This is a genomic window from Photobacterium aquimaris, from assembly GCF_002954455.1.
Lineage (GTDB): Bacteria > Pseudomonadota > Gammaproteobacteria > Enterobacterales > Vibrionaceae > Photobacterium > Photobacterium aquimaris.
Map to the genome: position 1 here is coordinate 1 of NZ_MSCC01000006.1, position 94250 is coordinate 94250.

The following is a 94250-nucleotide window of genomic DNA, read 5'->3' on the forward strand; positions in this document are numbered from 1 at the left end:
CCGCGTATAATACGCAATCTCAATATAAAGTCAACAAGAAATTTTATTATTTAAAACGTCTTATTGACTCTTCTTTCGCTGCGATAGCTAAAGAAAAATTTCTTAGAAAGAATCATCTAATATTCATTGAATTAAAGATTGATCATTACTAACAAGTTAAATCTCAAAAGTTTGAACTATGTCGGTTGTTGAACCGTATTCCCTTTCGATGGAGCCGCATTATAGAGACTTTGATCACTCTGACAAGCCTTTTTAAAAAAAAAAGAATGTAATTGCCGATTATTTCATCTAATGTGAACAATGTGACTGTAATAAGCACATGCGAGTAAATTTAAGCTCAATTATTATGAATTACAGACCATAAAAATTGGCATCATTGTAAGCTTGATGTTAAAACACCAACTTAATGCATTCTTCTCTTTCCCTTTTGAGATGTACTTTAAATATGAAATCAAATAACCAAACCACAATAACCGTGATTGCTATCGCTATCATTGGCGCCTTAATCTTTAGTATATTCAGTAGTACTCCACCAGCCATCAGTTTTGCACTAGGTGCTATGCTAACAGGATTGGCGTTACACTTTATGCAAGAAAGTAAACATACCATCCTCGATGAATCAGATCCCTCTCAGAGCAGTAAAACACTTTATGTTGGCAACCTTCCTTATCGTGCAAATGAGAGTGACGTAAAAAATCTTTTCGCTGAGCATGGCGATGTTTTTGCCGTACGCTTAATGAAAGACAAGCGTACAGGCAAACGTAGAGGTTTTGGCTTTGTTGTTATGAGTAGTCAAGATGCAGAACATGCAATTGAGCAACTTAACAATCAAGAATATGGTCAGCGCACACTAAAAGTACGTGAGGCTAATGAGCCTAAAAATGTGGATAGTTTAGAGCTTGAATAGTATCTAACTGCATTGCATTTAAACTTTTATTCAGCGCCGCAGCATCATATGTTGCGGCGCTGCTGTATGTGACATTCTTTATTGTATTACCGGACGCTATAACGCCACTCGGCAGATCTAATAATAGTGCAACTCGCTTAGCAATTGCTTTACCAGAATCAACCACGTTAACAGGGTACTTAAAGGCCGCCTCAATTTCTTGCTTAATCAGTGGAAAGTGGGTGCAACCTAATACAATACTATCTATTGTCCCTTGCCAAGGTTTTAAAATTCGTCCCAACTCTTCTATATCAACTGATTTACCACGTAGCTTCTGCTCTGCCATTTCAACCAATCGCGTCGAACCTATCATCTTTACCTCACACCCATTAGAAAATTGTTGTACTAACTGATGGGTGTAAGCGCGATGAACCGTAGCTGGAGTGGCAAGCAGACCAATAGATTTAGTCTGGCTGACTAAAGCTGCAGGTTTTATTGCTGGCACTACGCCTACAACAGGAATGGTTAACTGCTGACGCAAAGAGGGTAGAACAATCGTGCTTGCGGTATTACAAGCAATAACGACTAAATCAGCTTGATACTGGTTAGCAAGTAGCGTCACAATATGATTAGTACGCTTAATTAAAGTGGCATCATCAAGCTCGCCATAAGGAAAAGCTGCATTATCAAAAGCATAGATGAACTGCACTTGCGGTAGTAAAGCATGGATCTCTTGATAAACAGATAAACCGCCCACTCCAGAATCAAAAATAACAACTTTTTTCACTACCACTGACCTTACTTACGATATCAAGCTATCATGATACTGCGATATCAACATTCGGCAAAGTGCCTGTCTCGATAACCATATAGCGTTGATAACAAAATCGCGTTTCTGTTTCGCAAGCTAACCATCTTATACGTAGTGGCTGCTTATAAAAAGGCGCATCAACGACCAAGGAATGAAACTCACCATTTTCACCACACGGATCAATTGCTGGCGGTAACTCATTTAATAATTGATGATCAAACCAACGCCCACAAAATTGACGATCTAATTGAGTACTATCAATGGTGACTAATTTAGTTTTAATTCCAGACTCAATAATTTCATTAGCTAATTGGGCGCTAGGCTGGCCTAATAAAGGGAAAAGACATTGCCATCCTGCGGGCTCAATATACTGCCGACGATAATCAGCAATACCATTATCAAATAAATCACCAAAAGCGATGCCATTAAACTGCAACCCACAATTTTTTAGCCCATAAATAATCGTCTGCTGATAAATATCATTGGCGGGAAAGACTTCAGGTAATGCAATCAGCACTAACGGTAAACCAATCAGCTGTGCTTGTTGTTTAACAACCGTGATAGGCGTCGCTTGAAAGGGAACATCGTTATTTACATGAGTTGTGAATAGTCCGACAACCTCATAGTCTGAATCGTTCAATAACCGCCATAAGGTTAACGCTGAATCTTTACCTGATGACCAACCGATTATTATTTTTGTTTTCATCTGCATCACCATCAAAAAGACCGCACAATGGCGGTCTTTGTCTATACATAATCAAATATTAAAACTGGTAATTAATACTGGTGTAGAACGTTCGACCAGGCATAGCATAACCAGCAGCTGTTTCGTAATCCTCATTTAAAAGATTAGCCACTCGGCCTTTTAGAGCTAATTTAGGCTGCAACCAATAAGTTAATGCCAGATCCCATGTATCATAAGCGGGTAATTCGACATCAAAATCTGGGCGCTTGCCGTGATACTGGTACGTTACAGCGGTATCAAGATTGCCATAACTCGCGCTACCGACCCATTTAAATGAGAACTTTTCACGACGTATTAGCTGCTTACCTTCGCTATCTCGAGGATCTTTAAAATCAAAATTTAGCTGGTGACTAATAATACCGGTATCAAAATCAGCTTCGACTTCAACACCTTTGATTTTGCTTTCGCCTGCAACATTTTCATAAGACGGTGTACCGCCGGTATAACTGATTAAATCGTCAATGCGCATTTGATATGCAGTTACCGCCAAACTACCAATGTCGTAATCAGCATGTAAGGAGACATCTATATTTTTTGAGGTTTCAGGATTTAAATTAGGGTTACCAGTTGACCAAGCACTTTTCACATACAATTGATAAAGGTTCGGTGCTTTAAATGCGGTGCCGTATGAACCACGTAATTGAATATTGTCATTCAAATACCAGCCACCAGCGATATTATAAGTTGAATGAGTGCCATATTGCTGATTATCATCTAGACGAACACTGGTTTCGATACTAACAGGCGAGTAATCCCATAAGCCAATCGCATAGTAACCAGTATTATCTCGTTCTTTATTGCCAGCAAAACCAGTTAAATCATTCCATTGCTCTTGACGCCAATCGATACCACCACTCACCGACAGTGTCGATAATAGTTGGTACTGATTATGCCATTGAATATTGCGCTGGTGATATTGATCTTTGCGATTCACGACATTAGTTTTATCAATAAGATCCAGGTTATCTTGCTTTTGATAATCAAAAATCAGTGATGATTTATAGCTATTTTGAGCATATTTTAAACCTGCAGAGTAATCATTAAATTCCGTTTCAGCTCTTACATACTGATGCCCAGAATAAATACTTGAACCATCATATTGATAATGATTTTTATACCACCGAGTTGCGACATAGCCTGAAACTTGATCACTAAATTGATGATGCAGTGCTAACGATGCATTACGGCTATCAAAACCATGTTTATCACCGTCATTCAATCCTGGTTGAGGATGAACATTATAGCCTTTATCATTTTCGTAACCTGCAGCTAACTGTAATACAGTTTTATCCCCAATATTATAGGCGCCAGAAGCATTAGCCTCTTGGTAGTTATGACTCCCAATACCTAAATCTAACTTCGTTTTTGATGGCGTATCTGTACCTGTCAGGGTGATGATATTTATCACACCGCCAATCGCTTCGGAACCATAGATCGCAGCTCGCGCACCGCGCGTAAATTCAATCCGCTCAACTTGAGTTAATGGAATTTGGTTAAAATCAACGTTGCCAGCAACTGAGCGAGCCATACGAATGCCATCAACCAAGACTAATACTTGATCAGAGTTTGCCCCGCGAACAAAAATACTTGAACTTTGGCCTCGGCCACCATTTTGAGTGATCTGTACCCCTGGTAATAAGCTCAATACTTCAGTTAATGTTTTCGCCTGCACGTTATCGATATCTTGACGAGTGACAACATTAAAAGGCGCTAGTACAGATGTTACTGGTTGCTCAAAGCGGTTAGCCGTTACTACCATCACATCATCAGATGTCGTGTCGGCGGCAAATGAAGCAAAAGAAGGGAGACACAACGACGCTACTGTCGCTGCTAAAAGGGATTTTTTCATTACAATTTCCTAAGTCGCGTTTATATCAAAGCAAGATTGCTTGTCTGCTGGTTGGTATTCGGACTTAAGAGCATGACCATTTGGTCGCCTAGGCAACAACTTCCCATTGTCACTATACTAAATCATGCACTGATTATTCGTAGGGAGCATCAACAGTGTTTGGATTACATCCATGTGCGTTCGTTCTCTATTACCGCTGCGCGTCAGTTACGGATTTACACCGTATTCCCTAGCCTTCCAAGGCTAACCAGCACAGCGCGAATGCTAGTGGTGTATTGCTTTTATGTCTAGTTTTGTTTGTTATTAGTGATAGATTTTTGGGGTCTCCGCAATTTTAATTTGTCCCAACACTGGACATCAGTGTGCAATACAATAAAATCTGCGGTCTTATTTTGAGCAGTCGAGGCACACACTATGACATCCACCGTCCTTAATACCGCTGACTACCAGCCACAGTTGGATGAAAAAGCAGCCCGTATTCAAGATCTACTTAGCGATTTTGAAACGCCTGAATTGGAGGTGTTTGCCTCTCCTGCAGAGCACTACCGTATGCGTGCAGAATTTCGTGTATGGCACGAAGGCGAAGAACTGTATTACATCATGTTCAATCAACACACGCGAGAAAAGTACCGTGTTGATCAGTTCCCTGCGGCAAGCCGTTTAATTAACGATTTAATGCCAATGTTGCTTGATGCAATTAAGCCAATAAAAACCCTGCGTCATAAACTGTTCCAAGTCGATTTCTTATCAACGTTAAGTGGTGAAATCCTAGTTTCAATGCTTTATCACCGCCAGTTAGATGACGAATGGACTCAAGCTGCGAAACAATTAAAGCAACGTTTGAATGACGAAGGGTTTAAGTTAAACCTAATTGGTCGTGCACGTAAGATGAAAATCGTCTTAGATCAAGACTTCGTCATTGAAGAACTAAAAGTTCATGATAAAACGCTAACTTACAAACAAGTTGAAAATAGCTTTACTCAGCCAAATGGTGAAGTTGCTCAGAAGATGTTGGAGTGGGCAGTTGATTGCACTCAAGATAGCGCCGGTGATTTACTGGAACTGTATTGTGGTAATGGTAATTTCTCACTCGCACTCGCACCAAACTTTGAACGAGTATTAGCGACTGAGCTAGCAAAGCCTTCGGTTGATTCAGCACAATACAATATTGCGGTAAACAACATTGAAAACGTGCAAATCATTCGTATGTCAGCGGAAGATTTTACAGATGCGATGGCGGGTAAACGTGAATTCCGTCGTCTAAAAGATCAGAACGTTGATTTGCAAAGTTATAATTGCAACACCATCTTTGTCGATCCACCACGATCAGGCATGGATGACGGCACCTGCCGTATGGTACAAGGTTACGATAATATTATGTATATCTCGTGTAACCCTGAAACCCTACGCGATAATTTGGCGATTCTAACTGAAACCCATAACATTACTCGATTCGCGTTATTTGACCAATTTCCTTATACCCATCATATGGAAGCTGGGGTTGTGCTTGAACGTAAATAAGCTTAACTAGCCACAATATAAACATAAAAAAGGCGCTTATAGCGCCTTTTTTGTTTTTATCATCGCAAGATACTTACGCTGCTTTTTTCTCTTTCTTATCCATGATACCCATTTTGTATGACACCCAAAATAGCAATGCTAGAGTAATCATTAATGGAATGAAATTTGACCCCATATCTGGGTATTCAGCACGAAGTAATGCCGCGTAGCCAAATACACCGACAAAGAAACATGCACTTGCAACAGCAGGAACACCTTCAGCCATCGGCTTACGCATATATTCTTGATATAAGCAGTATAATGCCATGGCAAACGCCAAGACAGGGAAAATAGAGAACGTTACATAGCTTGAAAACAATACAGCCAGAGTGCCGTAACCACATAAACCTGTTAGTCCAGATAAAATCAGTGTTTTACGCTCTGCTTTAAGTTGTTGCTTGTCCATATATACTTCACCAAAATAAAAATGAAATTATAGTTTCTGCCTGAGCTCTCGACGCTCACGCTCTTTTCGATACCAATAGGCACCTTTTGCAATCATTCTAAGTTGCATAATCAGTCTTTCTGCATGCTCAGCACGAGCATGGCTATCTAGATCAAGTGCTTCAGCACCGGAGCTAAAGACCAATGTCACAGACGCTTCAGCTTGAGTATATGCTTCTTCATGAGTTACCCCAGTTTTAGCCTCAAGATACTCAGCCAGTTCCGCCACAAAATGTTGTATCTCTCGCACAACAGCAGCTCGAAAAGCTGGCGATGTACCAGAACGCTCACGAAGCAATAAGCGGAATACGTTAGGACTACTTTCAATAAACTCCATAAAAGTCTCTACCGAGGTACGGATAACACTGCCTTCGGTAGCAATACGTTGTCGTGCCTGACGCATTAATTGACGAAGAATTAATCCACCTTCATCAACCATAGTTAACCCTAACTCATCCATATCTTTAAAGTGACGATAAAATGATGTTGGAGCAATACCAGCTTCACGCGCAACTTCACGTAGACTTAAATTAGAAAAACTTCGCTCGGCACTTAATTGGCTAAAAGCGGCATCAATTAATGAACGCCGAGTTTTTTCTTTTTGCTGAGCCCTAATCCCCATGAGTTATCTGCTTCTCTGTGATTTTATTACAATGATACTACTCTGCTTACACAGTAACATCCGCGTCATTGTAACGACGCTATACACTCACATAGTAAAGGTAGAGTGCGACTGACGCAAAGCCAGATTAGTATCATTTTGCATTTTACATCACAAACTGTGGTGCTTGTTTAATAACCGATCAGGATCTATAACGTTTGATTAATAATAAAAACTTCGTGACTCAGTTCGAGCTCTGACTATGTAACCATTCATCCCTATAAGCCAAACCGTTACCATAATAGCCATTCACATAAGAATAACCCAATCAAGGAATGAGGCTATGTCTAATAACCAACCCACACCAAATAATCATTTTGATGTCATCATTATTGGAAGTGGTCCTGGTGGTGAAGGGGCTGCGATGGGACTCACTAAAGCAGGGTTTAAAGTTGCGATTATTGAGCGTGAAAATAGCGTTGGTGGTGGCTGCACGCATTGGGGAACGATTCCATCAAAATCATTACGCCATGCTGTAAGCCGAATTATCGAATTCAATCAAAACCCACTCTATTGCAACGATACCTCAACCTTACACCGTACCTTTAGTCAGATCCTTCACCATGCAGCAGAAGTTGTCAGCAAACAAACCCGTATGCGGCAAGGGTTTTATGATCGCAATCACTGCCAAATAATTCATGGCGAAGCTCAATTTGTTGACTCTCATACAGTCAGCGTGACTTGCAATGATGGCAGCATTGATTATTTCAGTGCTGAGCGATTTATTATTGCGACTGGTTCACGCCCTTATCAACCAGCTGGTGTTGATTTCTCGCACTCTCGAGTTTATGACAGTGATTCAATTTTACAATTAGCCCATGACCCGCGTCATATTATTATTTATGGCGCAGGCGTTATTGGCTGTGAATATGCGTCTATTTTTAGAGGGCTTGGGGTTAAAGTTGATTTGATTAACACTCGACAACGATTATTGGAATTTCTTGATAACGAAATGTCCGACTCATTGTCTTATCACCTCACCAATACCGGTACCATGATCCGTAATGATGAAACTTTTGAGGCCATAGAAGGCACTGATGACGGGGTTATTATGCATTTACAATCAGGCAAGAAGATGCGCGCTGATTGTTTACTGTATGCCAACGGACGGACTGGTAATACCGATAAACTGGCATTAGAGCATGTTGGTTTAGAAGCTGACTCGCGCGGTCAACTACGAGTTAATAGTAACTATCAAACCACGGTAAAACATATCTATGCGGTTGGGGATGTGATTGGCTACCCTAGTCTTGCTAGTGCGGCTTATGATCAAGGTCGATTTGTGGCACAAGCTATCAGTACTGGTAAGGCGCAGGGACAATTAATCGCTAATATTCCCACTGGTATTTATACCCTGCCAGAGATCAGTTCTGTCGGTCAAACAGAGCAACAATTAACTGCGGCAAAAATTCCTTATGAAGTCGGTCGGTCGCAATTTAAACACTTAGCGCGCGCTCAAATTGCAGGAACTGAAGTTGGGAGTTTAAAAATTTTATTCCATCGTGAAACCAAACAGATCCTCGGTATTCATTGCTTTGGCGAACGTGCCGCTGAAATAATTCATATTGGCCAAGCGATCATGGAACAAAAAGGCGAAGGTAATACCATTGAGTATTTTGCTAACACTACCTTTAATTACCCGACAATGGCAGAAGCTTTTCGCGTCGCGGCATTAAATGGTCTTAATCGATTATTTTAACTATCAATAAATTACAATAATAACGGAGTCATTGAGGCTCCGTTAATAATTGTATTGTTTATTAGTGATGGTTTTATTCGGCAGTCATTAAGCGATCATCGGCAGTTAAAATCGATGTCCACGGTAACTGTTCATCACCTAATACGATAAAATTAGGATTTTCTAATGTCTGCCGTAAGTTATAAGACAACGGTGTAATATGGGTATTAAAGATTCGCCCACCAGCTTCTTCAACAATACATTGCGTTGCCGCCGTATCCCACTCACCCGTTGGTCCTAAACGTAAATAGCAATCAGCCCCCCCTTCAGCGACTAAACACGCTTTTAGAGAGGCAGAGCCCAGTTCAACTACGTCATAATGATATTGACTGTCAAATCGCGCCTTAGTGATATCAACATTCTGCCGACGACTAATCGCAATCGTCAGCGCACGTAATGGTGACTGGTGTTTATTAGTTGAGATCACACACGTTTCACCATCAGCAGTAATTTTATGTGCCCCTTGACCTTGCGCGGCATAATACGTCACGCCAGAGACGGGAGCATACACCACCCCCATTACAGGCTTATTATTCTCAATCAATGCGATGATAGTAGCAAAATCACCACTGCCAGCAATAAATTCTTGAGTGCCATCAAGTGGATCGATCAACCAATAACGTGACCATTGGCTACGTTCAGTCAGCGAAATATTAGCGTCTTCTTCAGATAACACCGGAATATCAGGTGTTAACAATGATAGTCGCTCAACCACTAACTGATTAGCAGCTAAGTCAGCACTGGTTACTGGGGTATTATCTGATTTAATATGTTGTTCAAACTGACCATTTTGATAAATATCTAATATCAATCGACCAGAGGCTTGAGCAATATCGATAACCTCAGGAATAAGATGGTTAAGTGTCATTGGCTATTCCTCACAAGCTAAATACTTTAGGGCTAAAAACAGCGCACTAATACTACGCGCTTCCGCAAAATCAACATGTGTCAGCAACTCTTCAGCTTGCGCTAACGGCCAGCGTACAACCTCTAGCGGCTCAGGCTCATCACCTTCTAAACGCTCTGGATATAAATCTTGGCCGACAAACAGTGTCATTCGGCTCGAAAAATAAGACGGTGCTAAAATCACTTCTTTTAATGGCTGTAATCGTTGCGCGCCAAAACCTATTTCTTCTTTTAATTCACGATTTGCCGCTTCAAGTGCCGTTTCACCAGCATCAATCAAACCTTTAGGAAAACCTAATTCATAACGCTCAGTGCCAGCAGAATACTCACGAATAAGTAATAAATCACCATCAGCAGTAACAGGGACAATCAATACTGCATGGCGTCCACTTGGCTGCATGCGCTCATAAGTGCGCTCGACACCATTAGAAAAACGTAATTCCAATGATTCAATTTTAAAAAGTCGTGATTGTGCTACAACTTCGGCAGCTAAGATTTGGGGTTTATCTTTGCCTATTGCCATGATTAGGTCCTGTTTAATGAATGCATTACCAGAATAAAAAAAGCTTACTCTAATTAAAAGCGAATAATCACCAGAAAGAAAGCGGCAGTCGAAATCGACTGCCGGTTATTAATGCTTTTGTGATTAAAATGTTAACTAACGCTACAATCGCCCTGAATAGTTAAGTTTATAGTGACCTTTGGTATTAGGGTCACCTAGCCATTTTAATTGTTTCGCAAGCCCAGCAGGAAATTGTGCTCCCGGTTTGAACCACCCGTGAAATTTATACTGGCGATTAGTTGCAAGGTTGGCTTGCCAATCACTGCTAACATCAGCAGAGGTTTGATTAATTTTGGCAACAACTGCGCCTTTAGCACAACTTAAATCGGCAAAAACAGGTCCTGGAGTTATAGTTCCCATTGGAGTTTCTGCTGATCCTTGTACCCAAGCTAAGGTTGCATCAAGTGTTTTACAATAAGGTGCAGCATAGTGGTAATTTCTAACGGTTAACTCTAAATTACCTTTTACCGTTAGCGGAACAGGCAATTGGGCTTGTGCTATTGCTTGATCGGCAGGCATTGATAACAATAATTTTTCCGCAAATGGACCATCACTGTCATAACCCACTACTCCTTGTCCTTGAAGGTGAAATTCACTGCCCTTACCAAAGCGAACATCAAATGCAAGTTCACCTTGTAGCAAGCGACTCATACGCATATCCCATTGCAAGTGACCAAAAGGTTTATTCTGCCAGCGAACATTACCTGCAGAGCCTTGCCATGGTGTCCCAGCAATACCCTCTAAGGATAATCCATTAATTTTAGGTGCATGCTGCCATAACCAACTTGCAGGAACATGAGCCACTAAACTGGCAATAAATACCACACCAAAACTGGCACCAACGGCTAACTTAAATTTCACGGTTATCCTCGTCCTAACTGCAAACGGTTAACTTCAACCATGCCGTTTTTATCAGTTTTTGAGAGATCAATAAACTGAGTATTGATGCCATAGCTCTGCTGTAAATACACTAACCAATTGACCAGAGTATCAAACGGTAATGGCTGCACCCACACTTGTAGATCATCATTACGGGGCTGCATGCGAATCAAATCAATTTTAAAGCGAGTCGTGGTTTCATTAATGACTTGGTTAAGTCCTTGATCACTGACATTGACTGTTCCACCAACACGTTTAAGTGCCGAAATCTGATTGGCTTTATGCTCAACCCATGTCAATAATTGACGCTGTTGATTAATCTTATTCTGAGCTGCTGCTGCACGTTGATTTAACGGCTGCCACACGCCCCAATACAACATTGCAATAGCTAATGCACTGCCTGCCCCAAGTAGCAAATACTGTTCCCGCTGACTGAGGGATTTCCACCATGCCTTAATCTCTGCCATTAGGCTTTTCTCCTCAGTACCACTGCACCACTGACTAAATTATCGGCTTTGGTTAACTGGCCTTGATCAACCTCAAATTGCACGCTCAATGCACTGCGTAACTGTTCAAAATCTTGGAACCCTGCCGCTGTCGCCTGTAACCGCAATTCGCCACGTGTTTGGTCATATTTAAGATTAACAATTTTAATCGAAGGCACTTTTATTAATGCCGGCTTTAATTCACTAAGCCACATTAACATGCCATTTTGTTCACCATGACCACCTAAACTTTTCAACGCTGCATTCATTTGATTTTTCAAATAACTCTGCGAAGGTATACGTTTAAACTGTGGTAAAACTTGACGAAAAATACGTTCACTTTCAGCTCGATACGCATTGGCTTGTTGCTCTAAACGCTGCGTAGTTAGTACTTGCTCTCCAATAAGTGCCACCAACACCACCGCAGCCGCGATCGCGACTTTACGCCACGGCTGTAAATGTTTACGCCATGCTGCTTGAGGTTTATAAGGCCCAGATAGCAAGGTTGCCTTTGATTCTGCAGCCCCGATAGCGAGTAACTGCATCACCAGTTCTGGCGTTTGAGGCTGCCAATGCCCAGGAATATTTACCGGTGCTGGTGTATAGTGATGAATTGTCACCTGAGCCAAACTCGCAGTAGCTGCAACAATCGATTCAACTTCTTCAGTTAAACGTGCGGCTTCAGTTTCAGGCGTAATATCATCACCTTCGTCATCGGCGCTATCATCAACCGTATCAACAATAATTGGTGCTTTTTGCGCGGTTACCCAGGCAGCCAACCAGCTACTATCAGCACAAACGCCCATTGCTTCTGATTGGCGAATTAACCACTGTCCATCGATTTCAGCAGCACTGTAACCATCATTAAATAAGGGTAAACATAAACAATCGGGAATCAGTTTTTTAAGCTCAATACCACAGTCTGCAAACGCAGCTAACCACATTGCGATTTTGTGATGCTCAATAATAGCCACCGTCGCAATATCATTATCACGTTTAAGTAATTGCACATGTAAGCTATCAACATCTTGGGCAAGCTCTTCTTCTAGCAGATACGGTAATACCGCCGTTAACTGACGGCTACTTCCAGCAGGAATCGCTACTTGGGTTAATAGCATCTCACTGGTTGGCACTAAGCCATAAACAGGGCGAGCTGCTGCATATTCAGTTAATTCACTTAACTGATTAATATCCGCCAATTGGCCAGATGCAATCACTTCATTTTGCAGTGGCGACCAGACCAACCATTGCACCGGCATTCCCGGCCGGCTACTTAGCCTTATCGTCAGAAATTCGCTCACGGATTCCTCCATATTGGCGACGAACTACCGTCACCTTGTTCTTATCATCACGTTTAAATAATGCCACGGTTCGCACTCGGGCACGGTCTACTTTTATTTCAGCGTCTAACGAAAAATAATGGCTGGTAACAGTTAGATATTGCTCCATTTCCGTTGCAGTTTTATCTGTTCCTGAATTAGGACTTGCTGTTGGTGGCTGCGGAATAAGTTTCATAAAGTCAGCAACACTATCCCAAACAGTATGATTTTTATCACGATCAGCAATGATTTTTTTAGCATCATCTAATGATAATGAGGGCGCAAATAATGCTGATAACAATACTGCTTGTTTTTCAGTAATGGTATTGACGTTAAGTAACATATCATCGGTTGGCAAAGCACAAATCAAACCTTTAACTTGTTGATAAATTTTGGCTGAAACACCATTAATCGCTCTAAACTCACTGCCATCTGCCAACCAATCATTAGCAGTAACATAAGGTGGCTGAAAGCTTTCATAGCTACTGTCTTCAGCGCCATAAGCCGATTGCACTGTGGTATTGCTATCCACAAATTCCCAACTTGAGTCGGCAATCACCTCAGCTTCATAATCATCGACACCCGACTCGGTGAGAATATTTTGTAAATAAGTCACTAAAAATGGCTTTTGGCTATTATCAGCCTTCGCTTTTATATTTCTAAAAGCATTTAAGTTAAAACAGGTTTGTTTATCAGTTAAATTACCGCTAATTACCGCGCCGCCATCTAATGGATAACTTTGCTCACCAACAGCCCAAGCTTGGGTTAAATTAACAGTATCACTGTCTTTAAGGCTTTGTTTGAGTGCTTGCTCTGCCAGCGCTTCAACCCCTAAGCTATACCAATAGCCTTGTTGATGTTCGACTTGGTTTTGTACTCGATGAAAATTAAGCTGCAACCGCTCGGTCATTTGAACTGCTAATAAGCTCATCAAAGCCACTAGCAATAAAACCACAATCAATGCTACTCCACGTTGCTTTCTCATGCGCTAGCCTTTGATTTATCAGTTCTCAGTGCCGAGGTCGGTAATAAGTAAATTCGCTCAATTTCACCGAGTTTTTTCAAGGTCATAATAACTTTGATCCCCATAGGCAAACTATCGGCTTTATCCCACTTTTTATGCCATTGCTTATCGTAATAAAACTCAAATTTTAAATCGCTAACACCCGTCAGTAAGACTCGCACTAACGGCTTGGCACCCACCACGGTATCAGGGTAACGAAACCAAATCCGCTCTAAATTATCATCAATAATACGGTAACCAACACGAGTAATGTCACCACGAGGGAACATGGATTGTGGATTTTGCCAACCATCTCGAACAAAGGTGATCCCTTCGCTACTTGAATCTAGAAGATACTCACCCGCTTGCAAGATTTTATCGGTTGGCTTTTCAGCATCGACTCTAAATTTTCGCGCTACAATCTGTCGAAAGTCATTATCCATCATGATCATTGTGCGCTGAATCGCCTGTAAACGCTGATTGTGATCTTTTGATTGCGCGTCGCTACGCATAACATTGGTAATAACTTGATTAGCAGATAAGCTCAACATAGCAAACACCGCAATCGCCACCAACACTTCCAGTAAGGTGAAACCTTGCTGCTGACGACGATTAATTTGTGACATAAGTCTTTACCGTAATAACTGAGTGTTTACGTTGTGTATCAGTTGCGACTGATACTTCTATTTGGCGCAACAATTGCTGTTGAGTTTTAGTACTGGTGACTGTCCAGTACCAGTCTCGATCAGCCAATGTCGATTTACCACGTTTAATCGAACTTGGATACTGACCGCTTAAATGCAATTGAGCTAATTCATTGTCAGCTACCATTGAAGCCAAAGTTTTTTGCTCTAGATAACCTAGATTATTTAAGTTTTGACTAATGGCACGCATCACGCTTAATGCCGCTACTGCAAAAATCGCTAAAGCAACCAACACCTCTAGCAGGGTAAATCCTTGCGAGCGCTTCACTGTGATTGCTCCTGTCGTGATAATTGTTCGGCGAATGTTTGCCCTGGCGCTAATAGCACTAAATTACCCACTTCATCCGCCACCACCTGCCAAAATTGATGCTGATTATTAATTTCAAAACTGACCGTAAACGGAGTGTAGTCACCACTCGCCATCACCACAATTTGTGGCGGTAACGGTTTATTGTCCTGATCAGACTTTTTAAATATGTCGTCATTTTTAAACATAGAGTCAGATTTAAAAAGTCGGTCCTTATCTTTCCATGCCCCACCAATTTCAACGGTAGCGGTAATACCCGCATCCAATTTTACATTGGTGAAAAACTTCGCTCCCTCTAATGGCTGCCAACCATCTTGGGTGAGGGTTAAAAAAGAATATTGATGGGGTTCAATACGAATACCGTAATCAACCCCATTTAACATTGCATCTTCACCCAACAGTTGGGCTAAATGATGAAAACGTACTGCCTGCTCTTTCACTTCATCACGCTTATTATTGGGTAACGTCGACACCACAGCAACGGCACTGGTAGCCAGTAGCACTAACACCAACATAATTTCAATTAAAGTAAAACCTGCATTACGTTTCATCATCATTTATTAGCTTTTTTTGTTGTAGTTCAACATGTTCCAGTTGCCGATATCAGTATTAATACCGTCACCGCCTTCTTGGCCATCAGCACCTAGAGTGAATATATCAACCGCACCATGTTCGCCCGGTGATACGTATTGGTAATCGTAGCCCCATGGGTCTTTAGGTAGACGTTTAATGTAGCCACCATCACGGTAATTGCGCGGCTCAGGCGAAGAAGAAGGTTTAGTTACCAATGCTTCTAACCCTTGATCAGTAGTTGGGAAGACGCTGTTATCGAGCTTGTACATTTCCAATGATTGCTCAAGCGAACTAATATCGGTTACTGCTTTTTGTTGATCCGCTTTTTCTTTGTTACCCAAAAGGTTTGGCACCACTAAACTTGCCAATACGCCAAGGATTACAATTACTACCATTACTTCTAACAGCGTAAAACCACGTTGCTTTTGTTGCATTTTTCACCCTCCAAAAGAAAAATCTACATTCCGACCATGTTGTTTAGTTCAATAATCGGCATCAAGGTTGCAATCACGATAAACATCACCACTCCTGCCATGGCGACAATCAATAATGGTTCAAATACTCCTAACGCCATATTGACCAAGGATTCAAAATCACGATCTTGGTTATCCGCTGCACGGGTTAGCATTTGTTCAAGTTCACCACTGCGTTCACCGCTGGCAATCATATGTAACATCATTGGCGGAAACAGTGCGGTTTTTTCCAATGAAATACGTAAACTTGCACCTTCACGCACTCTATCTGCAGCTTCAAGGATCTTTTTATTAACGTAGGTATTGGTCATTACGTCAGACGCGACTTTCATACCATCTAATAAGGGGATTGCACTTGAAGTACAAATCGACAATGTCCGTGCAAAACGAGAGGTGTTTAACCCGCGAGCAACTTTACCAATAACTGGTAGCCGTAAAATAGCCCGATCCCATTTGATGCGAAACGCAGGTTTTTTAAGGGCTGTTTTGATCAAGGTAATCATGCCAATAATCACGATTACCACCAGCAGCCCCCAGTGCTGAACAAAATTACTGGCGGCCAATAACACTTCAGTGATTGCTGGTAAACCTTGATTCATTTGCACAAATTGATCGACAATTTTAGGCACCACAGTCGCTAACAAAAACGCTACCACCGAGATCGCCACCAGCGTCAGCATTAATGGATAAATCATCGCTTGCTGCAACTTGCTGCGCATCTGTTGACGGTTTTCACTGTAATCAGCCAAACGGTTTAAGATGGTATCTAAATGACCTGACTTCTCACCTGCCGCCACCATGGCACGAAATAACTGATCAAACACATGTGGATATTCCGCCATACTGTCAGCTAAGGTATAACCTTCAACTACGCGCGAGCGTACTGCCAGTAAAATGTTTTTTAAACGCGGCTTTTCATTTTGCTCTGCTACCGCTTTAATACATTCTTCCAATGGCATTGAAGCCTGCACCAATGTTGCTAACTGACGGGTGATCAGCGCTAATTCATTGGTGCTGATCCCGCGTCGAAAGGTTAACTTACTCGGTGCTGCCGCCGTTTTTTTACCTTGACCCGAGGTTTGGTTAACTTCAATCGGCACCAGTCCTTGTTCACGCAACTGTTGCCTTACTTGACGTGAGGTATCACCTTCTAATACCCCTTTCTTTTGGCGACCTTTGGCATCTAATGCTTTATATTCAAACGCAGCCATTAGCTCTCCTTGGTCACGCGCATCACTTCTTCAAGTGTGGTAATCCCTTGACGTACTTTGGCAAGACCATCGTCACGAATGCTTGGTGTGGTTTGACGGACATATTTTTCAATCGCTTGCTCACCCGCTTCAGCATGAATCAGCTCTTGAACATGTTCATCAACCTGCAGCAATTCATGAATACCAGTACGACCGCGGTAACCTTTAAAATTACACTTGTCACAACCACACGGACGGTACAGGGTCAGGCTATCAGTCGCGGTTAACATAAACAGTTTTTTCTGTTCAGTATCAGCCTCATAAGGTTGGCGACACTCACTACATAAAGTTCGCACCAAGCGCTGAGCCAGAACACCTAATAATGATGACGACACCAAGAACGGTTCAATTCCCATATCACGTAAACGCGTGATAGCACCCACAGCCGTGTTAGTGTGCAACGTCGATAACACCATGTGACCGGTTAACGATGCTTGCACAGCAATGGCCGCGGTTTCTAAATCACGGATCTCACCAATCATCACCACATCAGGATCTTGACGTAAAATGGCACGTAAACCACGCGCAAAGGTCATATCAACCTTGCTGTTTACTTGGGTTTGACCAATACCGTCGATATCAAATTCAATCGGATCTTCAACCGTTAGAATATTGCGCTCAGCACTGTTTAACTCTTGTAAACCAGCATATAAAGTAGTTGATTTACCCGAACCTGTCGGACCGGTAACCAAAATGATGCCATGCGGACGATCAATTATTTTTCCAAACGCTTGATGGTTAGCGGCTGTCATACCTAAGCTGTGTAAATCGAGACGAGTAGCGTTTTTATCTAATAAACGCAATACCACTCGCTCACCGTGTGACGATGGCATGGTTGATACTCGCACATCGACCGCACGACCACCGATACGTAATGAAATACGACCATCTTGTGGAATACGCTTTTCAGCAATATCCAACTTCGCCATGACTTTAATCCGCGACACTAACAATGGCGCTAACTTACGGCTTGGTTGTAACACTTCTCGCAACATGCCATCAACACGGAATCGAATTGACAACACTTTTTCAAAGGTTTCAATATGAATATCTGAAGCACCTTCTTTGATAGCCTCAGCTAACATCGCGTTAATCAATTTAATGATTGGCGCATCATCTTCTGATTCAAGCAAATCTTCGGTTTCAGGTAATTCTTCTGCCAGAGAGAAAAAGTCATCGCTATCAGAACCTAAATCTTCCATCAACTGACGCGCTTCTGACGAATCACGTTGATACGCATCAGTGAGCTTTTGCTCAAATTGCGACTCGGATAACTCAACCGGATAAAAACCGTCACCAACGACACGACGCACTTCTGCCAGTACGATTGCAGATAGCTGACCGCAATAATATAACTGCCATCCTTGTTGATTGGCTTCAATCACCACATGATGGCGCTTAGCAAAAGAAAACGGCAATCGAAATAACACTGCGGTTTCTAATGCCAACGACTCATCTGCCATTAGTGCTTCTCCAACTGCGATACAAACGCGCGTACTTCAGCAGGTAGCGCCATATCATCACCATATTTTGGAATAACCGGCATTTCTGCATCCATTAAACGCATGCCTTTATCGGCTTGGTATAACTGTTGAGCACGAATGTAGTTATATTTACGTTGTGTCATGCCATCGGCACTCATGCCATCACGTAAGATGGTTGGACGAATGAAAATCATCAAATTAGTTTTTTCAGTTTGATTATTAGTCGAACGGAATAATGCCCCCAATACTGGAATATCACCTAAAATTGGCACTTTCTGCTCAGATTCAAGAGTCTTCTCTTGCATCAAACCACCCAACGCAATCATGTTGCCATCTTTAACCAGCACCGATGTGGTTAGCTCACGCTTATCAAATCGAATATCAACCGCACCATTAGCATCGGCAACTTGCGATACTACTTGCTCGATCTTCATCTGTACCGAGTCACCTTCGTTGATTTGCGGCGTCACTTTGAGCTGAATGCCGACATCTTTACGTTCAACGGTCGTAAACGGGTTATCGTTATTTGAACCAGTTTGTGAGCCGGTGGTGACTGGCACTTCTTGGCCGACAGAAAGGTTTGCTTCTTGATTATCCAGCACTGTCACATTCGGTGTTGATAACACATTAACGTTACGGTTCGCTTGTACTGCGGTAACAAGTGCAGTCCAGTCACCCAATGCAATCGCTGCAGCTGCGCCTTTGACACCACCTAAAAAAGTCGCCATTGGCGCTAAGTCACCACTTTCGGTGGTTTCGGTGGTGTAAGGTTTACCGTTAGAATCAGTACCATGTTGAACAGAGGTGGTGTCTTTTGCAGCTTCTTGGGCTGATAACAAACCACCAATTGGCGCACTGCTGTTACCAAACTGGATCACGCCGCCATCTTGAGATCCCCACTGAACGCCAAAATCGACTCCTTCACCTTCTTGTACTTCAACAATCATCGCTTCAATATGAACTTGTGCACGACGAATATCGAGTTGAGCAATGATCGACTCTAAACGCTTCATTACATCAGCAGGCGCAGAAATAATTAATGAGTTCGTCGGCGCATGGGCCGAAATCATCACATCATCCTTACTTGCGCTCTGACCTTGACCTGAATTGCCTTTGGTTGATGCTTGAACATTTTCAGACACCCCTTTTAGGACATCGACTAAATCTTCAGCTTTAGCATATTTGAGATAAAACACGCGGCTATTACCGCTGACAGCCATCTCTTTATCTAAGCGATGGATCAGTTTCTTTAATCGTTCACGTACTTTAGGATCGCCAGAAATCAACACTGAGTTAGTGCGTTCATCAGCAACTGCTTTAGGGATCAGAAAACTTGGGGTTGATTTTGCTTCAGCACTTTTATTGAGCGAATCGATAATACGCACCATTTCTGATGCTGAGGCATTATTAAGTGATACCACAGTAACGTCTTTGTTACCCGCGCGGTCAACACGCTCAATGATTTCAGCTAAGCGGTTTACCACCGCAGCACGACCCGTGATCATAATGATATTCGCCGGATCATAATGCACCACGTTACCCGCGCCCGCGTTATCATTTAGCTGACGTAATAACGGAGACAATTCACGAACAGAGACATTTTTAACCGCAATCACACGGGTAACAACCGCATCACCAGGAATATTTTTATCATTGGCACCCACCACTGGAATCGCGGCGGTTTTAGCATCTTTGTCACGAATAACCTTCATCACACCATCATCCATCGTCACCACAGCGTAACCATAGACATCAAGCACATTAAGGAAGAAACGGTAATACTGCTCTTCGTTCAATAAATCATAACTGCGCACATTGACTTGCCCACGCACAGCGGGATCGATAATGATTGTTTTATGTAAAGTGCGACCAACAATGTTGATGAACTCTTGAATGTCGGTGCCTTTAAAATTCGCACTTAATTCATCGGCCATTGCTTGAGTACAAAACAAGCCACTTGCTAACAATAGGGCACTTTTACCCATCCATTTTTTCACAAAAAACTCCTGCTTTAATCGCATATTCATTTCAAGCTAAGCACTAAAGTGTTATTGCAGCTCTATGTGGATATCATGTAACTGACCATTACGTTCAACCGTCAGTGTAAAATCAGTGGCTGAAGACAACTCACCCCAAAGTTTGGCCATAATTGCAGGATCGGTAAGGCTATTACCATTAATACTCACTGCAAGATCATTGGCTTTAAGACCTACCTGATCAAATAAAATTCTATTTTTACCTGGATTAACTCGATAACCTTCAATTTGGCCATCTTTTTTCACCTGAGATAAGCGGATATAACTAAATAAAGTTTGAGGCTCAGATAAAATTTCTTGTTTGATTTTAGCCAGTTCAGCAGCATTGCCATTACTTTGAGGGGGGTTAACTTTAGAAGAGTCAACTGTCGCTGATGGTTTAGTATACTTGATCCCTTCCAGCATCAAGGTTTCATCGCGACCATTATTACGAATGATGACCCGATCGTTATATACTGCAATCAAGGTCGCACGCGTATTATCAATCACTTCGTTAACACCGTAAGTGTTTTGCTTACCGTTATTAGTCACCACAGCCAAAGCTTTTGATGGCGTTGAACTTGCCACCACACCGACTAATGTTAATCGTAATTGAGTTTGCGGCGCATCTTGCTTAACCGGTTTTGCTACCACAGGAGTAGCGTTAGCCTGATAACGACCAAACAAATTCAAACTTAATATTTCATTAACAGGTAATTGCTGTTGAGAGGTATTAACACTCACTGTTAACGGCTGCCAACGCGCAACCACGGGGGCAGGCTCGACAATCGACCACACTAAACGGCCACCAACCCAAGCCAATATCACCACTAAAAGACCGGTTAAAAGGCGCGTGACTGATTGTAATGATAACGGACGTTTGGTTGCAGCTACAGCAAACCACTTTGAAACAGACATAGTAAAATCCATGGTTAAAATACCAACTACCATTAAACAAATAAATGCAGTGCAATCGCACTTTAAAATTGAACTGACAATAATCGCCTGTTAATTAACGAAATACTATTTAATAATTCCAACAAAACGCCATAGTATCTAAGAATTTAATGTTTTTTTGTAATAAATTCTTATTCAGTGATTGAAATCCTCGGCTAATATCACCATTTATACTAAATAGTCACTTTACTGCTGTTATTAGCAGAATGTGATAATTTATCGTTTTAACAAATATAGGCACAGTGATGGGTCAAAACACCCCAAACATTAAGCAAGTTCGGCTTGATAAATGGTTATGGGCTGCCCGCTTTTACAAAACCCGTTCAATTGCTCGTACCATGATTGACGGTGGTAAAGTGCAGTATAATGGCCAGCGTTCAAAACCAAGTAAAATTATTGAGCTTGGGGCCGTGGTAAAGTTACGTCAGGGTAACGATGAGAAAATCATCACTATTGAACAAATCTCAGATTGTCGTCGTGGTGCACCAGAAGCGCAGTTGCTATATCAAGAAACCGCTCAAAGTATTGCTACCCGTGAACAAACGGCCAAAATGCGCAAACTAAATGCTTATGACAATCCAAGCCCAGAAAAACGACCAGATAAAAAGCAACGTCGCGATATTATGCGATTCAAAAACATTAACTCATCTGAATAAATAACCAAGTGCCAACCTATTTAAATTATAATTTTAACTGTGAGTGCTTTATTGCAACGGTTTAGCCGCCGCGGTTGCAACGTTGACCATAAAGTAATTACTGTTCCTTTTATGCCTCACTAGGTTGGCTCTATAGCTGGAGAATACATACTCATGACAAACGATAGTTTAAACCGTTACCTTTTCGATGGCGCAGCCGTTCGTGGCGAATTGGTACAATTAAGCCAAACTTACCAACAAATTATTGCTGACAAAAATTACCCAGCACCAGTGGCAACATTGTTAGGTGAATTATTGGTCGCAACCAGCTTATTAACTGCCACCTTAAAATTTGAAGGCTCAATCACCGTACAAGTACAAGGCGATGGTCCTGTAAGCCTAGCGGTTATCAATGGCGATCATAATCAACAGTTACGCGGTGTAGCACGTTGGAAGGGTGATATTAAAGACGGCACTATTCATGACCTAATGGGTAAAGGTCATATGGTGATCACAATCACACCGACTAAAGGTGAGCGCTACCAAGGTATGGTTGGTCTTGATGGCGATAATTTGGTTGAGTGCCTTGAAAGCTACTTTAAAAATTCAGAGCAACTAAAAACTCGTATTTGGTTACGCACTGGTGTAATTGACGGCCAAGTAAAAGCTGCTGGTATGCTATTACAAATCATGCCTGATGGTACTGGTACTGAAGGCGACTTTGAACATTTAGAAGCGTTAACTGAAACCGTTAAAGATGAAGAGCTATTTACATTAGAAGCACAAGATGTGCTATATCGTCTTTACCACCAAGAGCAAGTTCAACTGTTTGATCCTCAAGCTGTCAGCTTTGAGTGTGGTTGCTCACGCGATCGCAGTGCTGCTGCCATTATGAGTGTACAACCACAAGAGATTGATCAAATCATTGCTGAAGATGGCAAAGTATCACTCCATTGTGATTACTGTGGTACTAGCTATGACTTCGACAGTATTGATATTGCCGCACTACGTGATAACAGTGCTAATTCTGCCGATAGTGATCAAGTTCACTAATTAGCACTTAGCAACTCACCACTGTTTTTTAGCCGACAAATGATGTCGGCTTTTTTTGGTTTTAATTCCCCTCAGCCAACATCGCCACAGCGTATATAAAATTATATTGTCATTTTATTTGTGTTTTTTTTGCAATCATCATGCACAAATATTGACCACAATCACAACAAATAAATTTTAACATTTAAGCAAAATAAAACCCCTCGCGGTTTCGATATTTTTACCTAAAATTAACATTGCGATGGTTGATTTTTTGATGACCGTCCCTGATTTAGCGATTTAGGGTTGTTAGCATGATTGACAGTTAAACAACATCTTACCCTAGGAGCACCAATGATCACTACTTGTGTTGATAATAAGGTTGCAAACAACATGGATTTATCCCAATACGGTATTACCAATGTTACAGATGTTATTCGTAACCCTTCTTACGAGGTTCTTTTCAACGAAGAGACAAAACCTGAGTTGGAAGGCTACGAGCGTGGGATTGTTACTGAATTAGGTGCGGTATCGGTTGATACTGGCATTTTTACTGGTCGCTCGCCGCAAGATAAATTTATTGTGCGTGATAACACCACTAAAGATACATTGTGGTGGTCAGATCAAGGTAAGAATGACAATAAAGCACTAACTCAAACAGTATGGTTAGATCTTAAAGAATTAGTGACTAACCAACTATCAAACAAACGCCTGTTTGTTATTGATGGTTATTGTGGTGCAAACCCTGATACTCGCCTTTGTATTCGAGTGATCACCGAAGTTGCATGGCAAGCGCACTTTGTAAAAAACATGTTTATTCGTCCAACGGATGCTGAACTTGAAAACTTCGAACCTGATTTTGTGATCATGAATGGTTCTAAGTGTACGAACCCTAAGTGGCAAGAACACGGTATGAACTCTGAAAACTTCACCGTTTTCAACCTCAGTGAAAAAATGCAATTGATTGGTGGTACTTGGTACGGCGGTGAGATGAAGAAAGGTATGTTCGCAATGATGAACTACTTCTTACCTCTACAAGGTATTGCATCAATGCATTGCTCTGCCAACATGGGTAATGAAGGCGATGTTGCAGTATTCTTTGGTCTTTCTGGCACAGGTAAAACAACCTTATCAACTGATCCTAAGCGCGCATTAATTGGTGATGATGAGCATGGTTGGGATGACAACGGCGTATTTAACTTTGAAGGTGGTTGCTACGCAAAAACTATCAACCTATCGAAAGAAGCTGAGCCTGATATCTATAATGCCATTCGTCGTGATGCATTATTAGAAAACGTTAGTGTTCGCAGTGATGGTTCAATTAATTTTGACGATAATTCAAAAACTGAAAATACCCGTGTTTCTTACCCTATTTACCATATCGAAAATATCGTTAAGCCAGTATCAAAAGGCGGTCATGCCAATAAAGTGATTTTCTTATCTGCTGATGCTTTTGGTGTATTGCCTCCGGTATCTAAATTGACACCAGAGCAAACAAAATATCATTTCCTTTCAGGTTTTACTGCTAAATTAGCTGGTACTGAACGTGGTATTACTGAACCAACACCAACGTTCTCTGCTTGTTTTGGTAATGCATTCTTAACCTTACATCCAACCCAATATGCTGAAGTATTAGTAAAGCGTATGGAAGATGCAGGTGCTGAAGCCTACTTAGTAAACACGGGGTGGAACGGCACTGGTAAACGTATTTCAATTCAAGACACGCGTGCAATCATTGATGCAATCCTTGATGGCTCAATTGATAATGCAAACACCAAGCAAATTCCAATTTTTAATCTAACTGTGCCAACATCATTACCGGGTGTTGATTCAACCATTCTTGATCCACGTGATACTTACACTGATCCTCTACAGTGGCAAAGCAAAGCTGAAGATTTAGCAAATCGCTTTATTGTTAACTTTGATAAGTACACTGACACTAAAGAAGGCCAACAGTTAGTTGCTGCAGGCCCACAACTCGGTTAATTTAATATCGTATTCAATTAACGACTAACGGCCTCTTATATAGAGGCTGTTTTTTTAACACTGATATTCCACAGCCAAGCTCTTACCAAAGCGCTTGCTAAAAAATAATTTTTCCCCCACCCTCAACAAGCCATTAAAATTGATATAGTGCCTTCAGCTTACGAGGAAATTTTATGCGACGACTTAGCAAATCAGTGCTTATTTTGGTGTTAATAGTCGTGGTGTGTTTAACCACCCTCATCGGACTATTACATAGCCGCTATAATCAGCCGCTGGTTAATTTTATCCTTGCCCAAGTATCGCCTTATCAAGTAGTTGCCAAAAAAATTGATTATGATATTCGCACCCCTTATCAGATACGATTTGAACATGCTGAAATCATTGAAAACCAGCAAGTACTGATCCACGCTGACAGTATTCAACTATGGCTATCCAAATCCAGTATAACCAAGGATAAACTGGCGTTTGACGGAATACAGATTAACAATATCACCTCAGCTAATATGCCGTTATTAACCAGCTTACCGCCACTCACAATCAAACGCTTAGTGTTTAATAATACCAACCTCAACACTCCAACATTTACAATTAAGCATGGTTTAATTCAGTTCGATAATTGGCAAACACCCGCAGCCAACATACCATGGTGGCAAAGTTTTAATGGCAGCTTAAAAATGAGTGCCACCAGCATAAAATGGCACCAATTTGAATTACAGCAATTACTGATCAACGCCAATAAGCACCACCAACAATGGCAATTTGATGGTATCTCTGGGCTGTGGCATCAGGCAAAAATAACAGCTCAAGCACAGTTCAATAATACCGATCATAGTTTGACTATCGATCAGCTGACACTCAATAAATTCCGCTTACAAGATCAACAATTGGTTAATGATTGGCAACAACAATTAACCCTACACCTAGCACCACTCACCGCAATCAATATTAAACGGTTAGATGTCATCGATAGCAGTATTGAATTAGCGCAATGGAGTGCTGATGATATTAATCTATCGCTTCAAAACTGGCACTGGCCACAGAACTATTGGCAGCAAAAAAATAGTCGTTTATCGTTCAGTGCTAGCCATGTACAGTGGCATCAGGTGAATTTTGAACAACCATTGGCTGAATTACAATTTATGCCCCAACAAATTATCAGTCATGGCATGTCAGCACATATGATGGAAGGATTTGTTCGCATCGATGGTTGGATCGATCCCCAGCAATTATTTGTGAGTGATTTAAAAGCCAGTGGTATTAAATGGTTTTTAAACAAAGATTGGCTACAAAGATGGCAGCAATGGCAGCATCAATACACCGATATAATATTTAAAAATCTTAATATTAATAACAGTCAGATCACCTCATCTGCAACCACAATTCCGTTTCAACTCGCTGGTATTGATATTGATGTTCAAGATGCGGTATTGAAACAAAATAATCAGTGGGGATTATGGCAAGGACAGCTTGAAGCTAACCTAGGTTTTGGCAGTATCAATCAGGTGATTATCAACCAAGCCATTGCGACTATGCATAGCAATGCCGGTAAATGGCAGTTAGATAAATTAGTATTACCGTTTAACCATGGCATGTTAAAAGCACGCGCAAGGGTGGCACTTAATGATCCACAGCGCCCATGGCAATTAACCCTGATGGGTGACACCATACCAGCACAAACTCTATCCCAATGGCTATCATTACCCTTACCGCTCACAGGGGCTATTGATACTCAAATAAAGCTCCATGGATTGGCTGGTACTCAAGCGGATTTTAATCATCACTTAAGTGGCACTGCTAACGCTGATTTTCGCCAATTAGCGTTAATCAATATCACACCACAGCAATTATTCACTCAGTGGCAGCAATCGAATTTTTCAACCGTCAATCAAACTGCAACAGCACCAGAGCTGCCATTAATAGCAACACCGCTGATACTTACAGCCCAACACGGTACAATCCAAATGCAACCATTAACAGCCATGGCTAAAGGTTTCGCGCTAAATATTGACAGTCGTTGGAACTTAACAGATACCAAGCAACAGCAACTTAAACTTAAATTGACGACGGGCTGTCAGCAATTAATTAAAGAATGGCTTCAAGGAGTATCCACAGTCACGGTAGACTCATCCTGCAATGGTAATACTAAATATGTACCAGTAAACGTTGCAGATACCGCTTTACCACATTGAACATTCACATCGACCGTCACTCGTCCTTTGCGCCCTTGAGTAATACGATCAAAATCACCGCGTAAATGCTCAAGAGTAGTGACGGCGATCGGCCGCTCTGTAACTGGTGCTGAGTAACGTATATGGCTGTCAACCAAAATAATATTCCCCTGCAAACCGCGCTCTTTTAGCAGCAACCAAATAAATCCCCACCCAGCGAGAGTTGCCATGGTAAAGATACTGCCAGCAAACATAAATTCATTGGGATTAATATTGGCATTAAACAGCGCACTAACTTCAAATCGATAGCCAGTATACTGATTAATTTTGATGCCCATTTTGTCACTGATCGGAATTTGGTTTTGCCATAATGTTTGTAATTCTTGGCACCATTGCGGCTGCCGAGCGACGTCCGTTAAGGGTGATAATGGTTTTACCATCTGCTGATGACGCATTGGGCCATGCGCGTCACTTAACTCGCCACGACTTTCAAAGCCATTTTTAAGGTAAAATGGAATAGCCGCTTCACGCGCATTACATACTAACCGCTTGGCACCGTCATAACGCGCTAAAGATTCCAGAGCCAATAAAATCATTCCGCCGAGGCCATGATGACGCACAGCAGCATCTACCGCCATGTAACGAATTTGACCTTCGTTATCAGGTGTCACATATAAACGTCCAATTGCGACCACATTATCATGGCTATCAACTAACATACGATGAGCACTGACGTCATCATACGCATCACGCTCAGAACCCTGTGGCATTTGCCATGGCTGACGCAACATTTGCCAGCGAAAATAATAGTAACTCGCCAATTGTGATTCTGTTTGCGGAGTGATTAATCGAAACATCCATTTCCTCTTTTCTTAATCGTCTGCATTTTTGCACCCACAATGTGCAAATAAAGCGGTTAAACCTGCAACCAAAAAGTCACTGGACCATCATTGACTAATGCCACTTTCATATCGGCACCAAAGACACCCTTTTCGGTGACAATCGACTGCGCTTTACATTGTTCGACAAAATATTGGTACAGACGTTCCGCTTCAACCGGAGCTGCGCCCGCAGAAAATCCAGGGCGCATGCCTTTTTTAGTATCTGCTGCTAATGTAAATTGTGAAACGACTAACACGCTACCTTGTGCTTGCTGAACATTGAGATTCATTTTATCGTCAGCATCACTAAAGATACGATAGCCCAATACTTTATCGCGCAGCTTTTGCGCTTTGGCTTCATCATCACCTTTTTCAACCCCAAGCAGCACTAACAACCCACAGCCAATTGCTCCGGTTATTTTACCGTCAACGGTAACACTGGCTTCACTCACCCGTTGAATTAGCGCAATCATTATTATTCCTTCTTATTAGTTAAACCTTGGTCACTGTTAGTTAACGTTGTTGGTGAGCGGAGTGGGCTCACATCCCAAAAACCACGTTCACCTAAACTGGCGGTAATTTCAGCCCCTAGCAACACAATACACCAACATAAATAAATCCATACAAATAAAATAGGGATCACAGACAATGCACCATAGATCATTTGATAGGAATGAAAATGAGCTAAATAAATCACAAAGCCTTTTTTACTTAACTCAAATAAAACACTACTACACAACGCACCTATTAATGCATGGTTAAAGGTTACCTTACAATTAGGTACTAATGCATAAAGCAATAGGAAAGCCAACCCTGACATCATTGACGGTAACCATTGTAATGACTGTTGCACCACGCCATGTAATGTTTGATGATCAAGTAATGCCAATGAACCTAGGTATGAACTTAATGCAATACTTGAACCCAAAAGAATAGGACCTAAGGTCAGAATCATCCAATATACTGCTAATGATATTACCCAGCGGCGCTTTTTCTTTACTCGCCAAATATAATTAAGTGCTTTATCAATCGAAGAAATAAGCATCATCGCCACGACAAATAATGCTCCAATTCCAACTACGGTCATTTTACCGGCATTAACAATAAATTCATTAAGGTAAGTTGTTACCACTACCCCTGCTGCGGGTACAAAGTTAGTGATCACAAACTGTTGTACTTGATCGCCAACCCCAGCAAAAACAGGTATCGCAGATAACGCAGAAACGACTACAGTTAACAGCGGCACTAATGACAATAAGGTTACATAAGCCATTGATCCAGCGGTTACCGTCAAGCGGTCATGGTTCACTCGCTGGATTAAATAACCAAAATATTCCATTATTCGCGGCAAACGTTGCCACAACACAAATTTCACAGGTTGTTTTTTGTCAGCCATAATAGAGTGTTATACCTATAAGTTATCGAAAACAGTCATACTAACATCAGATACTGGCATGGATGTTTAGCTATCGAATTCGTTACTTTAGCACGACGCGGTACCACCATTTATTTGTTATTTTGCATGTCTCACCAAGGAGCAAAACATGCCTTATTTTATTGCAATCTTTTTAAGTGTTAGCCTACTTTCTGGCTGCCAAACAGCCTATTATTCGGCGATGGAAAAAGTCGGCGTTTATAAACGCGATATCATGGTTGATCGAGTTGAAGATGCCAACCAAGCCCAAAAAAACGCTCAAAAACAATTTACCAGTGCCCTTGATGGCCTCAAAGCACTGAATCAGTTTGATGGTGGCGATCTTGAATCCGCTTATAAGGATATTGATAGCCAATATAAAAACAGTGAAGCTGCAGTCAATAACGTCAACGACCGTATTGCAGCAATTGAAGATGTTGCCAATGCGATGTTTGATGAATGGCAACAAGAACTGGCGTTATATAAAAGTGCCACCCTCAAACGCGATAGCCAACGTAAATTACAAACAACAAAACTATCTTACAATAAAATGCTAACTGCGATGAAACGCGCCGAGAAGAAGATGGAGCCAGTTTTAGATACACTACGTGATAACACTCTTTATCTTAAGCATAACCTCAATGCGGCAGCAATTGGCTCGCTTCAAGGCCAGTTTACTTCATTACAAACCGAAATTTCAGGCGCTATTCGTGATATGAATCGCGCTATTGCGGAATCAAATCGTTTTATTGGTCATTTGAAAAAGTAGCCACCATTTCATGACCATAAAAAAAGAGCTAACAGGGTTAGCTCTTTTTTTGTCTCTATAATATTTTCATGGCTCTCAAATACAACAATCCCCCGCTTGTTGCCAAGCGAGGGATTGTATTAGTATCGTTCAGCTAGAGGTAATTACTTACCGCCACGACCTGCACGCTTACGATCGTTTTCAGTAAGAAGTTTCTTACGGATACGAATGCTTACAGGTGTAACTTCTACTAGCTCATCGTTATCGATGAATTCTAGTGCTTGCTCAAGTGTGTACTTGATAGCAGGAGAAAGAGTTTGCGCTTCGTCAGTACCAGAAGCACGAACGTTAGTTAGCTGCTTACCCTTCAGACAGTTAACTGTAAGGTCGTTAGAACGGTTATGAATACCGATGATTTGACCTTCGTAAACTTCGTCTGCGTGCTCAGTAAATAGACGGCCACGCTCTTGTAGGTTAAACAATGCGTAAGTCAGTGCTTTACCTGTTGCGTTAGAAATCAATACACCGTTGTTACGTTGACCGATTGTACCGCCCTTGTGAGGACCGTAGTGATCAAACGAATGGTAGATAAGACCAGAACCTGAAGTCAATGTCATGAACTCAGTTTGGAAACCGATAAGACCACGAGAAGGCATCATGAAGTCCATGCGAACACGGCCTTTACCATCTGGTGCCATATCTGTTAGCTCACCTTTACGAAGACCGATGTTCTCCATAATACCGCCTTGGTGCTCTTCAACCACGTCGATAGTTACAGTTTCAAACGGTTCCATTAACTTACCATCTTCTTCTTTGATGATAACTTCTGGACGAGATACAGCTAGCTCGTAACCTTCACGACGCATGTTTTCGATCAGGATAGATAGGTGAAGTTCACCACGGCCTGATACGCGGAATTTGTCTGGGTCAGCTGTTTCTTCAACACGTAGTGCAACGTTGTGTACTAGTTCTTTTTGAAGACGCTCAAGGATGTTACGTGAAGTAACAAACTTACCTTCTTTACCAGCAAACGGAGAGTTGTTTACTTGGAAAGTCATAGTAACTGTTGGTTCATCAACAGAAAGTGGTGTTAGAGCTTCAACACAGTTCTGGTCACAAATTGTGTCAGAAATCTTAAGCTCGCCAAGACCAGTGATTGCGATGATATCACCCGCTTTAGCTTCTTCAATTTCGTGACGCTCAAGACCTAAGTAACCTAAAACAGTACCTACTTTACCGTTACGCTTAGAACCGTCAGCACCAACGATAGTTACTTGTTGGTTAGCTTTAACTGTACCACGAGTGATACGAGCAACACCGATAACACCAACGTAAGAGCTGTAATCTAGCTGAGAGATTTGCATCTGTAGTGGGCCATCAACGTCTACTGATGGTGCAGCAACGTTATCAACGATAGATTGGAACAATGGTTCCATGTTCTCGCCAATTTCGCCTTCTTCTAAAGTAGCCCAGCCATTTAGCGCAGAAGCATAAACCACTTGGAAATCTAGTTGCTCATCAGTTGCGCCTAGGTTGTCGAATAGGTCAAAGATTTGATCCATTACCCACTCAGGACGTGCACCTGGACGGTCAATCTTGTTAATTACAACGATTGGCTTAAGGCCGTATGCGAACGCTTTTTGCGTTACGAAACGAGTTTGAGGCATCGGGCCATCAACTGCATCAACGATAAGTAATACAGAGTCAACCATAGACATGATACGCTCAACTTCACCACCGAAGTCTGCGTGTCCAGGGGTGTCTACGATATTGATACGGTAGTCATTCCAGTTAATTGCTGTGTTCTTAGCAAGAATGGTAATGCCACGTTCTTTTTCGATATCGTTAGAATCCATCACACGTTCTTCGGCTTCGCCGCGACCCTCTAACGTGCCAGATTGCTGTAGAAGTTTATCAACCAGGGTAGTTTTACCGTGGTCTACGTGAGCAATAATTGCGATATTTCTTAAGTTATCGATCGATTGATTAGACATTAGTTTCACATTCACTCAGAACATGCAGCGTCTTAATAGAGGCTACTTGATTAAAAAAACGGCTCATAATTTAACAGATTTTACTCTAAAACCCACGCAATATGTGATTTATATCACCAGCTTTTTTCTCAACTTGCTCTAGAGCCGCATTTTTACTCACTTTTTTGGCTGTTTTTATTTTTTTTAACCCCTCCATTCGTACGATAAATTCCCCTAAATGGACTAAAAATGCGATCTGGATCACTTTTCATTTACAGCCTAGTGATAAATATTTAGCAAAAAACACACCTAATTATCACTGCGTGGATTGACAATATTTGCCCTCATCACCATAGTAGTATGACTATTAAATGGATGAATGTATTGAAAGATATCATCCCCTTTTCAATCACAATTGCGAAAGCACCAACTTGGTGCAACGGCTCACCATAATAGTGCAAACAGGACAGGAAAAAGTTCCAATAACATGGCAAACCCGCCTTTTTTGGGGCTTTTAAAAGTTGGCATGGTTTTCGCTTTAACACTTTTAGATTCGCTCACGCTAAACATGAGCAAAAGTTTGCGGCCATCGCTCTAAATAACACCGGAGGTTACTCAAGATGTCAGTTGAAAACGTACTAGCGCTGATCCAGGAAAATGAAGTTAAGTTTATTGACCTACGTTTTACCGATACCAAAGGTAAAGAACAGCACATTTCTATTCCATCTCACCAAATCGATGCTGATTTCTTCGAAGAAGGAAAAATGTTTGATGGCTCTTCAGTTGCAGGCTGGAAAGGCATTAACGAATCAGACATGGTGATGATGCCTGACGCAGCAAGTGCGGTACTTGACCCATTTACTGAAGACGCAACCCTAAATATTCGTTGTGATATTCTTGAGCCAGCAACAATGCAAGGCTACGATCGCGATCCACGTTCAATCGCTAAGCGCGCAGAAGAGTTTATGCGTTCAGCTGGTTTTGCTGATAATGTACTTGTCGGTCCTGAGCCAGAGTTCTTCTTATTTGACGATGTTAAGTTCAACACTGACATGTCAGGTTCATTCTTTAAGATTGACGACATTGAAGCGGCATGGAATAGCGGTGCTAGCATCGAAGGCGGTAACAAAGGTCACCGTCCAGGCGTTAAAGGTGGTTACTTTCCAGTAGCGCCTGTTGATTCATCACAAGACATTCGTTCTGCAATGTGTTTAATCATGGAAGAGATGGGACTTGTTGTTGAAGCTCACCACCATGAAGTAGCCACTGCTGGTCAAAACGAAATCGCAACTCGTTTCAACACCCTAACTAATAAAGCAGATGAAATTCAGATTTATAAGTATGTTGTTCATAACGTTGCTCACGCATTTGGTAAAACAGCAACCTTTATGCCTAAACCACTAGTTGGTGATAACGGCTCTGGTATGCACGTACACATGTCACTAGCAAAAGACGGTGTAAACCTGTTTGCTGGTGATAAATACGGCGGCCTATCAGAAATGGCACTGTTCTACATCGGCGGTATCATCAAGCACGCACGTGCAATCAACGCCTTTGCGAACCCATCAACTAACTCGTACAAGCGTTTAGTCCCTGGCTATGAAGCACCTGTTATGTTGGCTTACTCGGCACGTAACCGTTCGGCATCTATCCGTATTCCTGTAGTACCAAGTCCAAAAGCACGTCGTATCGAAGTACGCTTTGGTGATCCAGCAGCAAACCCATACCTAGCTTTTGCAGCAATGCTAATGGCAGGCCTTGACGGTATCGCGAATAAGATCCACCCAGGTGAAGCGATGGATAAAGATCTATACGACTTACCAGCAGAAGAAGCAGCAGAGATTCCAAAAGTAGCAGAGTCACTACAAGGTGCACTACAAGCGCTTGACGAAGATCGTGAATTCTTAACCTCTGGTGGCGTATTCTCTGACGACTTTATTGATTCTTACATCACGCTAAAATCGCAAGATGTAGAGAAAATCAATATGGCAGTACACCCATTAGAGTTTGAACTTTACTACTCTGTTTAAGTAATCACTTAATTACTTAACAATTAAGATTTAGGCCTGCTTCACACGCAGGCCTTTTTGATCTTGCTACCTCAACAAAAGCGGCAACAATAAAGAATTTACTGGCCATTAAGGTCTTGCTGGAGAGTTAATGGATGAAACTCATTAATCTGGTATCAATGCTATTCTTTACAACAGCAGCGAGCACCGCCTTAGCGACAACAATTTATTCTTGGACTGATGACAATGGCGTGGTGCATTTTAGTGACACCCCTGAAGTACCACAGGCCAGTACCGTTGAGCTATCCGTTACTGAAGTGCTATCACAATCAACCATGGTTGAGGCCAGTCACGTTAACAATGTCGAAGTTGAAACGATCACTGCAGAAATAGAATCCCCACTTCCAGTAGCAACCATCAGCTTGTTAGCACCACTACACCAACAAACGCTGCGTAATAACGATGGCGATATTACTATTCGCGCCGTCAGTAACCGTAAATTGAATAAAACCCTTCAGGCCCAATTAGTCATTGATGGCCAAGTTTACAGCAAACCTCAAACCCAATTGTCTTGGGAATTAACCAATATTGATCGCGGTACCCATAAAATTCAAATCCAATTACTTAACAATGGCAAGATCCTTGCTTCATCTGAAAGTATTACGGTTTATTTACATCGCGCATCACAGGCTCGTCCTAAGAACAGCCCAGTTCAACCGCAGTAACGTCTATTTACAATAAATCCTGCCTGTTCGCTGTTAAACCGAGTACACTTTAATGCACCAAATTAGTGCATTATCTAACAGCGACGGGTGTGCGCTTGCACCAATCGTCTTTTGCTTGATTATCGATAAGGATGATGATTGTGAATACTAGTTTTACACCCATAATTCTCGACAACTTAGTCACCGCTATCGTCTTAGTTGATGAAACGTTAGTGATTCGTTACGTCAATCCTGCTGCCGAACAACTATTATCGTCAAGCAAGCGCCGTCTACTTGATACTCAACTGCCACAACTATTGCAGCACAGCTCGCTTGATCTTAATCATGTCAAAGCCACCCTCCATAGTGGCCAAGGGTTAGCTGACAGTGATGTCACTTTTGTCATAGATGGCCATCGACATTTACTTGGTGTTAATGCTAGCCCTATCTCATGGCAAAAACAGTTGTTGATTTTATTGGAGCTAAAACCGATTGATCAACAACGTCGTATTAGCCAAGAGCTTAATCAACATGCACAACAACAAGCAGCCAAAGAATTAGTCCGTGGTTTAGCTCATGAAATAAAAAACCCACTCGGCGGATTACGTGGCGCGGCGCAATTACTTGAAAAAACCCTTCCTGATAGCAGTTATCACGAATACACCCAAATGATCATTGAACAAGCTGATCGGCTGCGTAATTTAGTTGATCGCTTATTAGGACCACAACGACCAGGGATCCGTAAAACCGATAACATTCATTCGGTATTAGAAAAAGTACGCCAACTGGTTAACATTGACACTGATAGCACCATTACCATTGAGCGTGATTACGATCCGAGCTTACCCGAAATTAATATGGATGCTGAACAACTGGAACAGGCGTTACTCAATATTGTCAGTAACGCAGCATTAGCATTAAAAAGCCAAGGTGGTGGCACCATAAAATTAAAAACCCGCACCGCCCATCAAAGCTTAATTCAAGGCGTTCGTCATCGTGTTACTGCCACCATTGAAATCATTGATAATGGCCCTGGTATTCCAGCGGACATTCAAGATACCTTATTTTATCCGATGGTTACTGGTCGTGAAGGCGGTACCGGATTAGGGTTATCAATTGCGCGAAATCTGATTGATCAGCACCAAGGTAAAATTGAAGTGTTCAGCTGGCCAGGGCACACCAATTTCACGATTCATTTACCGATTAAGTCATAACATTAGCTATCACAGGAGGCTTATTATGAGCAAAGGATTAATCTGGGTTGTTGATGATGACAGCTCTATTCGCTGGGTGTTAGAACGCACCTTAATCAATGCGGGCATGAAATGTGAAACATTTGCTGATGCCGATAGCGTATTAGCAGCATTAGAACGCAGTGTCCCCGATGTCTTAGTGTCTGATATTAAAATGCCAGGTACCGACGGCTTAGCACTACTCAAAGTACTACAGCAAGACTACGCCACTTTACCGGTTATTATTATGACCGCGCATTCTGATCTTGATGCGGCTGTTAACGCTTATCAACGTGGCGCATTTGAGTATCTTCCCAAACCATTTGATATCGATGAAGCCGTCACCTTAGTTGAACGAGCACTGAGTCATAGTCAGGAACAAAAGCGTCAACAACAGCCAGTCATTGATACCAAACATGCACCAGAAATTATTGGTGAAGCTCCTGCGATGCAAGAAGTGTTTCGAGCTATTGGCCGTTTATCCCGCTCATCAATTTCAGTGCTCATTAATGGCGAATCAGGTACAGGTAAAGAGTTGGTCGCCCATGCTTTGCATCGCCATAGCCCTCGCAGCAATAACGCTTTCATTGCCCTAAATATGGCAGCTATTCCCAAAGATTTAATTGAATCAGAGTTATTTGGCCATGAGAAAGGCGCTTTCACCGGCGCTAATAGTGTTCGCCAAGGTCGCTTTGAACAAGCTAATGGCGGCACGTTATTTCTTGATGAAATCGGCGATATGCCATTAGATATTCAAACTCGATTGTTGCGCGTATTAGCCGATGGGCAGTTTTATCGTGTTGGTGGTCATGCGCCCGTCAATGTTGATGTGCGCATTATCGCAGCGACCCATCAACACCTCGAACGCCTCGTCAGTAGCGGCGAATTCCGTGAGGATTTGTTCCACCGCCTCAATGTTATTCGCGTCCATCTGCCATCATTAAAAGACCGCCGCCAAGATATTCCTCAACTGGCGCACCACTTTTTACAACGCGCAGCAGATGAACTCAGTGTCGACGTAAAATCACTCCACCCACAAACCGCAGAGAAACTTTCTCAACTGTCGTGGCCGGGTAATGTGCGCCAATTAGAAAATATCTGCCGCTGGTTGACCGTAATGGCAAGCGGTAATGAAATCTTACCTGCCGATTTACCACCAGAAATCACTGACACTGCCACGGTAATACCCACGACTGAAGCTCAGCATTGGCACCAAGGGTTACAACAATGGGCTCAGCAAGCGTTGCAACAAGGTGAGACGGAGTTATTAGCACAAGCGTTACCACAGTTTGAAAAAATCCTGCTCGAAACCGCTTTGCTTCATACTCACGGTCATAAACAAGAAGCAGCAAAATTACTTGGCTGGGGACGCAACACGCTGACACGAAAACTTAAAGAATTACAAATCCATGATTAACCCGTAGCGAAGTTGGCACATGTTCCAGTGCACATTTTTCTGTAACAATGATGAATGTCATTTGGTGATTGCGTATACTCAATCCATCTTTAACATCGAGAACTATAATCATCATGATAAACAAAGATCTTCCACTCACGGATATTCACCGCCATCTTGATGGTAATATTCGTCCACAAACTATCTTAGAATTAGGTCAGCAATTTAACATCGCCCTACCGGCAACAGAAATTGAAGCATTACGTCCACACGTACAAATTGTTGAAGCAGAGCCAAGCTTAGTCGCTTTTTTAAGTAAATTGGATTGGGGTGTGGCGGTATTAGGTGATTTAGACGCCTGCCGTCGAGTGGCTTATGAAAACGTCGAAGATGCACTTAAAGCACAGATTGATTACGCTGAATTACGTTTCTCACCTTACTACATGGCGATGAAACACAACCTTCCCGTTGCAGGTGTTGTTGCTGCTGTCGCTGATGGTGTTGCTGCTGGTTGTCGTGATTTTGGCATCAAAGCCAACCTAATTGGTATTATGAGTCGTACTTTTGGTACTCAAGCCTGTCAGCAAGAGCTGGATGCATTATTAAGCCATAAAGACCAACTTGTCGCGATTGATCTCGCGGGTGATGAACTAGGACAACCTGGCACCCAATTTATCTCGCACTTTAAACAAGTCCGTGATGCTGGATTACAAATCACGGTACACGCAGGTGAAGCAGCAGGTCCTGAGAGTATGTGGCAAGCAATTAACGAGCTTGGCGCGGTACGTATTGGTCACGGCGTAAAAGCTGTTAATGATCCAAAACTAATGGATTACTTAGCAGAACATCGAATTGGTATTGAATCTTGTATTACTTCAAATATTCAAACCAGCACCGTTGCTGATATTGCTCAGCACCCAGTAAAAGCCTTCCTTGAACACGGTATTCTTGCTTGTTTAAATACCGATGATCCAGCCGTTGAAGGCATAGAACTGCCTTATGAATATGAAGTTGCCGCACCTAAAGCAGGTTTAAGTGTTGCTCAAATTCGACAAGCGCAAATCAATGGACTTGAGCTAGCATTCTTGTCTGCAGCAGAAAAGCAGGCATTGCGTGATATTGCCAGTAAGCGTGGCTAATCTCTCGAGGTTATAACGCTACTTCAGCGGCTATAATCCACAAATTAAAACGCCTCGGTTTCACGTGAAACCGAGGCGTTTTTTATTGCGCTATTTTTAAGAGTTAGATAACTCGCGAGAACTGCTGCTGACGCGCACGGTCTCGTAAATATTTATCAAAGCACATGCAAATATTACGAATCAATAAACGCCCTTTCAGTTCAACATGAATCGTGTCGTGATCCACTGTCACCAATTGGTCATTGATAAAAGTCTTGAGCAATTGAAGGTCTTCGCTAAAGTAACTATCAAAATCAATCTTAAACTCGGCTTCAATAGCACGTTTATTTAATTGAAAATTACAGATCAATGCTTTAATAACTTCACGACGCAACAGGTCATCTGCGTCTAAGGTTACCCCTTTCCACAATGCTGTTTGTTGGTCTGCCATTTGGCTGTAATACAGCTTTAACTCTTTTTGGTTCTGCGCATAGCAATCACCAATCATCGAAATCGCCGATACACCCATGCCTAATAAGTCACAATCGCCTTGAGTGGTATAGCCTTGGAAATTACGGTGCAAAATACCCTCGCGCTGCGCTACCGCTAATTCATCATCAGGCAACGCAAAGTGATCCATACCAATAAACTGATACCCTGCTCCTGTTAGGGTCGCAATAGTATCTTGTAGAATCGCTAACTTCTCAGTCGCTGACGGTAACTGATCTTCATGAATTTTACGCTGCGCAGCAAACAAACTTGGCATGTGAGCATAGTTAAATACTGATAATCGTCCCGGCTTCATGGTCAAGACTTGCTGCAGTGTTTCGGCAAACAGTGCTTTGGTTTGCAATGGCAACCCATAAATTAAATCAAGATTGGTTGAGCGATAGCCTAACTCACGCGCACGTTCCACCATTGCAAAAATAAACGCTTCATCTTGCTCACGGTTTACTAACTTCTGCACATCTTTATTAAAATCTTGAACACCAATGCTGAGACGGTTAAAACCTTCGCTTCGCAAATGATCAAGAATATCCAGTTCAATTTCTCGCGGATCGACTTCAATACTGATTTCAGCGTCGGCATCAAAGTTAAATGCATTACGTAACGCGGTCATTAAACGGCTAATTTGTGCTGCAGTTAAAAATGTCGGTGTACCACCACCCCAATGCAATTGACTCACTTGACGATCACCAAGCAAGGTCGCACGTTGCTTTATTTCTTGCTCAAGCACATCTAAATATTGATCGGCTTTGTGCTGATGGCGAGTAATGATTTTATTACAGCCACAGTAATAACAAAGCTTATGGCAAAAAGGGATATGAATATAAAGCGATAATTTACGATCTGGGTATTGTTGACATGCCATCTCAAATTCAGCAGATGTAAATGCTTGGTTGAATTCTAGTGCGGTCGGGTAAGAAGTATAACGAGGGCCTGAATAGTTATATTTTTCAATCAGGGCCTGATCCCAAATAATCTGCTCATTTGACATGACATTGTTCCAATTTGGTGAATATATAATAAATAGAGTGTGTCACCATTTTACTAAAAGTAAAACCTATCCTTGTTGTTCAATTTACACTCTGGACAAAAACAAACACCGCCAATAAATGGCGGTGTTAATAATTACGATGGTAGGTTAAACCTTGGTTGATAGGATGGCATCTAATTCAAGTTTAATCTCAGCTTGTAGACGAGACTCTGCTTTCATGCGTTCAAGATCAAATCGCATTCGGCGTTGTTTCTCTATTTGCTGACGCGCATCACCGCGAGGCATATCTTTAACCACTTGGTATAAGTCGGTTAATGCCGGATACGTTGCTGCAAAATCAACTTGTTTATCTGCTTGCAACACTTCCATTAATTTATATAACCGAATTGCGGCTTCAGACATATCACACTGTTCTTGTTTACATGCCATTGCGATAATAAAGACGCTTTCTAATATATTGTCATTTCTGGCTTTGATTGCTGCGGCCTGTTGCTCAGCAGCACGGGCTAAAAATAATTTATGCCGTTGTTGCTGCTTATAAAGCTTAGCCAATAACAATCCTGCGTACAGTGCCAATCCAGCTACAATAACGCCACCAATAACAAATAGAAGTGTTATTCCCTGCAACGGTTACTCCTTATCGAAATTATCAAAATCCATGTTTTCAAATTGCGCTAATAAATCATCGTCTGAACGAGGCTTAGACTTAGTACTAGCTGTAACAGGTGCTGATGCTTCTTCAACATCATCAAATAAACCCAGTTGCTTCATTAGACGTTCAATACGGTCTAACTTCATATCAACTTGTTTTTGCAGGCCTGCACCTAGTTTTTCACCAGCATCAATGCGATCTAATAGCACCATCAATTGGGCATCATTTTCAAGCATAGCCAATTCTTGCTCTGCTGATAAACGGCGCTGTTGCTTAGTTTGGGGTTTTTTAGGTTCAACAATCAGTGGAACTAATTTTTTACTACCTAAACGTGGATCTTTTTTCTGGCCACCATTACGCTGTTTATTGTCTTCAACAGCTGAATGACGACTACCTGATTTTAAGCCTTTACGCTTCTTCGCCTTTTGGCGTTCACGAGTCTCAATATCAACTTTACTATTTGATTTTTCACGGTATACAGCCGGTCCTTCAGAACCTACGGTGCGCGCTCTTTTCTTACGGGTCATTACTGGGGTTTCCTCAGCAAAATCACATCATTTCCAACAAACTCAACTTCAAGACCATCACGTTGGGCTAAAAAGCAAAACGTATCACGGCTAAAAAAGCTGACATGGGTTGGGTCGTTCTTATAGTACCAATGCCCAAAGGCATCAGTGTCGGTTACTAGTTTGGTCATGATTCCCAGCCAACCGCCGGGTTTAACTAAACGTAGCAACAGCCCCCATTCCTTCGCAGGCCGATAAAAATGCTCGATTGCTTCTGTGCAGGTAACAAAATCATACTGACATGCTAATACTGCAGATTGTGCTGCAAAATAAGGGTCATATATCGTCATAGTATACCCCATTTCTGCCAACATCACTGACAAGGTCGGCCCTGGACCACTTCCAAAATCCAATCCAAATAATGGCGGTAATGGTAATCGCATTACCAATGGTGTGGCTAAGCGGGCTAAAAATTGGCGATAACCAGCATCATTTGAATTATTTCGATGTTGGTCATAGACTAGTTTTTCTTGGGTCGACGCTAAATGAGTTGTCGGATCGGCATAAATTAATGCACAGTGTAAACAACGAAAGTAATCACGGTTAGTGTCTGCTACCAACCACCGATTATCATGACTTCCACAAAGTGGGCATCTATCCATTGTCTTCTCCACAACGACTGAATATTTACGAACAGCAGCAGCGGGGTAAAATCGAGCGGGCTATTCTATACCCAATTGCAGTTAAGATGTAGTTCTGCTGACAAATTGTTCAATTTATTCGACCATTTTAGCCTATTAAAAAGCGAAATATCACTTTTACAACATAATAGTTGCTACTAAAAAGGCCAAAATTTAGACCAAAAAAAAGCGATAGGTCTGCACCTATCGCTATATGGGGTAAGCTATGAGCTTATAATTCTGTCTAGTCTTTCCATAACCAGCAATCAACGTCCCGGTTTAACAAATATCCATTTATTATGATCGCAATCCATGCTGATATTGTTCGTCACTATCCTAGTGAATTTTTACGTCCTTATACCATTCCGTAGTGTGTCAACTTATCCTAAGTTGGCGTTCCCTATCGCAATGTTACGCTCCAATAACGTTACCACCATCCTTATGCGGTACATCATCCTGACATACCTGAGCTATATCACTATAGCTACTCTCTTTCCTGAGTGTCGACCCTGACAATCCTTACGCTTCCTGCATCTACCCTAGTCTCCTGACTAGACTTCCTGTGTATCCTTCAGGCTTCAATGCCTAAGCTATCCTAGCGCTTCCAATCCTATGCCGCACTCCTTGTCGACAGGGAGTAATTTACCTTAAGCCATCATTAAAACAATGTATCAAGATCACACTTTTAAAAGCTCAATCAACACCATTAAACAAGTCTATGTTCTATAAAACAAAAAAATAATCGACTACAAATCAAATCATCATTACAGCGTTAACCAATGGTCGATCTCTTACAATAGCAATGGCTGATGCCCCGTTACTAAAATATGAACAAACAGTAACGCTACGTAATAACTGCGCTAATAATGCTGATAGGACCGCTAATGTAAGCCACCGACATACGCTGACAGCGCCGTTATTTCATTATCAGTGAGCTTTACAGCCACAGATTGCATCATACGGTTGAGATCATTATGACGCGACCTCGCACGAAATCCTTGCAACTGTAATGCCGTATATTCGGCATTCTGACCCGAAATTTTAGGAAAACCAGCAAGGCTAGTGCCATTGCCACGTGGGCCATGACAGCTAATACACGCAGCAATTCCCCGCTCTGGATCACCAAAACGGTATAATGGCTCAGCAATCGCAAGCACATTTTCTGGGGTAGTATTGGGTGAGATAGGCAATGAGGAAAAATACGCGCCAAGATCGGCCATATCGGTAGCTGATAATCCAGCAACCATGCCTGCCATAATAGCGTTATTGCGACCTTGAGTTCCTTCGGTCGTGAGTGCCAATTTATAATCAGCCAGCTGTTTCACTATATAATCAGCATGTTGACCAGCTAATTTAGGATATTGCGCAATAATTGCATTACCATCGCTACCATGACATGCAACACAGGTGACGGCCTTTAACTTACCAGCATTGATATCACCTTGTGCCCACGCTGAAGAACTCGCAACCAGTATGAATATTAAGACTAATTTTTTCATGATATTCCATTTATAATTATAGGGCTTCCGTACCACAAGTAATGCTCAGTAACATGGTATACAATACGACCATAAACCAAACACGGTTTAATATATCTTAGACAATTTCACAAAAAAGCGCTCATTTTACAATCTGAGGGCTTGACGGAGTTAACAGTGAATCAACCTCTCAACTATAGAAATACCAGTTTTATTACAAGTGCACCGGATATTCGTCACTTGCCACAAGATGTCGGCGTTGAGATCGCATTTGCTGGTCGCTCCAATGCCGGTAAATCAAGTGCACTAAACCGCCTAACTGATCAAAAAAGTTTGGCTCGTACTTCAAAAACCCCTGGCCGTACCCAATTAATTAATATGTTTGAAGTCATTAATGGCTGTAACTTAATTGACTTACCTGGCTACGGTTTTGCACAAGTACCCCTTGAGCTTAAATTAAAATGGCAGAAAGCATTAGGTGAATATCTACAACGCCGTGAATGTTTACAAGGCTTAGTGGTATTAATGGATATTCGTCACCCAATGAAAGATCTTGATCAGCAAATGATCAATTGGGCAATTGAAAGTAGTTTGCCTGTTTTAGTGCTATTAACTAAAGCTGACAAATTAAAGAGTGGTGCGCGTAAAGCACAAGTATTAAAGATCCGTGAAATGTCGAAAGATTTTGGCGGTAGCGTTCAAGTTGAAGCCTTCTCTTCACTGAAAGGCATTGGCGTTGATCAAGTTCGTCGTAAACTTGATGAGTGGTATGCTCCAGAATTAGAGCGTCAACGTGTACTTGCAGCAGACGATAGTGAAGTTTTTAATTTGCCATCGGCAGAATAAAACCTATAAATATTCACACCACTAAACATGCTTAAAAATTCCCCACCACCATCGGTGGGGTAATACAGAGAGAATTAAGAGGTTGTTGTTATTGTCATTGCTGCATTGATGATTTCATTAACTAACGCAACCTCTACGCTTACCAGATTCCGCTTTATTTGGTCGTTTTACGACATTCCCCACACCACAGCTCTTATTCCCTTATTTAAATCGGTAAATATTATTGATTACAACACATTATTTTAATTAAAAAACAAGCTCACTATTTGTTAATAATTTAAAATATTTATGGAATTTAATTACATCATCAATTGCTTAAAAAAAAAACAAAAAAAAGCCATCCTCAATACCGAGAATGGCTATTTCATGTCTTTGTTCGTCTGCTAGTCATGCTGACTAACCAACAAAATCAAATATGAACAAGAAGCTATTACTATTATAGCCTGCCCATTTTAAATTTAAAGTATTTACTCTAAAAAACACATAAACAAACATAAAGCGATTGCAAGCAGTGATGAATAAAGGCCTGAACAATCGGTTTGAATCACAAAAAACCATCGATTTTATGTGTTTTGAGTGATAAACAATCAGAAAATGACATTAATAATAAATAAAAAACAATCAGGGGTGACCGCGAGGTCAAAGTGAAAAATCAGTATAACGAGGAGAATTTTTTACATTAGCACAATAAAAAACGCCCCGGTCCAATAAATAGACCGGGGCAGCTGAATCAGCCAAATCCAATAACGTGAAACAAAAGGTCTGAAAGATAGAACATCTTACCTCTGTACCCTACACTATCAACTGTATATCAATCGTTCAGTTTTGGGAAGTCTTTGTCGTAATTTTTTTTCATGATTTTGTAAGTAGTTTTTACATAATTGTTCTTATTTTTAACAAAAAAATAGCTGATAGTGACATCAGCTATGATTGTTTTAGCCATTAACCCCCATTTGGATTAGTGAGCCTGATCCCAATTATCACCACTACCCGCCTCTGCAATTAATGGTACCGCTAACGTTGCCGCTTGCTCCATCAATTGACGAACTTTTGCCGTCACACTGTCTAACGCTGAAGCTTCTACTTCAAACACTAATTCATCGTGTACTTGCATTAATAAGCTCACAGTTTGTTGCGGTTGTTGTTGCACCCATTCATCAACAGCAATCATGGCTAATTTAATAATATCTGCGGCCGTTCCTTGCATTGGCGCGTTAATCGCTGCACGTTCAGCAGCCTTACGACGCAGGCCATTACGCGCCTTAATATCAGGAAGATACAAACGACGACCAAACAGTGTCTCAACATAACCCTGCTCTGCCGCATTATTACGCGTACTTTCCATATATTCTAAAACACCCGGGTAACGCTCAAAATACACATTCATGTAATCTTGTGCTTCATTACGTCCCATATCGAGTTGTTTAGCTAAACCAAACGCACTCATGCCATAAATTAAACCGAAGTTAATTGCCTTAGCGCGTCGACGTTGTTCTGTCGTTACATCATCAATTGCTAGCCCTAAAATTTCAGCGGCTGTTGCGGCGTGAATATCCTTACCTTCTCTAAATGCATTCAGTAACGCCTCGTCACCAGAAAGGTGCGCCATAATACGTAATTCAATTTGAGAATAATCGACAGCCAGAATTTTATAACCCGGTTTAGCGACAAAGGCTTGACGGATACGACGGCCTTCTTGGTTACGAACCGGAATATTTTGCAGGTTAGGCTCACTAGATGATAAACGTCCAGTTACTGTTCCAGATTGATGATAAGAAGTATGGACACGACCTGTCGCAACATTAACCATCTTTGGTAACTTATCGGTATAAGTCGATTTTAGTTTTGCTAAGCCACGGTATTCTAATAGTAATTTCGGTAATGGGTAATCTAACGCTAATTCTTGTAGCACTTCTTCATTGGTTGAAGGTGTACCTGAAGGGGTTTTCTTGATAACAGGCAAGCCCATCTTTTCAAATAGAATCGCTTGTAATTGTTTCGGTGAACTTAAATTAAACTCTTCACCTGCTAGCTCATAAGCCAGCTTTTCGATTTCATCTAATCGTTGTGCTAATTCTATTGATTGTGCGCCAAGCAACGTACTATCAATGTACACACCCATACGTTCCATGCGTGATAACACCGGCACTAACGGCATTTCAATTGTTTCAAACACTTTTTTAAGCTTGGCATCAGCGGCAACTTTTGGGTATAACGCATTGTGTAAACGTAGCGTAATATCCGCATCTTCTGCAGCATAAGGGCCAGCTTGCTCAAGGTCGATTTGATTAAAGGTTAATTGTTTCTTACCTTTACCCGCGATATCTTCAAAACTAATGTTTTTATGCTCAAGGTAACGCAACGCTAAGCTGTCCATATCATGACGACCAACAACGCTGTTATAGACATAAGATTCAAGCATGGTATCAAATTGAATACCCTGCATATCAATGCCATATCGCGCGACAATACTGGCATCAAATTTTAAATTTTGTCCGACTTTAGCAAGGTTTTTATCTTCTAATAATGGCTTTAATTGCGCTAACACCCAATCACGATCGAGTTGCGCTGGCGCATCAAGATAATCATGAGCGACTGGCACATAAGCAGCTTTACCTTCTTCAACCGCAAATGAAACCCCAATCAGATTCGCTGTCATGTAATCAAGACCATCGGTCTCAGTATCAAATGCAAACACATCGGCATTTTTTAGCTGGGTTAACCAACCATTAAAACTGGCTTGATCCAATACGGTTTCATAACCACTACGATCAATCGTTGGGGCAACCACAGTTGGCTCCGCCGATGTTGTTGCTGCACTTTCATCAGCTACAATGCGGCCATCACTGCCATCCAACATTTCGGTTAGCCAGCGACGGAATTGTAATTTACCAAACAATTCAGTCAATGCATCGGTATCAGGTACGCCTTTACATAATTGCTCTGGTGTCAGCTCTAGTTCCACATCAAGCTTAATTGTCGCCAGTTTATAAGACATATAAGCGGCTTCTTTATTATCAAGCAGCTTTTTCGCCATTGTTTTTGAGCCACGAAAACCTAGTGGTGCAATATCATCAAGGTTGGCATACAGCGCATCTAAACCACCAACGCCAGTTAATAACGCCTTAGCCGTTTTCTCTCCAACCCCTGGTACGCCAGGAATATTATCAACCTTATCTCCCATAAGGGCTAAGTAATCGATGATCAACTCAGGACCAATACCAAACTTATCCACAACACCCGCAGGATCCATCACTACATCAGTCATGGTGTTGATCAACGTAACGTTTTGATCAACTAACTGAGCCATATCTTTATCACCAGTACTGATTAATACTGGCATGCCTTGTTGTGATGCCTGTGTTGCTAGGGTACCGATCACATCATCAGCTTCAACCCCAGAGATCGCGATCAATGGTAATCCCATTGCTTTGATCACTGCATGTAATGGCTCAATCTGACCGCGAAGATCATCCGGCATCGGAGGACGATTGGCTTTATACTCAGGGTAAATATCATCACGGAATGTTTTACCTTTAGCATCAAAGATAACCGCAATACGATCAGTCGAAAACTGACGCAGCATACTGCGCAACATGTTAACCACACCGTAAATTGCACCCGTCGGTTCACCATCAGAATTAGTGAAATTAGGCGCAGCATGATAAGCGCGATAAAGATAAGAGGATCCATCAATGAGGATCAATGGATTTTCAGGAATCGTAGCCATAGGGTTATTCTTATATCCAAGCGAAAGTAGTTCAGGTTAGGTCTATTATCGACCAAATTTACCCCTACACCACAGAAAAAATGCAATGTTGACTAGAATGCCATGCCAAACCGCAACTGTTAACTGCTGTTTTGCGTTATTCAGCCATTTTCTGTGGATAACTTTGTTAGTATTTAATTTGCACCAGTTGATCGTTTTTTATATAAAAATAAAAATTACTCATGATTGTATTTATTTTCATATACTTAATAAGAAAACAGGATTTAGATCTTCGATCCGATATTGATCATTGATTGTGGACAACATCAGTTTGATAATCTTAACCAAGCCCATAATTACAACAATATAAGTATATTTGATTAGTTAGGATGCCATTATGAAGAAAATTGCGGTAATTTTAAGCGGTTCAGGCGTGTTTGATGGAACCGAAATCCATGAAGCAGTATTAGCTTTATTGGCAATAGAACAACAAGGGGCAAGCTGGCACTGTTTTGCTCCCAACATCGATCAGCATCACGTCATTAATCACATCAATGGCGAAGTCAGTCATGAAATTCGTAACGTTTTAGTTGAATCGGCGCGTATTGCACGTGGCAATATATCTGATGTTACCCTGTTAAATATTAATGACTATGATGCACTGCTCGTCCCTGGCGGGTTTGGTGTTGCTAAAAATTTATCTGACTTTGCGCTTCACGGCAGTGCATGTCAGATCAACGAAGACGTAAAACAAGCCTGCCAATCTTTTGCTCAAGCCAATAAACCTGCGGCCTATTTATGTATTGCGCCAACCTTGATCCCCCAGATCTATGGCCCCGGCGCAAAAGCGACGATCGGTAATGATCCTGACACTGCGGCCGCATTTAACACCATGGGTGGCGAACATGTATTATGCCCTGTTGATGATTTTGTGCTTGATCAAAAACGACGTCTATTAACAACACCGGCCTATATGCTGGCAACCAACATCAGTGAAGCTGCTACAGGGATCAATAAACTGGTACAAGAGTTAATAAAGTTAGCCTAAGCGTAATAAGAAATATTAAACGCTTAAAAAAGAAAAAGCGGCGCACTGTGTGATGCGCCGCTCAGCAGAAGTAGTAATTGGTTTTTAGCCCTACACTAAGCACCGTTACCAAGCTGAAGTACACTGGAAGCAATGTGAGCAATGTCGTGCCATCAATCACTAGAAAAAAGCGTTTTCTCTAGCACTGAAAGCATGTTAATAATAACCATTCTCAACTATGTTGCAACATTTAATTGAGAATAACTTTCATTTGTAATGAGAATTTCATCTATCGTCTCACTTACAGTTATTATTTAGTCGTCTTTGATCCGATAAAAAAATCGGCCGCAGCCGATTTATTATTGATGTTAAAAACAATCACGACTCATTTAATGACGCCAGCAACGTCAGCAACAGTTGGCTGTTTTAATGTCGTTAGCTTATTGATTAAATAATTAAGTAGCACCCCGTACAAAGGCACAAACAAACCAAGACTAATAATTAATTTAAAACTGTAATCCACCAGCGCGATTTCAGTCCAGTTTTGAGCCATAAAAGCATCTGGGCTGTGGTAAAACGCAATACTGAAAAAAGCGAGGGTATCAAGCGCATTACCGATAATGGTCGACGCTGTTGGTGCAATCCACCATTGCTTCATTTGACGAAGGCGGTTAAATACCGATACATCCAATATTTGCCCCAATAGGTATGCCATAAAACTAGCAATCGCAATACGAGCCACAAACAGATTAAATTCTGTAAGATGAGCAAACCCTTGATATTGGCCTTTAAAGAACAATACTGATAGCACATAAGACACAATTAATGCCGGTGCCATTACTCGCCAAATTATTTTACGCGCTATCGCTGCACCAAAAATACGCACAGTTAAATCAGTCGCAAGAAAAATAAACGGAAAAGTAAATGCTCCCCACGTGGTGTGATAACCAAAAACAGTAAACGGTAATTGAACCAGATAATTACTTGAGGCAATCACTAATAAATGAAAAGCCACCAAATACGATAACGCTTTGTGTTGTTGCGCTGAGGTAAAAGCCGTTGTGGTTGTATTAGATATTGTTGCGTTGGATAAAGCAGTCATGTAAGACCTTTTTGTCATTGGGGGGAGGGAACCCAAACATTTCATTGCAGATGATAACCACCGCCTGCAACACCAGGGCGGCGATTATACAGCACAGCATTAATTTGCCTAGTGGCGAGACAATAACTGTTGTATAAAAATTAAATCATCGATTTCACTGAGTACTAAAAGTTCCAACCACATTGATGCGGTGTAATGTTCAGCTTTAAGTAACAACTGACACCCATCAACATCAATTAGCCACTGTTGCAAGTCTGCACTTGGCTCTTTATCAATGACTTTGGCATCTAAGCGAGCCAATAATACGGCTGCAATCGTAGCAAAATCATCAAATTCAAACGCTGTAGGAGTCACCACTAACGTACCTAATTCAAGGTTTATTACTGTGCGGCTAAAATCATAGTCCATTATTCACTTCCATTAATTATGCTCACCAATGGCCATTAAGTGGTCGCCAATCAATTGTAAAAATACCACCCCAAATTTGTCTAACTTGCGCTGACCGACACCGTTTATCGCTAAAAAGTCGCCTTTTGAGCTCGGTAACCGCTCTGCCATTTCCATCAAGCTAGCATCATTAAATACTACATAAGGTGGCAGATCTTCTTCATCCGCAATCGCTTTGCGTAATTTTCGTAACTTGGCAAATAGCTTTTTATCGTATTGGCGATTAGCCATTCGATCAACTTTACTGCTACGTACTGCGCTATCTAACCGCGGCACCGCCAAAGATAATGCCATTTCGGCTCTTAATAACGGTCGCGCTTGCTGGGTCAGTTGCAACACTGAATTACGGCTTATATTTTGAGTTAAAAATCCACGATGGATCAATTGCCGTAAAATGCTGACCCAATATTCATGACTATATTCACGTCCAATACCATAAGTGGTTAATTTATCATGACCATATTCACGAATACGTTGATTTTGCATTCCCCGCAGTACATCAACCACATAGGTAATTCCAAAATTCTGATTAACGCGATACACACATGACAACGCTTTTTGAGCCGCTTCTACCGCATCAAACTGTTGCGGGGGATCAAGACATACGTCGCAATTACCGCATCCTTGGCGCAACTCTTCACCAAAGTAATGCAACAACACTTGGCGACGACAACTTTGTGCTTGAGCAAACGCCCCCATAGCATGCAACTTATGTAATTCAACATCCCGCTGAGCATCATTGGGTTTTTCATCAACACAACGTCGTAACCAAGCTAAATCAGCGGGATCATAAAGCAGTAACGCTTCTGCGGGTAAACCATCGCGCCCAGCCCGTCCTGTTTCTTGGTAATACGATTCAATGTTACGTGGAATATCAAAATGAACCACAAACCGCACATTGGGTTTATTGATCCCCATTCCAAACGCCACAGTGGCAACAACCACATGAATATCATCACGCTGAAAAGCATCTTGTACTGCTACCCGTTGTTGATGTTCCATACCGGCGTGATATGCCGCTGCACGAATACCGCTGTGACACAATTTTTCGCTGATCTGTTCCACTTTCTTACGGCTATTACAATAAATAATTCCGCACTGGCCGCGAACAGTCGCTAAATACTGGTTCAATTGCTGTTGCGGTTTATGTTTTTCCCATAAGGTATAACGAATATTGGGTCGATCGAAACTTCCCAAATAACAATGGGGGTCGTTTAATCCTAACCGATTAACAATATCATGCCGAGTGGCGTCATCAGCGGTAGCTGTTAATGCCATTACCGGTAGCGGTGAAAATTGCTGTTTAAGTACCCCTAGAGCGGCATATTCAGGTCGAAAATCATGTCCCCACTGAGAAACACAGTGAGCTTCATCGACAGCAACCATAGCCAAATCAAGTTGCTGCAAACGTTCAAGAAAATCGCGCATTAATACTCGTTCAGGTGAAGCATAAACCAGCTGTAACTCACCCTTTTGCATCGCATCAAACGTTGCTTGAATCTCTTCACGTGACATCGCCGAATGGATACATCCAGCACTGACACCATTGGCATTAAGCTGATCCACCTGATCTTTCATCAATGAAATAAGCGGTGAAATTACCAAAGTTAATCCCGATAGCATTAACGCCGGAATTTGATAACACAATGATTTACCGCCACCAGTCGGCATAATAACCAAACAATCGTTGCCAGTAGTGATTGCCTCAATCACCGCTTGCTGTCCTTGCCTAAATTGTTGGTAGCCAAATACATCCTGCAAAATTTCTTGGCTGGATAATAATAATGACGACACAGGCAGAGGGGCAACAGCTGACATAGTAAGACTCTTCGCTAAACAGGGCTGCCATTCTATACCTAAATCACGGTCGGATGCGAATAAGGCCAAGATGACTGACCATTCGTTGATACCATTACTACCTTGCTCAGTAAATGATGCCATCATTCCACTTACTCGGCTCACTAAGTTCTATCGAGTTTAAAGCAATGACTATCAATAGCTACTTCAGCCCCAATATTCAACTATGCCGTTATTTATTAAAAATAAGCACTAACATTTCATTGAAAAAATTATCACCGCTTAAAAATAATCAAATAACCAATTAATTAATAAGACAATAAAAAATAACTTCCGTATCAATCACAATGGTTACTTATTCAACACTCTATAATTTAAAATGGTTTTTTAATCGCTAAAAATAAGACTTATTAGGTGTATTTGTTAACTAGCAACCATGAAAAGCATCAAATTGATTAAATATCACATCTTTAATTAATATTCCGACCAATAATATTTAAAAATAATGGGATATACGCTGTTTTTTCTGCCATCATTAACCACATTAAAAGGCTACATAGCGTCCACCACTGTTGCGTCACTGATTACAAGGATCTGTTATGCTAAAAATATCGCCATTACTATTACGTTTATTGACTGTTTGTAGCTGTGCAGGCCCTATTTTTTCTGCAACGGCACAGCAAATTAGCGATAGCATTACACCAGAAACAAGTGTCGCCAACCAACAATCACACCTCGTGAACGGTCAGCAATGGATGATTGCTACAGCCAATCATTATGCCAGTGAGGCGGGTGCAGAGATGCTACGTCAAGGAGGCAATGCCATTGATGCGATGGTCGCTACCCAACTAGTATTGGGTTTGGTTGAACCACAATCATCTGGTATTGGTGGCGGTGGCTTTTTAGTTTATTGGAATAATGATAACCACCAAATGACCACCTTTGACGGCCGTGAAACTGCGCCTTTTGCAGTAACACCACGTCTATTTCAAGATAAAAAAGGCCAACCACTGGCGTTTTATGATGCGGTCGTTGGTGGACGCTCTGTCGGCACCCCTGGCACAATTAAATTATTATGGAATAGCCACCAGCAATACGGTCAGTTGGAATGGAAAAAGTTATTTCAACCAGCGATCAAATTAGCCCAGCAAGGGTTTATTGTTAGCCCTCGTTTAGCGGCATTAGTAGCTAAAGATGCCTCTAATTTACAACGTTGGCCTGTAACCAAGGCCTATTTTTTTGATACCCAAGATCAACCGATTCAAGCCGGACAACGGTTAATCAATCACGCTTATGCCAATACGTTACGAAAAATTGCTGATTATGGTCAAAAAGCCTTTTATCAAGGGGATATTGCGCGCGCGATTGTTAATACAGTACAAAATGCCATGGGTAATCCGGGGGTCCTAAGTAGCATTGATTTAGCCAGTTATAAGGTTAAACAGCGGGCGCCAGTATGTGCACCTTATCGTCAATATCAAATTTGCGGCATGGGCCCTCCAAGTTCTGGCGCGTTAACTCTTGGCCAGATTATGGCGATGCTTAACCATTATCCGTTAGCAAAGATGGGCGCCAATGATGTCAACAGTTGGCGTTTAATTGGTGATGCATCACGATTAGCATTTGCCGATCGTGGTCGTTATATGGCTGACAGTGACTATGTGCCGATGCCAACTAAAGGCTTGCTCGATCCCAATTACATTCAACAACGAGCGCAATTATTGGCCTCCAATAAAAAATTAACCACGGTCGAGCCGGGATTACCACCTTGGGAGCATGCGAGTCAGCAACAAGCCACCAATGAAGCGATCGAGTTACCCTCAACTACCCATTTTTCGATTGTTGATGCCCAAGGCAATGTGGTCTCGATGACCTCTACCATTGAAAACAGTTTTGGTTCACGATTAATGGTCGGCGGATTCCTACTTAATAATGAATTAACCGATTTTTCATTTCGAAGCCACATTGATGGCCGACCAATCGCTAATCGTATTGAGCCCGGTAAGCGCCCTCGTTCATCAATGGCACCGACAATTGTGATGCATAATAATCAACCAGTATTAGCTATTGGCTCTCCAGGTAGTAGTCAAATCATTGGTTATATTGCTAAAACTTTAGTGGCTTACATTGATTGGGGTATGGACTTACAACAAGCGATTAATTTTCCCAATATCAATAACCGCTTTGGTAGCTTTGAATTAGAACAGCACACCACGGCCACCGCATGGGCACCTAAATTTGAACAATTAGGTTATAAAACTGTTGTCAAAGATCTTAACTCAGGCATTCAAGCGATCAGTATTGCACCCAAGCAGTTGATCGGGGCCGCCGATCCTCGCCGTGAAGGTAAGGTCATCGCTCAATAAGTACAAAAAAGCCCGCAAGTGATTAACCATACAATTAATTACTCACGGGCTTATTGTTTTAACTGCCGTTATAGCGCAGTTAACTTAGCGTATTGGGTTACTAGCCACTTAATACCTTCACCATTAAAGGCCACTTGCACGCGACTTTGAGCACCGCTACCTTCAAAGTTAATGATCGTCCCTTCACCAAATTTAGGATGTTGCACCCGCTGGCCTAAACTAAACCCAGTTTCATTGAAGTTATTATTAACTTGAGTTTGGCTAAAACGACCACTGCTCACAGGTCGTGAAACCTGTGCTTTCATTCGCACTTCTTCAACGTACTGTTCTGGAATTTCACGAATAAAGCGCGATGGCTTATGAAAATTATCTTTGCCGTATAAACGTCGCATTTCAGCATAAGTGATATACAGCTTCTTCATTGCGCGTGTCATACCGACATAGCACAAGCGACGCTCTTCTTCTAACCGATCAGCTTCTTCAATGGTGCGTGAGCTTGGGAACATTCCTTCTTCAACACCGACCATAAATACGATTGGAAACTCTAGACCTTTGGCACTGTGCATCGTCATTAGCTGCACCGCATCTTCAAAGGCATCAGCCTGACCATCACCCGCTTCTAACGCTGCGTGAGCTAAGAAAGCAGATAACGGACTCATTTCAGCCGCTTCTTCAGGAATTTCAAACTGACGCGTTGCGGTGACTAATTCTTCTAAGTTCTCGATCCGTGCTTGAGCTTTTTCACCTTTTTCTTGCTCATACATAGCGCGTAAACCGGAATGACGAATCACATCATCGGTTTGTTGATACATCGGCAATTCAGCAGTGTCATCTTCAAGCGCATTAATTAATTCAATAAAGCGCTGCAGTGCATTGGCTGCGCGTCCAGCCAGCACTTTTTCATCAAGCAATGCTAAGCTCGATTGCCACATGGTTAAACCACGATCACGAGCAGTAAGACGAATGGTTTCAAGGGTGCGATCCCCGAGACCACGGGTCGGCGTATTCACTACCCGCTCAAAGGAAGCATCGTCGTTACGGTTGCTGATCAAACGCAAATAAGACAGTGCATCTTTAATTTCTTGGCGCTCAAAGAAACGCATGCCGCCATAAATACGATATGGCATTCCAGCTTGAATTAACGCTTCTTCTAATACTCGCGATTGAGCATTACTGCGGTATAAGAAGGCTGTATCACTAAGGCTTCCCCCTTGCTCACGCCACTCTTTAATTTTACCAACCGCAAATCGCGCTTCATCAAGTTCATTAAAGGCAGAATATAACGAGATTGGCTCGCCATCGCCGTCTTCTGTCCATAACTTCTTACCCATACGTTCAGTATTATTGGCAATAAGCTCATTGGCAGCATTTAGAATATTGGCAGTCGAACGGTAATTCTGCTCCAAAAAGATTGACGATGCATTACTGAAATCATTGAGAAAACGTTGAATATTTTCAACTTGCGCGCCACGCCAACCGTAAATAGATTGGTCATCATCACCGACAATCATCACATGACAATCAGCGCCTGCCATTAATCGTAGCCATGCAAATTGAATATTGTTGGTGTCTTGAAACTCATCCACCAAAATATGTTTAAAGCGCGCTTGGTAATGCTCACGAATATGTTTGTTATCACGCAATAATTCAAACGAACGCAGTAATAATTCAGCAAAGTCGACCATGCCAGCACGATCACACGCTTCTTGGTAAGCGGTGTAAATTCGCAACCAGGTTTGTTCAACCGGATCGTTATAGGTTTCAACATGCTGTGGGCGTAAACCCTCATCTTTTTTAGCATTGATATACCAAGCGCCTTGACGTGCAGGCCAATGCTTTTCATCTAAATTCTGCGCTTTAATCAGTCGACGTAACAATCGCATCTGATCATCAGAATCTAAAATATTAAAATCTTCAGGTAGGCGCGCATCCAAATAATGGGCGCGTAACATGCGATGACAGAGACCATGGAAAGTACCATTCCACATTCCCGAACTTGAGCCATGCATTAATTCATTAATCCGCCCCCGCATTTCAGCTGCGGCTTTATTGGTAAATGTCACCGACATTATTGAATATGGCGAAGCTTGTTCAACTGCTAACAACCAAGCAATACGATGCACTAGCACTCGGGTTTTGCCGCTGCCTGCTCCCGCCAATACTAGGTGATTACCCAACGGCGCAGCCACCGCCTCGCGTTGTTTGTCATTGAGGCCATCTAATAGAAGTGAAACGTCCATCGCTATCTACTGGTTATTTATACAATGGTGATGATTATACCAGCCCCAATAAAGATTGCTTCGATATCTTTGGGGTGATTTTCGCAGAATTCAGAAACACAAATTCAACATGGCCATTAAAATAATTAACATTTTAATGAAATAAATTATGCTCTGGCCCTGTCTGTATATTCCAAGAGCGTATTAACGCCATAAAAATAGTTACAACCGCAAACCAACACTCAATCATAATCAAGGAATCATCATGAAAAAGACTAATATCGCCTTAGCATCAGCAATGACAGGATTAATTGCACTCGCCGGTACTCTTGCCTCAACAACGGCTGTCGCAGACGAAATGGGCAAAAAAATGGCAAAAGAAAAATGTTATGGCGTGGCTAAAGCAGGGAAAAATGATTGCGCCACCAAAACCAGTTCTTGCGCTGGATCTGCGAAAGAAGATGCGCAAAAAGATGCCTTTGTAGTCGTCCCAAAAGGATTGTGCGCTCGTCTCCATGCCGGTTCAACTAAGGAGATGTAATTTGGTGGGCTTTTCATCCCAACTGCCGATTGGGGTGGGCTTACGCTCACCTCACATCGCAGACATAATCACTCAACGACCCGCCCTTGGTTGGTTAGAAATTCACAGTGAAAACTATTTCAATCCTGATTCATTAGCACGCCAACAATTACGCCAGCTCTTGCCCGACTATCCGCTTAGTTGTCATGGCATTGGTTTATCATTGGGATCAGCCGATCCCCTTAATGTGGCTCATTTACAGCAACTCAAGCAGTTAATCAGCGAAGTTAACCCCTTTTTGGTGTCCGAGCACCTCAGCTGGAGCTCTGTTGATGGTCAATTTTTTAATGATTTATTACCGTTACCGTACACCGAAGAGGCTCTGGATAATTTTTGCGATAAAGTCGATCAAGTTCAGCACACATTAAACCGTCAAATACTGATTGAAAATCCATCGAGCTATTTACAGTTTCAACATTCAACCATGCCTGAATGGGAATTTTTAATGGCTGTCCAGCAACGAACAGGCTGTGGATTATTATTAGATTTAAATAACATTTATGTCAGTAGCTTTAATCATAGCTTTGATTGCCAAACCTATTTAGCCGCAATTGATCCTACCGTGGTGCAAGAAATACACCTAGCTGGCTTTATTCGTAAACATTTGCCTCAGGGTGAAATATGGATTGACACTCACAGCCAACCCGTGAGTGATGCCGTGTGGCAGCTATATCAACAGTGGATCCGCTGTCATGGCAGCCATATTCCCACCTTAATTGAATGGGATACAGATATTCCAACCCTAGCGATATTAGTTGCCGAAGCGAATAAAGCTCAAGCCATTGTCGATAAGGAGCACGCCCATGCCTGCATCAACAACAGCGCCTAACCTACACCAATTACAACACCAATTTGCCGCGGCGTTACATTATCAATCTCATACCGCAACAACGATGGTGATCAGCGATCATTTTAGCGCTCAACAACGACTGCAATTGTACTGTAATAATTTTATCGTTGGCTTAACCGAGGTATTAGAGAGCGTCTATTCCACCGTGAAAGCCATGATTGGTGAGGCTTTTTTTAAACAATTAGCGCGGCAACACATTCTTAATCATCCGCTACCACAAGGGGACGTTACTTTATATGGTGACCACTTTAGCGACACCATTGCCGCTCAACCAACATTGGTTTCAAGCTTGCCATATTTGGTCGATCTGGCGCGACTAGAATGGTTGCGTGATGTGGTGTCACGATCACCATCTCATAGTGGTGCGCTACCATTAGAGAAATTACACCGACTTGAACATCCACAACATTCGCTTGATCTGCAGCGATATTATTTTCATATACCGATATCAACCCATCTTTTTAGTAGTCAATATGCAGTCGGCACACTGTGGGAGATCGTTAATCACACCGATGGCAGTCATCAACAGCAACAATTAGCAACGTTAGATATTCATCAACCGCAGGCAGTATTGGTACAACATTTCCAATGGCAGCTGTGGCAACAAACTGTGGCGGCGGAATTAATAACGTTAGTGAACGATTGCCAGCAGCAGCGTCCTATCGCCGCACTCACCGAATCACAATTAGCCCTGCTACCACAGCTATTACACCACCATTTAATTGACGATATTGGTGAGGTGAACAACGATGATTAATTTTATACGTACTATTGACCCTTTTTTTCAACAACTCACCCAGCCATTACAACCGTTATTATTACTTTTTAGTCGTGTGTGGGTGGCAATTGCCTTTTTTAAATCAGGACTGATCAAATACGGCAGTTGGGATAGCACATTGTATTTATTTGAATACGAATATCAGGTGCCGGTTCTACCTTGGCTGTGGGCGGCTTATAGCGGCACTGCGATTGAATTGATCGTACCGATTTTTTTAGTGCTCGGTTTATTTTCACGACCAATGGCCGCGTTATTATTTGGGTTTAATATTATTGCAGTAGTGTCATACCCCGCGTTATGGCCGCAAGGGTTTTATGATCATCAATTATGGGGAGTGATGTTACTAATTACACTCTTTTGGGGGGCGGGAAAATTATCACTCGATCATTGGCTCTATCAAGGCCAAGCTCATCATTATCCTCTCAAATAATGGTGTTATTCCCCCGCTAACTTAGCGTGCAGGAATACCGATTAACGGTAGTAATTCTGCTAAATGACTAATTTCAACATCAGGTAAACAATTAACATTAGCAGTGGTTAATGTGCGGCGCTGATCATTATACCAACACGCTTGCAAGCCATGTTTCTTGGCGCCAAAAACGTCAGTTTGCAAGTGATCACCTACATGTAAAACCTGTTGTGCCGGTAACCCTAAATGATTTATAGCGTGCTCAAACAGATCTGCAGCTGGTTTTGCTAACCCATCACGCCCAGCCTGATAGATGGCGCTGAAATATTTTGCCAAGCCGATTTGCTGCGGATCAACATTACCATTGGTAATTGCCACTAATGGTAGCTGCGCACTCAATAACGCCAACACACGATGGGTTTCAGCAGGTACATCGACCTTATTACGCTCAACCAACACCAACTCCAACCCTTGCCGAGCTGCTAATTCAGCAGCTTGTAAACGCCAGCCTAATTGCATTAAACCGATTTTTAAGGTTTCATAACGCCATTGGCTGACATCATGCGTCAAGCTAGGATCAATCACAGCCAGTTGCTGCTTAAGGTGCTGCCAATCATCACGGCTGATCATGGTTGATGACGGTAATAGCTGAGCTAACCAATCAAACATCGCTTGTTCAGCTCGAACAATTACCGGATGGTTATCATAAAGGGTGTCATCCAGATCAAATGTCAGTGCATTGATCGAACCTAAGTGACGATAAAATTGCATGGTTGTTCCTATAATTAATAATCCAACCAATACTAGCGGCGCTTAGCTCGCGGATGAGCTGCATCATACACTTTAGCTAGATGTTGAAAATCAAGATGGGTATAAATTTGAGTAGTGGTTAAATTGGCATGACCCAATAATTCTTGTACCGCACGTAAATCACCACTGGATTCCAACATATGAGTTGCAAAACTATGGCGTAATTTATGCGGATTTATATGACTTGATACCGCTTGTTTTTGACCCCATTCCGCCATTCTTTTTTGAACATTGCGATTTGAAATACGTTGACCAAGCTTAGACACAAACAAGCCATTTTCATCAGCATGAGCAATATTAGCCCGCACTTTAAGCCAATTACCGACCCACTCACACGCTAAACCAGCAAAAGGGACAACTCGCTCTTTATCACCCTTACCAATAACCCGTAGATCACCTTTGCTTAAGTTAATATCACGCACATTTAAGTTAACCAATTCAGATAAACGTAACCCCGCACCATACATTAATTCCATCATTGCCCGATCACGAATCGCCAACGGATCATCATCATTCACTTCTAGCAGTTGATTCATTTCATCAACATCTAAATTTTTCGGTAATGGCCGCGCTTTACGAGGAGCTGCCACTCCTTTGGCTGGGTTGGCAGGTAACACTTGCTGATGTACCAAGTAATCAAAAAAGCTTCGCAGTGCAGATAGTCGCATTGCTAAGCTGCTGGCTTTTAGACCATTACGCATCCCTTTACTGGCAATTTGGCGTACCCAACCCGCATCAACTTGCTGCCAATTTTCAACTCCAAGCTCTAGTAATTGCTCGGCAATGCAGGTTAATTGACGTTTATAATTTTGCTGGGTGTGCAAACTAAGCTCACGCTCACTACGCAAATATTCATAAAAACGCTCAAGGGGTTGTTCAAAACTTCGAGGAAGCGTACTCACATAAACCTCAATCTTGGTGTCATCCGTAATCGTGACAACGATTAGCTTTCACTATTGAATAAATTGACCATCAAATACGTGCGCCACAGGGCCGGTCATAAATAACGGTTTGCCTTCTCCTGCCCAGCGAATATATAAATCGCCGCCCGGTAAACTCACTTTGACATTTTCATCCAATAATCCTTGGCTACGACCAACAGCAACCGCAGCACAAGCACCACTGCCACAAGCTTGAGTTTCACCAGCACCACGTTCATACACTCGCAATTTCACCGTACCACGATCAATAACTTGCATAAAACCCGCATTAACGCGCTCAGGAAAACGCTCATGAGATTCCAACAACGGCCCTAGTTTTTCAACTGCCGCAGTATCAACGTCATCAACAATCGTAACGCAATGTGGGTTACCCATACTCACGGCACCACAAAATAGCGTTTGCTCACCGACCCGCAGTAAATAGGTTTTCTCTGCCTGCTTGGCGCGCATCGGAATTTTATTGGGTTCAAAGTTCGGCGCCCCCATATTCACTGTTACTTGACCATCGCTTTCAAGCTTTAACACCATTTTGCCCGCTTTAGTGCTTACGGATATATGGTATTTATTGGTTAACCCTTTCATTGACACAAATCGAGCAAAACAACGGGCACCATTACCACACTGCTCAACTTCACTGCCGTCAGCATTAAAAATGCGATAGTGAAAATCCGTTTCAGGATCATAAGGCGGTTCGACCACTAATAGTTGATCAAAACCAATTCCGCGATGACGATCCGCTAAACGACGAATCGCATCTGGCGAAAAAAACACATTTTGTGTGACACAATCAACAACAACAAAGTCATTGCCCAGCCCATGCATTTTGGAAAAGTTAATCTGCATGATGTTCCTTAATTATTAAAGCTTCAGTTGCGACGACAATCACTTAACAACATATTCATGTTGCCAAAGTTGCTCTAGCGTTTCACGGGCGCGAACCAAATGCACTTGCTGACCATCAACCATGACCTCTGCGACGCGAGGACGAGAATTATAGTTAGATGCCATTACGAAGCCATAAGCACCAGCCGACCTAACGGCTAACACATCACCGGGAGCTAAACATAAATGACGATCTTTACCGATAAAGTCACCGGTTTCACAAATAGGCCCAACCAGATCATAACACTGGCTCTCACCTTTGCGTGGAATCAGCGGCACAATATCTTGCCACGCGGAATACAGGGTCGGTCGAATAAGATCATTCATCGCCGCATCGACAATGGCAAAGTTTTTATATTCAGTATGCTTTAAAAACTCAACTTTAGTCAGCAATACGCCAGCATTAGCAGCAATAGCACGACCAGGCTCAAAAATTAATTCCAGTTGTGGGTAAGCGGCTAACCGAGCTAACAATGCGGTCGCATAATCAGCAGGTAATGGCGGTTGCTCATCGTTATAAGTCACTCCTAAGCCACCACCGAGATCTAAATGTTTGATCTCAATTCCAACCGATTTTAACTCATCAACTAATGCCAACAATCGTTCAGTTGCATCAATAAAAGGCTGCACTTCGGTTAGCTGGGAGCCAATATGACAATCCATTCCAACCACATTAATATGGGGTAATTGATGGGCTAATTGATAGACATCTAGCGCTCGCTCACGAGCAATACCAAATTTATTGTCTCGCAGTCCCGTTGAAATATATGGATGGGTATTAGCGTCAACATCGGGGTTAATACGCAATGAAATAGGGGCAATTTTACCTAATTGACCCGCAACATGATTTAAACGTTCTAATTCAGGCTCCGATTCAACATTAAAGCATTTAATCCCAAGCTCTAATGCGCGCTGCATTTCAACCGCTGTTTTACCGACACCAGAAAAAACCACCTTGGCAGGATCGCCACCAGCAGCTAATACTCGCTCAAGCTCACCCTGAGACACAATATCAAACCCGGATCCTAATCGTGCCAACACATTGAGCACTCCAAGGTTAGAGTTTGCTTTAACTGCATAGCAAATCAAATGCGGCTGAGTAGCAACAGCTTGATCGAACGCATGCCAATGACGCTCAAGCGTGGCGCGTGAATAAACATAAAGTGGCGTACCATATTGTGCTGCTAATTCAGCTAACGCCACCTCTTCTGCCCATAGTTGTCCGTCTTGCTGATAATTAAAATAATCCAATGCTTATTTCCTTCCCTGTCTTGTTGACTATTAAGCTGCTATTTTATCATCATCGCAGCGGTCTTATTATTGTGGTTGATGTTGTTGTGGTGCATCTTTTGGCATGTAAAGTGGGCCACTTTGGCCACAGCCAGTTAAAATTAACGATCCGAAGACCAAAATTGCTAATAAACCTTTATGCATAATTCAAAGCCAGTGATTATCATTCCAATGACCTCTATAATCGCACCAAGAACAAGAAATGCAATAGGACGCAATAGGATGAATGATACTGAATTCCACCAACTGGCCGATCTAGCACTAATGCAGATCGAAGAAGGCATCGATGAATCCGGTGTTGATATTGAACCAGAAACCACAGGTAATGTGCTGACTTTAGAGTTTGCCAACCGCAGCCAAATCGTTATTAACCGCCAAGAACCACTGCACGAACTATGGTTAGCTTCAAAATCAGGTGGTTACCATTTTAAATACACTGGTAGCGAATGGCGCTGCACCCGTAGTGATAAAGAATTATTTGCACTGCTTAAACAAGAATGCAGCCTCCATGCCGGTGAAAATGTCACTTGGTAATGCCAATGTGATTTATCGCAGCAATAAAAAAGCCTTCAAAAAATGAAGGCTTTTTTCTACGTTAATTAACACTCACAGCGTTAATTAAGATTAATACCGTTATTTGTTGCTTCAGTATTGTCATTACGACGGCCCACTTGACCACTTTTAAACGGCAATACTTGCAATTCACCTTTATCATTATGCGCAATATCGTAAAACTGCGGCAAATTGAAATTGATGAAATTAGCACTATAGCTAAAACGATCTTGTGATGAGGTATAAAAACGGTTCACACCGTGCACCATCTCATCTTTATTGCCATTGCACTGGCGATACACTTCCATTTGGTTGGTTTCATCTAAAATATAGATATTGAAACCTTGATCGCAATCTTCAAAAAAGAACTGAATCAAACCTTCACTGGCATAAGCATCAACAATTTCAGGTGGGTGCGGCTCATCGGTTTTCCCCATCACCACTTTAGGTATATCACTGACTTTATTTGATGAAATACAACTATAAAAATCAACTGAATTTTCAAGTCGTTGTACTGAAACACCACGGCGCTCAAAAAATAAGCCATAGGTTTCATCAGCGATATGGACCGCTTTAAAGCGACGGCGCTTTTCCTCTTCAACCGGTTTTAGGCGCATTTCAATACACTCAGCTACCAATTGATAAACCACATTACGAATTAAACCACGCATATGTTTGCTGTAACAAAACACATCAATCGCTTCGGGTGGAATCGCATCGTGGTGCATTTTACCCAACATGGTTTTCAACGCATCCAGCATGGCATAGTTACCGCTGAAATTCAGAGTACGTACTTCATTCCACGAGTTACGATAAACCAAGTCGACACTGCCGACTAAGCACTTTTGCTCAGGACCATAGCTAAAAATATCGGTGGTTTTAAAATCAAATCGCACCGAACGATTTTTTAGCTCAGTGGTTGGATCGGTTTCTAAATTAACAAACAAACCTAATTGACGAATTTCACACGGGCTCGATAACGCTTGTAAGCCTGGGTGCGGACGACGAATTGGAAAGGTGTTACGAATATCACTCACCAGTTGATACAGTTTATCTAAATCCATATCAGCATTACGCGCCACTGTGTGTAAGTGGGTCGATTCGGTCAACAAGCCATTAAAATAGCTCCATGCCACTAACTTTGACAGATAGCGGTTATGCTCTAACGATGGTTGACCTAAAATGTATTTTGCTTCAATCGGTTGTTTATATAAATACCAACCCGCGGCATTAGTTCGCCCTTCAGGCACTTGAATAAACGTCAGATCAGGTTCATGTAAATCCGGTGATATTTGCGGATTTAATAGCGTCACCTTACCGGGCAGCACCTCAAAGGCAGCATATAATTTACGCGCCAGAATACTGATATCTTCAGGACTAATAGCCGAGGTAATATCATTACGGCGCGCAAAACGAATCAGATTTCGGTAACTGAGCATCAATGCATCAAGCAGCTCGTTATGAGCCTGCTTTACTTGAGCAACCTTCCAATTACGGCGATTATCAAGTTCAGCCACGACTTCAGTCGACCATTGCCACCGCTCAGTTAACTGTTGCAGCGCACGTCGGCGCCATACTACAGAACCAGACGTTGGCTTACGGGTTAATTTTTCATGGGTTTTAAGATAGAAACAGCGGCGGACTAAATCAAGACGACGATGATCATCAATGCGCTCTAAATAACGGGTCACTTTCTCAAGCATTAAATAATAAGCATCCATGCAGTATTCACTGCGATCTTCAGCAAAGAAGCGGCGCTTGCCATCAAGACTTAATAATTGGGTATGTGGGTATTCCCATGAATAGGCTTCAAGTAGGATCGCTTTTAGTACCGATTTATAAGGTGAATCGATACTTTTGTATAACTGCCATAAACTAGAACCAAAATATTCTTCAGCAGGAATACGCATCAAGCCACCAAAATCAATCCATTGGTCGCGTTGAATATAACCTTTAGCTACCAGACCATCGATATATTGGTCATAGCACTCTTCCATCTCTGGTGGCACCATAAACCATAATAAAGGTAATCCAGCTAAACAGACGGCAGAACGATAAAATTCATCAAGCAACAATAAATGCTGACTTGAACCACAGTTCTCACCGGTCATGGCTTCAGAAAAGTTATCACGGAAACGGTTTTCATCGATCAAAAAGAAGTTGGCTTCAACCCCTTGCTCCATCGCCCATAGAGAAACGAGGCTACATTTACGATCTAATGCTTCACGGCTATGGCTATTTAATGACGTAGGAATGCAGACCCAAATATCGAGATCACTAGTAAGACTTTGCCCCATAGAAGAAGTACTACCCATGGCATAAAGACCTGTAATTGGGCAGTCGGCGTCATCAACCACTAGTGGTTCAACTGGCATTACCGCATTAAGCGCGCAATCATTGACAAATTGCTGCTGCACGTCAGTAGCGATAAAATGCGCAATCCCCTGAGGTACTTGTTGATCAAGATACCCCGGCAAGGCTGGGTGGTTATAATGTAATAAGACAGGTAACAGATCAAAAACCTGTACCGACGGCTCATTCATTGCTAAGCGTGCACGTTCAATACGAAGCTCAGTCAGTGAGTCCAGTCTACCTTTTAGCGTCTTGATATAATTTTGCAAATTACTCTTCCAAGAGCTAGCAGTGTTAGTGCGGCCCGCAGTTTGACATTAATAGCGTAAATTTTATTCAAAATAAGAAAAAACGTGATCAATGTATCATTTTTAATACCTACGGTAAAGATAATGCCAAGCTTGCCCCAGTAACAACTGTCTATGATTCATCCATAATTATCAGGCTATTCATCGTGGCAATAACTAACAGCAGTTGATTACACTGCAACTAGAAACCGCTCAACGACTTATTGCGATAAATATCACAGTTTGTGTTGTAGCTGACTACACAATAACGCTTGAAATCAGGAACCGCAATACACGAATTATCATCCATGCTTAGGTAGTGGTACGATACTGAGTATAAAAAATCATAACCTTGATTAACGGACCCTCTTTACTATGATGACAACACAACCGATTCGTATTGCTACACGCCAAAGCCCATTAGCCATGTGGCAAGCTGAGTTTGTCAAAGCTGCACTCGAACAAGCTCATCCAGGGCTCGTTGTTGAATTGCTGCCAATGGTAACAAAAGGCGACATCATTTTAGATACTCCTTTAGCAAAAGTGGGCGGTAAAGGCTTATTTGTTAAAGAACTTGAAGTGGCTATGCTTGAAGGTCGCGCAGATATCGCGGTGCACTCGATGAAAGATGTGCCAGTAGAATTTCCAGAGGGACTAGGGTTAGTCACGATTTGTGAGCGTGAAGATCCGCGTGATGCCTTTGTGTCAAATAACTATGATTCTATTGATGACTTACCTCAAGGCGCGATTGTTGGAACGTCAAGCCTACGCCGCCAATGTCAACTGCGCGCTCAACGTCCAGATCTGATCGTTAACGACTTGCGTGGTAATGTGAATACTCGCCTACGTAAGCTTGATGAAGGCCAATATGATGCGATTATTTTAGCGGCAGCAGGACTAAAACGCCTTAAAATGAGCGATCGTATTCGCAGTGAAATTACACCAGAAACCAGTTTACCAGCCGTAGGTCAAGGTGCTGTAGGTATTGAATGTCGTCTAAATGATCAACGAGTACGCGAATTGCTTGCTCCGCTAAATCACCAACCGACCGCAACACGTGTTCTGTGTGAGCGTGCGATGAATAACCGTCTTCAAGGTGGTTGCCAAGTGCCAATTGGTAGTTATTCAGAACTACAAGACGATACTATTTGGCTACGTGCGTTAGTGGGCGAACCAGATGGCAGTGTTATTGTTCGTGCTGAAATCAGTGGTCCAATTGCAGCGGCAGAGCAATTAGGTGAAACGTTAGCTGATGAGTTATTAGCTAAAGGGGCCAAAGACATTCTTGATCGTTTATACGGTAACGCCTAATGACAGTGCTGATCACCCGTCCAGCACCAGAGTGCGATCAATTGGTCGCACAACTTAATCAAGTGGGGATCAGCGCGATTGCTCAGCCTTTACTTGAGGTCAAGCAAGGGAAATATATAAATAGATTAATAGAACAAATTCAACAATTGCAACCAGATGACTATATCATTGCAGTTAGCTATCATGCGGTACGTTTTGCAGCTGATTACTTGATATCACAAGGTGCAGAATGGCCAAAAAACATGCATTATATAGCGGTTGGCGACAAGACTGCAGCGGCATTAGCCAAAGCCTGTCAACAACCAGTGAGTTCACCTGAAGGTCGCCATGATAGCGAAGCGCTATTAGCATTGCCTGAACTTGCTAATATTCGCCAACGTAAGGTATTAATCTTACGAGGTAATGGTGGACGCGAATTAATCTATCAAGCATTAACCGCTCGCCATGCCCAAGTCAGTTATTGTGAGACTTATCAACGCTGCTGGCTTGATCTCGATGCAACACCATTAGTCCAACAGTGGCAACAACAGCACATACAGGCTCTAGTTGTCACTAGTAGTGAACAGTTAATATACTTAACGGGATTGATCCCAACTAAGAATTTGACTTGGTTTTATAATTGCCACCTTTTCGTACCAAGTCAACGAGTCGCAGATCAAGCATCGACGCTTGGCTACAGACATATTTCCACCGTGGGAAGCGCCGCTAATCAGGCGTTATTCACGTTCCTAAAAAGCAACGTAAGCTAACGGAATAATTAGGATGACAGACAAAACAACAAACACAAACCCAACCGCTGCGACATCAGCAAAAGATAAGCCTGCGGTTACTACTTCAAAAACAACCAAAACAGCGCCACCAGCCACTAAACAAAAAAATCTGGTAGCAAAACCGGTTGGGTTGCGATTGCACTAGTATTAGCTCTTGGTGGTGGTCTTTACTATCACGGTCATCAGCAAGGACTACAACAACAGCAGCAAGTTGCCGCCCTTCAGCAACAAATTGCGACCATGAAAGCTGCCATGCAAGCTGATCAGCAGCAAACCCTTGGCATGGTCAATAATGAACTACGTACAGCTCAACAAAATGTTGAACAAGGCATTAGTCAGCAGCAAAAATCGATTGATTCACTTCAAACAGCCATTGCCGATTTAAAAGGCCAAGAGCCTGATGATTGGTTATTAGCAGAAGCGGATTACTTGGTTAAGATGGCTGGACGTAAGTTATGGCTAGAGCATGACGTAACCAGCGCAACCTTATTATTGGAAGCTGCCGATCATCGTATTGCTGAGCTTAATGACCCAAGTCTTAAAGGACTACGTCAAGCAATGAGCAATGACATCACTGCGCTAAAATCAATCACTGTTGTTGATCGTGATGGCATCGTATTACGCCTTAACAGCCTTGAAAACAGTATTGATAGCTTACCATTAGCTAATGCTGTATTAGCCAAAGCTGAGCCACAGCAAAACCCAACCGTTAGCCAGTCTGTTGATGATTGGAAAGATAATTTAATAACCTCATTAAAGAACTTTAGTGAGAATTTTATTACTTACCGTAAGCGTGATGGCAGTGTGGTACCGTTACTATCACCAAAACAAGATTTCTATCTACAGCAAAATATCACCAACAAGCTTGAGACAGCTATTGCAGCAGTATATCGCGATCAAGGTACTATTTACCGCGAATCAATCGCAACTGCGATCAAATGGGCACAACAGTACTACGACTTATCATCACCTAAAACCCAAAGTTTTATTGCTGGCTTACAGCAACTAGAACAACAAAATGTGAATGTTGATTATCCTGCTAAGCTGCAATCACAAGCACTGATCACTAAATTAGTCAATCAAGTGTTACGCAATAAAATGTCAGCGCTGAGTGATGCAACAACGCCAACTAAAGCACAACCTAAGCCACAACCAAAAGCACTAAAACTGATAAAAACTGATGCAGTTAGCGCAACTTCATCGGCTGCAACACCATCAACTACAACAAAGAAAGTGATGCTGCTAGAAAAGCCTGCACCAGCAACATCTGCAGCAGTAACTAGCACTGTTAAAGAGGAAACCAAATAATGGTTAAATTGTTGTTATTGGTCATCGCTCTGATTGCCGGTATCATTGTCAGCCCCGATCTTGCTGGTCATCAAGGCTATGTGTTGATCTCGTTTGCCAATCAAACCATCGAGATGAGTTTAACCACGCTTATTATTGTCGCAATTGCTATCGTTGCGATCTTTTTTGTTCTTGAGTTTATTCTGCGCCGCCTATTTTCTTTTGGTAGCTCAACTCGTGGTTGGTTCAGTGGTCGTCAAGTCCGTAAAGCTCGTCGTAATACCGTCGAAGGACTATTAAAAGTTGCTGAAGGTGATTGGAAAGCGGCTGAAAAAATGCTTTCTAAGTCAGCTAAATACAGTGACGCGCCGATTCTAAACTACTTAGCCGCAGCAGAAGCTGCACAAGGGCTTGGTAAAACTCAACAACGTGACCAGTATTTACTGCTGGCTGCAGAGCAAGACACAGAAAACCTCGCGGTATCATTAACCCGTGCCAAGCTTCAAATTCGCCAACAACAATTTGAACAAGCATTAGCAACCTTGCAAGACGTTCATCAAAACAACCCACGTAATCCGATGGCGCTGAACTTATTACAACAATGTTACTTACAGTTAGAAGATTGGAAAGCGCTGCTAGCTCTACTGCCTCTACTAACAAAAGCTGGTGTGATTACTGCTGCAGAAGAAGCACAATTAGACATTCAAGCACAATGCGGCCAAATGCATCACTTAAGTCAGCAAAGCGGTAGTGATGGTTTAATCAGCTATTGGAACAGCATGAATCGTAAAGACAAACATAACCCTGCTTTAGTGGCATGTTTTGTTAAGCAGATGATTGTTCGCCACGCTGATTCTGATGCATTTCCTATCTTGCGTGATGCTATCAAGAAAAACCCTGAGCAGAATTTAATTAGCTTAATGCCACAATTAACCCTGCCAGATCGCCACCCAGCGATTGTGAGTCTGCAAGACTTATTAGCCAATAATAGTAACAACCCTGCACTACAAAGTGCATTAGGACAGATGCTAATGGCTGATAAACAATGGCAACCTGCGAAACAACATTTAGAAAAAGCCATAGCAATACGCCCAGATGTTACCGACTTTGCACACTTAGTTGCTACCCTTGAGCAACTTGGCGATAAACAAGCCGCAGCAGAGGTTTCACGCCAGGCATTGCAACTGGCAAAACCTGATCAAGCGTAAGTTTTAAAGCTGAAAAAAGCGCCTTTATGGCGCTTTTTTTCGTCTAGATAACAGTTTCCACATTAACATGTATCTAAATGTAAACAGCCATTACAAGGTATATCTGCCCCATTGCTCCTTGGAGATAAACACGTTTCAATAGCCACTCTGCCCTTTTTATTTAACATTTGGATAACTGTTATGGATATGCTTCCTTGGCTGATTGTTTCAGGTATTATGGTGTCAGTAATTGTTGGCGTAATGATGGCTGTATTAATTAAGCACGCTGATTAATGAATACCAATAAAAAGCTCCGCTAAGGAGGCTTTTTATTGGTATTCATTATTGAAAAACCATTATGCTAATCCCAACGCTTGCTTGGTTTTACGTAATTGCTTATCAAATTTTGCCACCGCTTTAGCAGCTTTTTTTAATTGTTTGGTCTTTTTCTTGGCTAATTTTTTAAGTTTATCAGTCTGCTTTAGCAATTCATCGGGCTGTTCAACAACCTCGGTTTGCTCAACCACACTCACCATCTCAATTCGACTTTGACCAACAGCTGTCGGCCTTGGCAAACTGTGAATATTCATAATCACCGGCGCCACGGGTGCTGATGCTGCCAAAGTGATAACCGAGGCTGGCGTTAGCACTGCAGTTGAAGGCATAGCATTGGTTAAGCGGCTTGGCTTACATAAATAGTCTTTATCACTCGCGACTCGAGTACAGCTCGCACAAATAAATTTTGGCTCACTGACAATTTTTGTGATTGTCGCAAATTGATCGGCAATTTCAGCACGACGATACTTACACAACGACTTCACCATCAACGCATCCTCACTCAACACTCACCAGAATTACGACATTAAACGATAATGATTCGTAATTCCAGTAATGAATCTATTAGTGAGTGTAAAATGTGTAACTTTTTATTTTTGAGTATCGCTAGTTTTCATGCCTGCTTTGACATAAATATCAAAGCGGTTTTTCTTGGTTTCAATTGCCATCGAAGGCTTAGCATTGGCTAAAAATTCAGCATAATCTGGTCGCTTAACCACAATCCGTTTGGTGGCTAATGCATACGCAGGTGCAAACAATTCGTCCGCATCTAAATCGGCACCAACCAAGGTTTGAAACACCCGCATTTCTTTTTTAACTAACGCTGATTTCTTTTTATGGGGATACATTGGATCTAAGTAAATAACTTCAGGGGCAATAAAATCTTTATCGGCAGCTAATTGCAATAAAGCATCTTGGCTCGATGCGTGCAGTAATTGCATCCGTTCACTGACCCAATGACCAATTTCAGGATCTGCTTTAGCACGAGCTAAACCATCATCAAGCAATGCCGCCACCACCGGATGGCGCTCAACCAGTTGTACCTTACAACCTAATGAAGCCAATACAAACGCATCACGTCCTAAACCAGCTGTCGCATCAAGCACTGTTGGAGTGATACCATTTTTCAATCCCACGGCTTTAGCAATCGCCTGGCCGCGGCCACCACCAAATTTACGTCGATGTGCTACTGCACCACTGGCCAAATCGACAAAAACAGCCCCTAATTTAGGTTCATCTAACTTACGCAACTCTAGTTGATTCGCGGTTAATACTAACGCAAAGCAACTGTGCTCATCATGCGTCAATCCCCAGCGGGCGGCGAGTTGATCTAATTCAGACTGACGTTGAGGAACTTCACAAAGTAAGGCTAGTTGCACTGCATTCTCCGATATCAAACACTTTCTATTCCGCTCAATCATAGGAAATAGATGCTATAGGCGGCGAATTATAGCACCACAAATCACGCTTGGCTCTGGTATCACCACCTAACATAAGGATAAGATAGTCCAAGATCGCAGCCTGCGAATAACTTAGCGAGCCAAAAAGGAATTGTGATGAATGGAGCTGTGCGCATCGATGATTTAGATCGCGATATTCTCAACGCATTAATGACAGATGCACGAGTACCCTACGCTGAAATGGCAAAAAGATTTAATGTTAGCCCTGCCACTGTCCATGTACGGGTTGAAAAAATGCGTGCCTCTCAAATAATTACTGGCACAGAAGTGATAGTGAACCCCAAACTATTAGGCTATGACGTATGCTGTTTTATTGGCATTAATCTTTATGCGGCGCGTGATTATCACTCAGCACTTGAGAAACTCAATCAACTTGATGAAGTGGTAGAAGCTTATTACACCACTGGTGCTTACAATATTTTCGTAAAACTGATGTGCCATTCAATTGAAGAGTTGCAGCATGTACTTATCAATAAACTACAAGCAATTGAGGAAGTCCAATCGACTGAAACCTTGATCTCATTACAAAACCCGATCAATCGAAATGTCAAACCATAGCGTTAACTTGCCATAAAAAAAGCGAGCTCAAGCTCGCTTTTGATCACGGACTAAATCCGCATTATTTTTTCAAATTTAGCGCACGCTCAGCAGCGTCTGCTGCTAACCATTCAGCAACGGTCTTAGCAAAATACGTCAACACGCCATCAGCACCTGCACGCTTAAAGCACATTAATGATTCCATTACAGTTTCACGCTCTTTAAGCCAACCATTTTGGAATGCCGCCATGTGCATCGCATACTCACCTGACACTTGGTAAGCATATGTCGGCACTTGAAGCTCTGATTTCACGCGACGTACCACATCTAAATATGGCATACCCGGTTTTACCATCACCATATCGGCACCTTCACTGATGTCCATTGCCACTTCATGCAATGCTTCATCACTGTTAGCAGGATCCATCTGATAAGTTTTCTTATCACCGCCTTTAAGGTTACCGCTTGAACCGACAGCATCACGAAACGGGCCATAGTAATTTGACGCATATTTAGCTGAGTAAGCCATAATTTGCGTATTAATATGACCCGCTTGCTCTAATGCTTCACGAATAGCGCCAATACGGCCATCCATCATATCAGAAGGTGCAATCACATCCGCACCAGCATCAGCGTGCGATAATGCTTGTTTGATCAAAATATCAGTGGTGATGTCGTTAAGTACATAACCTTCATCATCAATAATGCCGTCTTGACCATGAATAGTAAACGGATCTAACGCCACATCAGTGATCACACCGAGCTCTGGTACATGGGCTTTCAACGCGCGTACTGCCGTTTGTACTAAACCATCAACGTTATAAGCTTCTTCTGCTAATTCAGATTTAAACTGTTGTGATACGACTGGAAATAATGCGATTGCAGGCACACCAAGGCTAGCAATATAAGCGGCTTCTTCAAGTAATAAATCAATCGATAACCGCTCAATACCCGGCATCGAAGCCACATTTTCACGACGATCTGTGCCTTCAAGAACAAACATCGGATAAATAAGATCATTAACAGATAACTGGTTTTCCGCCATCAAACGACGACTAAAATCATGCTTGCGAACTCGACGCATACGACGTCCAGGAAACGCACCTTGAATAGATACAGACACGGTAAACTCCTTACAGATTAATGAGTATTGATAATATCACTCACATCACGAGGGGGGGATTAAATTGCAAAAAAAGCTTGGCTGACTTGGTAAGAATTATTGACAACTTGCATTGCAGACTCACCACGACACTCGGCAATCACTGCGGCAATATGCGGTAAATATAACGGCTCATTACGACTCGATTTCGGCTTTGGACGATAATCTCGTGGCAATAAATACGGGCAATCGGTTTCAATCATTAACCGCTGACTAGGAATAGTTTTAACAATCTGGCGTAACTCAGTGCCACGGCGTTCATCACAAATCCAACCAGTGATACCGATATGTAAATCAAGCGCCAAGCAATCGTCCAAGGCTTGTTGTGAGCCAGTAAAGCAATGCAATACTGCTGCGGGTAATTTATCGCGCCATGGTTTTAGAATAGCTAAAAAACGCTCATGAGCATCACGACAATGCATAAACACCGGCATATTTAATTCAGCCGCTAATGCTAATTGCGCTTCAAACACTGCTTCTTGTTGCGGGCGCGGCGAAAAATCACGATTAAAATCTAAGCCACATTCTCCGATCGCCACCACCTCGGGTTGCTGCGCTAAAGCACGAATTTGCGACAATGCTAAATCGGTTACTGATTTGGCATCATGAGGGTGTACCCCTGCGGTGCTATAACAATAATTTGGCCACTGCAGAGCCAATTGTTGAGCTGCAACGCTTTCTTCAATACTGGTGCCGGTGATAACCAGTCCTTTCACACCTACTGCTTGAGCACGTGTAATAACCTCTGCGCGATCTTTATCAAACCGACTATTGGTAAGGTTAACGCCAATATCTATCATTTGTTTTTCCATCAACTAATCAATGATCATAATCAGCAGTATATCGAGCATAGCGTTAGCTGACTATCTTGAGCATGACATTATTACACCCATAAAAAACCGACACTAATGTCGGTTTTTTTCATCATCACAGGGCTTGTTAACCCTATTATTTGCTGATGCTCTTCACGTCTTGCTGTTCATCATCGTCGTATTCGTCTTCATCATCTTTACGAATGTAAAAACGTGAGAAGAATAAACCGACTTCAAACAACAAACACATAGGTACTGCTAACAAAGTCTGAGATAAAATATCAGGCGGCGTTAACAACATACCAACCACAAACGCGGCCACAATGATATATGGGCGTTTACTGCGTAACGTTTCAGGATCGGTTGCACCGGTCCAACACAACAGAATAATCGCTACTGGAATCTCAAACGCGATACCAAATGCCATAAATAACGACAGTACGAAATCGAGATAACTTGAAATATCTGTTGCCACTTCAACTCCATGCGGAGCGACGCTGGTAAAGAACTTAAACACCAATGGAAACACAACAAAATAAGCAAACGCAACACCGGCATAAAACAGCAATGAGCTGGACACCAAGAGCGGCATAATAAGCTTACGTTCATGTTTGTATAAACCTGGCGCCACAAAAGCCCACAGTTGATACAAAATCATTGGTACAGCAATAAACACAGCGGTAACTAAAGTGAGTTTTATCGGTGTAAAGAAGGGTGACGCAACATCAGTTGCGATCATAGTGGCACCAACTGGCATACGTTCAACCAAAGGTGCAGCTACAAAAGCATAAATGTCTTTCGAAAACCAAACAATACAGACAAAAACCACCAGCACGCTGATGAGAGAGCGCAGAATCCGTGTACGCAGCTCAAGTAAATGGCTGAATAACGGCTGCGAATCTTCGACAGTCGACATAGTGATGTAATTTATTCCTGCTTATTAGAAGTCGTTGCTGAGGGTTGCTCGCTTTTATCAGCATAGGGACGTTGCACATCAGAAGCGACTTTTTTAAGTTCATCAACAGACTCTTGCAATTCAGGCGCGATGTCCTTCATTCCCATTTGCTCAGCTTTTTTTAAATTAGCTTGCAGTTCCTGAATTTTCAGTTCCTGAGCTAATTCATCTTTGACTGAGTTTGCCATATTACGGGCAGCGCCTATCCACTGCGATACGGTACGTATCGCAACGGGTAGACGTTCCGGCCCCAGTACTACCAATCCCACCACGGAGATCAGCACTAACTCCCAGAACCCGATATCAAACACGTCTTAAACCTGCTCTTTGTCTTTTTGACTCGTTGTAGTCTGATCAGCGCTTTGCTGCTCATCCGCAATTTTCTTCTGCTCAAAATCTGCATCAGGTGTTTCTTTTTTCGCAGCTGGTGCTGAATCTTCATCACCCATTGCTTTTTTGAAACCCTTAACGGCAGAGCCCAAGTCGCCACCCAATGTGCGTAACTTCTTAGTTCCGAACAACAGAACAATGATCAGTGCAATAATTAGCAATTGCCAGATACTGATACCACCCATGCTTATTTTACCTCAGCTTTATGTGGTTAATAACGGAGTGCGTTGGTTCAACGCAACTATAAGTATAGGCGAAACCTGAATCGATTACTTTCGACAGGCTCGCCATCCCAGCAACCAAAATACCGCTCCTGCTCCAGCTGCAATAGCAGGATAGGTGGTAACATGATCACCAAAAAGTATGGCAGCACACACCATCATGGTGGCACCAATACCAAAATAAAATCTTGCCTTACCTTGGTTACGCCGACTATCCATGAAATTATCATAGAGTGTATCGAGTCGTTGGTTCATAACCTTGCCTTGGCGCAAACTGTCGTAAAGTAATTCCGGTAATTCTGGTAACTTTTCAGCCCAAAACGGTGCTTTACTCTTTACAGCCTCAATAATGGCTTGCGGCCCGACTTGACGCGACATCCAATCTTCTAAAAATGGTTTCGCGGTTGCCCACAAATCAAGCTGCGGATACAGTTGTCGTCCAAGACCTTCAACATAAAGTAAGGTCTTTTGTAATAACACTAACTGTGGTTGTACTTCCATATTAAACCGACGTGCGGTATTGAATAAATTCAGTAATACATGCCCAAATGATATTTCACATAATGGCTTTTCAAAAATAGGTTCGCACACAGTACGAATGGCCACTTCAAAGGCATCGATGTTAGTATCAGCAGGCACCCAGCCAGAATCAACGTGTAATTCTGCTACCTTGCGATAGTCACGATTAAAGAACGCCAACAGATTTTCAGCTAAGTAGCGTTTATCTTCACGATTTAACGTTCCAACAATACCACAGTCCAACGCAATCCATTGTGGATCATGTGGATGCTCATACGAAACAAAAATATTCCCTGGGTGCATGTCGGCGTGAAAGAAACTATCACGGAATACCTGCGTAAAAAATATATTTACCGCATTTTCCGATAATAATTTTAAATCAGTACCATTGGCTTTTAATGCTTCAATGTCTGAAACCTGAATACCATATATGCGTTCCATGACAAGCAGATTAACACTACTATAATCTGTGAAAACTTCTGGTACGTACAGCGAATCATCGCCTTCAAAATTACGTCGAAGTTGAATTCCATTGGCAGCTTCACGCATTAAATCCAGTTCATCAAGTAAGGTTTTTTCATATTCCCTTACCACTTCAACCGGACGTAAGCGCCGCGCTTGTGGTTGCAGCCGAGAAACTATCTCGGCCATCCTGTACATCAGCTTAATATCAGCTTCAATGATCGGCTTTATATCCGGCCGAATAACTTTAAAGACAATTTCGCGACCATTTTCTTTCATGGTTGCGGTATGCACTTGAGCAATTGACGCTGATGCTAACGCAACCTCATCAAAATCATCAAACCATTGCTCAATTGGGCAACCTAATGACGCTTCAATGGTTCGTTTCGCTAGCTGACCATCAAATGGCGCTACCTGATCTTGTAGTAATGCTAATTGATCAGCAATATGAGGCGGAAATAAATCACGTCGAGTCGACATCATTTGACCGAACTTAATCCACACCGGACCAAGTTCTTGTAATGCTAACCGTAACCGCTCACCTAATGGCTTATCAGGATACTCATTTTTAATCCAAAATAACGATTTACGTATTTTTTGGGGCAATTCAGAGCGTGGATCTTGTGGAATGAAATCATCCAAACCGTAACGTAACTGCACTTCAACAATGCGGTAAAGACGTTTAATTTCACGAATAGTCATCATGGCTATTATCGCTCAAGTAGCTGATTTAATCGGGCCTCAAAACAGGCGGTAGCAGATTTCAAGTCATCAACTTGATCTGCAAAGTAGGCTATTTCTAACGGCTGTGGTAATAATTTCCACTCTTCCGTTAGCGTTTGTGCCAAATTTTGCTGGCGTTTAAGCAACCGCTGCTGAATAAACTTTCCGCTCGATTTCACGCCGCAAACCATAGTATGAGCTACAATATCACCACTATAATGTGATAACTTTTCTTCAATATCAGGTTTTAAGCCGCTCAACAAACTCGAAAAATGCTGGGCTAATTGTAAATCACCTTCAAGTGATAACTTATCGGCTTTAATTAACTGAGTTAGATTCGCTTGTTGACGTAATTCAGGTAGCACACTTAAGTTAAGCGCCAATTGACAATCAACCTCGCCTTCGTAAGCTGCTAACACATCAATTTGCTGACTAAAGATAAAATATAACGTTTTGCCAAATTCATTCAACGTCACGCAGATCACTTTGCCGCGTAAACGAGATAAACGACGCTGGCTATCAGCATCGTCTTTTACTAACTGATTAAGCGCCGTTTCTATCGCGCCAGTAACAAATGCATCTATTGGCATAGGGGCCTCAGAACTTATAGCCACGGTGCAAAGCAACAATACCGCCGGTTAAGTTGTAGTAGGAAGTCTGATCAAAGCCAGCCTCATCCATCATGCTCTGTAATGTTGTTTGATCAGGGTGCATGCGAATAGATTCAGCCAAGTAACGATAGCTTTCACTGTCGTTAGCAATCACTTCACCGATTTTAGGTAGCAAGTGGAATGAATAAGCATCATAGATTTTTGATAATGGTTCTAAAATCGGCTTAGAAAATTCCAACACTAACAAACGTCCACCCGGTTTTAACACTCGGTACATCGAACGCAATGCTTGCTCTTTATCGGTGACATTACGCAAACAAAAGCTAATCGTAATACAGTCAAAATAATTATCTGGAAAAGGCAATTCTTCGGCATTGGCTTGCACGTAACCGACGTTACCCACAATACCACTGTCACGTAATTTACTGCGGCCAACCTTTAACATCGAGTTATTAATATCGGCTAAAATAACCTGACCGCTGTCACCCACAATACGAGAAAATTTAGCGGTTAAATCGCCGGTACCACCGCCTAAATCCAGAACGCGTTGACCACGGCGCACACCACTGCAGTCAATCGTAAACCGTTTCCATACACGGTGAATACCCATCGACATTAAATCGTTCATAATGTCGTACTTTGCCGCTACTGAGTGGAATACTTCAGCAACCATGGTTGCTTTTTCTTCTTTGGCCACGGTACGAAAGCCAAAGTGGGTCGTGTCTTGTGTGGTGTCCGTCATGCTCAATCCATTATGTGTCCTCGCGCTCATTTCAATGTCACCATAAAATAGCGAACGAGGATTAAATTCATTTATTCAACTGGCTTAGTGTACTTGATGGTGGTCGTTTGCTCAAAGTGGTTTACTCCTTAAGCACTATAAATCCGACTTTGATATGGCGGTTATATGTGAAAAACCACGAGAATCATGCAGTTGCGACTGCGACTTTTCTACTAACTGCGGACTAATATCACGCTTCACTTCCACTCCTAAGAGTTTAAAGCTTTCCGCTTGGCGAATGACATTGCCACGTCCGCTGGCTAACTTATTCATTGCACTATGATAACTTTGATTCGCTTTCTCCAATGATGATCCTAACCCTTCCATATCAGTCACAAATAAGCGTAATTTGTCGTACAATTTACTCGCTCGCTCGGCAATTTCTTTGGCGTTTTGATTTTGATGTTCATTACGCCATAAATTACTAATTGTGCGTAGTGCCACCAGTAATGTAGTCGGGCTAACCAACATGATATTAAGATCCATCGCATCTCGAATCAGTTTCGGATCAGCAGCTATGGCTGCTTGAAAGGCTGGTTCAACCGGAATAAACATCAGAACATAATCAAGACTTTGAACCCCATGGAGCTGATGATAGTCCTTACGGCTTAGTCCTCTCATATGGGCCCGCATCGACGCAATATGTTCACTGATAGCTAATTCCCGCTCAGCCACGGTGTCAGCATTAAAGAAACGCTCATAGGCCACCAATGACATTTTGGCATCCACCACCACATCTTTTTGCTGCGGTAAATGCACCACCACATCGGGTTGATAACGTTTGCCGTCTTCATTTTCTAAGCTAACTTGAGTTTGATATTCATAGCCTTCACGTAAACCTGATTCAGTTAACACGCGCGCAAGCACCACTTCCCCCCAATTACCTTGAGCTTTATTGTCTCCTTTTAACGCTTGAGTAAGGTTAACCGCTTCCTGCGCCATCTGCTCATTAAGCTGCTTAAGGTGATTAATTTGATGCACTAAGGTGTGCCGTTCACGTGACTCTTGAGTAAAGTTATCATTAACCTGCTTTTTGAAACCTTCAAGTTGCTCTTTGAGTGGACTCAACAAGTTTTGTAAGCTGATCTTATTCTGCTCATCCACCGTTCGAGTCTTCTGCTCAAATAAGCGATTAGCTAAACTTTCAAATTGAATACGCAGACGTTCTTCTGCATTTTCTAGTAGTTTAATTTTTTCATCAGCTGCTTTTTGTTCTTCAAAATGACGTGCATCTTGTTCGCGTATATCCGCCTCTAGACGGGCATTAATCACTCGTGAATTATCTAACTGTTCAAATAAATACTGTTTTTCATTTTGAAGCGCTTCAAAGTGACGCATTTTTTCAACTGCAGCCGATAAATTACCGTGTAATTGGCGGATTTCATGCGTCAAACGGTCGCGTTCATCATCCATTTGTTCAAGATCTTGATTACGTTCATCAAGTTGTTGTTGCAATTGCTGCTCGCGGGCTTGTAATAAACGAATATCAGCTTGCGCTTGCTGCTGATGAAGTTGCAATATTTGTGTAAAACGTCCCTTTAACCATAGCGTGGTGATCACACTTGCAGCAGTGGCCGCAGAAGCTGCCGCCAACAGTAAAATAACACTGCCACTTAACCATTCCGTCATATTAAATACTCAACCAAAAACCACCGAATCCATTTCTGTTATAAGGCTAAGTCGATACTGGATCAATGTCCAGTTCAGTGGTTTTTATTGATATTGCTATCACTGTTTTTATTCAACGCTTGTGTCTATTTATGCGTCTACGATCACAGCCTTATCGTGGTTCACTAGAGCCAATTAAACTGCATCTATTACACTGCCTGCTTCATTTAAAGGAATAAATCGAGAATCTGTCATGAACGAACGTCATGCCATTGGTTATGGTCTTGCGGCGGTATTATTGTGGTCGACGGTTGCTACCGCATTTAAAATTACCCTGAATTATTTTTCACCGCCACAGATGGTAGTGATTGCGAGTCTGGTTTCAATTGTTGCGTTAATTATTATTGCAACTTACCAAGGAACACTTTGTCACTTATTTTCAACTTTTCATGCTCGGCCCTGGTATTACCTTACTTTAGGGCTTATAAACCCTTTCGCTTATTACTTAGTGTTATTTAAAGCTTACGCCTTATTACCGGCTTCGCAGGCGCAACCATTAAATTATAGCTGGGCGATTACGCTGACCCTTATGGCTGCACTCTTTTTACATCAAAAAATTCGCCGTCAAGATTGGATAGCCTGTGGCTTAGGCTATTTAGGGGTGGTGATAATTGCAACTAATGGTGATCTGCTCGCGCTCCAATTTGATAGCCCACTCGGGGTCGGGTTAGCCTTATTTTCCACCTTGTTATGGGCGCTGTATTGGATCATCAATACCAAAAATAATGCCGATCCTGTATTAGGGCTCTTACTGGGTTTTTTAACCTCGTTGCCTTTTTCGATTGGGTTAAGTTTTTACTTGGGCGGCTGGCAATCAATACCGTGGCAAGGATGGGCAGCGGTCACTTATGTCGGTTTATTTGAAATGGGGATCACTTTCGTTTTATGGCTCAATGCGCTCCGTTTAACTGCTAATACCGCCCGTATCAGTAATTTAATCTTTATTTCGCCGTTTATTTCACTACTGTTATTGGCCACCATCATTGGCGAACAAATAGCAGCTTCAACTATCATCGGACTGTTGTTCATTATTAGCGGATTAGTGATCCAACAATGGCGTTCAAAATCATCACCTTCCTCTGAAGTGCAACAGCCATAATCTAAAACACACCTAAAAATAAAGCCTGTCATCAAGACAGGCTTTATAACAATGCACATTCAATCGCCGCTAACTAATAACGGCTTAGCACTCATCGGTTGTTAGTGGTGCTTGATGCCAGCTTTTACCCCACTTTGACCACAATACCAATAACCCAGGGATCAATAACCACATTTGTAATGTCATCAACATTGGGGTTGTTAAATCAAGTCGCTGAGTCAAACTCACCATCACGCCAGCACCACTCATCTGAAACAAACCTAATAATGCTGCTGCCGTACCCGCGCGATCGCCAAATGGCGCTAATGCTTTACCTGCCGATGAGCCTAAAACAAAGGCGAACCCAAATGAACAAATAAAGATTGGAGTCATAAATGCCCATGCTTGATTAATAGAACTCAGTCCCAACATTAATCCACCAGCAACCGCTAAAATAATCAGTCCGGTTTGTAATGTCGCTCGCGTACCAAAATGGTCCATAAATTTTGGCGCCACCATACAAGCAGTAATATTAAGCGCAGCGTTAATTCCAAACCATAAGGTAAATTGGTTCATATCAGCCCCTAGATGACTCATTAACCACACGGGCGCTGATGTTACATATGCTAAAATCACCGCCATCGCTAACATGCATAAACTGGCATGGTATAAAAATGTTGGTTCACGTAATACCGACCAATAACGGCTTAAACTTAAAGTTGAACCACTAATATGAGTATCTGCGGGGCGAGTTTCTTTAAACATCATCATCACAAAAATACCCGCGACCAACGCAAAACCAGCCATAAAACTAAAATTTGAACGCCAGCCGAACTCATGGGTTAACCAAGTACCTAATAAGGGGGCTAAAGCGGGAATAAAACAGATTGCACCATTTAAGTAACTGATCATACGGCCACTCTTTTCTGCGCCAAAACTATCACGCACCGCAGAAAAAGCGGCAACAGAGGTTGCACAAGCACCGAAACCTTGTAATAAACGTGCCGCTAATAGCATATCTAAGCTGGCTGCTAAATATGCCATTAGTGCACTAAAGCCATAAATCACAATCCCTGCTAATGCAATCGGTCGCCGCCCAAAGCGATCCGCCAAAGGTCCAGCTAATAACTGCCCTAACCCTAAGCTAAACATAAACCAGGTCACGGTATCTTGAACGCGTACAGCATTGACCCCAAAACTATCAGCAATAGCAGGGAAAGCTGGAAGGTAAATATCAATAGCCAATGGGCTAAATAGCACTAACGTTACCATCAGGGTAATTAATTTAGTATCGGTAGAAGCGGTGGTTGACGGGGTCATATCATGTTCCTTAAAGATGATCGCGCCAAGTCTACGGTTTTAGAGATATGAATAGAAATGGTATATATTCAATAGCACTTTTCCATTTTGGAATATCACTCGCAGCAGTTATTTGCCATACCTTTAGTCATAGATAACGTGATGAGGCGGAAATTCAATAAATCCCAATCAATTGACCATTAGCTAATTGATGCCAACCAACAAACACGCTAACGTAACCGCATCGACTTAATAACCATCCCCCATTCATAATGCGATAGTTATTTAAGTTTACAGCTTATGCCATCGTGAAGATGACGCTTTAATTAAAGGACGAAAACATGCAAGCAGCAATTTCGCAACGTGTTGAACAAATCCGTCAATGGCTCACTGATAATCAGTTAGATGCTTTATTGATCCCTCACGAAGATGAATTTCTCGGTGAATATATTCCCGATCATAATGAACGTCTGCACTGGTTAACTGGATTTACTGGTTCAGCGGGCGCTGCCATTATTACGCGTGATGATGCTGCTGTTTTTGTTGACGGTCGTTATGTAGTGCAAGTACGCAAGCAAGTGCCTGCAGAAGTATTTCAATACTGCCACCTTATAGAACAACCACCCGTCCAATGGGCATTAGACAATTTAGCCGCTGGCAGTAAAATTGCCATTGATGCTCGTCTACACAGTGCAGCATGGCTTAAAAATGCCACCGCCACTATTGATAGTGAATTAGACCTAGTGTGCGTGACCGAAAACCCAATTGATGTGCTATGGCTAGACCGCCCAGCACCGGTATTATCTGATGCCCAATTGATGGGCTTAGAATATGTCGGTCAATCAAGCGCAGAGAAACGGGAGCAAATTGCAACATTACTTAAAAAGCAAAAAGCGGATGCTGCCTTTTTAAGTCAGCTTGATAGCATTGCTTGGCTATTAAATATTCGTGGTGATGATGTTCATTGCTTACCCGTTCTACTATCAGCTGCGGTGATCCATAGCGATGCATCGGTTGATTTCTATATCGATCATCACCGTCTACCAGAAGGTTTTGCAGCTCACGTAGGTAACGGCGTCAATATCCGCGAGCCAGAACAACTTGCCGCGGGTTTAGCAGCACTTACAGGTAAACGTGTACAGTTTGACTCGACAAACAGTAATGCATGGGCAGCCCAACAACTAACAGATGCTGGCGCGCAGCTGATTGAAGCTGCAAACCCGACCTTACTACCTAAAGCCACCAAAAATGCGACTGAAATGGCAGGCATGAAGGCGTGTCATATTCGTGATGGTGTGGCAATTGCAAAATTCCTTGCATGGGTTGATACACAAGTAGCGAATGGCAACCTATTAGATGAAGCTCAGTTATCTGATCAACTGTGGCAATTCCGTCAGCAAGATCCAACCTGCCGTGATGTGAGTTTTGATACCATTTCAGCTTCTGCCGGTAATGCGGCAATGTGTCACTACAATCACATTGACCAACCACAGCCAAGCAAACTGCAAATGGATACGGTTTACTTAGTCGATTCAGGCGGTCAATACCCAGACGGTACAACCGATATCACCCGTACTATCGCTATCGGCAATCCAGGTGATGAAGTAAAACAAGCTTTCACATTAGTACTAAAAGGTCATATCTCATTGGCTTCAGCGCGTTTCCCGAAAGGTACTACCGGCTCACAGCTCGACGCACTAGCGCGTCAGCATCTATGGGCGCATGGCTTTGATTATGACCATGGTACAGGTCACGGAGTGGGTCACTTCTTAAGTGTTCACGAAGGTCCACAACGCATTTCTAAAGTGGCTAACCCAACCGCGCTACTGCCAGGTATGGTGTTATCTAACGAGCCAGGTTATTACCGTGCAGACGCATTTGGTATTCGTATCGAAAACCTTGAGCTGGTCGTCGATGTTACTACTCAAGGTGACATGAACGTCATGGGATTTGAATCTCTAACCCGTGCACCGATTGATAAGCGCTTGATCGATCCTGCACTACTAACCGACGTCGAGCTTGCATGGCTTAATAACTACCATCAAACCGTGTTTAACGTGATCAGCCCATCGCTAACTGGTAGTGATCTTGAGTGGCTAGCCCAAGCGACATCACCACTAACTCGCTAACGCTTAGATAACAAAAAGAAAAGCCAGTACGTGATTAGCGTACTGGCTTTTTATTATCCGGAATAGGCGGGGTGCCAATCCTTCCACACCACTTCAAACCCCTGTAGCTTAACCGCTATCGCAACATCTGTGACCGAACGTTCATCACTGATCGCAAATTGTTCTAGTTCTGGCGTGTCATCGGCGTATCCACCCGGTTGGGTTTTAGAACCTGCCGACATACTTGTAACCCCTAACGGCAATACATTATCACGAAAATGCGGTGATTCTCGCGTTGATAACGACAGCTCAACTTCAGGATTAAACAACCGATAAGCACAAATCAATTGCACCAGTTGGCGATCCGTCATTACTGATTTAGGCTCTAACCCGCCAGTACAGGGCCTTAAACGCGGAAATGAAATCGAATAGCGGCTTTGCCAATATGTTCGCTCAAGATAGGCCAAGTGACTAGCAACAAAGAAGCAATCCGTGCGCCATTCTTCCATGCCGATCAAGGCACCAATCCCTATCTTATCAATTCCTGCTTTTGCAAGCCGATCAGGTGTCGCTAAGCGATATTCAAAATTGGTTTTATTACCTCGCAAGTGATGCTTCGCATACGTTGATGCATTATAGGTTTCTTGATACACCATCACCGCATCTAAACCCAGTTGGCGCAACTCTTGGTACTCATCTTGCTCTAGTGGCTGCACTTCCATTGCCAAATAACTGAAGTGCTGTTTGATTTGAGGCAGCGCATCACGAAAGTAATTCATACCGACTTTGGTTTGATGCTCGCCCGTGACCAGTAACACACTATCAAAATTTAGCGCTTTTATTGCCTCACACTCTCGCTCTATTTCTTGCTCACCCAAGGTACGGCGCTTAATACGATTTTCCATCGAAAAGCCACAATAGGTACACGCATTAGCACACAGATTCGAAAGGTATAACGGCACATAAAAACTGATGGTATGACCAAATCGCTGCCGTGTTAGCATCGCAGAAAGTTGTGCCATTTGCTCTAAGTAAGGTTCAGCGGCGGGTGAAATTAAGGCTTTGAAATCCTCTAGATCTAGCGTTGATTTACCTAAAGCACGCTCAACATCGGCAGCCGTTTTAGCATAGATCGACAAACGGATATCATCCCAATCCATTTGTTGCCAAACATCCACAAAGCTCATGTTGGCTCCTTACTCGTTAAGAAATGCCGTTAATGGGCTTGATGCAATAGCATGATTGACCTTACCCGCAAGACCGGCTTCATATGCCATACGACCACTTTCCACTGCCAATTTAAATGCACGCCCCATTGCAATCGGATCACTTGCAGCTGCGATGGCTGTATTAACCAATACCGCATCAGCCCCCATTTCCATCGCTTCTGCGGCATGAGAAGGCGCACCAATACCCGCATCCACCACCACAGGTACTTGTGCCTGATCGATAATAATGCGAAGAAAATCACGTGAAACTAAGCCTTTATTCGAACCAATCGGTGCACCTAACGGCATCACTGCTGCGCAACCTACCTCTTCTAATCGCTTACACAATACAGGATCGGCATGACAATAAGGCAATACCACAAAGCCTTGTTTCACTAGTTGCTCAGCCGCTGTTAGCGTTTCAATCGGATCAGGCATTAGATATTTCGAATCAGGGTGAATTTCTAATTTTAGCCAATTGGTCCCCAATGCTTCTCGAGCTAACTGCGCAGCAAAAATTGCTTCTTTGGCATTTTTCGCCCCTGATGTATTAGGCAGTAAATTCACTCCTGCTTGGATCAATGGCGCTAAGATATCGTCATCACGCTCCGCAATATTGACCCGCTTTAGTGCCATGGTCGCCAGTTCAGAGCTTGTCGCTAAAATCGATTCAGCCATGACATCACGATTAGCGTACTTACCTGTTCCGGTAAATAATCGTGATGTGAATGTTTTATTCTCAATTTTCAACATATTAACCTCCTGCTATCGCTTGAAATAACGCGATCTGATCGCCATCAGCAATGACGGTTATCGACCACTCGCTTGCTGCGACAATACGCTGATTTATCGCGACCGCTGTACCTTGCATTGGCAAATCTAACTGCATAACAAATTGATTAACGGTTTGCTCAGGCTCACAAGACATGGATTCATCGTTCAACCAGATAGTTATCATGGTAGCCATTTATCCAACCTCCCTTTGATCTTGCTGACCGCACACAGGGCAACCAGAATCAGCATCGACAGATACCTGCTGCCATTTTCCTGTTAAGCCATTAAATTGCTGCAATAACCCAACCCCTACATCACCAATACCGGTGATCGCTTTGATCGCATTTAACGCTTGTAAGGTGCCAATGATGCCCACAACAGGCCCCATCACGCCGTTACTACGACAATTTTGATCTTGTGGCGACGCTTCATTATGCAATGGAAACACACATTGATAACACGGTGAAATCTGTCGAAAATCAAATGCAAGTAACTGCCCTTGCCAGCCAATAGCAGCCCCTGTAATCAATAGTGTTTGGTGCTGATAACAAGCTTGATTAACTGCATAACGGGTAGCCCAGTTGTCACTGCAATCAAGTACAATATCGGCCTGTTGTACTTCCATCACGAGTTGAAAGCCTGCGAGATTGGCTTTTACTGCACGCGTTCGCATCAATGGATTCAATGCTAAAAGCTGATCACAGGCTGCTTGCGCTTTATTGAGTGAAACATCGGTTTCTCGATAAATCACCTGACGCTGCAAGTTTGAACTCTCAACCTCATCATCATCGGCAATCACCAGTAACCCAACACCCGCAGCAGCTAAATACATCGCAGCAGCTGAGCCTAAACCACCGGCACCGACGATCAATACCTTGGCATTGTTAAGTGCAAGTTGCCCCTGCTCTCCCATTTCTTCAAGCATGATTTGGCGGCTATATCGAATGAAAGCATCATCAGAGAGTGTGTCAGTTGTCATCCTTCACCTCCCGCTCAACTAAACATTGATTGAGTTGTTCAACGGCAATAGCAGGCTCGTTTGATTGGGTGATCGCGCGTACTACCGCCACGCTAGTCACCCCAGTTTTCCAAACGACGGGCGCACGCGATAAATCAATGCCACCAATTGCCACTGTTGGAAACGCATTGCCAATCAATTGTTGATAAAGCTTTAAGCGGTGAACGCCTTGCGGTAATGACGGCATTTGCTTGGTTGTGGTTGGGTAAATATGACCGAGGGCGATATAACTGGGATTAAATGCCATCGCACGTAGGATCTCGTAATACCCATGGGTTGAGATCCCCAAGCGAAGATTCGCTTGTTGAATGGCATTGAGATCTGCGACCGCTAAATCCTCTTGTCCCAAATGCACGCCAAAAGCACCATACTCAATAGCCAGTTGCCAATAGTCATTAATAAAGACCTGCGCATTTGCCTGCTGACCTAACGCAATAGCATGAGCAACATCTTGCTCTAAACCTTGAGCATTCGGATCTTTGATCCGCAGCTGAGTGGTTTTCACATCCAACTCAAGCAGCTGCTTTACCCATTGGACGGAATCCACCACCGGATATAACGTCAGTTTCTCACTATCAACAGGTGAAAAAGCTTCAACTGACTTACATTCGAATTGCCAACCAATATCCAACAGCTTTGAAAAATTAGCACAAACGATGTCAGGGAAAGCATCACGCTCGGTTGGCCACATGCCCATCTGCGTTGACTGGGCATACGCCCTTGCCAGAACTAGAGCATCTTCTAACGGGTAATCAAGCGCGAGTGCCACCAATAACATCGATCTATGCTGAGTCGCATTACCAAGCTCAACACTTAAACAGCCACGAACGTCACCATCATGCTGCCAAAGATCAAGATAACCACCGTTAATAGGTAAACCACTTACCACAACGTTAGATCGTTTCAGTATTTGCGCTTTGATCAGCGAAAGATCTACCTCAGAAGATACCCATTGTTCTTGGAGTACATAATCAATTAGCTGAGTGGAGCAGGCTTGTTCAAAGCCCACTCGTTTAACGCAAGAGGGCGTCGATATCTCAATCCAATCTTGGCTTGATGGCATTAACGTGACTTGCTCACCTAACAGATACTCTGCAGCGGAGGCTAATAATGGTTCAATATGCATCACCAGAGACGATAAAACCTTTGGTAAGCTTAAGGTGCTCATTAGCTTTCCTCTTTAGCTAGGTGATATAACTCACTACCTTTAGATCGAAACTCTTGTGCTTTTTGCTGCATGCCTTCAAGCGGATCATCTAATAGCTTGATCGCGATTTCTGAGTCTTCTAATCCCTTCGCATAATCTCGTACTTCTTGAGAGATCTTCATTGAACAAAACTTAGGGCCACACATTGAGCAGAAATGGGCCACTTTGCCAGACTCTTGAGGGAGAGTTTCATCGTGATAGGCACGCGCCGTTTCAGGATCTAAACCAAGATTAAATTGATCTTCCCAACGGAATTCAAAACGCGCTTTAGATAAGGCATTATCGCGCACTTGTGCACCAGGGTGGCCTTTTGCTAAATCAGCAGCATGGGCACACAGTTTATAAGTAATAAGACCGACTTTTACATCGTCTTTATTAGGCAAGCCTAAGTGCTCTTTGGGTGTCACATAACAAAGCATTGCACAGCCATACCAACCAATCATCGCCGCACCAATACCCGATGTAATATGATCATAACCTGGTGCGATGTCTGTAGTCAGTGGGCCTAAGGTATAGAATGGTGCTTCATGACAATGCTCTAGCTGCTCTTCCATGTTTTCTTTAATCATGTGCATTGGTACGTGACCAGGGCCTTCAATCATGACCTGTACATCGTATTCCCATGCAATTTTAGTTAACTCACCTAATGTGCGCAGTTCACTAAACTGAGCTTCATCATTGGCATCAGCAATAGAGCCCGGTCGTAAACCATCGCCCAATGACAGCGAAATATCATATTGAGCACAAATCTCACAAATCTCACGGAAGTGCTCATACAAGAAACTTTCTTTATGATGGGCTAAACACCATTTCGCCATAATTGAACCACCGCGAGAAACAATACCAGTGACCCGTTTCGCCGTCATAGGTACATAGCGAAGTAGCACACCAGCATGAATAGTGAAGTAATCAACACCTTGCTCAGCTTGCTCTAGTAATGTGTCACGGAACACTTCCCAATTAAGGTTCTCAGCCACACCATTCACTTTTTCAAGCGCTTGGTACATAGGTACAGTACCAATCGGAACAGGGCTATTACGAATGATCCACTCACGCGTTTCGTGAATATTTCGACCTGTTGATAAGTCCATTACCGTATCGCCACCCCAACGAGTTGACCAAACCAGTTTCTCAACTTCTTCTTCAATCGATGAACTCACCGCTGAGTTACCAATATTAGCATTCACTTTGACAAGGAAATTACGGCCAATGATCATTGGCTCAGTTTCAGGATGGTTAATATTGGCAGGAATAATTGCTCGGCCTTCAGCTACTTCTTTACGCACAAACTCAGGCGTAATTTCTTTTGGTAAATTAGCACCAAAGCTTACACCAGGATGTTGTTGATTTAATACTTCATCACGGTATTTCACACGACCCATATTTTCACGGATCGCGATATATTCCATCTCAGGCGTAATAAGACCTTGGCGCGCATAATGTAATTGCGTCACACAACGCCCACCTTTTGCACAACGAATACGCGCACGTTCCGCAAAACGTAAATCATCAAGCGTCTTATCATCTAAACGTTCATTGGCATACTCAGAGCTTAACCCTTCTAGTAATTCAGTATCGTCACGCTCTGCGATCCATTGCTCACGCACTAGCGGCAAGCCATTATAGATATCGATGTTCTTTTCAGGATCAGTGTAAAAACCAGAAGTGTCATAAACGCGAATAGGCTCATTAGGCTCAAAGATAGGGTTATCTTTACCGCCACCAATCAAGCTATCAGCTAGAGTGATTTCACGCATAGGAACAAGCACATCAGGACGGCTACCTTGAACATACACTTTCTGTGAGTTCGGGTATGGTTGTGCTGTTAATGATTCAATAAATTGTTTCGCTTCCAGTCTCGCTTGCTTGCGATTCGACACAGCAATTTCCTTTTAATATAGTAGGGAAAAGTGCTTGGCAGATGGGCGTAAACAAGAGCTATGCAGCATATTGTGCACAATCAAATACGTATAGTGATCCCTAAAAAAGGATATATAGTAAAGATAACCTCTTGTTCCCTTCGCAGGTATTAGCCTGATCAGGTTCAACGGATCCCGCAATGCGGTCTCAGCCATATGGCACTCCGACAAGTAAGAGATTAAGTATAAAGACTCCAGCGATCACTACAAGTCTTTAACCGAAGCAATCAACAGACAGTGACAGACAGCAAAAAGCCGTGCAATAACACGGCTTTTATTTCATTTGAACAACCATAATGATTATTGTGAAATGAGTACATCACACTTAAGATGTTTTGCTAATGTTTCACTCACATCACCAAAAATATGTAGGCTCGATTTGTGATAACCAGTGATAACTAACTTCGCTTCTACCTTTTCAGCAAGCTGTTCTAGGTGTTTAGCAATATCACCATTCGCAATATGTAGTCCTGCAACAGGGTAAGATGAAGCTGCAGCCAATTCAGATAATTGTGACATGCGTTGTTTAGCAATAGCGTCATGTTCCTCTTGCAGTTCAATTTCAACATCAATAAAGCTCACATTACCCACACCAGGTTCAACATAAGCAATATGCAGTTCAGCGTGATTTTGCTCAGCAATAACGCCAGCTTTAACCATTAATTTATGTGCATATTTATCTTCAGGATTAACAGCAAGTAAGATTGTTTGGTATAGCGACATAGCTTATCTCCGTGAGCCTACGCTCAATAGTAAATTTGTTTGTTATGATTATGATGCTATAAATGTAGCTATACAACCAACTATGTGTCGACATTTTAATATACGCTTAAATCAATGATTGCAATTATCGAGAGTGCCAACTAACTCCACAAGCGATTATTATGACGGCTTTTAATCATTACCTTTAACTGAAACGAGATACCAATGAGCCAATATTTATTACTAGGATTCATCGCAATTGGTGGTGCATTCGGTGCCTGCTCACGATACTTAATTTCTGAGCTTTGCGTTATTTTATTTGGCCGTGGCTTCCCATACGGAACATTAACCGTCAATATTATTGGTTCGCTAATTATGGGACTATTAATGTCGGGGCTAAATCAAGGAATGATAGAAGCGGCGCCATGGCGTCCAATGATAGGCTTAGGCTTTCTTGGTGCACTAACCACTTTCTCTACCTTTTCAATGGATAACATTGTAATGATGCAGCAAGGTGAGTTTATCAAAGCTGGCTTAAATATCGTTCTTAACGTAACAGTCAGTCTGTTTGCTTGTTATATTGGCTATCAACTAATGATGAAAAGTTAATAAACATTCAAATATATAACCGCCGTAAGGCGGTTTTTTTTCATCTAAATAAATGCAGGAAATGCAGGAAATGCAGGAAATGCAGGAAATGATATATCAAACTTAATCTATATGATTATTTTTTCGTTATAAACGAAAAAGGCCATCCTTACGGATGGCCTTTTTAAATTT

89 protein-coding genes and 2 riboswitches are annotated in these 94250 nt (G+C 42.3%); of the genes, 30 read left to right on the forward strand and 59 right to left on the reverse strand.

What is annotated here, in order from left to right:
- Window positions 1-445 precede the first annotated feature (445 nt).
- On the forward strand, window positions 446-907 hold the full coding sequence (locus BTN98_RS19420) for an RNA recognition motif domain-containing protein (RefSeq protein WP_060998573.1): 462 nt from the start codon (window positions 446-448) through the stop codon (window positions 905-907).
- Here the strand turns inward: BTN98_RS19420 and murI are convergent.
- From murI to btuB, 3 genes are read right to left on the reverse strand one after another with little or no spacing between them, the layout of a single operon-like run.
- Entirely contained in the window at window positions 876-1673 is a 798-nt protein-coding gene (gene murI, locus BTN98_RS19425; RefSeq protein WP_082732170.1) for a glutamate racemase, read from the reverse strand. The genes BTN98_RS19420 and murI overlap by 32 nt on opposite strands.
- A gap of 31 nt (window positions 1674-1704) precedes the next feature.
- The gene (locus tag BTN98_RS19430; protein ID WP_060998575.1) at window positions 1705-2403 is read right to left on the reverse strand and encodes a Dph6-related ATP pyrophosphatase; all 699 of its coding nucleotides are present in this window, start codon (window positions 2401-2403) and stop codon (window positions 1705-1707) included.
- A gap of 58 nt (window positions 2404-2461) precedes the next feature.
- Entirely contained in the window at window positions 2462-4291 is a 1830-nt protein-coding gene (gene btuB, locus BTN98_RS19435; RefSeq protein ID WP_060998576.1) for a TonB-dependent vitamin B12 receptor, read from the reverse strand.
- 32 nt (window positions 4292-4323) lie between these two features.
- A riboswitch (cobalamin riboswitch) is annotated at window positions 4324-4558 on the reverse strand.
- A 147-nt stretch (window positions 4559-4705) separates the two neighbouring features.
- Here btuB and trmA point away from each other — a divergent pair.
- The gene (trmA, locus tag BTN98_RS19440) at window positions 4706-5812 is read left to right on the forward strand and encodes a tRNA (uridine(54)-C5)-methyltransferase TrmA (protein WP_060998577.1); all 1107 of its coding nucleotides are present in this window, start codon (window positions 4706-4708) and stop codon (window positions 5810-5812) included.
- A 73-nt stretch (window positions 5813-5885) separates the two neighbouring features.
- Here the strand turns inward: trmA and BTN98_RS19445 are convergent, their stop codons facing one another.
- Window positions 5886-6257 carry a YijD family membrane protein gene (locus BTN98_RS19445; RefSeq protein WP_060998578.1) on the reverse strand — a complete coding sequence of 124 codons (372 nt, stop codon included), beginning with the start codon at window positions 6255-6257 and terminating at the stop codon, window positions 5886-5888.
- Window positions 6258-6284: 27 nt separating this feature from the next.
- Complete coding sequence (fabR, locus tag BTN98_RS19450; RefSeq protein WP_060998579.1) at window positions 6285-6917, reverse strand: HTH-type transcriptional repressor FabR; 633 nt, start codon at window positions 6915-6917, stop codon at window positions 6285-6287.
- Window positions 6918-7239: 322 nt separating this feature from the next.
- Here fabR and sthA point away from each other — a divergent pair, with 322 nt between their 5' ends.
- Window positions 7240-8655, forward strand: coding sequence for a Si-specific NAD(P)(+) transhydrogenase (gene sthA / locus BTN98_RS19455; protein WP_060998580.1), 1416 nt, complete (start codon window positions 7240-7242; stop codon window positions 8653-8655).
- A gap of 73 nt (window positions 8656-8728) precedes the next feature.
- On the opposite strand, the gene cysQ is transcribed toward sthA, so the two are convergent.
- From cysQ to gspC, 14 genes are all read right to left on the reverse strand, one after another.
- Window positions 8729-9562: a 3'(2'),5'-bisphosphate nucleotidase CysQ gene (gene cysQ, locus BTN98_RS19460; RefSeq protein ID WP_060998581.1), complete on the reverse strand. Its 834-nt coding sequence runs from the start codon at window positions 9560-9562 to the stop codon at window positions 8729-8731.
- A gap of 3 nt (window positions 9563-9565) precedes the next feature.
- Window positions 9566-10123 (reverse strand): ADP compounds hydrolase NudE, encoded by a 558-nt coding sequence (nudE, locus tag BTN98_RS19465; protein ID WP_060998582.1) that lies wholly within the window; start codon window positions 10121-10123, stop codon window positions 9566-9568.
- Between the two features lie 141 nt (window positions 10124-10264).
- Window positions 10265-11023 carry a type II secretion system protein N gene (locus BTN98_RS19470; protein WP_060998583.1) on the reverse strand — a complete coding sequence of 253 codons (759 nt, stop codon included), beginning with the start codon at window positions 11021-11023 and terminating at the stop codon, window positions 10265-10267.
- A gap of 2 nt (window positions 11024-11025) precedes the next feature.
- Entirely contained in the window at window positions 11026-11508 is a 483-nt protein-coding gene (locus tag BTN98_RS19475; protein WP_060998584.1) for a type II secretion system protein M, read from the reverse strand.
- A complete protein-coding gene (gene gspL, locus BTN98_RS19480) occupies window positions 11508-12827 on the reverse strand; it encodes a type II secretion system protein GspL (RefSeq protein ID WP_231730702.1) in 1320 nt (439 codons plus the stop codon). The genes BTN98_RS19475 and gspL overlap by 1 nt, the downstream gene beginning before the upstream one ends.
- On the reverse strand, window positions 12796-13830 hold the full coding sequence (gspK, locus tag BTN98_RS19485; protein WP_060998586.1) for a type II secretion system minor pseudopilin GspK: 1035 nt from the start codon (window positions 13828-13830) through the stop codon (window positions 12796-12798). Before gspK ends, gspL begins: the two co-directional genes overlap by 32 nt.
- Window positions 13827-14474 (reverse strand): type II secretion system minor pseudopilin GspJ, encoded by a 648-nt coding sequence (gene gspJ / locus BTN98_RS19490; protein ID WP_060998587.1) that lies wholly within the window; start codon window positions 14472-14474, stop codon window positions 13827-13829. The genes gspK and gspJ overlap by 4 nt, the downstream gene beginning before the upstream one ends.
- A complete protein-coding gene (gene gspI / locus BTN98_RS19495; protein WP_060998588.1) occupies window positions 14461-14820 on the reverse strand; it encodes a type II secretion system minor pseudopilin GspI in 360 nt (119 codons plus the stop codon). The genes gspJ and gspI overlap by 14 nt, the downstream gene beginning before the upstream one ends.
- Window positions 14817-15413, reverse strand: a complete 597-nt coding sequence (gspH, locus tag BTN98_RS19500; RefSeq protein WP_060998646.1) for a type II secretion system minor pseudopilin GspH — start codon at window positions 15411-15413, stop codon at window positions 14817-14819. The genes gspI and gspH overlap by 4 nt, the downstream gene beginning before the upstream one ends.
- Window positions 15414-15419: 6 nt before the next feature.
- Window positions 15420-15866: a type II secretion system major pseudopilin GspG gene (gspG, locus tag BTN98_RS19505; protein ID WP_060998589.1), complete on the reverse strand. Its 447-nt coding sequence runs from the start codon at window positions 15864-15866 to the stop codon at window positions 15420-15422.
- A gap of 23 nt (window positions 15867-15889) precedes the next feature.
- On the reverse strand, window positions 15890-17116 hold the full coding sequence (gene gspF, locus BTN98_RS19510; RefSeq protein ID WP_060998590.1) for a type II secretion system inner membrane protein GspF: 1227 nt from the start codon (window positions 17114-17116) through the stop codon (window positions 15890-15892).
- Window positions 17116-18618 (reverse strand): type II secretion system ATPase GspE, encoded by a 1503-nt coding sequence (gspE, locus tag BTN98_RS19515; protein WP_060998591.1) that lies wholly within the window; start codon window positions 18616-18618, stop codon window positions 17116-17118. The genes gspF and gspE overlap by 1 nt, the downstream gene beginning before the upstream one ends.
- On the reverse strand, window positions 18618-20636 hold the full coding sequence (gene gspD, locus BTN98_RS19520) for a type II secretion system secretin GspD (protein ID WP_060998592.1): 2019 nt from the start codon (window positions 20634-20636) through the stop codon (window positions 18618-18620). Before gspD ends, gspE begins: the two co-directional genes overlap by 1 nt.
- A gap of 51 nt (window positions 20637-20687) precedes the next feature.
- Window positions 20688-21572: a type II secretion system protein GspC gene (gene gspC, locus BTN98_RS19525; protein ID WP_060998593.1), complete on the reverse strand. Its 885-nt coding sequence runs from the start codon at window positions 21570-21572 to the stop codon at window positions 20688-20690.
- 284 nt (window positions 21573-21856) lie between these two features.
- Here gspC and hslR point away from each other — a divergent pair, with 284 nt between their 5' ends.
- From hslR to BTN98_RS19545, 4 genes are all read left to right on the forward strand, one after another.
- Entirely contained in the window at window positions 21857-22267 is a 411-nt protein-coding gene (hslR, locus tag BTN98_RS19530; protein ID WP_060998594.1) for a ribosome-associated heat shock protein Hsp15, read from the forward strand.
- Between the two features lie 153 nt (window positions 22268-22420).
- Window positions 22421-23299, forward strand: a complete 879-nt coding sequence (gene hslO, locus BTN98_RS19535; protein ID WP_060998595.1) for an Hsp33 family molecular chaperone HslO — start codon at window positions 22421-22423, stop codon at window positions 23297-23299.
- Between the two features lie 333 nt (window positions 23300-23632).
- A complete protein-coding gene (pckA, locus tag BTN98_RS19540; RefSeq protein ID WP_060998596.1) occupies window positions 23633-25264 on the forward strand; it encodes a phosphoenolpyruvate carboxykinase (ATP) in 1632 nt (543 codons plus the stop codon).
- Between the two features lie 173 nt (window positions 25265-25437).
- Window positions 25438-27453, forward strand: a complete 2016-nt coding sequence (locus BTN98_RS19545) for an AsmA family protein (protein ID WP_060998597.1) — start codon at window positions 25438-25440, stop codon at window positions 27451-27453.
- Here BTN98_RS19545 and BTN98_RS19550 read toward each other — a convergent pair.
- Genes BTN98_RS19550 through BTN98_RS19560 form a run of 3 tightly spaced genes read right to left on the reverse strand, consistent with a single transcriptional unit; the run spans window position 27360 to window position 29709 of the window.
- Window positions 27360-28289, reverse strand: a complete 930-nt coding sequence (locus tag BTN98_RS19550; RefSeq protein ID WP_060998598.1) for a bifunctional GNAT family N-acetyltransferase/hotdog fold thioesterase — start codon at window positions 28287-28289, stop codon at window positions 27360-27362. The genes BTN98_RS19545 and BTN98_RS19550 overlap by 94 nt on opposite strands.
- A 59-nt stretch (window positions 28290-28348) precedes the next feature.
- Window positions 28349-28786, reverse strand: coding sequence for a D-aminoacyl-tRNA deacylase (gene dtd / locus BTN98_RS19555; protein ID WP_060998599.1), 438 nt, complete (start codon window positions 28784-28786; stop codon window positions 28349-28351).
- A gap of 2 nt (window positions 28787-28788) precedes the next feature.
- Window positions 28789-29709 (reverse strand): virulence factor BrkB family protein, encoded by a 921-nt coding sequence (locus BTN98_RS19560; protein ID WP_065190101.1) that lies wholly within the window; start codon window positions 29707-29709, stop codon window positions 28789-28791.
- Between the two features lie 148 nt (window positions 29710-29857).
- On the opposite strand from BTN98_RS19560, the gene BTN98_RS19565 reads away from it, so the two are divergent.
- Complete coding sequence (locus BTN98_RS19565; protein ID WP_060998600.1) at window positions 29858-30496, forward strand: DUF2959 domain-containing protein; 639 nt, start codon at window positions 29858-29860, stop codon at window positions 30494-30496.
- Between the two features lie 143 nt (window positions 30497-30639).
- Here BTN98_RS19565 and typA read toward each other — a convergent pair whose 3' ends face one another.
- Window positions 30640-32469 carry a translational GTPase TypA gene (typA, locus tag BTN98_RS19570; protein WP_060998601.1) on the reverse strand — a complete coding sequence of 610 codons (1830 nt, stop codon included), beginning with the start codon at window positions 32467-32469 and terminating at the stop codon, window positions 30640-30642.
- Between the two features lie 599 nt (window positions 32470-33068).
- Here typA and glnA point away from each other — a divergent pair.
- From glnA to add, 5 genes are all read left to right on the forward strand, one after another.
- Window positions 33069-34478, forward strand: a complete 1410-nt coding sequence (glnA, locus tag BTN98_RS19575) for a glutamate--ammonia ligase (protein WP_060998602.1) — start codon at window positions 33069-33071, stop codon at window positions 34476-34478.
- 134 nt (window positions 34479-34612) lie between these two features.
- The gene (locus tag BTN98_RS19580; RefSeq protein ID WP_060998603.1) at window positions 34613-35182 is read left to right on the forward strand and encodes a DUF4124 domain-containing protein; all 570 of its coding nucleotides are present in this window, start codon (window positions 34613-34615) and stop codon (window positions 35180-35182) included.
- 134 nt (window positions 35183-35316) lie between these two features.
- Window positions 35317-36375, forward strand: coding sequence for a nitrogen regulation protein NR(II) (gene glnL / locus BTN98_RS19585; protein ID WP_060998604.1), 1059 nt, complete (start codon window positions 35317-35319; stop codon window positions 36373-36375).
- Window positions 36376-36400: 25 nt separating this feature from the next.
- Complete coding sequence (glnG, locus tag BTN98_RS19590) at window positions 36401-37810, forward strand: nitrogen regulation protein NR(I) (protein WP_060998605.1); 1410 nt, start codon at window positions 36401-36403, stop codon at window positions 37808-37810.
- A 113-nt stretch (window positions 37811-37923) separates the two neighbouring features.
- Window positions 37924-38928, forward strand: coding sequence for an adenosine deaminase (gene add / locus BTN98_RS19595; RefSeq protein WP_060998606.1), 1005 nt, complete (start codon window positions 37924-37926; stop codon window positions 38926-38928).
- A gap of 103 nt (window positions 38929-39031) precedes the next feature.
- On the opposite strand, the gene hemN is transcribed toward add, so the two are convergent.
- The 5 genes from hemN to BTN98_RS19620 all read right to left on the reverse strand — a co-directional run bounded on the left by hemN (window position 39032) and on the right by BTN98_RS19620 (window position 43742).
- The gene (gene hemN, locus BTN98_RS19600; protein WP_060998607.1) at window positions 39032-40405 is read right to left on the reverse strand and encodes an oxygen-independent coproporphyrinogen III oxidase; all 1374 of its coding nucleotides are present in this window, start codon (window positions 40403-40405) and stop codon (window positions 39032-39034) included.
- A 147-nt stretch (window positions 40406-40552) separates the two neighbouring features.
- Window positions 40553-41032 (reverse strand): DUF2489 domain-containing protein, encoded by a 480-nt coding sequence (locus BTN98_RS19605; protein ID WP_060998608.1) that lies wholly within the window; start codon window positions 41030-41032, stop codon window positions 40553-40555.
- Window positions 41033-41035: 3 nt separating this feature from the next.
- On the reverse strand, window positions 41036-41584 hold the full coding sequence (gene yihI, locus BTN98_RS19610) for a Der GTPase-activating protein YihI (RefSeq protein WP_060998609.1): 549 nt from the start codon (window positions 41582-41584) through the stop codon (window positions 41036-41038).
- Window positions 41584-42225, reverse strand: a complete 642-nt coding sequence (locus tag BTN98_RS19615; protein WP_060998610.1) for a class I SAM-dependent methyltransferase — start codon at window positions 42223-42225, stop codon at window positions 41584-41586. The genes yihI and BTN98_RS19615 overlap by 1 nt, the downstream gene beginning before the upstream one ends.
- A gap of 899 nt (window positions 42226-43124) precedes the next feature.
- Window positions 43125-43742, reverse strand: coding sequence for a c-type cytochrome (locus tag BTN98_RS19620; RefSeq protein WP_060998611.1), 618 nt, complete (start codon window positions 43740-43742; stop codon window positions 43125-43127).
- 156 nt (window positions 43743-43898) lie between these two features.
- Here BTN98_RS19620 and yihA point away from each other — a divergent pair, with 156 nt between their 5' ends.
- Complete coding sequence (yihA, locus tag BTN98_RS19625; RefSeq protein ID WP_060998612.1) at window positions 43899-44567, forward strand: ribosome biogenesis GTP-binding protein YihA/YsxC; 669 nt, start codon at window positions 43899-43901, stop codon at window positions 44565-44567.
- A gap of 730 nt (window positions 44568-45297) precedes the next feature.
- Here the strand turns inward: yihA and spfP are convergent.
- The gene (gene spfP / locus BTN98_RS20900) at window positions 45298-45345 is read right to left on the reverse strand and encodes a small protein SpfP (RefSeq protein ID WP_438616993.1); all 48 of its coding nucleotides are present in this window, start codon (window positions 45343-45345) and stop codon (window positions 45298-45300) included.
- A 180-nt stretch (window positions 45346-45525) separates the two neighbouring features.
- A complete protein-coding gene (polA, locus tag BTN98_RS19630) occupies window positions 45526-48297 on the reverse strand; it encodes a DNA polymerase I (RefSeq protein WP_060998613.1) in 2772 nt (923 codons plus the stop codon).
- Window positions 48298-48673: 376 nt separating this feature from the next.
- On the opposite strand from polA, the gene elbB reads away from it, so the two are divergent.
- Complete coding sequence (gene elbB / locus BTN98_RS19635) at window positions 48674-49324, forward strand: isoprenoid biosynthesis glyoxalase ElbB (RefSeq protein ID WP_060998614.1); 651 nt, start codon at window positions 48674-48676, stop codon at window positions 49322-49324.
- Window positions 49325-49688: 364 nt separating this feature from the next.
- Here the strand turns inward: elbB and BTN98_RS19640 are convergent, their stop codons facing one another.
- From BTN98_RS19640 to recQ, 3 genes are all read right to left on the reverse strand, one after another.
- A complete protein-coding gene (locus BTN98_RS19640; protein ID WP_060998615.1) occupies window positions 49689-50405 on the reverse strand; it encodes a 7-cyano-7-deazaguanine/7-aminomethyl-7-deazaguanine transporter in 717 nt (238 codons plus the stop codon).
- A gap of 108 nt (window positions 50406-50513) precedes the next feature.
- Window positions 50514-50813 carry a DUF3630 family protein gene (locus BTN98_RS19645; protein ID WP_065190102.1) on the reverse strand — a complete coding sequence of 100 codons (300 nt, stop codon included), beginning with the start codon at window positions 50811-50813 and terminating at the stop codon, window positions 50514-50516.
- 12 nt (window positions 50814-50825) lie between these two features.
- Window positions 50826-52670, reverse strand: a complete 1845-nt coding sequence (gene recQ, locus BTN98_RS19650) for an ATP-dependent DNA helicase RecQ (RefSeq protein WP_060998649.1) — start codon at window positions 52668-52670, stop codon at window positions 50826-50828.
- A 578-nt stretch (window positions 52671-53248) separates the two neighbouring features.
- On the opposite strand from recQ, the gene ggt reads away from it, so the two are divergent.
- Entirely contained in the window at window positions 53249-55015 is a 1767-nt protein-coding gene (gene ggt / locus BTN98_RS19655; protein ID WP_060998616.1) for a gamma-glutamyltransferase, read from the forward strand.
- A 68-nt stretch (window positions 55016-55083) separates the two neighbouring features.
- On the opposite strand, the gene uvrD is transcribed toward ggt, so the two are convergent.
- Complete coding sequence (gene uvrD, locus BTN98_RS19660) at window positions 55084-57255, reverse strand: DNA helicase II (RefSeq protein ID WP_060998617.1); 2172 nt, start codon at window positions 57253-57255, stop codon at window positions 55084-55086.
- A 244-nt stretch (window positions 57256-57499) separates the two neighbouring features.
- Between uvrD and BTN98_RS19665 the strand changes: the two genes are divergently transcribed.
- Genes BTN98_RS19665 through BTN98_RS19680 form a run of 4 tightly spaced genes read left to right on the forward strand, consistent with a single transcriptional unit; the run spans window position 57500 to window position 59872 of the window.
- Window positions 57500-57775 carry a BufA1 family periplasmic bufferin-type metallophore gene (locus BTN98_RS19665; RefSeq protein WP_060998650.1) on the forward strand — a complete coding sequence of 92 codons (276 nt, stop codon included), beginning with the start codon at window positions 57500-57502 and terminating at the stop codon, window positions 57773-57775.
- A gap of 4 nt (window positions 57776-57779) precedes the next feature.
- A complete protein-coding gene (gene bufB / locus BTN98_RS19670) occupies window positions 57780-58643 on the forward strand; it encodes an MNIO family bufferin maturase (RefSeq protein ID WP_231730703.1) in 864 nt (287 codons plus the stop codon).
- Entirely contained in the window at window positions 58618-59421 is an 804-nt protein-coding gene (locus BTN98_RS19675; protein WP_060998619.1) for an HvfC/BufC N-terminal domain-containing protein, read from the forward strand. Before bufB ends, BTN98_RS19675 begins: the two co-directional genes overlap by 26 nt.
- Complete coding sequence (locus tag BTN98_RS19680; RefSeq protein WP_060998620.1) at window positions 59414-59872, forward strand: DoxX family protein; 459 nt, start codon at window positions 59414-59416, stop codon at window positions 59870-59872. The genes BTN98_RS19675 and BTN98_RS19680 overlap by 8 nt, the downstream gene beginning before the upstream one ends.
- 21 nt (window positions 59873-59893) lie before the next feature.
- On the opposite strand, the gene yigB is transcribed toward BTN98_RS19680, so the two are convergent.
- From yigB to lptM, 5 genes are all read right to left on the reverse strand, one after another.
- On the reverse strand, window positions 59894-60622 hold the full coding sequence (gene yigB / locus BTN98_RS19685; RefSeq protein WP_060998621.1) for a 5-amino-6-(5-phospho-D-ribitylamino)uracil phosphatase YigB: 729 nt from the start codon (window positions 60620-60622) through the stop codon (window positions 59894-59896).
- A 32-nt stretch (window positions 60623-60654) separates the two neighbouring features.
- Entirely contained in the window at window positions 60655-61563 is a 909-nt protein-coding gene (xerC, locus tag BTN98_RS19690) for a tyrosine recombinase XerC (RefSeq protein WP_060998622.1), read from the reverse strand.
- A 51-nt stretch (window positions 61564-61614) separates the two neighbouring features.
- Window positions 61615-62445 (reverse strand): diaminopimelate epimerase, encoded by an 831-nt coding sequence (gene dapF, locus BTN98_RS19695; RefSeq protein WP_060998623.1) that lies wholly within the window; start codon window positions 62443-62445, stop codon window positions 61615-61617.
- A gap of 39 nt (window positions 62446-62484) precedes the next feature.
- Entirely contained in the window at window positions 62485-63735 is a 1251-nt protein-coding gene (gene lysA, locus BTN98_RS19700) for a diaminopimelate decarboxylase (RefSeq protein WP_060998624.1), read from the reverse strand.
- A 66-nt stretch (window positions 63736-63801) separates the two neighbouring features.
- Window positions 63802-63918, reverse strand: a complete 117-nt coding sequence (gene lptM, locus BTN98_RS19705; RefSeq protein WP_082732172.1) for an LPS translocon maturation chaperone LptM — start codon at window positions 63916-63918, stop codon at window positions 63802-63804.
- A 78-nt stretch (window positions 63919-63996) separates the two neighbouring features.
- On the opposite strand from lptM, the gene cyaY reads away from it, so the two are divergent.
- Entirely contained in the window at window positions 63997-64308 is a 312-nt protein-coding gene (gene cyaY / locus BTN98_RS19710; protein ID WP_036788451.1) for an iron donor protein CyaY, read from the forward strand.
- A gap of 80 nt (window positions 64309-64388) precedes the next feature.
- On the opposite strand, the gene BTN98_RS19715 is transcribed toward cyaY, so the two are convergent.
- A complete protein-coding gene (locus BTN98_RS19715) occupies window positions 64389-66947 on the reverse strand; it encodes a class I adenylate cyclase (protein ID WP_060998625.1) in 2559 nt (852 codons plus the stop codon).
- Window positions 66948-67343: 396 nt separating this feature from the next.
- Here BTN98_RS19715 and hemC point away from each other — a divergent pair, with 396 nt between their 5' ends.
- The 5 genes from hemC to BTN98_RS19735 are packed head-to-tail and all read left to right on the forward strand — an operon-like array spanning window position 67344 to window position 71541.
- Window positions 67344-68276: a hydroxymethylbilane synthase gene (gene hemC / locus BTN98_RS19720; RefSeq protein ID WP_060998651.1), complete on the forward strand. Its 933-nt coding sequence runs from the start codon at window positions 67344-67346 to the stop codon at window positions 68274-68276.
- Window positions 68276-69025: a uroporphyrinogen-III synthase gene (locus tag BTN98_RS19725; protein ID WP_060998626.1), complete on the forward strand. Its 750-nt coding sequence runs from the start codon at window positions 68276-68278 to the stop codon at window positions 69023-69025. Before hemC ends, BTN98_RS19725 begins: the two co-directional genes overlap by 1 nt.
- A gap of 13 nt (window positions 69026-69038) precedes the next feature.
- The gene (locus BTN98_RS20435) at window positions 69039-69191 is read left to right on the forward strand and encodes a hypothetical protein (protein WP_156674912.1); all 153 of its coding nucleotides are present in this window, start codon (window positions 69039-69041) and stop codon (window positions 69189-69191) included.
- Entirely contained in the window at window positions 69182-70354 is a 1173-nt protein-coding gene (hemX, locus tag BTN98_RS19730; protein ID WP_082970518.1) for a uroporphyrinogen-III C-methyltransferase, read from the forward strand. Before BTN98_RS20435 ends, hemX begins: the two co-directional genes overlap by 10 nt.
- A complete protein-coding gene (locus BTN98_RS19735; protein ID WP_060998627.1) occupies window positions 70354-71541 on the forward strand; it encodes a heme biosynthesis HemY N-terminal domain-containing protein in 1188 nt (395 codons plus the stop codon). Before hemX ends, BTN98_RS19735 begins: the two co-directional genes overlap by 1 nt.
- Before the next feature lie 335 nt (window positions 71542-71876).
- Here BTN98_RS19735 and BTN98_RS19740 read toward each other — a convergent pair whose 3' ends face one another.
- Entirely contained in the window at window positions 71877-72344 is a 468-nt protein-coding gene (locus tag BTN98_RS19740) for a hypothetical protein (protein WP_060998628.1), read from the reverse strand.
- Between the two features lie 102 nt (window positions 72345-72446).
- The gene (locus tag BTN98_RS19745; protein ID WP_060998629.1) at window positions 72447-73235 is read right to left on the reverse strand and encodes a class I SAM-dependent methyltransferase; all 789 of its coding nucleotides are present in this window, start codon (window positions 73233-73235) and stop codon (window positions 72447-72449) included.
- 177 nt (window positions 73236-73412) lie between these two features.
- Between BTN98_RS19745 and asnC the strand changes: the two genes are divergently transcribed.
- A complete protein-coding gene (asnC, locus tag BTN98_RS19750; RefSeq protein ID WP_060998630.1) occupies window positions 73413-73874 on the forward strand; it encodes a transcriptional regulator AsnC in 462 nt (153 codons plus the stop codon).
- A 61-nt stretch (window positions 73875-73935) separates the two neighbouring features.
- On the opposite strand, the gene hemB is transcribed toward asnC, so the two are convergent.
- From hemB to rmuC, 9 genes are all read right to left on the reverse strand, one after another.
- Complete coding sequence (hemB, locus tag BTN98_RS19755) at window positions 73936-74976, reverse strand: porphobilinogen synthase (RefSeq protein ID WP_060998631.1); 1041 nt, start codon at window positions 74974-74976, stop codon at window positions 73936-73938.
- A gap of 59 nt (window positions 74977-75035) precedes the next feature.
- A complete protein-coding gene (gene tatD / locus BTN98_RS19760) occupies window positions 75036-75815 on the reverse strand; it encodes a 3'-5' ssDNA/RNA exonuclease TatD (protein WP_060998632.1) in 780 nt (259 codons plus the stop codon).
- A 148-nt stretch (window positions 75816-75963) separates the two neighbouring features.
- Window positions 75964-76743: a twin-arginine translocase subunit TatC gene (gene tatC, locus BTN98_RS19765; RefSeq protein ID WP_060998633.1), complete on the reverse strand. Its 780-nt coding sequence runs from the start codon at window positions 76741-76743 to the stop codon at window positions 75964-75966.
- Window positions 76744-76754: 11 nt separating this feature from the next.
- Window positions 76755-77093 (reverse strand): Sec-independent protein translocase protein TatB, encoded by a 339-nt coding sequence (gene tatB / locus BTN98_RS19770; protein WP_036788464.1) that lies wholly within the window; start codon window positions 77091-77093, stop codon window positions 76755-76757.
- Window positions 77094-77096: 3 nt separating this feature from the next.
- Window positions 77097-77357 carry a Sec-independent protein translocase subunit TatA gene (gene tatA, locus BTN98_RS19775; protein ID WP_060998634.1) on the reverse strand — a complete coding sequence of 87 codons (261 nt, stop codon included), beginning with the start codon at window positions 77355-77357 and terminating at the stop codon, window positions 77097-77099.
- A gap of 84 nt (window positions 77358-77441) precedes the next feature.
- Window positions 77442-79076 (reverse strand): ubiquinone biosynthesis regulatory protein kinase UbiB, encoded by a 1635-nt coding sequence (gene ubiB / locus BTN98_RS19780; RefSeq protein ID WP_060998652.1) that lies wholly within the window; start codon window positions 79074-79076, stop codon window positions 77442-77444.
- 8 nt (window positions 79077-79084) lie between these two features.
- On the reverse strand, window positions 79085-79687 hold the full coding sequence (locus BTN98_RS19785; protein ID WP_060998635.1) for a ubiquinone biosynthesis accessory factor UbiJ: 603 nt from the start codon (window positions 79685-79687) through the stop codon (window positions 79085-79087).
- Window positions 79688-79694: 7 nt separating this feature from the next.
- Window positions 79695-80450, reverse strand: a complete 756-nt coding sequence (gene ubiE, locus BTN98_RS19790) for a bifunctional demethylmenaquinone methyltransferase/2-methoxy-6-polyprenyl-1,4-benzoquinol methylase UbiE (RefSeq protein ID WP_060998636.1) — start codon at window positions 80448-80450, stop codon at window positions 79695-79697.
- Window positions 80451-80585: 135 nt separating this feature from the next.
- The gene (rmuC, locus tag BTN98_RS19795) at window positions 80586-82118 is read right to left on the reverse strand and encodes a DNA recombination protein RmuC (protein ID WP_060998637.1); all 1533 of its coding nucleotides are present in this window, start codon (window positions 82116-82118) and stop codon (window positions 80586-80588) included.
- 232 nt (window positions 82119-82350) lie between these two features.
- Between rmuC and BTN98_RS19800 the strand changes: the two genes are divergently transcribed.
- A complete protein-coding gene (locus tag BTN98_RS19800; RefSeq protein ID WP_065190103.1) occupies window positions 82351-83256 on the forward strand; it encodes a DMT family transporter in 906 nt (301 codons plus the stop codon).
- A gap of 84 nt (window positions 83257-83340) precedes the next feature.
- On the opposite strand, the gene BTN98_RS19805 is transcribed toward BTN98_RS19800, so the two are convergent.
- Window positions 83341-84555 (reverse strand): multidrug effflux MFS transporter, encoded by a 1215-nt coding sequence (locus tag BTN98_RS19805; protein ID WP_065190104.1) that lies wholly within the window; start codon window positions 84553-84555, stop codon window positions 83341-83343.
- A gap of 320 nt (window positions 84556-84875) precedes the next feature.
- Between BTN98_RS19805 and BTN98_RS19810 the strand changes: the two genes are divergently transcribed.
- The gene (locus BTN98_RS19810) at window positions 84876-86663 is read left to right on the forward strand and encodes an aminopeptidase P family protein (protein WP_060998638.1); all 1788 of its coding nucleotides are present in this window, start codon (window positions 84876-84878) and stop codon (window positions 86661-86663) included.
- 53 nt (window positions 86664-86716) lie between these two features.
- Here BTN98_RS19810 and thiH read toward each other — a convergent pair whose 3' ends face one another.
- The 7 genes from thiH to BTN98_RS19845 all read right to left on the reverse strand — a co-directional run bounded on the left by thiH (window position 86717) and on the right by BTN98_RS19845 (window position 93491).
- A complete protein-coding gene (gene thiH, locus BTN98_RS19815; protein ID WP_060998639.1) occupies window positions 86717-87829 on the reverse strand; it encodes a 2-iminoacetate synthase ThiH in 1113 nt (370 codons plus the stop codon).
- A gap of 9 nt (window positions 87830-87838) precedes the next feature.
- On the reverse strand, window positions 87839-88603 hold the full coding sequence (locus BTN98_RS19820) for a thiazole synthase (protein ID WP_060998640.1): 765 nt from the start codon (window positions 88601-88603) through the stop codon (window positions 87839-87841).
- Window position 88604: 1 nt separating this feature from the next.
- Entirely contained in the window at window positions 88605-88817 is a 213-nt protein-coding gene (gene thiS, locus BTN98_RS19825; protein WP_060998641.1) for a sulfur carrier protein ThiS, read from the reverse strand.
- Window positions 88818-89603, reverse strand: coding sequence for a HesA/MoeB/ThiF family protein (locus BTN98_RS19830; protein ID WP_060998642.1), 786 nt, complete (start codon window positions 89601-89603; stop codon window positions 88818-88820).
- Entirely contained in the window at window positions 89593-90810 is a 1218-nt protein-coding gene (gene thiE / locus BTN98_RS19835) for a thiamine phosphate synthase (protein WP_060998643.1), read from the reverse strand. Before thiE ends, BTN98_RS19830 begins: the two co-directional genes overlap by 11 nt.
- The gene (gene thiC, locus BTN98_RS19840; RefSeq protein ID WP_060998644.1) at window positions 90810-92729 is read right to left on the reverse strand and encodes a phosphomethylpyrimidine synthase ThiC; all 1920 of its coding nucleotides are present in this window, start codon (window positions 92727-92729) and stop codon (window positions 90810-90812) included. The genes thiE and thiC overlap by 1 nt, the downstream gene beginning before the upstream one ends.
- A gap of 118 nt (window positions 92730-92847) precedes the next feature.
- A riboswitch (TPP riboswitch) is annotated at window positions 92848-92945 on the reverse strand.
- Between the two features lie 123 nt (window positions 92946-93068).
- The gene (locus tag BTN98_RS19845; RefSeq protein WP_060998645.1) at window positions 93069-93491 is read right to left on the reverse strand and encodes a universal stress protein; all 423 of its coding nucleotides are present in this window, start codon (window positions 93489-93491) and stop codon (window positions 93069-93071) included.
- Window positions 93492-93695: 204 nt separating this feature from the next.
- Between BTN98_RS19845 and crcB the strand changes: the two genes are divergently transcribed.
- Window positions 93696-94079, forward strand: a complete 384-nt coding sequence (gene crcB / locus BTN98_RS19850; RefSeq protein WP_036788490.1) for a fluoride efflux transporter CrcB — start codon at window positions 93696-93698, stop codon at window positions 94077-94079.
- The last annotated feature ends 171 nt before the right edge of the window (window positions 94080-94250 follow it).

Bases quoted from the DNA above. Each gene is read 5' to 3' on its own strand.
- BTN98_RS19420 (WP_060998573.1), top strand. From the start codon at position 446: ATGAAATCAAATAACCAAACCACAATAACCGTGATTGCTATCGCTATC.
- BTN98_RS19430 (WP_060998575.1), bottom strand. From the start codon at position 2,403: ATGAAAACAAAAATAATAATCGGTTGGTCATCAGGTAAAGATTCAGCG.
- btuB (WP_060998576.1), bottom strand. From the start codon at position 4,291: ATGAAAAAATCCCTTTTAGCAGCGACAGTAGCGTCGTTGTGTCTCCCT.
- trmA (WP_060998577.1), top strand. From the start codon at position 4,706: ATGACATCCACCGTCCTTAATACCGCTGACTACCAGCCACAGTTGGAT.
- BTN98_RS19445 (WP_060998578.1), bottom strand. From the start codon at position 6,257: ATGGACAAGCAACAACTTAAAGCAGAGCGTAAAACACTGATTTTATCT.
- fabR (WP_060998579.1), bottom strand. From the start codon at position 6,917: ATGGGGATTAGGGCTCAGCAAAAAGAAAAAACTCGGCGTTCATTAATT.
- sthA (WP_060998580.1), top strand. From the start codon at position 7,240: ATGTCTAATAACCAACCCACACCAAATAATCATTTTGATGTCATCATT.
- cysQ (WP_060998581.1), bottom strand. From the start codon at position 9,562: ATGACACTTAACCATCTTATTCCTGAGGTTATCGATATTGCTCAAGCC.
- nudE (WP_060998582.1), bottom strand. From the start codon at position 10,123: ATGGCAATAGGCAAAGATAAACCCCAAATCTTAGCTGCCGAAGTTGTA.
- BTN98_RS19475 (WP_060998584.1), bottom strand. From the start codon at position 11,508: ATGGCAGAGATTAAGGCATGGTGGAAATCCCTCAGTCAGCGGGAACAG.
- gspK (WP_060998586.1), bottom strand. From the start codon at position 13,830: ATGAGAAAGCAACGTGGAGTAGCATTGATTGTGGTTTTATTGCTAGTG.
- gspJ (WP_060998587.1), bottom strand. From the start codon at position 14,474: ATGTCACAAATTAATCGTCGTCAGCAGCAAGGTTTCACCTTACTGGAA.
- gspH (WP_060998646.1), bottom strand. From the start codon at position 15,413: ATGATGAAACGTAATGCAGGTTTTACTTTAATTGAAATTATGTTGGTG.
- gspG (WP_060998589.1), bottom strand. From the start codon at position 15,866: ATGCAACAAAAGCAACGTGGTTTTACGCTGTTAGAAGTAATGGTAGTA.
- gspF (WP_060998590.1), bottom strand. From the start codon at position 17,116: ATGGCTGCGTTTGAATATAAAGCATTAGATGCCAAAGGTCGCCAAAAG.
- gspE (WP_060998591.1), bottom strand. From the start codon at position 18,618: ATGGCAGATGAGTCGTTGGCATTAGAAACCGCAGTGTTATTTCGATTG.
- gspC (WP_060998593.1), bottom strand. From the start codon at position 21,572: ATGTCTGTTTCAAAGTGGTTTGCTGTAGCTGCAACCAAACGTCCGTTA.
- hslR (WP_060998594.1), top strand. From the start codon at position 21,857: ATGGGTCAAAACACCCCAAACATTAAGCAAGTTCGGCTTGATAAATGG.
- hslO (WP_060998595.1), top strand. From the start codon at position 22,421: ATGACAAACGATAGTTTAAACCGTTACCTTTTCGATGGCGCAGCCGTT.
- pckA (WP_060998596.1), top strand. From the start codon at position 23,633: ATGATCACTACTTGTGTTGATAATAAGGTTGCAAACAACATGGATTTA.
- BTN98_RS19545 (WP_060998597.1), top strand. From the start codon at position 25,438: ATGCGACGACTTAGCAAATCAGTGCTTATTTTGGTGTTAATAGTCGTG.
- BTN98_RS19550 (WP_060998598.1), bottom strand. From the start codon at position 28,289: ATGTTTCGATTAATCACTCCGCAAACAGAATCACAATTGGCGAGTTAC.
- dtd (WP_060998599.1), bottom strand. From the start codon at position 28,786: ATGATTGCGCTAATTCAACGGGTGAGTGAAGCCAGTGTTACCGTTGAC.
- BTN98_RS19560 (WP_065190101.1), bottom strand. From the start codon at position 29,709: ATGGCTGACAAAAAACAACCTGTGAAATTTGTGTTGTGGCAACGTTTG.
- BTN98_RS19565 (WP_060998600.1), top strand. From the start codon at position 29,858: ATGCCTTATTTTATTGCAATCTTTTTAAGTGTTAGCCTACTTTCTGGC.
- typA (WP_060998601.1), bottom strand. From the start codon at position 32,469: ATGTCTAATCAATCGATCGATAACTTAAGAAATATCGCAATTATTGCT.
- glnA (WP_060998602.1), top strand. From the start codon at position 33,069: ATGTCAGTTGAAAACGTACTAGCGCTGATCCAGGAAAATGAAGTTAAG.
- BTN98_RS19580 (WP_060998603.1), top strand. From the start codon at position 34,613: ATGAAACTCATTAATCTGGTATCAATGCTATTCTTTACAACAGCAGCG.
- glnL (WP_060998604.1), top strand. From the start codon at position 35,317: ATGATTGTGAATACTAGTTTTACACCCATAATTCTCGACAACTTAGTC.
- glnG (WP_060998605.1), top strand. From the start codon at position 36,401: ATGAGCAAAGGATTAATCTGGGTTGTTGATGATGACAGCTCTATTCGC.
- add (WP_060998606.1), top strand. From the start codon at position 37,924: ATGATAAACAAAGATCTTCCACTCACGGATATTCACCGCCATCTTGAT.
- hemN (WP_060998607.1), bottom strand. From the start codon at position 40,405: ATGTCAAATGAGCAGATTATTTGGGATCAGGCCCTGATTGAAAAATAT.
- yihI (WP_060998609.1), bottom strand. From the start codon at position 41,584: ATGACCCGTAAGAAAAGAGCGCGCACCGTAGGTTCTGAAGGACCGGCT.
- BTN98_RS19615 (WP_060998610.1), bottom strand. From the start codon at position 42,225: ATGGATAGATGCCCACTTTGTGGAAGTCATGATAATCGGTGGTTGGTA.
- BTN98_RS19620 (WP_060998611.1), bottom strand. From the start codon at position 43,742: ATGAAAAAATTAGTCTTAATATTCATACTGGTTGCGAGTTCTTCAGCG.
- polA (WP_060998613.1), bottom strand. From the start codon at position 48,297: ATGGCTACGATTCCTGAAAATCCATTGATCCTCATTGATGGATCCTCT.
- elbB (WP_060998614.1), top strand. From the start codon at position 48,674: ATGAAGAAAATTGCGGTAATTTTAAGCGGTTCAGGCGTGTTTGATGGA.
- BTN98_RS19640 (WP_060998615.1), bottom strand. From the start codon at position 50,405: ATGACTGCTTTATCCAACGCAACAATATCTAATACAACCACAACGGCT.
- BTN98_RS19645 (WP_065190102.1), bottom strand. From the start codon at position 50,813: ATGGACTATGATTTTAGCCGCACAGTAATAAACCTTGAATTAGGTACG.
- recQ (WP_060998649.1), bottom strand. From the start codon at position 52,670: ATGTCAGCTGTTGCCCCTCTGCCTGTGTCGTCATTATTATTATCCAGC.
- ggt (WP_060998616.1), top strand. From the start codon at position 53,249: ATGCTAAAAATATCGCCATTACTATTACGTTTATTGACTGTTTGTAGC.
- uvrD (WP_060998617.1), bottom strand. From the start codon at position 57,255: ATGGACGTTTCACTTCTATTAGATGGCCTCAATGACAAACAACGCGAG.
- BTN98_RS19665 (WP_060998650.1), top strand. From the start codon at position 57,500: ATGAAAAAGACTAATATCGCCTTAGCATCAGCAATGACAGGATTAATT.
- BTN98_RS19675 (WP_060998619.1), top strand. From the start codon at position 58,618: ATGCCTGCATCAACAACAGCGCCTAACCTACACCAATTACAACACCAA.
- BTN98_RS19680 (WP_060998620.1), top strand. From the start codon at position 59,414: ATGATTAATTTTATACGTACTATTGACCCTTTTTTTCAACAACTCACC.
- yigB (WP_060998621.1), bottom strand. From the start codon at position 60,622: ATGCAATTTTATCGTCACTTAGGTTCGATCAATGCACTGACATTTGAT.
- dapF (WP_060998623.1), bottom strand. From the start codon at position 62,445: ATGCAGATTAACTTTTCCAAAATGCATGGGCTGGGCAATGACTTTGTT.
- lptM (WP_082732172.1), bottom strand. From the start codon at position 63,918: ATGCATAAAGGTTTATTAGCAATTTTGGTCTTCGGATCGTTAATTTTA.
- cyaY (WP_036788451.1), top strand. From the start codon at position 63,997: ATGAATGATACTGAATTCCACCAACTGGCCGATCTAGCACTAATGCAG.
- hemC (WP_060998651.1), top strand. From the start codon at position 67,344: ATGACAACACAACCGATTCGTATTGCTACACGCCAAAGCCCATTAGCC.
- BTN98_RS19725 (WP_060998626.1), top strand. From the start codon at position 68,276: ATGACAGTGCTGATCACCCGTCCAGCACCAGAGTGCGATCAATTGGTC.
- BTN98_RS20435 (WP_156674912.1), top strand. From the start codon at position 69,039: ATGACAGACAAAACAACAAACACAAACCCAACCGCTGCGACATCAGCA.
- BTN98_RS19735 (WP_060998627.1), top strand. From the start codon at position 70,354: ATGGTTAAATTGTTGTTATTGGTCATCGCTCTGATTGCCGGTATCATT.
- BTN98_RS19740 (WP_060998628.1), bottom strand. From the start codon at position 72,344: ATGGTGAAGTCGTTGTGTAAGTATCGTCGTGCTGAAATTGCCGATCAA.
- asnC (WP_060998630.1), top strand. From the start codon at position 73,413: ATGAATGGAGCTGTGCGCATCGATGATTTAGATCGCGATATTCTCAAC.
- tatD (WP_060998632.1), bottom strand. From the start codon at position 75,815: ATGATAGATATTGGCGTTAACCTTACCAATAGTCGGTTTGATAAAGAT.
- tatC (WP_060998633.1), bottom strand. From the start codon at position 76,743: ATGTCGACTGTCGAAGATTCGCAGCCGTTATTCAGCCATTTACTTGAG.
- tatA (WP_060998634.1), bottom strand. From the start codon at position 77,357: ATGGGTGGTATCAGTATCTGGCAATTGCTAATTATTGCACTGATCATT.
- ubiB (WP_060998652.1), bottom strand. From the start codon at position 79,076: ATGACTATTCGTGAAATTAAACGTCTTTACCGCATTGTTGAAGTGCAG.
- BTN98_RS19785 (WP_060998635.1), bottom strand. From the start codon at position 79,687: ATGCCAATAGATGCATTTGTTACTGGCGCGATAGAAACGGCGCTTAAT.
- ubiE (WP_060998636.1), bottom strand. From the start codon at position 80,450: ATGACGGACACCACACAAGACACGACCCACTTTGGCTTTCGTACCGTG.
- rmuC (WP_060998637.1), bottom strand. From the start codon at position 82,118: ATGACGGAATGGTTAAGTGGCAGTGTTATTTTACTGTTGGCGGCAGCT.
- BTN98_RS19800 (WP_065190103.1), top strand. From the start codon at position 82,351: ATGAACGAACGTCATGCCATTGGTTATGGTCTTGCGGCGGTATTATTG.
- BTN98_RS19805 (WP_065190104.1), bottom strand. From the start codon at position 84,555: ATGACCCCGTCAACCACCGCTTCTACCGATACTAAATTAATTACCCTG.
- BTN98_RS19810 (WP_060998638.1), top strand. From the start codon at position 84,876: ATGCAAGCAGCAATTTCGCAACGTGTTGAACAAATCCGTCAATGGCTC.
- thiH (WP_060998639.1), bottom strand. From the start codon at position 87,829: ATGAGCTTTGTGGATGTTTGGCAACAAATGGATTGGGATGATATCCGT.
- BTN98_RS19820 (WP_060998640.1), bottom strand. From the start codon at position 88,603: ATGTTGAAAATTGAGAATAAAACATTCACATCACGATTATTTACCGGA.
- thiS (WP_060998641.1), bottom strand. From the start codon at position 88,817: ATGGCTACCATGATAACTATCTGGTTGAACGATGAATCCATGTCTTGT.
- BTN98_RS19830 (WP_060998642.1), bottom strand. From the start codon at position 89,603: ATGACAACTGACACACTCTCTGATGATGCTTTCATTCGATATAGCCGC.
- thiE (WP_060998643.1), bottom strand. From the start codon at position 90,810: ATGAGCACCTTAAGCTTACCAAAGGTTTTATCGTCTCTGGTGATGCAT.
- BTN98_RS19845 (WP_060998645.1), bottom strand. From the start codon at position 93,491: ATGTCGCTATACCAAACAATCTTACTTGCTGTTAATCCTGAAGATAAA.
- crcB (WP_036788490.1), top strand. From the start codon at position 93,696: ATGAGCCAATATTTATTACTAGGATTCATCGCAATTGGTGGTGCATTC.